Annotated in this window: 99 protein-coding genes, 4 tRNA genes and 1 other RNA gene (1 of these 104 only partly in view); 19 read left to right on the top strand and 85 right to left on the bottom strand. The window is 45.7% G+C overall.

From position 1 onward, the window contains the following. Positions 1-156 precede the first annotated feature (156 nt). A complete protein-coding gene (locus tag L9Q39_RS04585) occupies positions 157-927 on the bottom strand; it encodes an isocitrate lyase/PEP mutase family protein (protein ID WP_237483940.1) in 771 nt (256 codons plus the stop codon). 363 nt (positions 928-1,290) lie between these two features. Between L9Q39_RS04585 and L9Q39_RS04580 the strand changes: the two genes are divergently transcribed. The 3 genes from L9Q39_RS04580 (at position 1,291) to L9Q39_RS04570 (ending at position 2,547) form a co-directional block, all read left to right on the top strand. Beyond that, a complete protein-coding gene (locus L9Q39_RS04580) occupies positions 1,291-1,587 on the top strand; it encodes a BrnT family toxin (RefSeq protein WP_237483939.1) in 297 nt (98 codons plus the stop codon). Then, a complete protein-coding gene (locus L9Q39_RS04575; protein WP_237483938.1) occupies positions 1,580-1,789 on the top strand; it encodes a BrnA antitoxin family protein in 210 nt (69 codons plus the stop codon). The genes L9Q39_RS04580 and L9Q39_RS04575 overlap by 8 nt, the downstream gene beginning before the upstream one ends. Positions 1,790-2,133: 344 nt before the next feature. After that, complete coding sequence (locus L9Q39_RS04570; protein WP_237483937.1) at positions 2,134-2,547, top strand: VF530 family protein; 414 nt, start codon at positions 2,134-2,136, stop codon at positions 2,545-2,547. 325 nt (positions 2,548-2,872) lie between these two features. Here the strand turns inward: L9Q39_RS04570 and L9Q39_RS04565 are convergent, their stop codons facing one another. From L9Q39_RS04565 to L9Q39_RS04515, 11 genes are all read right to left on the bottom strand, one after another. Then, a complete protein-coding gene (locus L9Q39_RS04565) occupies positions 2,873-5,035 on the bottom strand; it encodes a glycoside hydrolase family 3 N-terminal domain-containing protein (protein WP_237483936.1) in 2,163 nt (720 codons plus the stop codon). Between the two features lie 5 nt (positions 5,036-5,040). After that, a complete protein-coding gene (locus L9Q39_RS04560) occupies positions 5,041-5,526 on the bottom strand; it encodes a hypothetical protein (RefSeq protein WP_237483935.1) in 486 nt (161 codons plus the stop codon). Then, positions 5,526-6,347: a carbohydrate ABC transporter permease gene (locus L9Q39_RS04555; RefSeq protein ID WP_237483934.1), complete on the bottom strand. Its 822-nt coding sequence runs from the start codon at positions 6,345-6,347 to the stop codon at positions 5,526-5,528. Before L9Q39_RS04555 ends, L9Q39_RS04560 begins: the two co-directional genes overlap by 1 nt. A 2-nt stretch (positions 6,348-6,349) precedes the next feature. Beyond that, complete coding sequence (locus L9Q39_RS04550) at positions 6,350-7,225, bottom strand: carbohydrate ABC transporter permease (RefSeq protein WP_237483933.1); 876 nt, start codon at positions 7,223-7,225, stop codon at positions 6,350-6,352. Positions 7,226-7,249: 24 nt separating this feature from the next. Continuing rightward, the gene (locus L9Q39_RS04545; RefSeq protein WP_237483932.1) at positions 7,250-8,497 is read right to left on the bottom strand and encodes an extracellular solute-binding protein; all 1,248 of its coding nucleotides are present in this window, start codon (positions 8,495-8,497) and stop codon (positions 7,250-7,252) included. An 8-nt stretch (positions 8,498-8,505) separates the two neighbouring features. After that, on the bottom strand, positions 8,506-9,492 hold the full coding sequence (locus L9Q39_RS04540) for a LacI family DNA-binding transcriptional regulator (RefSeq protein ID WP_237483931.1): 987 nt from the start codon (positions 9,490-9,492) through the stop codon (positions 8,506-8,508). A 144-nt stretch (positions 9,493-9,636) separates the two neighbouring features. Beyond that, positions 9,637-13,011, bottom strand: a complete 3,375-nt coding sequence (locus L9Q39_RS04535) for a GH36-type glycosyl hydrolase domain-containing protein (protein WP_237483930.1) — start codon at positions 13,009-13,011, stop codon at positions 9,637-9,639. 26 nt (positions 13,012-13,037) lie between these two features. Continuing rightward, positions 13,038-14,153: an ABC transporter ATP-binding protein gene (locus L9Q39_RS04530; RefSeq protein WP_237483929.1), complete on the bottom strand. Its 1,116-nt coding sequence runs from the start codon at positions 14,151-14,153 to the stop codon at positions 13,038-13,040. A gap of 131 nt (positions 14,154-14,284) precedes the next feature. Next, positions 14,285-15,661: a hypothetical protein gene (locus L9Q39_RS04525; protein ID WP_237483928.1), complete on the bottom strand. Its 1,377-nt coding sequence runs from the start codon at positions 15,659-15,661 to the stop codon at positions 14,285-14,287. A gap of 55 nt (positions 15,662-15,716) precedes the next feature. Further along, on the bottom strand, positions 15,717-16,760 hold the full coding sequence (locus L9Q39_RS04520) for a hypothetical protein (protein ID WP_237483927.1): 1,044 nt from the start codon (positions 16,758-16,760) through the stop codon (positions 15,717-15,719). A 17-nt stretch (positions 16,761-16,777) separates the two neighbouring features. Beyond that, entirely contained in the window at positions 16,778-18,118 is a 1,341-nt protein-coding gene (locus L9Q39_RS04515) for a glucoamylase family protein (RefSeq protein WP_237483926.1), read from the bottom strand. Positions 18,119-18,504: 386 nt separating this feature from the next. Between L9Q39_RS04515 and L9Q39_RS04510 the strand changes: the two genes are divergently transcribed. Beyond that, entirely contained in the window at positions 18,505-20,859 is a 2,355-nt protein-coding gene (locus tag L9Q39_RS04510) for a putative glycoside hydrolase (RefSeq protein WP_237483925.1), read from the top strand. A gap of 577 nt (positions 20,860-21,436) precedes the next feature. On the opposite strand, the gene ffs is transcribed toward L9Q39_RS04510, so the two are convergent. Both ffs and L9Q39_RS04500 read right to left on the bottom strand, forming a co-directional pair. Then, positions 21,437-21,533: signal recognition particle sRNA small type (gene ffs / locus L9Q39_RS04505), an RNA gene on the bottom strand. A gap of 162 nt (positions 21,534-21,695) precedes the next feature. Further along, on the bottom strand, positions 21,696-22,451 hold the full coding sequence (locus L9Q39_RS04500; protein ID WP_237483924.1) for a VP0952 family biofilm-associated protein: 756 nt from the start codon (positions 22,449-22,451) through the stop codon (positions 21,696-21,698). A gap of 50 nt (positions 22,452-22,501) precedes the next feature. Between L9Q39_RS04500 and L9Q39_RS04495 the strand changes: the two genes are divergently transcribed. Next, positions 22,502-22,804: an MGMT family protein gene (locus tag L9Q39_RS04495; protein WP_237483923.1), complete on the top strand. Its 303-nt coding sequence runs from the start codon at positions 22,502-22,504 to the stop codon at positions 22,802-22,804. A gap of 27 nt (positions 22,805-22,831) precedes the next feature. On the opposite strand, the gene L9Q39_RS04490 is transcribed toward L9Q39_RS04495, so the two are convergent. Continuing rightward, positions 22,832-23,266, bottom strand: coding sequence for a YbaY family lipoprotein (locus L9Q39_RS04490; protein ID WP_237483922.1), 435 nt, complete (start codon positions 23,264-23,266; stop codon positions 22,832-22,834). A gap of 230 nt (positions 23,267-23,496) precedes the next feature. Between L9Q39_RS04490 and tesB the strand changes: the two genes are divergently transcribed. After that, positions 23,497-24,357, top strand: coding sequence for an acyl-CoA thioesterase II (gene tesB / locus L9Q39_RS04485; RefSeq protein ID WP_237483921.1), 861 nt, complete (start codon positions 23,497-23,499; stop codon positions 24,355-24,357). A gap of 108 nt (positions 24,358-24,465) precedes the next feature. Here tesB and L9Q39_RS04480 read toward each other — a convergent pair whose 3' ends face one another. Then, the gene (locus tag L9Q39_RS04480; RefSeq protein ID WP_237483920.1) at positions 24,466-24,924 is read right to left on the bottom strand and encodes an Lrp/AsnC family transcriptional regulator; all 459 of its coding nucleotides are present in this window, start codon (positions 24,922-24,924) and stop codon (positions 24,466-24,468) included. A gap of 123 nt (positions 24,925-25,047) precedes the next feature. Here L9Q39_RS04480 and L9Q39_RS04475 point away from each other — a divergent pair, with 123 nt between their 5' ends. The 3 genes from L9Q39_RS04475 to L9Q39_RS04465 all read left to right on the top strand — a co-directional run bounded on the left by L9Q39_RS04475 (position 25,048) and on the right by L9Q39_RS04465 (position 28,350). After that, complete coding sequence (locus L9Q39_RS04475) at positions 25,048-26,118, top strand: PLP-dependent cysteine synthase family protein (protein ID WP_237483919.1); 1,071 nt, start codon at positions 25,048-25,050, stop codon at positions 26,116-26,118. Between the two features lie 410 nt (positions 26,119-26,528). Continuing rightward, complete coding sequence (locus L9Q39_RS20755; protein ID WP_237483918.1) at positions 26,529-27,824, top strand: methyl-accepting chemotaxis protein; 1,296 nt, start codon at positions 26,529-26,531, stop codon at positions 27,822-27,824. Between the two features lie 202 nt (positions 27,825-28,026). After that, a complete protein-coding gene (locus L9Q39_RS04465; RefSeq protein ID WP_237483917.1) occupies positions 28,027-28,350 on the top strand; it encodes a DUF1244 domain-containing protein in 324 nt (107 codons plus the stop codon). Between the two features lie 113 nt (positions 28,351-28,463). On the opposite strand, the gene vexH is transcribed toward L9Q39_RS04465, so the two are convergent. After that, positions 28,464-31,595, bottom strand: coding sequence for a vibriobactin export RND transporter permease subunit VexH (vexH, locus tag L9Q39_RS04460; RefSeq protein WP_237483916.1), 3,132 nt, complete (start codon positions 31,593-31,595; stop codon positions 28,464-28,466). After that, positions 31,595-32,689, bottom strand: a complete 1,095-nt coding sequence (locus tag L9Q39_RS04455) for an efflux RND transporter periplasmic adaptor subunit (protein ID WP_237483915.1) — start codon at positions 32,687-32,689, stop codon at positions 31,595-31,597. The genes vexH and L9Q39_RS04455 overlap by 1 nt, the downstream gene beginning before the upstream one ends. A 423-nt stretch (positions 32,690-33,112) precedes the next feature. On the opposite strand from L9Q39_RS04455, the gene L9Q39_RS04450 reads away from it, so the two are divergent. The 4 genes from L9Q39_RS04450 (at position 33,113) to L9Q39_RS04435 (ending at position 33,683) form a co-directional block, all read left to right on the top strand. Further along, a tRNA-Tyr gene (locus L9Q39_RS04450) sits at positions 33,113-33,197 on the top strand. 77 nt (positions 33,198-33,274) lie between these two features. Further along, positions 33,275-33,359 (top strand) — tRNA-Tyr (locus tag L9Q39_RS04445). A 77-nt stretch (positions 33,360-33,436) separates the two neighbouring features. Continuing rightward, positions 33,437-33,521 (top strand) — tRNA-Tyr (locus L9Q39_RS04440). Positions 33,522-33,598: 77 nt separating this feature from the next. After that, positions 33,599-33,683 (top strand) — tRNA-Tyr (locus L9Q39_RS04435). A 152-nt stretch (positions 33,684-33,835) separates the two neighbouring features. On the opposite strand, the gene L9Q39_RS04430 is transcribed toward L9Q39_RS04435, so the two are convergent. The 11 genes from L9Q39_RS04430 to prmB form a co-directional block, all read right to left on the bottom strand. Further along, positions 33,836-34,516 carry a murein L,D-transpeptidase catalytic domain family protein gene (locus L9Q39_RS04430; RefSeq protein WP_435532806.1) on the bottom strand — a complete coding sequence of 227 codons (681 nt, stop codon included), beginning with the start codon at positions 34,514-34,516 and terminating at the stop codon, positions 33,836-33,838. 285 nt (positions 34,517-34,801) lie between these two features. Continuing rightward, positions 34,802-35,794 carry a murein tripeptide/oligopeptide ABC transporter ATP binding protein OppF gene (gene oppF / locus L9Q39_RS04425; RefSeq protein WP_290369119.1) on the bottom strand — a complete coding sequence of 331 codons (993 nt, stop codon included), beginning with the start codon at positions 35,792-35,794 and terminating at the stop codon, positions 34,802-34,804. Positions 35,795-35,799: 5 nt separating this feature from the next. Beyond that, positions 35,800-36,771, bottom strand: a complete 972-nt coding sequence (locus L9Q39_RS04420) for an ABC transporter ATP-binding protein (protein ID WP_237483913.1) — start codon at positions 36,769-36,771, stop codon at positions 35,800-35,802. A gap of 19 nt (positions 36,772-36,790) precedes the next feature. After that, entirely contained in the window at positions 36,791-37,693 is a 903-nt protein-coding gene (oppC, locus tag L9Q39_RS04415) for an oligopeptide ABC transporter permease OppC (protein WP_237483912.1), read from the bottom strand. Between the two features lie 14 nt (positions 37,694-37,707). Further along, positions 37,708-38,628 (bottom strand): oligopeptide ABC transporter permease OppB, encoded by a 921-nt coding sequence (oppB, locus tag L9Q39_RS04410; RefSeq protein ID WP_237483911.1) that lies wholly within the window; start codon positions 38,626-38,628, stop codon positions 37,708-37,710. Positions 38,629-38,727: 99 nt separating this feature from the next. Next, the gene (locus L9Q39_RS04405) at positions 38,728-40,398 is read right to left on the bottom strand and encodes an ABC transporter substrate-binding protein (protein ID WP_237483910.1); all 1,671 of its coding nucleotides are present in this window, start codon (positions 40,396-40,398) and stop codon (positions 38,728-38,730) included. A gap of 563 nt (positions 40,399-40,961) precedes the next feature. Continuing rightward, entirely contained in the window at positions 40,962-41,489 is a 528-nt protein-coding gene (locus L9Q39_RS04400; protein WP_237483909.1) for an NADPH-dependent FMN reductase, read from the bottom strand. Positions 41,490-41,650: 161 nt separating this feature from the next. Beyond that, complete coding sequence (locus L9Q39_RS04395) at positions 41,651-41,914, bottom strand: YfcL family protein (RefSeq protein ID WP_237483908.1); 264 nt, start codon at positions 41,912-41,914, stop codon at positions 41,651-41,653. 64 nt (positions 41,915-41,978) lie between these two features. Beyond that, positions 41,979-42,509 carry an elongation factor P hydroxylase gene (locus L9Q39_RS04390; protein ID WP_237483907.1) on the bottom strand — a complete coding sequence of 177 codons (531 nt, stop codon included), beginning with the start codon at positions 42,507-42,509 and terminating at the stop codon, positions 41,979-41,981. Between the two features lie 164 nt (positions 42,510-42,673). Further along, positions 42,674-43,759, bottom strand: a complete 1,086-nt coding sequence (aroC, locus tag L9Q39_RS04385; RefSeq protein WP_237483906.1) for a chorismate synthase — start codon at positions 43,757-43,759, stop codon at positions 42,674-42,676. Positions 43,760-44,038: 279 nt separating this feature from the next. Further along, positions 44,039-44,971 carry a 50S ribosomal protein L3 N(5)-glutamine methyltransferase gene (gene prmB / locus L9Q39_RS04380; RefSeq protein ID WP_237483905.1) on the bottom strand — a complete coding sequence of 311 codons (933 nt, stop codon included), beginning with the start codon at positions 44,969-44,971 and terminating at the stop codon, positions 44,039-44,041. Positions 44,972-45,034: 63 nt separating this feature from the next. Here prmB and smrB point away from each other — a divergent pair, with 63 nt between their 5' ends. After that, on the top strand, positions 45,035-45,562 hold the full coding sequence (smrB, locus tag L9Q39_RS04375; protein WP_237483904.1) for an endonuclease SmrB: 528 nt from the start codon (positions 45,035-45,037) through the stop codon (positions 45,560-45,562). 33 nt (positions 45,563-45,595) lie between these two features. Here the strand turns inward: smrB and sixA are convergent, their stop codons facing one another. After that, a complete protein-coding gene (gene sixA / locus L9Q39_RS04370; RefSeq protein WP_237483903.1) occupies positions 45,596-46,060 on the bottom strand; it encodes a phosphohistidine phosphatase SixA in 465 nt (154 codons plus the stop codon). Positions 46,061-46,376: 316 nt separating this feature from the next. On the opposite strand from sixA, the gene L9Q39_RS04365 reads away from it, so the two are divergent. Continuing rightward, positions 46,377-49,223, top strand: a complete 2,847-nt coding sequence (locus L9Q39_RS04365; protein ID WP_237483902.1) for an insulinase family protein — start codon at positions 46,377-46,379, stop codon at positions 49,221-49,223. Between the two features lie 95 nt (positions 49,224-49,318). Here L9Q39_RS04365 and fadJ read toward each other — a convergent pair whose 3' ends face one another. Together fadJ and fadI are read right to left on the bottom strand one after the other, a co-directional pair. After that, positions 49,319-51,475: a fatty acid oxidation complex subunit alpha FadJ gene (fadJ, locus tag L9Q39_RS04360; protein WP_237483901.1), complete on the bottom strand. Its 2,157-nt coding sequence runs from the start codon at positions 51,473-51,475 to the stop codon at positions 49,319-49,321. Continuing rightward, on the bottom strand, positions 51,475-52,797 hold the full coding sequence (gene fadI, locus L9Q39_RS04355) for an acetyl-CoA C-acyltransferase FadI (RefSeq protein WP_435532805.1): 1,323 nt from the start codon (positions 52,795-52,797) through the stop codon (positions 51,475-51,477). The genes fadJ and fadI overlap by 1 nt, the downstream gene beginning before the upstream one ends. Positions 52,798-53,328: 531 nt before the next feature. Here fadI and L9Q39_RS04350 point away from each other — a divergent pair. The 4 genes from L9Q39_RS04350 to L9Q39_RS04335 all read left to right on the top strand — a co-directional run bounded on the left by L9Q39_RS04350 (position 53,329) and on the right by L9Q39_RS04335 (position 57,649). Further along, positions 53,329-53,904 carry a sigma-70 family RNA polymerase sigma factor gene (locus L9Q39_RS04350; protein WP_237483900.1) on the top strand — a complete coding sequence of 192 codons (576 nt, stop codon included), beginning with the start codon at positions 53,329-53,331 and terminating at the stop codon, positions 53,902-53,904. Then, positions 53,897-54,613: a DUF3379 domain-containing protein gene (locus L9Q39_RS04345; protein ID WP_237483899.1), complete on the top strand. Its 717-nt coding sequence runs from the start codon at positions 53,897-53,899 to the stop codon at positions 54,611-54,613. The genes L9Q39_RS04350 and L9Q39_RS04345 overlap by 8 nt, the downstream gene beginning before the upstream one ends. 261 nt (positions 54,614-54,874) lie before the next feature. Continuing rightward, positions 54,875-56,119 (top strand): outer membrane protein transport protein, encoded by a 1,245-nt coding sequence (locus tag L9Q39_RS04340; protein WP_237483898.1) that lies wholly within the window; start codon positions 54,875-54,877, stop codon positions 56,117-56,119. Positions 56,120-56,395: 276 nt separating this feature from the next. Further along, entirely contained in the window at positions 56,396-57,649 is a 1,254-nt protein-coding gene (locus L9Q39_RS04335; protein WP_435532804.1) for an outer membrane protein transport protein, read from the top strand. A 121-nt stretch (positions 57,650-57,770) separates the two neighbouring features. Here the strand turns inward: L9Q39_RS04335 and L9Q39_RS04330 are convergent, their stop codons facing one another. From L9Q39_RS04330 to L9Q39_RS04075, 53 genes are all read right to left on the bottom strand, one after another. Beyond that, a complete protein-coding gene (locus L9Q39_RS04330) occupies positions 57,771-58,589 on the bottom strand; it encodes an MlaA family lipoprotein (protein WP_237483897.1) in 819 nt (272 codons plus the stop codon). A 351-nt stretch (positions 58,590-58,940) separates the two neighbouring features. Continuing rightward, complete coding sequence (gene ccmI, locus L9Q39_RS04325) at positions 58,941-60,155, bottom strand: c-type cytochrome biogenesis protein CcmI (protein WP_237483896.1); 1,215 nt, start codon at positions 60,153-60,155, stop codon at positions 58,941-58,943. Beyond that, positions 60,152-60,634 carry a cytochrome c-type biogenesis protein gene (locus L9Q39_RS04320; protein WP_237483895.1) on the bottom strand — a complete coding sequence of 161 codons (483 nt, stop codon included), beginning with the start codon at positions 60,632-60,634 and terminating at the stop codon, positions 60,152-60,154. The genes ccmI and L9Q39_RS04320 overlap by 4 nt, the downstream gene beginning before the upstream one ends. Continuing rightward, entirely contained in the window at positions 60,631-61,200 is a 570-nt protein-coding gene (locus tag L9Q39_RS04315) for a DsbE family thiol:disulfide interchange protein (RefSeq protein WP_237483894.1), read from the bottom strand. Before L9Q39_RS04315 ends, L9Q39_RS04320 begins: the two co-directional genes overlap by 4 nt. Then, complete coding sequence (locus tag L9Q39_RS04310) at positions 61,197-63,161, bottom strand: heme lyase CcmF/NrfE family subunit (protein ID WP_237483893.1); 1,965 nt, start codon at positions 63,159-63,161, stop codon at positions 61,197-61,199. Before L9Q39_RS04310 ends, L9Q39_RS04315 begins: the two co-directional genes overlap by 4 nt. After that, positions 63,158-63,643 (bottom strand): cytochrome c maturation protein CcmE, encoded by a 486-nt coding sequence (gene ccmE / locus L9Q39_RS04305; RefSeq protein WP_237483892.1) that lies wholly within the window; start codon positions 63,641-63,643, stop codon positions 63,158-63,160. Before ccmE ends, L9Q39_RS04310 begins: the two co-directional genes overlap by 4 nt. Next, positions 63,640-63,846, bottom strand: a complete 207-nt coding sequence (gene ccmD / locus L9Q39_RS04300; RefSeq protein ID WP_237483891.1) for a heme exporter protein CcmD — start codon at positions 63,844-63,846, stop codon at positions 63,640-63,642. The genes ccmE and ccmD overlap by 4 nt, the downstream gene beginning before the upstream one ends. A gap of 5 nt (positions 63,847-63,851) precedes the next feature. Next, entirely contained in the window at positions 63,852-64,616 is a 765-nt protein-coding gene (locus L9Q39_RS04295) for a heme ABC transporter permease (protein ID WP_237483890.1), read from the bottom strand. A gap of 118 nt (positions 64,617-64,734) precedes the next feature. Further along, positions 64,735-65,403: a heme exporter protein CcmB gene (gene ccmB, locus L9Q39_RS04290; protein ID WP_237483889.1), complete on the bottom strand. Its 669-nt coding sequence runs from the start codon at positions 65,401-65,403 to the stop codon at positions 64,735-64,737. A 2-nt stretch (positions 65,404-65,405) separates the two neighbouring features. Then, the gene (gene ccmA, locus L9Q39_RS04285; RefSeq protein WP_237483888.1) at positions 65,406-66,023 is read right to left on the bottom strand and encodes a cytochrome c biogenesis heme-transporting ATPase CcmA; all 618 of its coding nucleotides are present in this window, start codon (positions 66,021-66,023) and stop codon (positions 65,406-65,408) included. A 389-nt stretch (positions 66,024-66,412) separates the two neighbouring features. Beyond that, entirely contained in the window at positions 66,413-66,916 is a 504-nt protein-coding gene (locus tag L9Q39_RS04280) for a DUF2802 domain-containing protein (RefSeq protein ID WP_237483887.1), read from the bottom strand. After that, the gene (locus L9Q39_RS04275) at positions 66,916-67,410 is read right to left on the bottom strand and encodes a chemotaxis protein CheW (protein ID WP_237483886.1); all 495 of its coding nucleotides are present in this window, start codon (positions 67,408-67,410) and stop codon (positions 66,916-66,918) included. The genes L9Q39_RS04280 and L9Q39_RS04275 overlap by 1 nt, the downstream gene beginning before the upstream one ends. Positions 67,411-67,470: 60 nt before the next feature. Continuing rightward, on the bottom strand, positions 67,471-68,772 hold the full coding sequence (locus L9Q39_RS04270; RefSeq protein ID WP_237483885.1) for a chemotaxis protein CheW: 1,302 nt from the start codon (positions 68,770-68,772) through the stop codon (positions 67,471-67,473). Beyond that, positions 68,762-69,541, bottom strand: coding sequence for a ParA family protein (locus L9Q39_RS04265; RefSeq protein WP_237483884.1), 780 nt, complete (start codon positions 69,539-69,541; stop codon positions 68,762-68,764). The genes L9Q39_RS04270 and L9Q39_RS04265 overlap by 11 nt, the downstream gene beginning before the upstream one ends. Positions 69,542-69,543: 2 nt before the next feature. Continuing rightward, a complete protein-coding gene (locus tag L9Q39_RS04260; protein WP_237483883.1) occupies positions 69,544-70,644 on the bottom strand; it encodes a protein-glutamate methylesterase/protein-glutamine glutaminase in 1,101 nt (366 codons plus the stop codon). Between the two features lie 11 nt (positions 70,645-70,655). Continuing rightward, positions 70,656-72,923 carry a chemotaxis protein CheA gene (locus L9Q39_RS04255; RefSeq protein WP_237483882.1) on the bottom strand — a complete coding sequence of 756 codons (2,268 nt, stop codon included), beginning with the start codon at positions 72,921-72,923 and terminating at the stop codon, positions 70,656-70,658. Between the two features lie 9 nt (positions 72,924-72,932). Further along, positions 72,933-73,649, bottom strand: coding sequence for a protein phosphatase CheZ (locus L9Q39_RS04250; RefSeq protein WP_237483881.1), 717 nt, complete (start codon positions 73,647-73,649; stop codon positions 72,933-72,935). Between the two features lie 31 nt (positions 73,650-73,680). Next, positions 73,681-74,049 (bottom strand): chemotaxis response regulator CheY, encoded by a 369-nt coding sequence (cheY, locus tag L9Q39_RS04245; protein ID WP_237485499.1) that lies wholly within the window; start codon positions 74,047-74,049, stop codon positions 73,681-73,683. Between the two features lie 45 nt (positions 74,050-74,094). Further along, positions 74,095-74,826 carry an RNA polymerase sigma factor FliA gene (locus L9Q39_RS04240; protein WP_237483880.1) on the bottom strand — a complete coding sequence of 244 codons (732 nt, stop codon included), beginning with the start codon at positions 74,824-74,826 and terminating at the stop codon, positions 74,095-74,097. Then, entirely contained in the window at positions 74,819-75,706 is an 888-nt protein-coding gene (locus tag L9Q39_RS04235) for a MinD/ParA family protein (protein WP_237483879.1), read from the bottom strand. Before L9Q39_RS04235 ends, L9Q39_RS04240 begins: the two co-directional genes overlap by 8 nt. A gap of 12 nt (positions 75,707-75,718) precedes the next feature. Then, positions 75,719-77,212, bottom strand: coding sequence for a flagellar biosynthesis GTPase FlhF (gene flhF, locus L9Q39_RS04230; protein WP_237483878.1), 1,494 nt, complete (start codon positions 77,210-77,212; stop codon positions 75,719-75,721). Between the two features lie 39 nt (positions 77,213-77,251). Next, positions 77,252-79,354 (bottom strand): flagellar biosynthesis protein FlhA, encoded by a 2,103-nt coding sequence (flhA, locus tag L9Q39_RS04225; RefSeq protein ID WP_237483877.1) that lies wholly within the window; start codon positions 79,352-79,354, stop codon positions 77,252-77,254. Between the two features lie 197 nt (positions 79,355-79,551). Continuing rightward, positions 79,552-80,682 (bottom strand): flagellar biosynthesis protein FlhB, encoded by a 1,131-nt coding sequence (flhB, locus tag L9Q39_RS04220; protein WP_237483876.1) that lies wholly within the window; start codon positions 80,680-80,682, stop codon positions 79,552-79,554. A gap of 64 nt (positions 80,683-80,746) precedes the next feature. Continuing rightward, entirely contained in the window at positions 80,747-81,529 is a 783-nt protein-coding gene (gene fliR / locus L9Q39_RS04215; RefSeq protein ID WP_237483875.1) for a flagellar biosynthetic protein FliR, read from the bottom strand. A 21-nt stretch (positions 81,530-81,550) separates the two neighbouring features. Beyond that, positions 81,551-81,820, bottom strand: coding sequence for a flagellar biosynthesis protein FliQ (fliQ, locus tag L9Q39_RS04210; protein ID WP_237483874.1), 270 nt, complete (start codon positions 81,818-81,820; stop codon positions 81,551-81,553). A gap of 32 nt (positions 81,821-81,852) precedes the next feature. Next, the gene (gene fliP, locus L9Q39_RS04205) at positions 81,853-82,749 is read right to left on the bottom strand and encodes a flagellar type III secretion system pore protein FliP (protein WP_237483873.1); all 897 of its coding nucleotides are present in this window, start codon (positions 82,747-82,749) and stop codon (positions 81,853-81,855) included. Then, entirely contained in the window at positions 82,746-83,216 is a 471-nt protein-coding gene (gene fliO, locus L9Q39_RS04200; RefSeq protein WP_237483872.1) for a flagellar biosynthetic protein FliO, read from the bottom strand. The genes fliP and fliO overlap by 4 nt, the downstream gene beginning before the upstream one ends. Before the next feature lie 13 nt (positions 83,217-83,229). Further along, positions 83,230-83,640 (bottom strand): flagellar motor switch protein FliN, encoded by a 411-nt coding sequence (gene fliN, locus L9Q39_RS04195; protein WP_237483871.1) that lies wholly within the window; start codon positions 83,638-83,640, stop codon positions 83,230-83,232. Positions 83,641-83,655: 15 nt separating this feature from the next. Continuing rightward, positions 83,656-84,708 carry a flagellar motor switch protein FliM gene (gene fliM / locus L9Q39_RS04190; RefSeq protein ID WP_237483870.1) on the bottom strand — a complete coding sequence of 351 codons (1,053 nt, stop codon included), beginning with the start codon at positions 84,706-84,708 and terminating at the stop codon, positions 83,656-83,658. Between the two features lie 7 nt (positions 84,709-84,715). Beyond that, positions 84,716-85,210 carry a flagellar basal body-associated protein FliL gene (gene fliL, locus L9Q39_RS04185; RefSeq protein ID WP_237483869.1) on the bottom strand — a complete coding sequence of 165 codons (495 nt, stop codon included), beginning with the start codon at positions 85,208-85,210 and terminating at the stop codon, positions 84,716-84,718. A 129-nt stretch (positions 85,211-85,339) separates the two neighbouring features. Further along, positions 85,340-88,735, bottom strand: a complete 3,396-nt coding sequence (locus tag L9Q39_RS04180; protein ID WP_237483868.1) for a flagellar hook-length control protein FliK — start codon at positions 88,733-88,735, stop codon at positions 85,340-85,342. A gap of 111 nt (positions 88,736-88,846) precedes the next feature. Then, positions 88,847-89,287: a flagellar export protein FliJ gene (fliJ, locus tag L9Q39_RS04175; protein ID WP_237483867.1), complete on the bottom strand. Its 441-nt coding sequence runs from the start codon at positions 89,285-89,287 to the stop codon at positions 88,847-88,849. 1 nt (position 89,288) lies between these two features. After that, complete coding sequence (gene fliI, locus L9Q39_RS04170; protein WP_237483866.1) at positions 89,289-90,611, bottom strand: flagellar protein export ATPase FliI; 1,323 nt, start codon at positions 90,609-90,611, stop codon at positions 89,289-89,291. Continuing rightward, positions 90,611-91,411: a flagellar assembly protein FliH gene (gene fliH, locus L9Q39_RS04165; protein WP_237483865.1), complete on the bottom strand. Its 801-nt coding sequence runs from the start codon at positions 91,409-91,411 to the stop codon at positions 90,611-90,613. Before fliH ends, fliI begins: the two co-directional genes overlap by 1 nt. Before the next feature lie 24 nt (positions 91,412-91,435). Further along, positions 91,436-92,494, bottom strand: a complete 1,059-nt coding sequence (gene fliG, locus L9Q39_RS04160) for a flagellar motor switch protein FliG (RefSeq protein ID WP_237483864.1) — start codon at positions 92,492-92,494, stop codon at positions 91,436-91,438. Continuing rightward, positions 92,494-94,215, bottom strand: coding sequence for a flagellar basal-body MS-ring/collar protein FliF (fliF, locus tag L9Q39_RS04155; protein WP_435532825.1), 1,722 nt, complete (start codon positions 94,213-94,215; stop codon positions 92,494-92,496). The genes fliG and fliF overlap by 1 nt, the downstream gene beginning before the upstream one ends. A 45-nt stretch (positions 94,216-94,260) precedes the next feature. After that, on the bottom strand, positions 94,261-94,572 hold the full coding sequence (gene fliE / locus L9Q39_RS04150; protein WP_237483862.1) for a flagellar hook-basal body complex protein FliE: 312 nt from the start codon (positions 94,570-94,572) through the stop codon (positions 94,261-94,263). A gap of 120 nt (positions 94,573-94,692) precedes the next feature. Next, a complete protein-coding gene (locus tag L9Q39_RS04145; protein WP_237483861.1) occupies positions 94,693-96,123 on the bottom strand; it encodes a sigma-54-dependent transcriptional regulator in 1,431 nt (476 codons plus the stop codon). Positions 96,124-96,184: 61 nt separating this feature from the next. After that, entirely contained in the window at positions 96,185-97,231 is a 1,047-nt protein-coding gene (locus L9Q39_RS04140) for a sensor histidine kinase (RefSeq protein WP_237483860.1), read from the bottom strand. Positions 97,232-97,514: 283 nt separating this feature from the next. Further along, positions 97,515-98,981 carry a sigma-54 dependent transcriptional regulator gene (locus tag L9Q39_RS04135; RefSeq protein WP_237483859.1) on the bottom strand — a complete coding sequence of 489 codons (1,467 nt, stop codon included), beginning with the start codon at positions 98,979-98,981 and terminating at the stop codon, positions 97,515-97,517. A gap of 229 nt (positions 98,982-99,210) precedes the next feature. After that, on the bottom strand, positions 99,211-99,621 hold the full coding sequence (fliS, locus tag L9Q39_RS04130; RefSeq protein ID WP_237483858.1) for a flagellar export chaperone FliS: 411 nt from the start codon (positions 99,619-99,621) through the stop codon (positions 99,211-99,213). A gap of 10 nt (positions 99,622-99,631) precedes the next feature. Beyond that, on the bottom strand, positions 99,632-99,949 hold the full coding sequence (gene fliT / locus L9Q39_RS04125; protein ID WP_237483857.1) for a flagellar protein FliT: 318 nt from the start codon (positions 99,947-99,949) through the stop codon (positions 99,632-99,634). Between the two features lie 46 nt (positions 99,950-99,995). Beyond that, positions 99,996-102,020 carry a flagellar filament capping protein FliD gene (gene fliD, locus L9Q39_RS04120; protein WP_237483856.1) on the bottom strand — a complete coding sequence of 675 codons (2,025 nt, stop codon included), beginning with the start codon at positions 102,018-102,020 and terminating at the stop codon, positions 99,996-99,998. Positions 102,021-102,068: 48 nt separating this feature from the next. Then, the gene (locus L9Q39_RS04115; protein ID WP_237483855.1) at positions 102,069-102,515 is read right to left on the bottom strand and encodes a flagellar protein FlaG; all 447 of its coding nucleotides are present in this window, start codon (positions 102,513-102,515) and stop codon (positions 102,069-102,071) included. A gap of 178 nt (positions 102,516-102,693) precedes the next feature. Continuing rightward, complete coding sequence (locus tag L9Q39_RS04110; protein WP_237483854.1) at positions 102,694-103,824, bottom strand: flagellin; 1,131 nt, start codon at positions 103,822-103,824, stop codon at positions 102,694-102,696. Between the two features lie 316 nt (positions 103,825-104,140). After that, the gene (locus L9Q39_RS04105) at positions 104,141-105,274 is read right to left on the bottom strand and encodes a flagellin (RefSeq protein ID WP_237483853.1); all 1,134 of its coding nucleotides are present in this window, start codon (positions 105,272-105,274) and stop codon (positions 104,141-104,143) included. 353 nt (positions 105,275-105,627) lie between these two features. Continuing rightward, a complete protein-coding gene (locus tag L9Q39_RS04100) occupies positions 105,628-107,256 on the bottom strand; it encodes an alkaline phosphatase (RefSeq protein WP_237483852.1) in 1,629 nt (542 codons plus the stop codon). Between the two features lie 481 nt (positions 107,257-107,737). After that, positions 107,738-108,874: a flagellin gene (locus L9Q39_RS04095; protein WP_237483851.1), complete on the bottom strand. Its 1,137-nt coding sequence runs from the start codon at positions 108,872-108,874 to the stop codon at positions 107,738-107,740. 509 nt (positions 108,875-109,383) lie between these two features. Further along, a complete protein-coding gene (gene flgL, locus L9Q39_RS04090; protein ID WP_237485498.1) occupies positions 109,384-110,577 on the bottom strand; it encodes a flagellar hook-associated protein FlgL in 1,194 nt (397 codons plus the stop codon). Positions 110,578-110,587: 10 nt separating this feature from the next. After that, on the bottom strand, positions 110,588-112,468 hold the full coding sequence (flgK, locus tag L9Q39_RS04085; protein WP_237483850.1) for a flagellar hook-associated protein FlgK: 1,881 nt from the start codon (positions 112,466-112,468) through the stop codon (positions 110,588-110,590). A gap of 211 nt (positions 112,469-112,679) precedes the next feature. Further along, positions 112,680-113,150: a CPBP family intramembrane glutamic endopeptidase gene (locus tag L9Q39_RS20685; RefSeq protein WP_354004651.1), complete on the bottom strand. Its 471-nt coding sequence runs from the start codon at positions 113,148-113,150 to the stop codon at positions 112,680-112,682. Between the two features lie 564 nt (positions 113,151-113,714). Then, on the bottom strand, positions 113,715-114,710 hold the full coding sequence (gene flgJ, locus L9Q39_RS04080; RefSeq protein ID WP_237483849.1) for a flagellar assembly peptidoglycan hydrolase FlgJ: 996 nt from the start codon (positions 114,708-114,710) through the stop codon (positions 113,715-113,717). An 11-nt stretch (positions 114,711-114,721) separates the two neighbouring features. After that, positions 114,722-115,343 carry the 3' portion of a flagellar basal body P-ring protein FlgI gene (locus L9Q39_RS04075; RefSeq protein ID WP_237483848.1) on the bottom strand. Its footprint extends 470 nt past the window's final position, so the window shows 622 of its 1,092 coding nt (coding positions 471-1,092); its start codon lies beyond the right edge, outside the window; the stop codon is at positions 114,722-114,724.

Raw genomic sequence — 115,343 nt, 5'->3', positions numbered from 1 at the left:
TGAACGCAGTGCCTGAGATGGAAGAAAATGGACAAAATCGTTCATCTCAGATGTGTGGGGGTGGATTTACTTTATGCAGGATTTTGCATTGACCATGCAGTAAAACATCTGTCTAACAGAGCTGTTCACCATCGGGATATTTTACCTCCCTCTAACTCAATTTGTATTACTGAAAAATGGTGCAAATGATTGAATAGCCGCGACTTCCAGCAAGTCTTTTTCTAGTTCTTTATAGAGCCTACTATAAGCATAATTCCCCATGCTTATACGTTTTACCCCTAACTTAGAAAGAGTCCTGAAATCAGGTAAACGTTGGGTACACATTACGTTCAGAGGTAGATCAGTGAATTCTACAAGAACCTTAATGTCCTCTTTTTCCTCTAAAAACGGTACAAAAATGCCATCAGCGCCTGCTTTCTGATACAGGGATATACGAAGCTTTGTTTCCTCAAGTGGAGTATCGCCTTTAACTAAATAAGCATCTGTTCTTGAGTTCAAGAATATGGATATGTCTGATGCACGTAAAAGTGCTACCAAACCAGAGATGGTATTTTCCATTACATATGGATCTTTGAGAACTCTCTTTCCACCAATGACTACACTATCTTCGATGTTAATGCCAGCGACTCCAATTTCAGCTAGCGCCTTAATATTCTCGTAGATTTCAGATATTGTATCCCCATAACCAGCCTCAATATCAACAGTTAATGGAATGGTTGTTCGGCTCTTAATCTTAACAACAAGATCGTGCAACTCAGAAAAGGACATTTCTTCACCATCTGAATACCCAAGCATACGAGAAATGGCTGCGCTGGAAGTACCGATACATTGATAACCAGCCTGCTCCGCTATAACTGCGCTCGACACATCCCATACGTTACATATCAAAACTGGCTCTGGTTGAAAGTGTAAGCTTCTGAAATACATATCAATAATCCTTATGACCATCTTCAGATAAAAGCTAACACGACTATGGTAGTAATGGATAGTCATGCGGATGAAATTTTTTGTCTACACATGTTTATTTTGATAGAAAATGGGAGTTTTCTGTCAGGGTCTTGCTGCTACGAACCATGAGCAAAAGTACGGTGATTTCAGTGGCACGATCCACCACTGAGTAATTATGTAAACGCGCTTTGGGGCACCTCTGAGTTACAAAGTGCCAACGGTGAAAGTTCTGGACATTTCTGAGTTACGAACTACTCAACGCCACCTGCGATAATTGAGATCAGTTTGACCTTCTAGAGAAGTTGGCATACACTGTAATTGCAATATAATTATGGTGTGGTGATGTCTTATTTAAGCTTTGAATGGGATCCGAACAAAGCAGCGAGTAACAAGCGAAAGCATGGAGTGACTTTCGATGAAGCAGAATCGGTTTTCTATGATGAGTTTGCCCGAGTCATTCCTGATCCGGATGGTTCAGTTGGAGAAGAACGCTTCATCATCATGGGCCGCAGTGAACAATACAACACGCTCGTGGTTTGTCATTGCTATCGAGGTAGCGATGAACGGATCCGTATAATTTCAGCAAGGAAGGCTGAAAAGCGAGAGCGTAAGCAATATGAGGACTATCGTTATGCGTGATCAATATGACTTCTCTAATTCAATCGCTAACCCTTATGTCAAAAAGACAAAAAAGCAAATCACTATCCGTCTAGATGAAGATGTTGTGACTTACTTTAAAGAGTTATCTGACAAAAACGGGGTTCCTTACCAAAATCTAATCAACTTATATTTAAAAGACTGTGCTAGTAAGCACAAAGAATTAAAGATGGATTGGCAATAAAACCAGATACTGCCGATACAAAAAGCCGCTAATGCGGCTTTTTGACCTTTAGGAACTTGGTTTTTTAACTTTGACATAATGAACAATAGTGACCCTTCGTCATTATTTTGTTGATAACATCCACTAAAGCGGGATGGGGCAAATTCGCGTCACCAGGAGCCGGTCTATTGATGCAAACCTATCTATATCGCTGGCATAAGCTACTACCCAAGGATCTACCGTGTGGTCTCAATAACAAGACTTAACCCCATACATTTCTTTTCAAATCATCGCATCGTGACTTTAGATATCTCTGCACTGTATACTCCACCAAATTGCGCAATTTAATTAGTGAAACCGATAAAATGATGACTGACGAAGAAAGAATCGAACTGCAACGAAACAACCCACTGCATGGGCTAAAGCTAGAGACTATGTTGCAAGAATTGGTGGATTTTTATGGCTGGGATATTCTAGATACAGCAATGCGCTTTAACTGCTTTAACACTAACCCTTCGATTGCGAGTAGCGTGAAGTATTTAAAGAAAACAGATTGGGCGAGAGAAAAGTTAGAAAACTTTTACCTTTACCGATTCAAGCGCATGCCACGAGCGAGTGCAGAAGAATATGATTTATCACCGAGAGCACGTACTTTCCCTAATGGTCTTGAACCTAAAGAGCCTATGCAGCTAACTGTTGATTCTATTCTTAAGTCACAAGCTAAAGCAGCCTCTGCATTTAAAACACGCTCACCTCGTGGACGCCCGACACGTCGATAGCATGACACCGCTTGATTGATTGTTAGAAGATAATGAGCCTAGCTTGATGTATCAAGTGAGGCTCATTGGGGCTTTAGAGGATATGATTGACGTGATGACACACACCAGACCCTCTCTCCTTACTGCTTTTTATTATGTCTGTCCCAACTTCACTTCGGCACTTCAAAGGCGATTATCTCTACTTCTCGCTCTAGTAATTAGAGTGCTAGAGCGAGTTACCGAACACCGCAGCAACCACGATGATTAACTCTGATACTGCTCTAACACTCATCAGATCAGCTCTATAAAGTTGGCCTAGGTTCGCTGTCATCAAACTTTATAATAACTATCCGCTAAGTACATCAATGGATACTTGCAAGCTAGCGTTCGAATCACCACCGACAAAGATAGTGACCTTTGCAGGCTCTTGCTCAATCGTTACTTTCTTGCCATAGAAAGCGAATTCGTTTTTGGTTAAAACAAATTCAATCGTTTTGCTTTCAAAAGCCTTTAAATCTACTTTTTTAAACGCCTTTAGCTCTCTACGAGGGCAAGTGGTTGAAGTCCCTTTCTGTGAGATATAGCATTGAATCACTTCACTCCCATCAATCTCAGAATCATTTGTCACTTCAACGGAAACATGGACTTCCTCTCCGATAGAGACTTTAGGTTTACGTGATTGCAGATCACGATATGAAAAACGGCTATAGCTCAATCCAAAACCGAACGGATACAGTGGTGTATCTTGGCAATCCTTATAAGGCTGATAATCTTGATACGCGCGCATTTTTCCGAGTTCTTTACGTGCGTAGTAGATCGGGACCTGCCCTGTAGTACGAGGGACCGTCATCGAAAGTTTGCCAGATGGATTAGACAGACCATAGAGAATTCGCGCAACCGCGTTCCCCGTTTGAGTACCGCTTTGCCATGCATAGACAAGTGCATCTGCGTATTGCTCTATCGCAGGAGACGGAATCGGACGCCCTGTACATTGAACCACAATTAGCGGTTTCCCCGTTTGCCCTATCGCTGATATAAGTTGCTCTTGACCAGCTGGCAATGCCAATTCAGCCACATTGCGCGCCTCACCCGTTCTTCTATGGCTTTCTCCAATACACAACACGACCACATCAGCACGATGCGCGCATTCAACCATATCGTCACTGAACGCAGAACTGTCAGTCAGTGTGATATTTTGCTGCGAATAAGCCTTGAGTCCGTCAGCAATAGAAACCACATCTTCACTGCTGCCATCCAAACACCATGAGCCAAGATGCTGTCTCTGTGATTCCGCATGCGGACCAATAACCGCAATGGTTAAGCCTGAATCAATCAAGGGCAAAGTTTGGTTTTCATTTTTTAACAACACCAAGCTTTGTTCAGCAAGGGCTAGTGCTTTGCTCGCATGCTCGGGTTTGCCAAGCACACTCAAGTGACGCATTGGATCAATACACGGGTTCTCAAACAAACCAATTCGGAATTTAGCTCGAAGCACTCTGCTCACCGCTTCATTCAGATATGTCATAAGCGAAGGATTCATTTCGATCGCTCTCGATAAATTCGCTTCATAGGCTTCGTCTGGCATGGCCATATCGACGCCCGCTTCAAGTGCCAGCATGGAAGCATGCACACTATCACGCGCAACACCGAAATACTCAAGATCAGATATTGAGCCCCAATCACTTACCACCAAGCCATCAAAGCCTTGCTGCCCTTTAAGCCAGTCACGGACCAATGGTTTAGAGCTTGTGACGGGTGTGCCACCAAGATCATTGAATCCAGTCATCAATGAACCAACATCAGCATCAATCGCTGCCTTAAAGGGGGGGAGATACACATTATGTAAACTGTTCTCTGAGATTTCAGTTGTATCGTAGTCTCGACCTCCTTCAGAAGCGCCATAGCCAACAAAATGCTTAGCACAGGCCAAAATATTTTCTGGTTGAGTTAAGTCGTCGCCTTGGAAACCGCGCACGACCGCTTTAGCCATTTGACTGGTTAAATGAGGGTCTTCACCATTGCTTTCTATTACGCGTCCCCAGCGAGGGTCGCGCACAATATCGAGCATCGGGGCAAAGGTCCAATTGATGCCTAGTGAGGCCGCTTCTGCCGCAATACCACGATATGCTTCCTCAACTAATGACGGGTTCCAAGAACAGGCTTGGGCTAGCGGAATCGGTAGCACCGTTTTTTGTCCATAAATAACATCTCGAGCAAAAATAATCGGAATGCCTAATCGGCTTTCTTCTACCGCTACTTTTTGAATTTCATTGAGCTGATTTGGGTCAACCGACTCCCCAGGTGCATTACCTGCCCATGCGGTGTCTGCCAAAATTCGTGAACCCCACTTTCCATCGCGAACTTTACTCAAGTAATCCGCTTTATGGGAATCATAATCGAGCATTGGTGATTGACATAACTGACCCATTTTTTCGACTAACGTCATGCGTGACAGCAAGTCTTCCGTACGGGTATCAATAGAAAGTGACGAATCTTTATATTTGTCCATGATTGTCACTCCGAAACTGACTTAAGTTTATAGTTAGGAAACGCTTCGATTAAAAACTCACTCATTTCATCAGCCATTTCAGTATCGCCATTTTGTAATGCAAGTACTCGCAATCGTTCTGCCGCTTCAGGTACATAACGCGCGTCCAATTCAACATAAGTTTCAATGAACATTTCAAGCTGTTGCTGATTTAACTTAGCCAAGATTTTTTCAGGCATAACTTTAGCGTCGTCGTAAAAAGACGGCTTAGGTCCAAGCACTGAGTTTTCCCAAGTTTCAAGCACTTGCTGAAAGCCGCCAAAATATAGGTCACCTTGACGCAACTCGAGTTTGTTCATCCCTTTCAAAGCAATGACCAAGTCTCGCTCTTCAAGCTGTTGGTGAGCGTAAGTATTATATTGTTCAGAAAGTTGATATGTTTTTAGCCATGCAGAACCGTACGCGATCGCCACCAAAAGGGCAAAGAGCCCGAGTTTTATTCCACTGCTCATCACTTCACCCCAACACCGGTAAACGCTTTAATAAAGTTTTTCTGTAAACAGAAGAACACGATAACCACAGGTACAGCAATCATGGTCGTCATCGCCCACAACTGCTCTAAATTAGTACCTGGCACTTCAGTTTGGAAATTATAGAGAGCCAACTGTAGTGTCATTAGCGACTCATCTCTGACATATAAAAGTGGTCCCATAAAATCATTCCAAGCTCCCATGAACGTTAGGATACCAACCGTTGCTAAAGCTGGTCTTAACATAGGTAGAACTATCTTTCTAAAAATACGAATTTCATTAGCACCGTCAATTCGAGCCGCTTCTAAATAGGCGTTATCGATTTGTTTCATGAACTGAACAAGAAGAAATATATTATAAGCGCTGATAGATCCTGGAATAATAAGCACTCGGTACGTATTTATCCAATCCCACTCATACATCATCATATATGTGGGGATGGTAAATAATACAGCAGGGATCATCATGGACCCTAGAATCACTTTTAACCAGAATTCTCTTCCTGGTAGGTTCGTTTTAACAATGGCATATGCGACCATTGAAGAAAATAACACATTCAAAAACGTGACTGATATAGAAATAAATATCGTATTAAAGAAAACTCGACCTAAGTTTATCGATCCAAAAACTTCTACATACCCTCTAAATGACCACTCTGTCGGTAGACTATTAGGTGAGTGCATGATCTCAGGCCCAGTTTTAAATGAGTTAATTAACATAAAAAAGAAAGGGTATAGCACCACGATTGAAGCGACAATTAATGTTACGTAAACGAGTAACATCGTATTTTTATTCTTATTCATACTTAGTTATCCTTACTTGTGATTTTTAATTGCATCATCGTGAGTAGATAAATAACAGCAGCAAGCATTAATCCTATGGTTGAAGCCTCGCCCATTTGCATTTTTTCGAAACCAACTTGATACAGATATAAAACTGGGGTCAACGCAGATTGATAAGGTCCACCACTTAGATCAAAGTTCATAAAGACTTCAATAAACATCTGTAATCCGTTGATAATATTCATCGTCATAACAAATACAATCTGAGGCATAATCATAGGTAGAGTGATTTTCCGTGTCTTTCTCCACCAAGAAGCACCATCGATATCAGCGGCTTCAAACAGAGAACGATTAATACTCGCGATACCACCTAAAAATATGATCATCTGAACGCCAAACCATTTCCATGCACTGAATACAGCAATTACAGGCATTGGGAGCCACTCTTCAAACTTCCAGAAAACAGGTTCAGATATAACATTGGCGTTGATCATCGAGCTTTGTATTGGTCCTGATGGACCTGAAATAAAATCGAAGATAACCATAGCAACAGTTATAGATGTTATGACAGGAATAAACATTATCGTTCTAAAGAAACTTGCCATAAACTTAATTTCATTTAACAGCAAAGCAAGACCAAGTCCAATTAAGAAGCTTAGAAAAACGAATATCACTTGATTAAAAAGAACATTAAACAACGACTTCCAAAACATGACGTCAGTTACAACAGATAGCCAGTTTGCCAATCCAACAAACCGCGTATTCTCAGGAAGTAGAATATTTGTCTCTAGAAAGCTACTTTCAAATGACAAGAAAAATGGGTACATTAAAAAAACAGTGAAATATATTATCCAAGGCGCAAGGAAAATATACCCCATAATGAGATTGTTCTTTTTCATATTATTACCACTAAAAGTTATATATTAATGAGAGAATATTTTCTTTGCTTGATTACTCGCTGATTCAACGGCAACTTCGGCAGTTATTTCATTTTTTAGAACAACCCTAGAATACTGTTGCAGTAATATGGTTGCGACATCAGCCGACTGTGAAAAAGGCTCACTCATAATAGTGTGGGGAAGTTGGTCGACAAATGGTTTTGCTTCCTTACTTTGGTAGTAAGGTCTGCCTTGTAATTCGGTTAATACTGGCAACTGTCCAAGTTCAACGTTAGCAAGATGATTGAGTTCATCATCCATGAGCAATTGCACAAACGCCCAACTCAATTTCTCTACTTCAATCGTATTCTTGAATATCATCAGTGCACGACCATCAAGGGTTGAATAAGAAGTATCGCCTTTATTTAAGGTTGGTATCGGTGCTAGGCCAACGTCTTCTCCCACAACCATTGGTCGTAGTGCAGCCTCTTGTAAATTTGCTTTCCAACCAAAGCCAAACTGTGGCCACATGCCAATATTACGAGAGAAGAAGCTCTTTTCCATCGTCAATGGAGCAAACTTTTGTGCTTGCTGCATCGTCTCTAAGAACTCTGTCATATTGGCCTCATCTTTATCGAAAATAGGATGAGTTCCAAAGCGATTAAGTAGTGTAAATTCCCCCTCGTTAAAGTTGTAATATAGCTGCGCTAACATACCCCAATACCAGCTTCCTGATGACAAGACATCATTCCAAAAAACGGTCCCGTATACTGGGCTTCCATCAGCACGAGGTGGCAGTTGATTAATTTTCTCTGCTGCGGATAAAAACTCTTCCCAAGTTTGTGGGGGCTGATCTGGATCCAGCCCAGCCTCAATAAATAATTCTTTGTTATATATCATTAATTGAGTCGTCGCACTCCATGGGATGTAGTAACTACGACCAAAATTTTTACGGAGAAAAACAGGATCGATTCTGTCTATAAGCTCCTGATATCCATCAAATTGTTCAAGATATGCAAGCTTACCCATTTTTGCATACTTGGCAGGTTGATAGCCAAACACGCCCGCATATAAATTCGGTAAATCCCCTGCCGCCATTCGAGTTTCTAAATTCTCATCGTTTGAAACGACAACTTCAACATCGGGATATTGCTTATTAAACTCAGGTACAACGACACTACGAACAAAATTCATATAGTTGCCAGCAGGAGTCATGACTTCTAGCTTAGTTGCGGCAAACGTAACTGTCTGACAACTTAGAGCAAGCACACACCCAATTAACCATTTTTTCATGATCCACCCTACAAAGTTTCCCTTAAAATTAATTTTGTTGGTAGAATTCTCAAGTCTTCCATATCATCTTTACTGTTCATTGCATCGACCAGTGTCTTTGCTGCTATCTCACCCATGCCCATTTTTTGATGGGAGATAGTGGAGAGTCTTGGAATCATGAGTTCTGCCATCTGTATATCGTCAAACCCAACCAGTTTCATATCTTCTGGGATTGCGATATCTTTTTCCTTCGCCGCTCGAATAATACCAATTGCCATTTCATCGTTCGAAGCGAACACCGCTTTCGGTTGTTTACCTAATTCAATAAGCTCCTGCATTTTGGTATACGCAGATCGCTCGGTGAAATCACATTCGATCAACAGTGAGTGATCCACGTTGATTTTGTAATAGCCCAGCGCTGAGATATAACCATCAAGGCGCTTCTGAGCATCATAAGAATCTTCAGGACCTCCAAAGTAATAGATCTCTTCACATCCTGAGTTAATCAGTGCTTTTGTTGCTGAGAACGCACCACCAAAGTTATCTATAAGAATGTTGTAGATATTTGGACCAGAAACCTCCCTATCTAGCACAACAACAGGGAAGTCTTTCTTCGCTATCGACTTGAGAAATTCATCATCAAATGAGTTAGTCAAGATAATCGCTCCGTCAACCATTCGATCTCGGATATACTTGTGTGCCGTAGAACCTTCATTGCCATACACGCTGCAAGCAACAAGATCGTACCCGTTTTGGTGACAAACTTGTTCTATACCTTTTACTAACTCACTGTAGATCGGTCCAAACCACGAGTTAAAAAATAGGCCAATCGCATTGCTCTTTTTCTGTTTAAGCTGCTTTGCATTATTGTTTGCAACATAATTAAGCTCAGATGCAATTTTCAATACATGCTCTCGGGTCGCATCACTAATTCGTGGGCTTCCGTTTATTGAATAAGATACCGTTGCGATCGACACATTTGCTTTCTTTGCTACATCTTTAATTGTCACTGCCATGTTCTACAGAGCCCTTGTTTCAATTGATTTCACCATCATGTTTGTTGAAACGATTCTACCAAGAATGTGCAATAAGCAACAATTAATACCCAACCAAAGTTGAAATACATGATGTTAACCCGGTTACCGGGTTAACATCTTCGGCTATAGTGTTACTTTCAGAATATTACCTGAATCATTAAGCTTGTTTTTCAGGTAGTTAGATTCAATCACCGCGCCACCCGTACGATAGCGATTCGATTGGAGCTCAAAAGGAACATCTACCCCATTCAGTTGAATGGTTTTAGGTGTGTATTGACCCTCTATTGATTCAATGACCACTTTTACGGCTTTACCTTCAACTTCATAGTCCATTGAAACGGTACCGAGTCGCGACGAAACAATCGGATCGAGCACTAAGTTTCCACGTTCGAATCGCAAGCCAAACACATTGCTGATCAGTTGATTTAAGTAAATGCCAGGACCGCTAGAGTAAATACGCCAGCCTCCTTTCACCGAGACTTCGCCTGCTTTAACTTTGTCGAAGTTATCGTAAGCAGAATAACGGTCATTGAATTTCGCATCAGAGCTTGAGAAATACGCGTTCGACTGTCTAATCTCTGCATTAGGCACAATATCTTGAATCCCCACAGGGATAATTTTGTACAAGTTGTCGAATACGGCTTCCGCATCACCTAATTTACACAGCGCTTCAATAAAGCGAATGTGAGCGTGACAATATTGCAACCCAACCTCACGGCCTAAGTTTGCTGCAAGCTCGGCGCGTTTAAAGTAGGTTTGTTTGCCTGCTTTGTATTCCGCCATTCGATCCATCAGTCGTACCCCATCTGGGTGCACTAAATGCTCTTTAATCATCGTCATATGTTCATGTGCCATTTCTGGTGTGAACGTTTCGGAAATGATAGAGCGACTGGCTGGTAATAAGCGATATTTAATACCCGTATTTTTGTCTGATGGGTGAAGAAGGTACTCCACTTCTTCAACTTCACCTTGCCCATCTCGAGCAAAATGGATGAAACCAGCAATCACCTCATCTTTGATGAGGTAGTGGTGATAGTCCTGCTCCATATCAGTTGCAAGTTTTGTTAACTCATCACTGAAATGATTAAACTTAGTCACATCTTTTAAGACTCGCGCCATTCCTTTCAACGCTTGCAGCGTAAGAGGGATCGTCCAGCCACTGACCATGTTTTCACGCAGAGATTGATTGGCAGGTTGCAATGTGTCATCCCAGTCACCGTCTCCATAGCAAGACAATGACGTCCCCGGAACGAGATTATCAATGATGTGCTGAATTTGACGTTCAACATGACTGAAGAGTGAATAATGATCATCGCTCTTAGCAAACTCTTCTTTCGCCAACGTATATGGAAGCATCTCATCAAGTAAGCTGAAATCACTTGTGACTGCTAGGTATTCACCTAGAGCTTTTAAAGGCCAAACAATGATATCGCCATGGGCATCTTCTTGTTGAATCTGGGCATATTGATCGAACATGAACCACTGAGGCCAGGTTCCTGTTTCTTGATACTGATGACTATAAATCTCTTTGAGCAGGTCTCTTGCTTTGCCATATTCTTGCATTGACATAAACAGTTCGAATGGACCCTGAGATACATCTCGAGTTCCCCATGCTGCGCCAGAATACTGCTCTAAGCCATGCGGCGTACTATAGTGAACCAGCGCATTGTGGGTAAACCAATGAACTGTCTCATTTAAACGCTGGCTGTTAATTTCATCGTGTTCAAAATGCAGTTTAAAGCCCTTGGTTAGCTTGAGGCGTTGAGACTCACATTTTTCGGTCTCTTCATTAAATTCTATACATTGGCCTTTAGAGTTGATCCCGGCCAATTCGCCACCAAAGGTGATCCGTGCTTTATCGTGTACAAGCCCTTTGAGCACTAGATAATCTACCGAACCTGTCTCTGGGTTAGAGATAATGTCCCACTCAGATAATTCTAAACTTGGTAACAGGCTAAAACTCAGCTCGGGTGAAAACTTTTCAATCAGCTCATTACGACCTTTAATGGTGAGACCATCTTCACCTTGAGCCACACTAATAACGCTATCTGACTCGTTATTGCCAAAGACAAGCTGATGCGACACAGCAATATCGAGCGCGGTATCTAAACCACGAATTTCAATCTCTAGCTGAATATTTGGTGTAGCTGAAGCAGCAAATGAGCGGACATCAATGAAACCATTAAGGTATTTGTAAATCCAGCGAGAGTAATTCGTCCCTACCTCGTAAGCCGAAGGCATTCCTAAAGCTTGGTAAGTATTCCCCTCCTTAATCCAAATACGTTGGCCTCCATTGGAAAAATGATTGAGAGGATTTCGACATACACCAAGTAGCTTGTTGAATGACGTATTACCCAGTGTTAACTGAGAATTAAACACACCAAAGATATGGTGGGTCGCACTCATAATTGAGTCTTGATAATCGGTATTGTTGCCTGTTGCAATTACATGACCTGTTGTACGCTCCATGTGTTGCTCTTTTGCGGCCAACGTTACGTATTGGCTATCACCATAGAAAAATGAAAGCAGTTCACCATCTTTAGACTCAGAGAAACGACGTTCTGTACCGAAAAGCTCACTTAATTCATGTTCAGTTAAATTCTCACCTTTAATGTAAGGCGCTTTTCCTTGTGGTTTGTAAGGCAGAGCATTATCACAATCGACAGCATGTTCACCGCGAGCATAGATGGACTGAATAGACGAAATATCAATGTGTTGCTTGAGGTTAGATTCTTCACAGTGGCTTTCCACAACGCCATAAAACGTTTGAACGCTATCATTGTTTGGCGCGAGTGTGACCGACTCAGTTTGAAGGGCAATATAACCCATTTCATACTGATATTTTTCATTCGCGAGTTCGTGCTTCTTCAGCGCCATGGCTTCGCCAGTGACTTTGTATTCTTGACCAAAGAACTGGTAACCATCCGTACTAAAGCCAATAACCGGAGAAAACGAACCTATCTGAATTCTTGGGTTGCCTGCACTTTGCGGCAGGTTTTGCCGACTACATACAGTAAACCCATAATCGTCCAGCTGATGAATCTGGTGATCTAAGTACTGCGAACAGTACGCTTCATTGGTTTTAACTGCACCCTCGTCAGCCAATCCGAGATCTTGCCCATAGACCAGATCAAAACTCAGGTCGTGGCTGCCGATATTGCTAACTGTTACGTCATAGAAAAAAGCACTATCCACAATTCTTAGCGATACCAGCGCTTCATATTTATCAGTAGTGGTCTTCCAGGCTAATGAGCCACCCTTCTGCTTAAACGTTTCAATTTCTTCATTAAAAAAAAGCAAAGGGGTTGCTGAAATAATATCCTGGTCGAATGTACGTAGATAGATATTGCTGATCGACAGTTCATTAAGCGGTGTATCAAAAAGAGATACCATCAATTTTTCACTGCGAATCGCAGACAGCACGCCCGTTGGGCTAAAGGTCATATTGAGTTTTTTATCACCGACGATCAAAGTCGGTTCATTAATAAATTGGTGCATCGCGACAAATCTCCAAGCGCTGAATTTTAAGAATAGAAAATGTTTTTTTCAGTTGAATCATCGAACAGATGGCAATTACCCATGAATAATTCGATATGGCAGCGAGAGCCGACAGCAGGAACCTGCTCACGATCTGACTGCTTGCAAATAACCTGACACCCTAGAACGTTTAGGTGGACGTAAACTTCAGAACCAAGCTCCTCGATAGCCTCTACTTCCGCAGACAAGGTTGCAGGGCTTTTCTCTAATCGAACAGCGATATGTTCTGGACGAATACCTACGTGAACCTTCTTATCAGCCCATAACTCCGCACGGGCATGACGCTCTTGAGGTAATTCAATAACTTTCCCTCCGAAATCAACGCCAACGGTGCCTTCAGACTTACTCACTTTTCCAGCGAACATGTTCATTGCTGGCGAGCCGATAAACTCAGCGACAAAGCGATTTTTAGGATTGTGGTACACATTCATTGGTGTATCCACTTGCATGATATGCCCTTTATTCAAGATGCACACCCTGTCTCCCATTGTCATGGCTTCCACTTGATCATGGGTAACATAAACCATAGTCGCAGGGCTGCCAGACTCTTGAAGCTGTTTATGTAGGCGAGTAATTCGCATACGCATAGAAACACGTAATTTGGCATCAAGATTTGAAAGCGGTTCATCAAATAGAAAAACCTCTGGCTTCCTTACCATTGCCCGACCTAAAGCCACACGCTGACATTGCCCACCCGACATTTGGTTGGGTTTGCTGTTAAGCAACTCAGTGATCTCTAATAGCTCGGCGGCTTCTGATACTCGTCGTTCGATTTCTTGCTTCGATTTCTTTGCCGTTTCTAAGCCAAAGGCCATATTCTCATAGGTGGTCATATGCGGGTAAAGCGCATAATTTTGGAAAACCATTGCGATTCCACGGTCTTTCGGAGGCAAATCATTGCACACCTTATCACCAATAAATAGTTGACCGCTTGTAATACTTTCAAGACCTGCAACCATTCTTAGCATTGTTGATTTGGCACAACCAGATGGACCAACGAGTACCATAAACTCACCATCTTTAATGTCTAAGCTGACATCATGAATCGCATGATAGCCATTGTCGTAAACCTTGTTAATGCCTTCTAGAGTGACCTTTGCCATGGGCTATAACTTCCTATCTCAAGCGAGGGTTAAACGTTTCAACAAAAATAATAACGATACCGATAATTCAAAGCAATGAATTCATTTCGATAGTTTTTCGTTTCGTGATCTCTGTCTTCTACGATGAAATATTACAATATTTCATCGGCGACAAAAGTGGAGTAAAGGGTCTGTAATGTTGATGTTTGCCCTTTAAAATCAATGTATGCAGCAACATGCTCACGCACTGAATCTGCGAAGAATGCTCCCACAAACATCCCTTGATCTAAGCCAATCACTTTACTTGATACTTGACCTGAACTGTCTATAGCATCAGCCCAACCAGCCGACGTTTCAATTTGAGGATAAGTCAGTATCAATTGGTTTAAACGTTGTATTGCATCGGTAGGTGAAAGCATATAATACAGAGCCAAAGCATGGGGAGTGCCAGTGGTACCTGTTTCAATTGAGTTGCTGTATTTTCTATGGCTCTCAGAAACCGATTCGAGTCCAAATGCTGCATACCCATCATCTATAGTTGAAGAGGCTGAGACAAAGGGGATGTTGTGTTCATCGGCATATTGAAGATGTACTTGAGTAAACTCTTCTACCATTTCATAACTGGGCATCAATGACGACTCATCAAGCCATAGTGCTGGTAAAGTCGCTTGGAAATACGAGCCATCCCAAGTGAGCATCGGCGTGACACTGAGTCCCGCATTTGAGACCTCTCCTCTCACCAATGTCATATCGGTAAAAGCGGTGCTCGGAACTTGGCCATTCGTCACCATGACTGCCCAGAGTGTGGCTAACCGGCTTTCATTAGCTTTGCGATCCAAATAATAAGGAAGGTACGCAAAGGCATTTTTGTCCCACCCAGCCCTTAGATAACCTTGGATAGGGTCATATAGCACTGACCAACCTGTAACTTGTTCATTCAATAAAGCTTCAGCTCTAAGAGACAGTTGGTTCAAGCGTTCATCAGTATGGTTGTTGAGCGCACCGTATAGACCCGCTAAGGTAAAAGACATGATGCCATTGTCTACCGCCGATGCGATGGCACTATCATCAATGGTTAGAGCGTCCCCCTCTATCTGATATAGCCAGTAAAAAAGACCATTCCATTTTGGGGCGTTTTCTAATGTACTTAGTACGGTACTTAAACGAGTAATAGCAGCCTCATCACCAAACTCAACCATTTGAATCAGTACATTTATATACAAGGCAATCGTCGATATATTGGTGTAAGTCGAAGGGGTTATCTCACCATCATTGACCAAAACATGATCAAAAGGAATATGGGCAGAAGTTGAAACCCCAACACCATCGATAAAGTAATCCATATTGTCTTGCAACGACTGTTCAAACCCCGTGGGATAGTATTTCGATTCGATTCTAATTTGAGTGATCACATCTTCTTCAGGGACAGTTGGGGGTGTCGAGTCATCATTATTGCTACCTCCACCACTATTGCACCCTGTCAAGATAGCAGCCGATAAGGTGATAAGAGATAAGAGTTTAAAATTCATAGGAGCCTCACTAAGTAAAAGCCCCGAAGGGCTTTGTCATATCTCGGATAATTATTTAGAAGTTCCAAATGATGCCAACTTTGGCAAACACACCTTCTTTATCACCCCAAGTGTATTCATTACCGTTTCTCTGCTTGTGGTCTCGATAAGCGAGATCCGCTAATAGACTCATACTTGAGTTGATGGGGATTTCTGAGTACAAAGCATAATTGTTGTAATCGTAGCCCGTCCCATCATAGATTTCCGTTTCGCCTTTTTCATAACGAAGCTCAAGGTACACATTGTTATCAAAGCGGAACTGAACTAACGGTTTTATAGCGATTTCTGTCCAAGCAAAATCCGTTTTATCCTCATGATACAAAAACTTACCGCCTACATTGATCCAGTCATTAAAGCGATATACATACAAAGGCTCTGTTTCATAAAACATCGACTTTTCTTCATCCCAGTAACCAGATTCTAGGTTGAGGTGCAAAAAGTGCTTTCCATATGAAAAATTTAGTTCTGGTGTGATCTGGTACCGACTACTCTCTAGGAAGCCAGACACTTTTTCATAGCCTAGCTCGATGGCGTAATTGAAATGCTCATTCACCCACTTTTCATAACGAGGCATAAACTCAGTGGTGAGTAACGCGTTACCCTCTGATACTTTATCTTTTCCTCGGTATCGATGCGTCTCCTTGATTACGTAGGCAAGTCGAAAGTGCTCACTGATTTTGGTTGAACCATCAGCAAAAATAAACGTCTGAAAAAGCTGGCTTGGCGCATTCTTATAGACGTATTCTTCGTACTCATACCCGGTCAGCATACGTGTTCGTTTGGGAGTCGCTCCACCCGAATCTGAAGCCATAAGTACCTCACCAAAGCCACCAATATCTCGCAAAGATTCATCGAGTTTCGGAAGTTCTAGTTGCTCACCAGCCACTAATCCGTGACCCGGTAGTTCAATACCATCCCACATTCCCGGCTTAGCTTTAACGCTGCCGTATCCCGGTAAAGAGATGTCATCCCATACCTTTGCCTTCGTTTCATCACTACTGAGCGCATTTGTAGAGAATAAAGCTAGGCTGACCCATAATGCCGTAGAGAATTTATTCATGTTCTAACCCCCCACGGTTACTGGTTATTCGGAACAAAGCTGCGATACATGTCTCTTACATCATCCATGTAGCCACGTGCTTCCAAGTAAGTTTGCACATCGGCATTGATCTCGCCAGCAACAAACGCCCCAACAAACATGCCCTGATCGAGAGAAAGTATTTTGGTCGACATGCGACCTTCAGTATTAACAGCGTCATACCAACCAAATTCGCTTTCAATATTTGGGTAGTAAGCTTTCAGCGCTTTTAGAGCTTGTATCGATGTTTCAGGACTAACAATATAAGATAGTGCCGTCGCATGAGGCGTTCCTGTATCTCCAGGAGGCATCTCATTGTTAAACATAACGGTACTCTCTGAAAGATAAGGAACACCAAATTCAGAGTACCCATCATCAACGGTTGCCGATGATGAAAGTAAAGGTATATTGTGCTTCGCCGCATAGACCATCTGAGCAAACGTCATGTCTTCAACCAAGCTGTAGTCAGGCATGAGTTCTCTTTCATTCATCCAAATAGAAGGCAACATGCCTTGGAAGTAAGTACCATTCCAAGTCAGCATTGGATTGTATTCTTTACCATTGAAAGTATATGAGTGCGTATATAGCTCCATATCATCGAAGGCACTAGTCGGTATTGCGTTTGCACCTTGATCACGAGTAATTAGTGCAGCCCATAGCGGAGCCAAACGGCTTTCATTTGCTTTTCTGTCAATAAAGTAGGGTAATGCCGCATCGTCTTTAGTGCTCCAACCCGCATTCAACAGACCTCGGTTTTTGTCATAAATAGAAATCCAACCATCAATTTGCCCTTCTAGGATGGTTTCTATTCTTGCGACAATAGCTTGTTTCTCTGGCGAGGTTGAATCAAGATATGCACCCGCTACCCCAACAAGCGAAAATGCTAAATTGGCATTATCAACAGCCGGTACAATACCTTCTATGGTTGGCTGCAGTTTTCCATCAACAATGTCGTATGGCCAAAAGTACAGCCCTTTCCAGGTTGGTGTTTCTTCTAGAACATCAAGCACTTCGGCAATTCTTGTCAGTGCATCGGCATTACCCGCTTTTTCCACCTCAACCAAAATGTTGAGATACAAACCGATCTCGGTGGTGTTTACATAGTAAAAAGGGACAACTTCACCATCAACAATAGAGACGGTGTCAAAAGGGACTTTAGAAACTGGGTCCACACCTACACCATCGCGGAAAAAGTTCAGATTGTTGTTGAGTTCAGACTTAAAGTTATCAGGGTACAAATGATCTCTAATCGTCAGTTCATTTAAAACAATGTCATTGGCAAAGGCGCTCGCACTGAAACCTATCAATGCGGTAGCAAAAGCATATTTCTTATTATTCATCATCAATTCCAAATCATAAAATTAAAAGGGGCTTGATTAAACGTTTATATTAACATCAAGCAAAAAAGGAGAATCGTCAATAATATGTACTATACAAACGTGATCCAAGTTTCATTATTTTTCTTTCCATAAAACACAAATTCAAACAAAACCAATAAAATCAAAAAGTTATGCAAAAACAAAAGCACATTTAACTGAGTTAATTCAAAATCACACCAATAAAATTTAACATTCCAAGCCCATTTATGCCGAGATTCACAAAAATCACATTGACTTTATATTTTTCCTTGCCTGTTTATCATTTAAACATCATGCTCAGTTTTGATTAAACGTTTAAGCGAACTTTGAAATAAGTTATTAAGTAGCCATAGGATTGAGAAAAAGCCATGGAACAGTTTAAATTTAGTAAGAAAACACTTATTGCATCTCTCTGCACTTTAACGCTAGCAGGATGCCTAGATGATCCCTACGAAGAGCCGAAACAACCTGTTGATTCGATTATGCTCTATGGTTCAGGTGATGATGGTTCATTTTCAATGGCCGTCATCGACAGCTCAGGAACAAAAGCGTTCGTAGACAGTAGTGGCTCAGTGAGCCAAGGTAATATTCACACTCAAAGTATGTCGGAAAGTACTAGTGGCGATCTCGATGTCACAATCACCAACGACGAAAATGGACGTATTCTACTAGAGAGTAACGACGAAGAGGCTGTCTTTTTAGATATAGATACATCAGAAGCTACCTTGCAGTTTGACAGCCAAATGAAGAGCAAACCTATTGATGGTCAAGAAGTCTACTTGACTACCCAAAAAGAGATAGGACAAGATCTTGGGAATGTTCCCTTAACCAGCACTTTTTTGGCTAGCTACAACGGAGCAACGCAAACAGTCAAGGTCCCACTGTCTTGCTTTATAAGCGCAGGAATGGATTTCACTCAAGCTGTAGCCCCATTTGCACTTGAATCTTCTAGCAGCCTCGACTTTACCCTTGGCAATATTCAAATCGTTGCCAATTCAATCGAAGAAGATGATGTACTCGAATGCCAATCAACCAGTGATATGGTCGAAGCTGATGACCTCAACGATAGCTACCAAGTATCGACCTTATTTAAGGTAAGCGACACTGGTACAGAGGGTTGGGCAACAGGCATTACAAACTGGATGACAACTGGCACATCGACTCTTCATTGGGCAAGCGATTACATTCGTGTTGAATTTACTGATGCGCCTGCAGGCGAAAATGGTGGACTGGTTTTCGCAACAGCAGACGGAAGCACTCTAGACATTTCAAACTACATCGACACAGGCATACTTCAATTTTCACTGAATGTATCAAGCTACGCGTCACACCCAACAAAGCGTCTCCAAGTACAAATGGAATCGAGTGAGTTCGGTAATTCTCTGTCCTATCTCTTAGATGAAAGTGCAGCGTCGAACCGCTGGACGGAGATAAAGATTCCCTTAAGCGAGCTTTTCACTCGCGATGATGGCAGTGTGAACATTAACGTACTTAAAAACATCGATAAGGGTCTGTCTATTCTCCCTGAATGGGTGGAATCTACAGACACACTACAAGGGATAGATTTTTCTATTCGCGATATTCAAATTGCAATGAGCGATCCGACGAAAGAGATAGACCTATATAGTCCTAGTGATGATCAAAGCTTTGATGTCATCATCATGGATAGTGATGGTGTGGAAGCGACCGTTGATGAAAGTGGAAATATGATACAGGGCAATATCCAAACTCAGAATCCACTAGGTGCGCTAAGAGGCACTCTTAACGTCAACATTTCAGACGATAAACAAGGTCGAATATTGCTGCGAAGTAGCGATTCAAGTCATATTAACTTGGATGTTGACCCATCAAGTGCAACGCTCCAGTTTGATACCAACGCAATTAGTAAACCGGCATTAGACCAAGAAATCTACATCACGACTCAAAATGAAATCGGTGTCGATATAGGGAAAGTTTCTATAACCAGTTCATTGCTTGCGAACTACAATCAGGGAACACAAACCATCAAGGTTCCTCTTTCGTGTTTCTCTGACGAAGGTATGGATTTTGCGAATACAATTACTCCCTTAGCATTGGAATCTTCAACCAATCTCAATTTTGAATTTAGCAACGCTCGCGTCATAGGGAGTTCGCTCGATCAAAACAACGTACTTGAGTGTGATGACACGAGCACGCCACTTCCTGGAGATGATCCAAATGATTCATACTCTGCATCTAAAGTATTCTTTGTTTCTAGTGGCGTACAAGGTTGGGCTACGGGTATTACCAACTGGATGACAGGAGGAGGTTCAACACTTCATTGGGGAGGAGATCACATTCGTATTGAATATGACAATGCACCAGCAGGTGAAAACGGGGGGTTAGTTTTAAAAACAACCGATGACAGTACCCGTGACCTGTCCAACTACATAGACTCCGGAGTATTGCAGTTTATGTTCAACGTCGACAGTTACGGCTCTCACCCAACTCAACGTTTTCAAATTCAAATGGAATCCAAAGAGTTTGGTAACTCGCAACCTTACTTTCTAGACGTTGGTTTGGGCTGGCAACAGATTCAAGTTCCTCTACGTGAGCTCTTCACGAATGAAGATGGAAGCATTGACATCAATGCCTTAAAGAACATTGAAACCGCGGTTTCAATTCTTCCTGAATGGGTTGGGGCTGACGATACATTGCAAGGCATGCAATTCTCAATAGGCAGTGTTCAACTAGTCATATTGTAACTACCGATTCAACTAGGTTGGAGGCAAATCCCCCTTGTACTCCAACCTTTTTTTCTCTAAATTCTGCTCTATAAAGCTCGCAGGTTGTACGAATAAGTTCCATCGACATCGACTTCAATTGATAACATTTCCCTTCATTGATATAGCTCGTGTTCAAGCAAGTCTACAGAGTGTCGTGTTTCCTAGTGGAAGCCTATTTAGGGGCACAAATGCATGAACCTCCCTCTCCCAAAGCAAGACCTAGATGGTTATCATGTCCAATTGCAACCAGAGGTTTGAGTGGCTATTCAATAATCGCCAGAGTAATAAAATTAACACTTAGCTATTAAACATTTAATCAGGGTTAGCATTGTGAGGATTTACTTAACTCAACACCCTGTATTGACGGCGTAATAAAATAGACAAGAAGGTTAATTAAAACAGCCGATTAACTGAAACGTTTAGTCATCAAGGTCGACTTAAAATATGACTGGTCAATCCTTTTGGTCGAACTTCTAAGACATCAATAGACCAACCACTGGCGATATTATTCAGATAGCAAAAAGCCGCTAATTAAAGCGGCTTTTTTAATGGGTGGAAGCCCCAGCCACATCCCGGCACACAAGTCATCCGCTGCGGCTGCTTCCTTCCGGACCTGACCGAGTTCACGAACTATTGTTGCGGGAGGACCAGAGCCTCCATAGATTTGGTGCGTTCAGCAAGTTTTCTGCCTTGCTTTAGCGTGTGAGGATTATCAAGCATCGCTGCACTGATTGCAACCTTATATACGGCTTTTTGTCCGCGCTCACGTTTAATTGCTTATAGAGTGAACAAGTTCGGCGAGACGTCGATTAAAATCAATCTTGCGTTTGAGCTTCAACCTGTAAGATATAATCCGTCATCCATGCCGTTCCTAGCAAGCAGAGCCAGACGACAAACACAGGTTGTGGAACGTCAATGGCAGGATTTACCACCAATGCGGCAAAACCCACCGTCGGCAGTGTCCAGCATAACAACTTGTTCCAACGCAGATTTTTTAGACGAGTTAAGTTCTCGACCATGGCAAGAATACCGATTAAGCACAGCGAAATTGCAGACGCCGTTGCCCACCCGGCAATCCACATTGGGATCACCAGTAGCAACGCCCACCAACTATGATATCTCACCCCTTTGCGGTTTTCGCGAGTGCGCCAATGACTGACCGCGTACCATGCGGTGCAGACCGCCGCGCCCTGAACAAGACTCATGATGGCAGAACCGCCCATACCTCCACTTGCCTGTGTAAATAAAATACCCAAGCTGAGTGTCGACACAATCACGCCCACAATGGTGACAATCCAAATATTACTGCGGCGAGAAAACACCACCATCAAAACCGGAAGTAAAGTCCAAACGGCGATCGATAAAGCGACGGGTTGACTGGGCAGCGTTAAACCGTAAACCAACATAGAACCCAGCAGCATAAGTCCAGCTATGCCGCCTTGTGGCAGCAGCCAAAGCGCAGGAATGAGCAGCGCCAATACGGGCACATCACTGGTAGAAACGCTTAAAGAGTTGACACAAAACACCGCCAACAGACTTGTTATTAGAAACTGAAACACAGAAAATACCATAAGCCACTCCCTATACCCGATGGTAAAAAACGACTGAGGACAGTGACAGTATGGATCAGTTTTTAATGCAAATCTTTGCTGTAATTCACCAAATTCCACCTGGAAAGGTCGCCACCTATGGTCAAATCGCTCGATTAGCGGGGTATCCCGGTTATGCGCGCCATGTTGGTAAAGCATTGGGGAACTTACCTGAGGGCTCCAAATTACCTTGGTTTCGGGTGATCAATAGTAAAGGGGAAATATCACTGAAAGGCGACGACTGGCATCGACAGAAAGAGAAGTTAACGGCAGAGGGAATCACGTTGACGCCCTCTGGAAAGATAAAATTGCGCCACTATCAATGGCAACCATGATCAACGGTTGCAACCATAATAGTTAGGTTAACGAACCCCTTTTAACATCAGTGCCGCATGCTGGGTATTGTTGCTGTCGGTAATCACCGCATATCGTGTATCACTGATGAATCTTAGTTTGCCATCCACTTCGATACGAGCACTGACGCTGTATGTGTGCTTAGGTTGAATGTCTGTCGTGTCATAGCTTAATTCAAAATCAAACGGAACTTGCGCGCCATCGGTCGTGAATGTCTGTTCAGCAACCACATCGGCTGCCACGTCTTGTTTAGAAACATCAAGCAACTTAATCGTCACGACAGCATTTGGTGGGAGCGCTATGCGTTCTCGATACGCAACCGTACCTGTGACTGATTTCATTTGTGCCTGTTCTGTTGTTACTTGTGATTCTTTTGAAGCCTCACAGCCGCTTAAAACAGCCGCCAAAGCAAGTAAAGTAGCCGGAATAAAACGTTTTTTCACATCGCCTCCTGATTGATATCGCTTAGCATAACTAGGTCTAGTACAAAGTAAGCACCTTAACAAAAATCGACTTTCAAAAAGTGAAAACTTGTCTATCGAAAAGATAAATTGTGCTTAACATCGCTATCTAACCCATTGAAGTATATATTAGCCTCACCTATTACGCTTGACGTTGTCGCTGGAAATCACCAAACTTTGACGAGCAAGAGCAATAAGAGAACCCAATCATTATGAGTAAAGCGTTAAGCGATCTATTGAATCTGCTGCAACTTGAGCAGCTTGAACAAGGACTGTTTCGAGGACAAAGCGAAGATCTCGGTCTGCCTCAAGTCTATGGCGGTCAAGTTATTGGACAAGCTCTGTCCGCGGCCCGATACACGGTGCAAGAAGACCGCACGGTTCACTCCTTCCATAGCTACTTTCTCTATCCGGGCAATCCGCAAAAGCCGATTATTTATGATGTTGAAAACTTAAGAGATGGAAGAAGCTTTAGTACCCGCCGTGTCAAAGCGATTCAAAACGGGCGTCCTATTTTCTATCTAACGGCTAGCTACCATGGGGAAGCGCCGGGGTTTGAGCATCATAGTGTGATGCCCGATATCCCTGGACCAGAAAACTATCTGCCAGAATCAGAGTTGGCTGCACGTATCGCCGATCAATTGCCGCCAAAACTAAGAGAGATCTTCTGTAAAGAAGAAGCCATCGAAGTGCGTCCGGTGACACTTGTTAATCCACTCAAGCCTCACAAAGAGGAACCCAAGCAACACTTGTGGATACGAGCTAATGGTGAAGTTCCTGATAATGCCCTCATTCACCAATACTTATTGGGTTATGCCTCTGACTGGCGTTTTTTACCGACGGCACTGCAACCACATTCGGTCTCGTTGATGACGCCTAAGTTCCAAGTCGCCACCATCGACCACTCGATGTGGTTCCACCGTCCGGTGAAAATCGATGAATGGTTGCTGTATGCTATCGAAAGCACCAATGCCGGTAACTCTCGCGGCTTGGTTCGTGGTGAGATATTTAACCGCCAAGGACAACTGGTCGCCTCGACCATTCAAGAAGGTGTGATGCGCTCGACGGAATAACTCAATGGCTAAGACGTCAGCTTACTAAAAGGTCAGCTTACTAAGAGGTCACGAGCTTGACCTCTTAGTCTCACCTTATCCGATTGCCTACCCTGTCGCATTCCAACCTTATATCGGCAGAGCAGTCGTGTACTTCAAAGGCTCCATCGCAAAGGTTGAGGTCACATTGGAGAGTTCATCGACACTATTCACCAGTTTCTTATAGAAATTGTCATAGCTCGTCATATCCTTCACCAGCACTTTCATCATATAGTCGTACTCTCCCGCCATACGATAAAATTCCATCACCTCGGGAAACACCGACACAGTTTGGGCAAAGTTCTGATACCACTCATGAGAGTGATTGCTGGTTTTGACCAAGACAAAAGCGGTAAAGCAAAGCCCCAGTTTTTCTGGTGATAACAGCGCCACACGCTGACTGATAATGCCCTCATCTTCGAGCTTTTTTAGACGCTTCCAGCAAGGTGTGGTGGTGAGATTCACCGCCTCTGCCAACTCGTTGAGTGATAAGGTGCTGTCTTTTTGCAGCATCGCGAGCAAGGTCAAATCTGTTTTATCGAGTTCCATCGCATCCTCGGAGAAATTTTTTCTCCATTTTGCCAATATTAAAGTAAAAATAGCAAAGTTTTTCCCCAAGTAGAGCGATAAATTATCTATTCCAATCGCTAAACAAAATAAGGGAATCAATATATGTGTCGTGATCGCCAGTGGACCAACAACGCTATACGCAAAATCGAGGCAGATTTTCAACGTTCTGCCGATACCCATCTGATCAAGCTTGAATTGGCGGCACTGCCTAACATCGACCTTTATTTAAAAGACGAAAGTACTCATCCCACAGGCTCACTCAAACATCGATTAGCGCGTTCGCTTTTTCTGTATGCCTTGAGTAATGGTTGGATTGGACCTGAGACAACGGTGATTGAATCTTCATCGGGCAGTACCGCGGTTTCTGAGGCTTATTTTGCCCGCTTGCTTGGATTGCCTTTTATCGCAGTTATGCCGAAATGTACCGCTCGGAAAAAGATCGAACAGATTGAATTTTATGGCGGTCAGGCTCACCTTGTTGAGCGCTCAGACCAGATCTATGACGAGTCAAAACGCCTTGCTCAAGAACTCAATGGTCACTATATGGACCAGTTCACCTACGCAGAACGTGCCACCGATTGGCGTGGCAATAACAACATCGCTAACTCTATCTACAATCAGATGAAGCTTGAAGCGCATCCTATCCCAACTTGGTTGGTTATGAGCCCCGGAACGGGGGGAACATCGGCGACCTTAGGACGCTTTGTTCGTTATCAGCAGCACGATACGCAGCTCTGTGTCGTCGACCCAGAAAACTCGGTGTTCCACCAATATTACCTCACTGGCAATGTTGCGGTGAAAGGGGATTGCGGCAGTAAAATTGAAGGGATTGGACGACCTAGAGCAGAGCCTAGCTTTATTCCGAGCGTTATCGATAAAATGATGACCATTCCCGATGCGGCGAGTATCGCAACGATTCATTGGCTGGAAAAAATCTTAGGTCGTAAAGTCGGCGCTTCTACCGGCACTAATCTCTATGGTGCCCTGCTGCTTGCCTGCGAAATGCAACAAAAAGGCGAGCGAGGCTCTGTGGTGACTCTGTTATGTGACGGTGGTGAACGCTATCTCGATACCTATTACAACGACGATTGGATTAAAGACAACATCGGTGATATTCAATCATGGCTGCATCGACTTGAAGCCTTTGAGAGTCATGGGTTACTGGAACTGTAACGCAGCTAAATATCAATATAATTAATGAATGTATAGTGACTGAGTATATAGTCACTGAATGTGCCACATCTTCGCTATTCAGTGCGTGTATTGAGCCCAGCAATTCAATTGATAGTGCTTCGTTATCGATTTATGACGAAGCATTATGATTTTTTTTAACTAGACGCTTTTAAAGCTGATCTCGCCAGTTCAAAGCTGAACATTTCCTTGTACCACAAAAATCTCCCTATTATCAATTGCATGCACAACAGTGACAGTGTATAGCTAGTCGCATAGCTCGATAATTCAAAATTTAAGCCGCTCACATTTTATAAAACACCTTATTTTTAGGTTAAAAAACTAACGTTGATCGTGTAAGGTAGCGAAAAACACATTAATACATTTTGTTACAATTTACGTTGGGTCACGCTATGTTTTTTACCAAAAAGCAAAAACCAGAGACAAAGTCTAGCCATTCAGATAATGTCTATCACTCCTTAAAAAAACATGTTGCATGGATCGAATTTAACCCAGAAGGAATCATCCAAGATGCCAGCGAGCTCTTTTTGGATGTTGTAGGGTACTCACTCACTGAAGTGATAGGCAAACACCACAAAATTTTCTGCGATGATAGCTATGTTCGCTCTGCGATTTATCACCGTTTTTGGCAAGATCTTGCCAGTGGGGCTTCTAAAGAAGGCACTTTCGATAGAAAAAATAAGCAGGGTGAAACACTCATCCTCGAAGCTACCTATTTCCCTATTAAAGACTCACACGGTAATGTTACAAGCGTTGCAAAGATTGCTTCCGATATCACAGAGCTTTCCTACCAAAAACAAACCAACGACGATCTATTTTCTGCCCTAGATAAGTCTCAAGCCATTATTGAGTTTGAACCTGATGGGACGATACTTTCCGCCAACTCAAACTTTTTAAATGCATTAGGCTATAGCGCAAGCCAAGTCGTGGGCTATCAACATCGCATGTTCTGCTTTGACAACTTCTACAATGAAAACCCTCACTTTTGGCAAGATCTACAAAAAGGTCAAGTAAAGTCAGGACTCTTTCAACGTTGTAGCTCAAGCGGGTCAAGTGTCTGGATTGAGGCGACCTATAACCCAATCATGGATAAAGCCGGTAAGGTTATCAAAGTGGTTAAATTGGCCACTGATATCACTGAGCGCGTTGAACGCAACCGCGCCATGGCTGAAGCGTCCGAAGTTGCCTACTCTACATCAGTAGAAACGGCACAGATCGCTCAGGAAGGCTCAAGGCTACTCGGGGAATCGGTTGAAGTTTCTTTAAACGTATCCCAAAAAGCAGAAAGTACCTCTCAAAAAGTCCACTTGCTCAACGACAGTTCGAAAAATATTCACAATATTGTGTCGACAATCCAGGGAATTGCTGATCAAACGAATTTGTTAGCGCTGAACGCTGCGATAGAAGCGGCAAGAGCGGGTGAATATGGGAGAGGCTTCGCGGTTGTCGCTGACGAAGTTCGCCAACTCGCGTCACGCACTTCAAATTCTACCGACGAAATCGTCAAAGTTGTGGAAGAGAATCAGCAGCTTATTAATGATGTTACCAATATGATGACCGAAATGTCGTCAATCTCGGAACAAGGCAATGCCAAAATTACCGAAGTATCGACGGTTATGGATGAAATTCATAAAGGGGCTGAGAATGTGTCGAATACGGTGATGAACTTGTCGAATAGTCATTCTTAGTCGGTTCTGAAAATACCTAGCATTTTAGCTAAATAAGCGCTTCCAATCTGTAAGCACTTAAAATAGTCACCAAGCCAATGCGCAGACTGCGATTGGCTTTTTTTATACCCATCTGAATTCGATTTGCATCAAGAGCACAGGCGTGTAGACTCAAAACAAATAAGTAATAACAAATAAACAACAAATCAAAAAGGAAGAGATTGTGGCGCAATTCAAATACCAGCAACTCACTCAAGAACAACAAGACAAACTCGATGCGGCAGCTTTTCGCAGACTACTTGCACATTTAGATTCGAATAAAGAGGTGCAGAATATCGACCTCATGATTTTGGCGGGCTTCTGCCGTAATTGCTTTAGCAAATGGTATGCCGCTGAAGCAGACTCAATGGGTGTCGACCTTGATTTGGACGATGCGCGAGAACGCGTATATGGGATGACTTACGATGAATGGAAAGCCAACCATCAACCAAAAGCGACACCAGAACAACTTGCCGCCTTTGAAGCTCGTCAGGAGAAAAAAAGTTAAGGCTTGCTTGGATAACAAAAAGCTCGCTGAATTAGCGAGCTTCTACAAAATACCCAACCTTTCGCTGGGCATTTCCAATAACCATTCAAAGAACTTAACTCATCGCCATCGTTCTACGAGTTCGGCTCTATCTCACCATGACTACTGCGCACTTTGACATCTTTGCTCAATTCAAGCTCTAGCTTGGCTTCAACATGACCTGGAGCTTTCGTCTTCACGGAGATGAGGCGATACATCGCTGGAATCACAAACAGCGTCACCACCGTCGCAAACGCCATACCAAAGAAGATAACCGTACCAACGGCAACTCGGCTTTCATAGCCAGCCCCTGTTGACATGATAAGCGGTATCGCGCCCGCTAACGTGGTAAACGCAGTCATTAGAATGGGGCGTAAACGTCTTGCCGCAGCATCAATAATCGCCTGTTCAAACTCTAAGCCTTTATCACGCAGTTGGTTGGCAAACTCAACAATCAGGATACCGTTTTTGGTCACCATACCAATCAACATGATCATACCTATTTGGCTATAGATGTTCAGTCCCTGTTGCATCACAATCAAACCGACAAAGCCGCCTAACACGCCCATCGGAACCGTAAACATCACCACTAGCGGGTTGATAAAGCTCTCAAATTGCGCGGCTAACACAAGGTACGCCACCAACAGCGCCAGACCGAATACAATCAAGATACTTGACTGGTTCTCTTTGAAATCTTTTGACTCACCTGCATAGCTGACCGAAATATCGCCCGGCAATATCTCAATCGCTTGCTGATCGAGGAAATCAAGGGCTTCACCAAGGGTGTAGCCTTCGAGCAAGTTAGCCTTAATGGTGATCGATTTCTGCTTTTGATAGTGAGACAAACGATGAGCCGACGCGACTTCTTCTATCTTGGTCACCGCATCCAATGTCACGAGTTCGCCCGACTGGGTACGCATATAGATCTGGCTCAGGTCTGCGGCGTTGTTAAAGCTGTTTTCATCGCCACGAATATACACGTCGTACTCTTCACCACGCTCAACATAGGTGGTTTCGCTTTTACCTCCGAGCATAATCTCTAAGGTGTCGGAGATATCTTCGACGCTGATCCCCAACTCTGCGGCACGCTCACGGTCAATAGTGACTAACAGCTCAGGTGTTTTTTCCGAGTAGTCTGTGCTTGCGCCATCCATATACGGCGAGTTCTCCGCCGCCAGTTCGAGCTTTTCTGCCCACTTTTGCAGCTCACCGTAATCAGAACCACCGATAACAAACTGCACCGGTTCACTCGACCCGCCTCTAAAGCCCGGCATAAATGGACGCACTCGGACATCAGCAATACCCGACAAGGCTTTTCTTACCTCATTAAGCGCTTGCTGAGCCGTGACATCTCGTTCATTCCAGTCTTCAAGAATCATGATAACGAAACCGGTTTGGTCACCCGCATTACCGCCGAAAGCGGGCGATTGGATGCTAAACGATTTCAAGAAACCTTGTCCAAGAAGCGGCATCAGACGCTGCTCAACAATTTCCATGTTCGCTGCCATACGGTTATAACTGGTCGCATCCGCTGCACGAACAAAGGTAAAGATCACCCCACGGTCTTCTTGTGGCGTTAATTGCGCCGGCACCATCTTCATTAATTGGAAACTGCCGCCAATACAAGCCAGAATCACCAAAGGCGCAATCCAACGCAGTTTTAGCGCCCCGGCTAATGCACGCTTGTACCCGCGTTCTAGCTTGCGAAACCCTTTATCAATCGCCGCGGTAAAACGGTTAGGTTTTACGTTGGCTTTTAAGATCGTGCTGCCCAGCACGGGCGTTAGGGTCAAAGCGATTAAAGAAGAGAATATCACCGACATCGCCAGCAGCACCGAAAACTCGGTAAACAGCAGCCCAATCATGCCATCCATAAAGGAGATCGGTAGGAATACCATGACCAAGACCAGCGTGGTGGCAACCACGGCAAAGCCCACTTCTCGTGTGCCTTTATAAGCAGCAAGCAAGGGTGACTCGCCTCTTTCGATATGGTGGAAGATGTTCTCTACCACCACAATCGCGTCATCCACCACCAGACCGATGGAAAGAATCAGTGCCATTAAGGTGATCAGGTTGATTGAGAAGCCAAAAAAGTACGCGGCGATAAAAGAAGAAATCAACGATACTGGCACCGTGACCGCCGGGATCAGTGTCGCTCTCGCCTGTCCGATAAAGATGTACAGCACCAAGATCACCAGTCCGCCAGTGATAAACAGTGTGTTATAAACTTCAGAGATCGAACGATCAATAAACACCGTCGAATCATAGTCAATCGCCAGTCGACTGCCGTCAGGCAAAAACTGCTGCATACGCTCGACTTCACGATGCACTAAGTCGGCGACTTCAAGCGGGTTGGCGTCGGATTGCGGAACAATGCCCATGCTGACGTTAACCACGCCATCACTCTTAAAGGTCGAGTTTTCGTTCTCTGCCCCGACAAACACATCGGCGACATCTTTGAGATAAATTGGCGTATTGTCGCTCGCGCGCTTAACCACGAGATATTCAAAATCAATCGGTTGCTTATACGCTCTGGCAGTTCGTACTGACATCACCGTTGAGTCATTACGAACCTCACCACCCGGGCTTTCAATATTCTCCGAACGAAGCGCACTGGTAATATCTGAGGTTGTGACACCCCGCCCTGCCATGTACGCGGGTTTAAGCTTGACGTACATCACCTGATAAAGACCACCAGAGACATCAACCGAGCTAACACCATTCAGCAAGCTAAAGCGGTCTATCAAGACACGATTCACATAGTCAGTAAGCTGAGTACGGTCCATCACGGAAGAGCTGAGGTTGATATACAGTGACGCTTCACCGCTACCGTTATTCTTGTAAACAAGGGGATCGTCGGCTTCGTCAGGGAGCGAGCGCTGGGCTCTGGCTACCGCGTCACGAATATCGCTGACACCGGTGTTTAGGTCGTACCCCAGATCAAAGGTCACCGTAATACGGGACATACTGTTTCGTGTGGTCGATTCAATCTCATCAATGCCGCTAATACCCGACAGCTGATCTTCAATCACCGAGGTGATCTGGCTTTCTATAATGGTCGCCGAGGCACCTTCGTAACGGGTTGAAATCGACACGACTGGGTTTTCGATATCTGGCATCTCTCGAACGGCAAGTTTACTGAACGAAACAAGACCAAAGACACACAACAACAAAGCCAATACGACGGCAGCGACAGGGCGTTTAACCGAAATATCTGATAGCAACATTAGCTTCTTTCCTCAGCACCTGAGTCCGAAGATAAAATAAGTGGTTTATTGATGGTCGCGGTAGGCTCCCCTTCGACCTCTTTAACACTGATACCATCACGCATATTCACCGTACCCTGAATCACAATACGGTCACCGATGTTGATACCTTTTTCTATCACCACTTCGTTGCCAACACGCGCACCCAAGAAGACTTCGGTTTTGTTGGCTTTATTGTTGCTGTCAACCACATAAACAAAGCGCTTGGTGCCTGAATACTCTAAAGCTTGAACCGGAATAATCGCCGCCTCAATCGGAGGGAATACCATTCGAGCTTGAGCCAGCATACCCGGTTTGAGTTTGTTATCGGTATTCGGGAAATGGATTCGAACACGCAGGTTAAGCGTTTCTTGGTTCACACGAGTGTCAATCGCCATCACTTTGCCAGTAAACAGTCTTTCACCCCATGCCGAGGTGCGAGCCGTCACTTCCATACCTTTTTCAAGCATAGGTAAGTAGTGCTCCGGCACCTGCAAGTCGAGCTGCATCACTTCAAGGTCATCAAGCGTGAGCAGTTCCGTGCCAACATTGACCAATTTACCGCGGCTGAAATCAATCAAGCCGACAGTGCCGTCAAATGGCGCGGTTATATAGAGATCTGACAAAGAGGCATTCGCAGAGTCGAGGCGCGCTTGGGCGATCTCAACACTGGAGCGCTGTGCGTCGATTTCTGTTTTTGTGATCGCATTGCGGTCAACCAGACGCTCAAATTCGGCTAAGATACGTTTCTGATCTTTCAGGTAAGATTGCGCTTCGGCAACCGAGGCTAACGCTTTGTCGTCATTCAATAGCACCAACAACTGACCTCTTGTCACTTGTTGATTCTCGGTCACTTTAATGTCGTTAACGATGCCGGAAACTTCTGAGGCAAGAATAACCGACTGATCAGACTCCAGTTTGCCGATGAGAGACAGTGATTGAGACACTTGATGAATACCGACTTTATCAGTAACGACTGACACCGATTGTGGACCTGCTTTCCCTGCAGAAAAGCTTACTGGAGAAACACTTACGAGTGCTAGGCTCAGTAAAGCCGTCAATGTTGTTTTTTTCATACTGGATTTCTTAACCAAATAAAGATTTTTGTCATTCTAGCGAGTTTGTACGAGTTATAACGTCAAGAAGTGTAAATTAGCAAAAAGGAAATTTGACCTATATCGTAATTCGCCACGTAACTAGCCAAAAATTAGGCTTACCGTCCTACTAAACGGCTCTAAACACCTCATAGTATATAAGATAAATGAACTTTATATGGCTCCTACCCGTATGCATTCATAGGTTGTCGCCATTGCTTTTGCCCTCGATACTGGAAGCAAATTGGTGACTAAAAGCGCTATTTTTAAGCCTCTTTGCCTAAAAAGGCACCATTCAATCTTAAATGGACAAAAAAGGGTTTACAGCATGACGCAGTTTGTTATGATGCGCTCCGCACTTGGGCAATGAGTTGGGAAAACATCGCCTAAGTATAAAAATCCTCTGGAGGGGTTCCCGAGTGGCCAAAGGGATCAGACTGTAAATCTGACGGCACTGCCTTCGATGGTTCGAATCCGTCCCCCTCCACCATATTTTGCTCGTTGAATTATCAGCCAGCTAACTTGACGTTATGTGTTGGGAAAACATTTCACAAGTATAAAAACCCTGGAGGGGTTCCCGAGTGGCCAAAGGGATCAGACTGTAAATCTGACGGCACTGCCTTCGATGGTTCGAATCCGTCCCCCTCCACCATATTTTGCTCGCTGAACTATCAGCCAGCTAACTTGACGTTATGTGTTGGGAAAACATGGCACAAGTATAAAAACCCTGGAGGGGTTCCCGAGTGGCCAAAGGGATCAGACTGTAAATCTGACGGCACTGCCTTCGATGGTTCGAATCCGTCCCCCTCCACCATATTTTGCTCGTTGAACTATCAACCTGCTAACTTGACGTTATGTGTTGGGAAAACATTTCACAAGTATAAAAACCCTGGAGGGGTTCCCGAGTGGCCAAAGGGATCAGACTGTAAATCTGACGGCACTGCCTTCGATGGTTCGAATCCGTCCCCCTCCACCATATTCAAAAAAACCGACTTTTTAGTCGGTTTTTTTTGCTTTAACTTTTACTTATTTATTGACCCAAAACTTCCGCTCATTCGCACAACAAAGCTCGCCGATCAAAAAAGGGGCTTATCTAAATAAATCCCCCTCTTACGGTTTTATTCCATTCTATGAACTGGCGTAAATGACGCTGCCACCTTTAATGGTATCAATAATCTCTCTAGTCTGAGCTTGTGGCAGTGCCGGACAGCCCCAACTTCTCCCAAGGTAACCGTTTTTTTGAAGAAATTCTTCGTCTGCATAGTCTGCACCATGGACTACAATATAGCGTTTACGAGCGTTGTCATTCTTACCAGAACTTAAACCGTCCAATCTTAAAGAGTAACCTTTTGAGCCATAATAAGTACTGTCGGTAAGAAACGTGCCCAAAGAAGTCTTTTTTGAATCCACAACGTTAGAGAACTTTGTTGCCGTCTTTTGACCGCTATTCACACCGTGAGCCACATACGTGTTGTAAATCAAAGCACCCTTTTTCATGTCGATAACGTAAAAGCGCTTTTCTGTCGATGGTTTTGAATAATCAATGATGGTCAAAATAGGCTTGGCTTTTCCGGACGTTGTCTTATACGCATTAAACGCATCTTCAAACAATTGGAAATCAAGTTTACCCTTGAGTTGAGAGTTGTTGTAGAAAACACCAGCAGAAGATTTATCCGCTTTGCTGACATTGGTTGCGCTGCTGCCACTGGTTGCACTGAATGAAACCAAGCCTGCTGATAGGCTGACTAATGCAAAAAATAGATTTCGGTAACGATTAAACATATCTGATAAGACTAACTTCTGTAACACATAAACAGCACCTCATTGTGCAGAAAAGCATCATACCTGATTTGTACTAATGAGCTATATATCATTTGCACAATTTTACATTTTCCAACGATAAATCGGATATTTCTGTGAAAACTATGAAATATGTCCCATTAAATTGAGATGTGTATTAAAAAGAACTGCTTCACGATCGCCAAAAACAAAAAAAGCGCGACAAAAAAAGCTGTCGCGCTTAGGCCCGTCACAGGCTGAAATCAGCTCCCCCTTACTCGAAGGGGAATATCCTTGCTACTCTCTTGGGAATTCCTAAATTTCTACGTTTAGGCACGACACAGCGTGTACATCCGTTCCCTTGATTGTTGGTTTTTGTTTAGAACAGTTTTCCGTCGCCTTTGGACAACGGGTTCTGAAAACACAACCTGATGGTGGGTTTATCGGAGACGGCAAATCGCCTTCCAACATTTCAATTTTTTTGTTGCGCTCAAGCCTTGGATCTGGGATTGGCACCGCTGACATCAATGCTTTCGTGTATGGGTGTTTTGGTTCAGCAAACAGAGCGCTCGCTTCACCTAACTCCACCGCATTACCCAGATACATAACCAAAACGCGATCAGAGATATGCTTAACCACTGACAAATCGTGAGCAATGAACACAAGGCTTAAGCCAAGCTCTTTCTGAAGCTCTTTTAGCAGGTTAACAACCTGAGCTTGAATCGACACATCGAGTGCAGAAACGGGTTCATCACAAATGATCATCTTTGGTTTCAGAATCAAAGCACGGGCAATACCGATACGTTGACACTGACCGCCAGAGAATTCATGCGGGTAGCGGTTAATAACGTTCGGTAGTAGACCTACCTTAGTCATCATCTCTTTAACGCGATCTTTCACTTCTTGCTTAGAAAGCTCTGGGTAGAACGTTTCTAGAGGCTCGGCAATGATGTCACCGACTGTCATACGTGGATTAAGCGAAGCGAGAGGATCTTGGAAGATCATCTGAATCTCTTTACGCGTGTTACGACGTTGAACCGCTTGCATCTTAGTCAGGTCTTGACCCAACCACATAACTTCGCCTTCCGTCGCTTCAACAAGACCGATAATGGCACGTGCAAATGTCGACTTACCACAACCTGACTCGCCCACGACGCCTAAGGTTTCACCCTCATAAAGACGAACGTTAACACCATCAACGGCTTTTAGGTTAGACGGCTTTGACCATGGCCAAGCAGACTTTGAAGCAATGCTAAAGTGAACTTTGAGTTCTTTAACATCAAGAAGTAGTGATTTTTTTTCTGTCATTGCATTCATTTTGCCCAAGTCTCCCAATCAGAAAAACACGCTCGTTGACGACCTTGACCGAAGTTGACTAACTGAGGTGCCTCTTTGCGACACTGATCAGTAACACGATGGCATCGCTCTTGGTAAGGGCAACCTGGTGGTAAACGTAGCAAGTTTGGTGGGTTGCCTGGAATCGTAGGCAAGATCTCACCTTCTGTATCTAAACGAGGAATGGCTTTAAGTAGACCTTCCGCGTATGGGTGGCTTGGGTTGTAGAAGATTTCATCAACCGTACCGTATTCCATTGTACGACCCGCGTACATAACCAGCACTTTGTCACAAGAACCAGCAACCACACCCAAGTCATGGGTAATCATAATGATTGCCGTGTTGAACTCAGACTTCAATTCGTTCAGTAGATCCATGATCTGAGCTTGAACCGTTACATCCAATGCGGTGGTTGGTTCATCAGCAATCAGAAGTTTTGGACGACAAAGCAGTGCCATTGCAATCATCACACGCTGACGCATACCGCCAGAGAATTCATGTGGGTACATGGTAATACGTTTGCGGGCTTCTGGGATTTTAACCGCTTCAAGCATGCGAACAGACTCTTCGAATGCTTCTGCTTTACCCATGCCTTTGTGCTTCATCAGCACTTCCATCAACTGATCACTCACCTTCATGTATGGGTTAAGTGACGTCATTGGGTCTTGGAAGATCATCGCGATCTGTTCTGCGCGAACCTTGTTCAGTTCTTTTTCAGGCAGGTTAAGAATTTCGCGACCTTCGAATTTAGCACTACCTGAGATAATGCCGTTCTTAGCCAGTAGTCCCATAATCGAGAATACGGTTTGCGATTTACCTGAACCTGACTCGCCTACAATACCTAGGGTTTCACCTTGATTGAGGGAGAAGTTCAAGTCGTTAACTGCGGTAACAATACCATCCTGCGTTGTGAACTCGACACGCAGATCTTTTACATCTAATAAGCTCATTGTGCTTCCTTAATCTTTATTATCTGTCTTTTGGATCCAACGCGTCACGTAGACCGTCACCCACATAGTTAAAACAGAACAGTGTAACCACCATAAATGCGGCTGGGAATAGTAGCTGCCATACTGCAACTTCCATTGTATTTGCACCCTCTTGAAGAAGTGCGCCCCAACTTGTCATCGGCTCCTGAACACCAAGACCAAGGAATGATAAAAATGATTCCGTTAGAATCATGCTTGGAATCAATAGCGTTGAGTAAACGGCTACGATACCTAGCACGTTAGGTACGATATGACGAGTGATGATCTTCCAGTTGCTCACACCACACACATGCGCCGCTTCGATAAACTCTTTGCTGCGTAAACTCAGGGTTTGACCACGAACGATACGCGCCATATCCAACCAAGCGATGGCACCGATTGCCACGAAGATCAGAATGATGTTACGACCAAAAAATGTCACCAGTACGATCACAAGGAACATAAATGGAACGGCGTATAAGATTTCAAGGATACGCATCATAACGCGGTCAACACGACCACCGATGAATCCTGAAGTTGCGCCGTAAAGTGTACCGATCAATACCGCGACCAGTGCGCCAAGCACACCAACCATCAACGAAATTCGACCACCTACCAAGGTACGAACGAACAAGTCACGACCGAGACTATCGGTACCAAACAAGTGCTCCATACTTGGCGCGGCATGCATCGCATACCAGTCAGTATCATCAAAAGCATAAGATGAAAACATTGGCAAAAAAATCACGGCCAAAGTCATCACCGTTAGAATAAATAGACTCACCATCGCCGCTTTATTGCGCATAAAACGGATGCGAGCATCTTGCCACAAACTGCGGCCTTCAATTTCTAGATTCTCAGAAAACTTTTCAATCGCTTCTAAGTTCTCTTTTTTCGTTAGCATGACTGCTGTTCTCCTTAGTAACGAATTTTCGGGTCGATCATTGCTAGCAAGATATCAACGACCGCGTTGAAAAGAATAAATAGGAAACCAATCAAGATGGTTACACCCATTACTAATGAGTAGTCACGGTTAAATGCCGCGTTGACGAACAGCTTACCGATGCCTGGTAGACCAAAGATGGTCTCAATAACAACAGAACCGGTAATAATACCAACGAACGCTGGACCCATATAAGACACGACGGGTAGCATTGCTGGCTTAAGTGCATGTTTTAGGATGATGTAACGGTAGCTTAGACCTTTGGCACGCGCAGTACGGATAAAGTTGCTGTTTAGCGTCTCAATCATGCTACCACGGGTAATACGAGCAAACGTCGCAACGTACAACATAGACATACCGAGAATAGGCAACGCCATATATTGGAATGAACCATCATTCCAGCCGCCCGCAGGTAGCCAACCTAAGTTAATCGAGAAGATATAAATCAGTACCGGTGCGAGTACAAACGAGGGCATAACAACCCCGAGCATGGCGGTGGCCATGATTCCGTAATCGAGAAAGGAGTTTTGCCGCAATGCCGCAATGGTTCCGACCGTGACCCCCATGATTACAGTGAAAATAAAGGCAAGTAGACCCACCTTGGCACTCACTGGCAATGCATTAGCAACCAGTTCATTTACGGTGAAATCTTTGTATTTGAATGACGGACCGAAGTCACCTTGCAAAATATTGGTCAGGTAAGTGGTGTATTGTTCAAATACCGGTTTATCTAGACCATATTTGGCATTGATGTTTTCCATCACTTCCGGTGGAAGTGGGCGCTCACTTGAAAATGGGTTACCTGGAGCAAAGCGCATCAAGAAAAATGATACGGTAATCAACACTAATAGTGTTGGGATTGCTTCAAATACCCTTCTAATAATGAATTTAAACATAAACTCATCCATCCAGTCTGTGACAATTTAAAGAATAAAAAGACGCTGCACGTGTTATTCCACGTGCAGTGTCATCATAATTATAGTTTTATAAGTAGATTACTTTTTGATGTACATATCTTTAGAGAATAGTTTGTCTTCTGCGTTATTTGCAGCAAAACCACCTACTTTAGGAGATACTAAGCGAGATTTAACGTATTGATAGATAGGAGCAATTGGCATATCGCGTGCAAGTAGTTTCTCAGCTTCGATGTACAAAGCTTCACGCTCAGCGTCGCTTGTTGCAGCCATTGCTTTCGCCATAACTTCATCGTACTCAGCACTATGGTACTTAGGATCGTTAGAGCTGTTGTTAGATTGCATTAGAGACAGGAAGCTTGACGCTTCGTTGTAGTCGCCACACCAACCCGCACGAGTCACATCGAAGTCACCTTGACGACGAGTGTCTAGGTAAGTTTTCCACTCTTGGTTCTCAAGCGTTACGTTTGCACCAAGATCTTTCTTCCACATAGATTGGATTGCCGTTGCAATCTTCTTGTGGTTTTCAGATGTGTTGTAAAGTAGCGTGAAGTTAAGAGGCTTGCTCTCATCAAAGCCCGCTTCCGCAAGAAGTTTCTTCGCTTCAGCAATACGCTCTGCTTGAGTCATCTTACCGTAACCAGGTAGCTCTGGACTAAAGCCGGCAGTGATTTCTGGCGTTAGGAAGTAAGCTGGTTTTTGACCTTGACCTAGAATAGCATTTGCCACTACGTCACGATCGATTGCGTAAGACAGTGCCTGACGAACGCGAACGTCGTCGAAAGGTGCTTTCTTGTTGTTAAAGCCGTAGTAGTAAGAACATAGGTCACCTTTAACAGAAACTGACTCTGGGTGTTCTTTCTTCAGACGAGAAAAGTGCTCGATTGGCAATTCGTTAGTGATTTGAATTTCGCCAGATAGGAAACGGTTCATTTCCGATACTTGGTTTTCGATCGGCAAGTACGTGACTTTGTTTAGTGTCGTGTTAGCGTTGTCCCAGTACTGTTCGTTACGAGCAAGCTCAATGCGCTCATTCACAACCCAGTTACTAAGTACATAAGCACCGTTACCAACGAAGTTACCTGGTTTAGTCCACTGATCACCGAACTTCTCAACCGTTGCTTGGTGAACTGGCTTAACTGTCGTATGACCCATCATCATAACAAAGTATGGTAGAGCAGACTCAAGTTGAATTTCTAGTGTGTGGTCGTCAAGTGCTTTAACACCCAGTGTCTCTTTATCTTTGTTACCCGCAATAATGTCTGCTGAGTTAACCATAGTGGTCATCTCTAGGTACCAAGAGTATGGAGAAGCGGTGTTTGGATCAACTGCACGCTTAAAGCTATATACGAAGTCACCAGCGGTTACTGGGTCGCCGTTAGACCATTTTGCGTCTTTACGTAGGTTAAATACGAAAGTCTTGTTGTCTGCTGTAGTCCAAGACTCTGCAACACCTGGGATAGTGTTACCGTCTGCATCTTGGTTTACTAGACCTTCAAGAAGGTCACGAATAACGTGAGACTCTGGAACACCTTCCGTTTTGTGTGGGTCGATAGAAGCAACTTCAGTACCGTTACCACGAACAAGTTCTTGAACGTCAGCAAGCTCGAAAGCACCGTCGTTCTGTTTAGCTTCTGGTTGCGCTGCAGGTTGTGTCGCTTGTTTTTCAGCTGGTTTTTCACCACAACCCACTAGTGCTAGTGACAGGCCCGCGCCAACAAATAAAGCGCGCGTAATTTTATTTTTGTACATGCATTTAACTCCAAGTTTTTATTCTGCATCCATGACTGCTTTGTATCCACTGCTAGAACGGCCAGCATTTAGGTTTATTTAGTTCAGTTTGTGAACAACAAACCTAGGTATCTACAAAGACTGCGGCAAACATTACCAATCTTTGAAGTAATTTGCCATAATTTTGTAAGAAAAATGGTATAGTCACTGCCACTTAATGAGAATTCAGTAAATTGTGCTGCCCACAACGCTTTATCTCACCACATCCCCTATCTCACGCACTGGCAATAGACATAAATCCTGAAAGTTTCATTGGTTTATCTAATTTTAGACTTTTATGCCACCCAAAAGCCGTAATGCTCACTTATAGTGCTGCTTTTTGCACCAATGAGAGGCATAAAAAGTTGCATCATTTTAGCCAATGTTAACATTTCGTTTATGATGACAAACACTGTAATCTTCTGAGGTGATGACATGCTTTTCTTACACACTCTGGTCAGCTTTATCATTTGAACACGACGCAAAAAAAGCGCCCAATTCGGGCGCTTCGCAGCTTAGAGAGTCTATTAGTTTCATCAATTAACTTAAGATGAGAGCGTGTCCATCACTTGTTGCAGTTTTTCTTGCCACTGGGGATCCGTTAATTGACCTTTTTCCAAATCAAACTGGTCATAAAAACTCGGAATAGATAGGCTGCCTTTTACATTACCGGCAAAAAATGGCGCTGAATTGATAGCGGCAGCCAGTACGCTAGAGGCACCGCCTGCGCCGGGTGACGTTGCCAGATAGACCGCAGGAATATCTTTGAACACTTTCATGTCCACGCGTGTCGCCCAATCGAATAGATTTTTATACGCAGCGGGGTAATGCCCATTATGTTCAGCGTAAGAGATCACTAACGCATCCGCTTGGGCAATCTGATCAAGAAACGCTTGGGCTGCTTCTGGCTGTCCCTGTTCTTTCTCAACATCTTCGCTATATAAAGGCAGTGAGTATTGAGATAAATCTAATACTGTCACTTCTGCGTCTTTAACAAGAGAGGCGGCATAGGTGGCAAGCGCTTTATTAATAGAAGTACGGCTTGTACTGGCTCCAAAAGCAACAATCTTCATGGTCAATTCCTTAACGGTAACATGTCTATCAAGTTACCTTTAAGATTAAGCGATCCACTGCATTCAACAAGTCAAATGAAGAAATAGAGAGAGTTAGCATCGCTGAACTTGCTCTAAGATCGCCTATCTAATTGATGCCATCGACGCTATGAGTGAGCCATTTATGCTAGCGATTGCAACTCCTGCCACAGATCACTGACAATCATTCGGTCAGCCGGACTTAACTCAGATTTTGCTTGTTCTAAGCTTGATTCAATTTGCTGCTTCATCATCGCAATATCATTGATGCCTTCTTCTTCACAATGTGCAGCAGATAGCGAGATATGACCACGTAGGTAACCGCCAGCAAACAGTTCATCATCAGATGCGCCATCAATTCGTGCATCAATGGTATTCAATAGTTTTTCTTCAAATTCAATAATCATAGCTGAAAGCAATCCTAATACTTAGGTTATGTGACTGGCTTATTTTCAATATAAGCTCAATAAATTAACGAACAATGAACTGTTCTTTGGTTAAAGGCGTTACCTGATAAAAGACACGTAGCGCTTGAGATAGCTTGGCAACCCTTGGAGGTAATCCTTGCTGCAATATTGCCAACACTTCCTGCTGCACCTTTTGCATAAAGTCGAGACGATCAGGTTCAAAGTTTCCATTTAGGTTGTCACAACTGACCGTAAAACCAAATCCGGCACTCATCGACAGTATCCACTCATAAGCCTGTGGGCGAATTTCAACTTGTTCAAATTCGGCTTGCACTTGTTCACTGCGACCATCGGGGTGATACCAGTAACCAAAATCCTCTAACAGACGACGCTCTGGTCCCGCCACACACCAATGGGCAATTTCATGGAGAGCAGACGCATAAAAACCCCTTGCGAAAATAATACGATGGTAATCGTAGTCACTATCGGCTGGCAGGTAAATCGGCTCGTCATCGCCGCGTACTAATTTGGTATTGTACTGGCTAAAAAACGTCTGATTGAAAATCGAGATAAGGTCTTGAATCTGGTGTGTCATGGTTCAAATTATCGTTGTGTCTGCAAACGGACATCTCATCATAGATAGAAATCAGCAACGGGGATCGTTATCGATCGCCACTCGGCTGACCTCGCAATAACAGGATAATACAACAAAGCCTCACTAAATAGTGAGGCTTAAACGTCGGGCTAACGGTTTATCGATTAAATTTGCGGCGTTTCGGTTGTGACACCATGGTTTTGCCCACGATGACGTAACAAGTGATCCATCAAAACAATCGCTAACATCGCTTCGGCAATCGGCACGGCACGAATGCCCACACAAGGGTCGTGACGACCTTTGGTGATTAACTGCGTTGACTCACCGCTTTTGGTGATGGTTTCACCGGGAACGGTAATACTTGAGGTTGGTTTTAATGCGATGTTGGCAACAATTTCTTGACCGGTAGAAATGCCCCCCAAAATGCCGCCAGCGTGGTTGCTGGTAAAGCCTTCAGGCGTCAATGGATCTCTGTGTTGGCTGCCTTTTTGTGCCACAACATCAAAGCCATCACCAATTTCCACGCCTTTCACCGCATTAATGCTCATCAAAGCGTGGGCAATATCGGCATCAAGACGATCAAAGATCGGTTCGCCTAATCCAACGGGCACCTGAGTCGCGACTACCTGAATTTTAGCGCCAATCGAGTCGCCTTCTTTTTTCAGATCACGGATCAGTTGCTCAAACTCGTCCACTTTATCCACATCAGGGCAGAAGAAAGCGTTATTTTCGATTTCATTCCAATCCACTTTATCTATGGACACATCACCCATCTGAGAAAGGTAAGCGCGAACTTCGATACCAAATTCTTGCTGCAGATATTTTTTAGCAATCGCACCTGCCGCTACACGCATCGCGGTTTCACGAGCCGACGAGCGACCGCCACCACGATAATCACGTACGCCATACTTCTGATGATAGGTATAGTCAGCATGTCCCGGACGGAACTTGTCTTTAATTTCTGAATAATCTTTTGAGCGTTGGTCTGTATTTTCAATCAACAAACCAATTGAGGTGCCAGTCGTTTGACCCTCGAATACACCAGAGAGGATCTTAACTTCATCGGGTTCACGACGAGCCGTAGTGAAACGTGAGGTTCCTGGACGACGGCGATCAAGGTCGCGCTGTAGATCCGATTCTGTGATTGCTAATCCTGGAGGGCATCCATCGACTATGCAACCCAGAGCGATCCCGTGACTCTCTCCAAATGTGGTCACACGAAAATGTTGTCCGATGCTATTTCCTGCCATTACTTCCTCTGTTTTGTCGAGCCAGATGCGCTTTGTCTGGCGCTTACACTTGCAATTTTTCGTGAAATCATAGTGACGATAAAGCTTGCCGTTGTAAACCCCAAAAACAAAAAACGCCCTATTGATTTAAATAGGGCGTTTAACGCAGAACAAGTCACACTGTACTCAAATAACCTCGAAAGGAAATGCCATTTATTCAGAGATTTTCGTTGATATCACGCTATCTCAGCAGGCTTAGTTCAACATAATGAGGTCACTTAATCTGTCTACTGAGGTATCTTAGTCTGTGTATAAAGCAAACTCTTGCGCGCACTCAACCAGTTGTTCACGAGTCAACATAAACACACCGTGACCACCGTTAGCAAACTCAATCCAAGTGAACGGGATCGTTGGGTATTGCTCCATCACATGCACCATGGAATTACCCACTTCACAGACAAGAATACCGTCATCCGTCAAATAATCTGGAGCATTAGACAAAATGCGTCTAAACAGCTTCAAGCCATCACTTCCCGCTGCCAAGCCAAGCTCTGGCTCATGGGTAAACTCTTCCGGCAGAGAGTTCATATCCTCTTCGTCAACGTAGGGTGGGTTGGTCACGATAAGGTTGTAACGCTCTTTAGGTAGATCACGGAATAGATCGGAACGAATTGGGAATACCTGCTGCTCAAGACCATGGTCTTGAATGTTTTGCTCTGCAACCGCAAGAGCATCGGTCGAGATATCCACGGCGTCAACTTCCGCCTCAGGGAAAGCATGGGCACAAGCAATCGCAATACAGCCACTTCCGGTACACAGATCCATGATTCGCGTCGGCTCTTCGGTTAACCACGGTTGGAATTGAGATTCAATCAACTCACCGATTGGCGAACGTGGCACCAGTACACGCTCATCCACATAGAACTCAAGACCGCAGAACCAAGCTTTGTTGGTAAGGTAAGCCGTTGGCGTTCTATCGTTGATGCGCTTAATCACACGCTCCACAATTCTCAAGCGTTCACTGCTGGTTAAACGAGAGTTCAAAACATGGGGCGGAACATCAACAGGTAAGTAGAGGGTCGGAAGAATTAATTGTACCGCTTCATCCCAAGCGTTGTCGGTGCCGTGACCATAAAAAAGATTAGCGGCATTAAAGCGGCTAACCGTCCAACGAATGAAGTCTTGTAGTGTATAAAGCTCAGAAACGGCTTCTTCCACAAAAATCTTATCCAAAATTATCTCCAAAAAGCGCTACAATACCGCTCATTACTAGATTTAACCGAGTTTTCCTAAAAGATGAACCCAACCGATAATGACGACGATGATTTCGCTCTGTTTAGGGACGCCGTAGAAGGCGTAAAAAAGTTGCAACAGGATACCATAGTCCAACGACCAAACAGAAATAAGAAACAAAAAGAGCAAAAAAGAACCCAGCGCGAAGCAACCGATGCGGAGTTTTACTTCTCAGATGAATTTGTTCCTCATCTGAGTGACGAGGGACCCACCCGCTATTCCCGAGATGATGTATCGACGTACGAAGTGAAAAGGTTGCGTCGTGGTGTCTATGTACCAGACGTTTTCTTAGATATGCACGGGATGACGCAACAAGAAGCCAAGCGCGAATTAGGCGCAATGATTGCTCATTGCGTCAAAGAAAGTATTCATTGTGCCTGTGTCATGCACGGTATCGGTAAGCACATTCTTAAACAAAAAGCGCCGCTGTGGCTCGCTCAACACCCTGACGTGATGGCGTTCCACCAAGCTCCGTTAGAATTTGGTGGTGATGGTGCTCTTTTGGTTCTGCTTTCTATTCCTGAAAAATAGCGATTGAAAAAATAGCGATTTCAGAACTCAGAATTAAGGGCGCAGATTCCAAAGCATCTCGCCCTTTCTCGATGACAAATCAAAATCGATACAGACTAGACCAGAGGTTGGAAACATAGGAGCGTGACTGTCACCGATAAAATCGGCAGTCAAATAACCGACCAGCGGCAGGTGAGAGATAAGCAGGATAGACTGTAAATTTTCCACATCCGCCAGAGCGCAAACGAACTCAACCACATCTTCAGATTGACCGTAAGGCGTAATGTCATCGCACACTTCCACACTGTCCGATGCAAACTGACTCTTCACTGCTTGCCACGTTTGCTGAGCTCGTACATAAGGGCTCACCAGAACCTTATCAAACTCAGCAAAGCCTTTGTTGTTGCAGGCTGTAGCAACCGACAGCGACGCTTCAACGCCATGCGGCGTTAACTCACGCTCTTCATCCGTTGCTGCATAGTGCACGGCTTCACCGTGTCGCATAATAAATACTTTCATACGTTACCTGCTAAATCGTCATTAACTCACAATACCCCAGCCTCTGACTGCTTATTGCTTTAAGTTATTGATTGTTCTTCTTTAAAACTAGCCAATCTATCAACAAGGGCATATTATAACAATTCGAGCCTCGAAAGCTCTGGTTTTCTCATATTATGGCTAAGTCTCTTTAGTTTATTGTAACTTTATTTTGCGTGTTTCGGTTTTATCACCATACTTATTCTACAGTCTTGGGTGACGTTTTTTGTGCCGCGCAAATCGTAAGACTATATCAAACTCAGCCAACCTTCTGACCGCTCTAGTTGGAGACAAATACGTGCATTTAAGCCCCAATGATAACCGACTATACCGATACCTGACTCTGAATAACGCGCTTAGAGTGTTGCTGATTGAAGACAAAAGTGCACAAAAATCGGCTGCCGCGCTGGCCGTGAATGTCGGTCACTTTGATGATCCTAATGACCGTGAGGGCATGGCGCACTATCTGGAACACATGCTTTTCTTAGGTACAGAGAAATACCCAAAAGTAGGCGAATTTCAATCCTATATCAGCCAACATGGTGGTTCAAATAACGCTTGGACCGGAACCGAACATTCGTGTTTCTTCTTTGATGTTTATCCCAATGTCTTTGAGAAAGCCCTCGATCGCTTCAGCCAATTTTTTGCCGCTCCACTGTTCAATGAGGAAGCATTAGACAAAGAACGCCAAGCTGTCGACTCGGAATATAAGCTTAAATTGCATGAAGATGCGCGCCGTTTGTATCAGGTTCAAAAAGAATCCATTAATCCGCAGCATCCATTTGCCAAGTTTTCCGTGGGCAATATAGAGACACTGTCAGACCGAGATGGTCAATCCATTCGCGATGAGATTTTGGCTTTTCACCAAGAGCAATATTCCGCCGACATCATGACATTGTCAGTGATTGGTCCCCACTCTCTGGATGAGCTTCAATCTTGGGTTGAGCAGAAGTTCTCCCAGATCACCAACAGCGAAAAGCAGGGTAAGTCGGTCACCATTCCTTTTGTGACTGAGCAACAAAAACAGGTCATTATTCGAGTCGAACCACGAAAAGAGATCCGACGCCTGACCTTGTCGTTCCCAATGCCGTCGACCGCTAAACACTACCACTGGAAGCCGCTCTCCTACTTCGCAAACCTGCTCGGTTATGAAGGCAAAGGCAGCCTTATGCTGTACTTGAAAGAGCAAGGCTGGATCACCTCATTGTCTGCTGGTGGCGGTGCCTCCGGCAGTAACTATCGTGAGTTTGCTATCAGCATGAGCCTCACTCCCGAGGGCATCGAACATTATGAAGACATCACTCAAGCAGTATTCCGGTTTATCGAATTAATCAAACGACAAGGCTTGCAAGCTTGGCGTTATGATGAGAAAAAAGCGGTACTCGAGTCTGCCTTCCAGTTTCAGGAATCTGCACGACCGCTTGACCTCGTCAGCCACCTTGTGATGAACATGCAAAACTATGAGCCGGAAGATATCGCTTACGGTGATTATAAAATGCAGGGCTATGATGAAGAGCTGTTAGTCCAATACCTCAACTACATGACCTGTGACAACTTGCGCCTGACCTTAGTTGCTAAAGAACAAGAGTACGACAAGCAAGCCGCTTGGTACTTTACTCCCTACTCAATGACGCCACTCAGCGCGGCAAGTATTGCGCACTTTACTGACCATGCTTTTGATGACCATGCTTTTGATGACCATAGTTTTGGTAACAATAGCGCTACTGACAATAGCAACGACCTAAATTCATTACCTTTCGAATTGCCTGAGAAAAACCCGTTTATCACCTATGATCTCACGCCATTGGAGATAGAGTCTGAGCCAGAGCAGCCGCAACTCATCGAAGATCTTGATGGTTTCCGTCTATGGCATTTGCAAGATAGCGAATTTCGAGTGCCAAAAGGCGTGGTGTTTATCGCCATCGATAGCCCTCATTCGGTCAATAGCCCGCGCAATATCGTCAAAACTCGTCTCTGCGTTGAAATGTTCCTAGACGCCCTTGCCGAGGAAACCTATCCTGCGGAAGTCGCCGGTCTCACCTATGATATGTACGCGCATCAAGGTGGCGTCACCTTATCCATTGCTGGTTTTAGCAAAAAACAGCCGCAGCTACTGGAAATGATCCTCAAGCGTTTTGCGTCACGAGACTTTGACGTTGCCCGCTTTGAGAGTATCAAAACGCAGCTATTGCGTAGCTGGCGCAATACCGCTAAAGATCGCCCGATCTCTCAGCTTTTCAATGCCATGTCAGGTATTTTGCAGCCTAATAATCCCCCTTATCCGGTGCTGATTGAGGAGCTTGAAAGTATTGAGGTTGATGAACTCCCTGATTTTGTGCTGTCCATTTTGTCAGAGCTGCATATAGAAATGTTTGTCTACGGCGACTGGAATCAACAAGGGGCGCACGATATCGCCACCACATTGAAAGATGCCATGCGGATCTACAATCAAAAATATGAAGAGAGTTTAAGACCGCTGGTCATGCTGGGGGAAAGTGGCACTTTCCAACGTGAGGTGCACTGCGATCAAGACGATTCTGCCGTTGTGGTTTACTACCAATGTGAAGATATATCACCACGCAATATCGCGCTTTATTCGCTCGCCAATCATCTGATGTCGGCGACGTTCTTCCATGAGATACGCACCAAGCAGCAGTTGGGCTATATGGTTGGCACTGGAAATATGCCGCTTAATCGACATCCCGGCATCGTCCTCTATGTGCAATCGCCTAATGCCGCGCCCAATGATTTGATTCGCTCCATTGATGAGTTCTTAAATGCGTTTTACATGGTTTTATTGGAGTTAGACGACTACCAATGGCACAGCAGCAAAAAAGGCTTGTGGCACCAGATCGCATCTCCAGACACGACACTAAGAGGGCGCGCGCAGCGACTTTGGGTCGCCATCGGCAATAAAGACACCGAATTCAGCCAGCGTGAAAAAGTGTTAGCGGAACTCAAACAGTTGTCACGAGCCGATATGATTCGCTTCGTGGTCAACGAACTCAAACCGCGAACCGCCAACCGTTTGATCATGCACAGCCAAGGTAAAGCGCATATTGACGCGCCACGTCTTGATATTGGCAATGAAATTGGTTCCATTGCGGAGTTCCAATTGCGACCTCAAGATACCGACTTAGGCTAGTCATTGAGATGAGTAATAACAAAACGGCAACCTATCTCAGGTTGCCATTTTTTATGGGTTTGGCTGGTTAATCAGCTGGTTAATGCGAGAAACCGCTATTCGCTTTCTCGCTCAGGTGCCGAGGTATAAAAACCTTCACCTAACCCTGCGCGAGTGAGCAAGCCATCGCAAGGAGCGAATCGATCACCATATTTTTCAGCATGCTCATTCATCAGCTCAACCACTCGCTTAATACCCAGTTGATCCATATAACGGAATGGACCGCCGAGGAAAGGAGGGAAACCAATACCAAATATCGCGCCAATATCGCCATCCCTCGGACTGCGAATAATGCCTTCATCAAGACAACGAACTGCTTCATTGAGCATAGGTAGCACCGCTCGTAGGGCAATTTCATTCTCGGTCAACTTGGCTTCAGGGCTTAAATTAAGCACCTTGTAGACTGAGCTATCCACCTTCTTGGTTTTGCCTTTATCCTCTTTGCCTTTGTAGCTATAAAATCCTTTGCCAGCCTTGCGTCCTTTTCGTCCGTCAGCAAGCAACTTATCGAACACATCGGGACCTTGGAATCTTGGACCTAGCTCCGCCACCAAGATAGGCATGATTTTCGCGCCAATATCGACGCCGACTTCATCCAGTAGCGTAATCGGTCCTACCGGGAAACCAAACTTGAGCAACGCTTTATCTAAGGCTTCAATAGGCTCATTAGACAACAGGATTTGCGCCGCTTCGTTCATATAGGGCGCAAGGATGCGATTGACATAGAATCCCGCCTGATCTTTCACCACTATTGGCGTTTTGCCCTGCTTGCGAGCAAACTTAACCATGGTTGCCACGGTTTCATCAGAGGTCGATTCATGTGGAATGACTTCCACTAACGGCATTTTATCGGCGGGACTGAAGTAGTGCAGACCAACCACATTCTCGGGTCGTTTGGCATTCGCAGCAATTTGTCCAATAGGAATAGACGAGGTATTAGTGGCGAAAATCACCTCTGGCTTACCATGCTCCTCAACATCCGCAACCATCTGCTGTTTTAATGCCAGATCTTCAAATACCGCTTCAACCACTACATCTGCTTTTGCGAAGCCGATAAAATCCGTGCCCCCGGCAATGTTTAGCATTTGCGATTGCAGATCGGCTTTCGACAAGATACGACGTTTTCGTTTTTTCTCTAATAGCTTGAAGTTATAGTTGAGGGCGTTCATCACCCCTTCATTAGCAACGTCTTTGATTCGCACTGGTACTTTGGCTTTAGTCACCGTCACATGGGTAATGCCCGCGCCCATTAAACCCCCACCAAGCACCACCGCATTCTCCACGGCTTTTGGGGTCGCCTCGCTGCCAAACTCTTTTTTCATTTCAGTCGTCGCGAAGAAGATCGAGCGCAGCGCTTTCGATTCCGGAGTCATCACCAGCTTACCGAACTCCTCTGCTTCCATCGCTAAGCCTTTCTCCATGCCATTTTCCAATCCATTACGGATCACTGCTAAAATGGCATCGGCGGCAGGGTAATTGCCTTGTGTTTTTTGTTGTGTCTTTTTCGCCGCCTGTTCAAAGATCACTTTACGTCCAAGTCCAGTGCCTGACATCAAACGCTCTTTACCTTTCGCTTTCTCTACTTTGCGTTTTTTGCCTTGCTCTACAAATTGCTTAGCCACCTGTAACAGAATGGTTTGTGGCACCGCAGCATCAACCACACCGAGTTTTTTCGCTTTTTTAGCACGCAATTGTTTACCGGTCAGGATCATATCCAATGCTGGCAATAAACCCGTCAGCCGCGGCAAGCGTTGCGTGCCTCCAGAGCCCGGCAATAGCCCCAGTTGAACTTCCGGCAACCCCAAACGGGTAATGTCAGCATCACTACAAACGCGATAATCACAAGCAAGCGCCAACTCTAAGCCGCCACCAAGACAAGGGCCGTGGATCGCGGCGACCACAGGAAATGGCAATGCCGATAATTGAGCGAACATCTGCTGCCCTTGAGCTGCCAGTGCTTGCGCTTCCTGTGCGGTTTGGCAAGCATCAAGCATGCGCACATCGGCACCCGCGATAAAGTTATCTGGTTTAGCAGAGTGAACAATGAGTCCTTTAATTGCGCTGCTTTTCGCTTCCAATTGGTTAAAAATGTCCGCCATCTCATCGGCAAACGCCGCTTGCAGGGTATTCATTTTTTCACCGACAACATCAATAGCCAGCCACGCGAGGTCGTTGTCATCTATGGTCAAGTTAAATGCCTTTAAATCACTCATTACTCTACCTCCAGAATCATCGCTGCACCCAGACCACCCGCTGCACAGGCGGTATTCAGTGCCAGTCCTCCACCACGGCGTTTTAGTTCATTCAGTGTTTGGGTAATCATTCTCGCCCCAGTTGCGGCGAATGGGTGGCCATAAGCAATCGAACCACCCAGCACGTTAAATTTATCCATATCAATTTCGCCAATGGCTTTCGCACGTCCTAACTTTTGTTGGGCAAACTGATCGCTGGCAAACATTTTGACATTGGACAGCGCCTGAGCGGCAAACGCTTCGTGCATATCAATCAGGGTTAAATCTGATAGTTCAATCCCCGCTCGAGCCAAGGCGATGGGCGTAGCATAAGAGGGCCCCATCAGCATATCTTTATCAACACCGATGGCAGAAAAAGCGTAAGAGCGAATATAGCCTTTAATCTCCAGCCCCAACTCTTTAGCTTTACCCTCGCGCATCAGCATAATCGCCGCAGCTCCGTCGGTAAGTGGCGTACTGTTCGCCGCGGTCACGGTGCCGTATTGACGGTCAAAGGCGGGACGAAGTTTGCTGTAGCTGCTCAGTTCACTATCGTGGCGAACATTGTTGTCTTCACTCAGCACATTAAGGTAAGGCTCTGGGAATGCGGTCATCACTTCATCACGAACCTTGCCGGACTTCCAAGCTTCAGACGCAAGTTGGTGAGAGCGATTGGCAAGTTCATCTTGCTGCTCACGGGTAATACCATGACTTTTTGCCATCTGTTCAGCGGTTTGACCCATAGATAAACCGGTCGAATATTCCGCCACCGCTGGCGGCACTGGCATCAAATCTTTCATCGACAGTTTTTTGATAATATTGAATTTTTGCCCGACCGTTTTCGCTTTGCTCAACGCCAATAAATGCGCTGCGAGTTTTTTGGAAACCCCAATCGGCAACACCGACGAAGAATCCGCACCGCCAGCAATGCCGACATCGATCTGTCCCGCCATAATGCTCTCACACACATTGGCGGCAGCTTGAAAACTGGTGGCACACGCTCGGGTGACACTATAAGCATCGGTATGGATATTCATGCCCGTGCCCAACACGATTTCTCTCGCAATATTAGGGGCTTCTGGCATCTGAACCACTTGACCAAATACCACTTGATCAACAAGTGCCGGGTCGATATTGGTTCGCGCCATCATTTCTGCGACCACCATCTTACCCAAGTCCACGGCTGGCACCTGACTAAACTCGGTACTCTGCCTAGCAAATGGCGTCCGTAACCCCGCCACCACAGCGATTCTTTCCCCTTTTTTGGTGGAGAGTTCGACTTTTTCCACTACCCTATTGCTCATAGATACTCCCTTGATTTACAGGTCTGACCACAAACAGTGTAACTAAGATGTTAAATAATTAAAACGAACGTTTGATAAAAGTTACGACTATAAATGTGATGCGTGATATGATTTTGGAGAAATATAGGTTCTAGGTTCTAGGTTCTAGGTTCTAGGTTCTAGGTTCTAGGTTCTAGGTTCTAGGTTCTAGGTTCTAGGTTCTAGGTTCTAGGTTCTAGGTTCTAGGTTAGATTGTTTCTTGGGTGGGGTTGAGTCAAGGATAACAAGCAAAAAAAAACCACACAGTGAACTGCGTGGTTGGAATGTATAAAGCAATTAACTTACGCCAATTGAAAATAACCAGTTTCCTGATTAGGAGAAAGTAAAGTCAGCCTTCAAAAGGAAGTGTCATCTTGCTCAACACGCTAGTCAAACGACTAACTAGATGACAAGTTGTAATATAACGGCTATTGGCGCGGTAATTTTGAACTAGATCAATTTTGAGTGAGTTTAACGTCATTACTGGATAAAAAATTGATTCACAGAGCATAAATGGGGTTTGCTGTGTCGATAATTAAAAATTTTGGAAAGAAATTTTCAACACGTCCGGTCAACTCTGATATGGACAAACAAAGAAGATATGAAGCACTGGTGAGAGCCTACCATAAGGATCTCTACCGATACGCTTACTGGTTGTGTAAAGACAAGCCCGTCGCCGAAGATCTGGTACAAGAGACCTGTTTGAGGGCGTGGAAGTCGATAGACAGTCTGCAAGACGAGAAAGCCGCCAAATCTTGGCTGATTACTATTTTACGTCGTGAAAATGCCAGACGATTTGAGCGTAAACAATTCGATTTAGTCGATATTGATGATTATGGTAATGAGGCGAAAGTCTCAGACGATCCGCACCACCAGCAACAGTGGCTTCAAGCACAGATTATGAAACTGGATATAGACTATCGCGAACCTCTATTTCTACAAGTCATTGGCGGCTTTAGCGGAGAGGAAATCGCTGATATTCTCGATCTCAATAAAAATACCGTGATGACACGCCTTTTCAGAGCAAGAAATCAACTCAAAGAAAGCATGGATTCATCAGACAGCAGCAGAGGGCAACACAATGGATGATTTAGAATTCCGTCGTCGTATTATGTCCGACCCAAGGGCAAAAGATAGCGAGGTGCTACAAGCGATAAGAGGCAGTGACGCTAACGCTAAATTTGCGGATGATATCCAGTCACTTGATGCCCAAATTAAGCAGGCACTGCAAGTTGATGTGCCTGATGATCTCGCGGATCGTATCTTGTTCAATCAAACAGAATCGACCGTCATCAAGAGCACATTTGGTAAACGCGCCCTATCGCTTGCTGCATCTGTCGCCTTTGTATTTGGTCTGTTAGCGGGTCAAGTCAATTGGGGTAATCTGGTGGTTTCTCCGGCGCAGGCAACGTTGTCACAGATCGCGATTGAACATGTACATGACGAAATGCCTTTTATTGCACCACTTGATGAGGGGGCAAGTGAGCAGCAAATTAACGCTAAACTGTCTCCATTTGCCGTGAAATTAACAGAGGCGTTCCCTTATCACGTCTATTACCTCAATCATTGTGGGTTTGGGGATAGCAACGCGGTTCACTTGGTGTTCCAAGGAGATAAAGGCAAAGTCACCCTGTTTCTGACTAAAGTCCCGACAGAGAAAAGTCTAAACTTTAGTGAAGGAGACATGGCGGGCATGGTCGACCCTGTCGGTGACATGAGTTTGATTTTGGTTGGAGACCCCAACGAAAACTACAAAAAGATCGGCGAAAACATCAAGAAAATCCTTAATCCTAGCTAAATTCCCGTTATCTTTACGCCTCGAACAAAATCGAGGCGTAATACTTTATAGTTACAGCCAAAACTAGAGCATTAACTCTAAAATAACCATTATTTGCAGCATTTCGCCTCATTTACGTGGCATTTATCATCTTTTTTAGTGCATTTACCTACTGGTCTGATTTCTATTATCTATACTAGCGATTAGGATCAGCCCCGAATTGAGTACAAGCTCAGTTTTCAAATAACGCCCATTAGAGGCGAATACTTAAGGATGTAAATAATGACTACTTCGCGTCTGTTTAAAAAAACAGTGATCGCTGTGACCGTTTCGTCACTCGGTTTCGCCTCTCAACAAGCACTTGCTGCTGGTTTCCAACTTAACTCACAATCTGCTACTGGCCTTGGTCGTGCATTTGCTGGTGATGCAGTTATCGCTGATAACGCTTCAGTAATGGCACGTAACGCTGCGGCAATGACGTTATTTGATAGTCATCAGTTTTCTGGTGGTTTCAATGTGATTGCTTCGGAGATTGATGTTAAAGATATTGGTGGTTCTGGCTCATTCCCGGGACAACAATCAGATGTTACTAACGAAGCAACATCACTGGTACCTAACATTTACTATGTTCATCGCCTTAACAATGAGTGGGCATTTGGCGTAGGTCTATACTCGAACTTTGGTACAACCAATGAATTTGATGGTTCTTTTGGTGACAACAACTTAGCTAAGGTTTACGGCGGTAACACTGAAATTTCTAGCATTAACTTAACAATGAATGCTGCCTATCGTATTAACGAACAATGGAGCGTAGGTGGCGGTTTAGATATTGTACAAGGTTCAGGTAAGCTCGAGCGTTCAACATCTCCATCCACACCAGGCCTTGGTGAATCAAAAGTTGTTGATATTGATGCTGATGGTCTAGGTATTGGTTTCAACCTAGGTGCCGTATATGAACTAAACGAAAACAACCGATTCGGACTTGCTTATCACTACAGCCCAACGGTTACAGCAGACGGCAAAGTTAACTATATAGCCGATCCAGATGCTACAAGCATCGACTTGAAACTGCCAAGCATGGCTGAATTTAGTGGTTATCATCGAATTACTGACACTAAATTTGCTGTTCACTATAGTCTACAGTGGATTGGTTGGAGCGTGTTCGATAACGTCGAAACTGACAACGGTGCTGAGATTAAAGACTACGAATGGAAAGACGGCTACCATATTGCTGTAGGTAGTACATACTATCTAAATGATGCATGGACATTACGTGCGGGTTATATGTATGACACAGCAGCGCAAGACGACGTTCGTTCAATCTCTGTTCCTGACTCAGATCGCCAGTGGTTCTCTGCGGGCTTCGGCTACCACTTCAATAAACGTCACACTGTAGATTTTGGTTTCACTTACCTTGTTGGTAAAGACACTAAAGTAACTGAAAACAGCTCAGTGTCGAGTGAGCTTACCGCGACAACCAAAGCGAATGCAATCCTAGCAGGCTTACAATACAGCTACAGCTTCTAATTCTAACCACGCTGTAAGTTAACTTATTTAACCGCTACATCTTCACTGATGTAGCGGTTTTTTATTATCACTGGTCGTACCTTTCCCTTGTTTTTTGTAACGTGTGTTCGCTGAAATTTTTTCACACTTAGTTACAAACCAACTCATTACTCTGCATAAACAATAATAACCAGCATATTATCCCAAATATGACACTATTATGATAAATCCGTTTTAAAGCAATAACTCTAAAAATACAATTTGCCGCCTTAACGGAAATATTTTGAGCGAACAATAATGACAAGTTTAAGACGGACACCGATTTCTTTAGTGGTACTTGCAACTTTAATGTCTTCAGGCAGCGCGATGGCTGCGGGTTACCAACTGGCGGAATACTCTGCCACTGGCCTAGGTAGAGCTTACGCAGGTGAAGCGGCAATGGCGGATAATGCCAGCGCACAATGGCGTAACCCTGCGATGCTAACCTATCTTGAAGGCACTCAGGTGTCTGGTGGTATTTTGTATGTTGACCCTAATATCGATGTAACGGGCACAGCAAGCAAAGGGGGCAATGGCGCATATACCGAGTCTAACGATATCGCTCACAGTGCACCGATTCCAAACTTTTACTTGTCACACCGTATTAATGAAAGCTGGGCTGCTGGCTTAGCGTTTGGCTCTAACTACGGTATGGAAACAGAATTGAGCGAAGATTTTTCTTCCCTACATTATGGTAATGAAGCCAATGTCATGACGGTTGAAGCTGTTGCTAACCTTGGTTACAAGCTTAATGACCAATGGAGCTTTGGTGCTGGTGTTCGCCTTGTCGCAGGTGAAGGTCACTTTGGTGCCAGTTCTGATGCAATCACCGGCAGTATGGATCGCTTAAAGTATATGGAAGGCGATGACATCTCTTGGGGCTATGTGCTTGGCACCACTTGGCAAATCAATGATAACCATCGCATCGGCTTTGCTTATAAGTCTGAAGTGATGATGGATTTTGATGGTCATGCTGAAGGTCTAGTTTATACCGGTAATACCACGGACAAAATTGACGGTGAGCTTAGCATCCCACTACCGGCGACGATTGAACTTGCGTCATACCATCAACTTAATCAACAGTGGGCCGTTCATGCAAGCATCAACTGGACGCAGTGGAGTAAATTTGAAAGCCTAGTTGCTGAGTTCGATGACGGTACGACTGACCTGATCAAAGAAGAAAATTGGGAAGATAACTTCCGCTTTGCGGTAGGTACGACTTACGCAATGACACCAAAGCTAACGCTACGCTCTGGTATCGCCTATGATATGTCAGCAGTTAGTGATGAAAACCGTACAACGACAATCCCTGAAACCGATCGTACTTGGTTAAGTGCTGGTGCAAGTTACCAATTCACTGAGCAGTTCACTTTAGATGGTGGTCTGACTTACATCTTTGCTAAAACGGCATCGATTAGCGAAACCGACTATGAAACCTCTTTTGGTAGCTTTGACGGTGAGATCTCTGGTGATGTATGGATAGCTGGCGTACAAGCGAACTATCGCTTCTAACACTCGCCTAGCTTGCAAACAATACCTAACCTGTAAAAAAGAGCCCTAATGCTAAGACACTAGGGCTCTATTTTTATTCATTAAACGCTTTTTACTGACAATTTTAAAAACCTTTTACTGACTATTCATCAAAATAGTCGTCTTGCAAGAAACTGTCTATTAACGCTTCCTCTTCACTGTTTTCAACAGGTTCAACTTCGATTTCTGCGTTGAATTTCTGGCGCTGAAAATAAATATCACGCATTAACGAGTATGAGTCCGGCGAATTTTCTAACGTCGCCTCTTGAGACACCAACAGAGCCCGCGTCTCCATCCCTTCTAGCGCCCACTTGCCTAAGCTTGCCCAGAAGTTAATCAGTGACAGAGGCGGATATAAACCATCAACCACATCAGCGCCTTCACGTAACGTGATCGGTCCATAGCCAGGTACCATAAAATAAGGACCACTCCCGACGCCATAATGACCAATGGCATCACTGAACTCTTTTTTATCGCGTTTTTCTATGCCAGCGGCAGAGGCAATGTCAATCAAACCCAATAGACCAAAGGTACTGTTAATCCAGAAACGATTGAAGTGGTTCATCGCTTTACCGCCGTTCCCCATCACCACGTTATTGACCACGCTAAAAGGTTCATCGAGGTTCGAAAGAAAGTTGCGAACACCGGAGCGAACCGGCACAGGCGTGTAATTAACGTACGCGAGTGAAACTGGACGTACAAAATACGGGTCAAGATAGTCATAGTTAAAATCCCACATGACTCGGTTTATTGACTCGAATGGGTCTGAAATATCACTATTGCTATTGTGTACTTGGGTCGTCGTCGTTTGATCTATTTCAGTCTGTTGCTGTTCTGGAGCCGATGAGCAACCCAGTAACACAACACTGATCGTTAGACTCAAGAGCCAATTTGAAACTTGAGGGAAGTAATTAGAGCGCATAAATAAATCCATAAAACCCTGCGCTTGCATCGCCATCTGGAACGAACTCTCCAAATCGATGTAATGCGTCTTTTATCTATAAAGCGTGTTGAGTGTAGTTAGCCTAGTTGACAATAATTGGCATCGCCAGAGTACCTTGTCCGTTATATTCAAGGTGTCTCCCGTTTGCTACGCTACTTTATATATGAAACTCATATATCCAAACTTTATATCCGATTGTCCAATATAAATCGAATATCTTGTATTCAGCCCATTACGTTAAGGTAAATTAGCCATAAATCAAAGTGATAAATAGCAAGGGCGTATAAAAAAACCCGCACAGCATCACTGTACGGGTCATATACAACTCAATTAATATTGTTTATCGACAAGCACATCGACAGTATCGCCTAATTTAGCAGGCTGGCTCTCGCCGTACCAATCGCCTTGTTTAGTCGTCACATTGCCATCGCTATCTAAGCGCACACGTACCATAATGTCCGTCAGGCTCGATAATTTACGCGCTTCAATCATGCTATTGTTATCGTCCAAGACCACGGTTCTTGGAAAGCTTCCAAGCGGATAACGTGCTGCTGCAATGGGCATCGGTGACCCATCGGCGGTATGGACAGAGACTATTAAGCTCGCATTATTATCCGCAACCACATCAGCAGACAATGAAATAGTCACTGCCACAGCCTGACCCGGCACAACAGACCCTTTCATACGCTCTTGAGCATTGGCAATACTCTTTCCTAGCATCTCAAATCGAGCATCCTCTGGACCAACCATGCGTTGCATGACCGACCAATACTTGATCGCGGAAGGATAATCTTCACTCTCAAACGCATCAAAAGCGAGTAGCGAAAACACGCGAATATCAACATACTCTTCTTGCATTAAACTGGTTAACAGTGAACGAGCCTGATTCTGATCCATCTCTTCTTGAGACATCATTAAAGCTTGAGCATAACCCAATTTAATGTCGCCATCGTCTGACTTGAGACGATACGCCTTCTCCATTGCATCAATCGCGGTGGTCACATTTCTATTCGCGATTGCGATACGACCAAGTAACATCCATCCGGTTGAATCATTGGGCTTATAATGTAACTGAGTACGCAGTGCCAACGTTAGATCCTGCATTTCGTCGTCAGTCAGCGGTTCGTTTGAGCCCGGCATCAGCTTTTTAGAGAGTTCCGGTAGATTGGAACTCACTTCTTGCCAGTGTTGAACCTTGTTCAAACCCCCAAAGTACCAATACATACCGTAACTCAGCACGACGATCAGTACCGTCGATAGCATCAGCACAGCTTTAGAAGAGATCCGAGTTTGCTGACGCTGCGTCTGTTCAGGAATATCATCTAGCAGAGACTGTTTCAGATCTTGCTCAAGGTCTTGCTGGTTATCTACCAAGCCCTCATTGGCTTCCTCTGATAACTCTTCTAAGCGATCCTGATACAGAGCCTTGTTCAATTCATCACGCAAGGCGTCATCATGGTTGGTTTTCGAGTCACTAATGATGTACCAAAGTAAGAATACCGCGAGTACAACAAGCCCAATTGTGGACAACCAAAAAACTGTCATTGTGGCTTATCTCCCGTATTTTGGTCTTTTAACAGTGCATTCAGTTTGGCTTCTTTTTCTTCGCTCCAACCGTCCGCTTCTGCCGCTGGCTTCACTTTATTATTGCGGCTTCTGATGACTATCAGCGTAAAGCCAATCACCACGACCGTTAACGGTCCTAACCAAAGAATCGCCGTCGCTACGGTAAATGGCGGGTTGTAGGTCACAAAGTTGCCATAGCGAGCAATCATATAGTCAATGATATCTTGCTTCGACTTGCCATCTTTGGTCATCTCATACACTTTTTGGCGTAAGTCCTGAGCCAAAGGGGCATTGGAGTCGCCAATGGTATTGTTTTGACACTTAGGGCAGCGCAAGGTGTTACTTAACTCTTTAAACTGCTGTTCCTGTTCTAGGCTTTCGAACTCATGGAATTCAATCGCGGCATGCACCGACACGGCAAGCAGAATAGTGGCAATAAAGGCGATTAAGCTTCTCATTGTTGGCTCTCCTGCTGCTCGGTCTGTTGCAACATAGACTGATACATTGGCTCTAAGGTCTGTTTCCAGTTACGGTCGTTGACGTCGCCGACATGACGGTAGCGAATAACGCCACTGCTATCGATCAGAAATGTTTCTGGCGCACCATAAACCCCTAAGTCCAAACCCAACATTCCATTGCCGTCAAACAGGCTAATCAAATAAGGATTACCCAAGTCGTTAAGCCAGCGCACGGCTTTATTGCGATCATCTTTGTAATTCAAGCCGATGATTTTCACCCCTTGCGCCGCTAACTCATTGAGGTATTGATGCTCTGCGTAACAAGTCGGGCACCAGGTTGCCCAGACATTGAGCAGTAAAGGTTGACCCACGAACACGTCTTGGCTATACAATTTTCCCGGTTCCGCGAGATCTTCTAGGCGAAACTCTGGCACCGTTTTTCCAATCAACACCGATTCCAGTTTGGTCGGATCATCACCGGATTGGTTTTTACCAAGCTGCACAGCAAACACCACCACCAAAAGCAAAAACAGCACCAGTGGGATGAATAGGAGCTTCTTACTCATGCTGACTCCTGATTATTATCTTTTTGTTTTCGGAAACGGTAGCGTTTATCACTCATCGCCAGTAGACCACCGATGGACATCAACAACGCACCCAACCAGATCCAGCGTACAAACGGTTTGTGGTAGATGCGCACGGCCCATGATTTACCGTCATCTAAACGCTCACCCATGGCGATATACAAATCACGCGTTACGCCGCGGTCAATCGCCGCTTCCGTCATCATTGACTTAGCGGTTCGATAGAAACGTTTTTCCGCATGTAGCGTGTTGACGTACTTGCCATCTTTGGTGATCTCAAAGTCTGCGATATAGCCGTCATAGTTCGGACCATCTTTATCTCTCAGACCTTTGAAGTAGAAGTCATAATCGTGGATCTGATAATGCTCACCCGGTGCCAGTCGAACATCACGTTCAATGCTGTAGTTCTGCACCATCGCAATACCAATCACCGACACGGCAAGACCGATATGACCCAGCATCATCGCCCAGTGACTGCGCGGCAATTTCTTAATACCTTCAGCAAACGAATGTCGGTGCGTAGCGCGTTGGTAAAGCTCAAAGCCATGCATGGTGATAATCCACATTGCCATTAGCCAGCCAAGGAAAGCCATACCAGTAAAGTGTTCTGATAGCAGAACCACAAACAGCGCCGACAACACTAAGGAAACGATACCGGATACCAACATCGGTTTGGCTAACTTAGAGAGATTGTCGCGTTTCCATCTGATCAGTGGACCAATACCCAAAATAAAGGCAAACGGCACCATTAACCAAGTAAACAGCATATTGAAGAATGGCGCACCAATCGACACCGAACCCAAACCAATCTGTTTATGAACGAGAGGCAGCAGTGTACCAATCAGCACCACCATTAAAGCGGCAATCAGAATCACGTTATTGGCTAACAGCGCATTTTCGCGCGAGATAAGGTCAAAGTTACCACGGGCACGCACCGACGCACCCTTAACAGCGAACAGCAGTAACGAACCACCAATCACCGCCACCAAGAACGCCAGAATAAACATGCCGCGTGCAGGATCGGAAGCAAAGGCGTGAACGGAAACCAAAATACCGGAACGCACTAAGAAGGTACCGAGCAAACTGAGCGAGAACGCCGAGATCGCCAGCAGTACAGTCCAAGCTTTAAAGGTGCCGCGCTTTTCGGTGACCGCCAATGAGTGCATTAATGCCATACCAGCCAACCAAGGCATAAAGGAGGCGTTTTCTACTGGATCCCAGAACCACCAGCCGCCCCAGCCCAATTCGTAGTAAGCCCACCAAGAGCCCAACGCAATACCCAGCGTTAGAAATACCCACGCCGCAGTCGTCCAAGGTCTTGACCAGCGCGCCCAAGCGGTATCCAAACGACCCGACATTAATGAAGCGATGGCAAACGAGAACGCGACCGAAAAACCAACATAGCCCATGTACAGCATCGGTGGGTGAATAATCAGCCCCGGATCTTGCAGCAACGGATTGAGATCGCGACCATCAACTGGGAAATAAGGCAGCGTGCGTAAGAATGGGTTTGAGGTCAAAATGATAAACAGTAGGAAGCCCACCGTGATCCACCCCATGACCGCCAACACACGGGCGACGGATTCTTGTGGCATACCGCGACTAAACGTCGCCACGGCGACTGTCCATCCGGCTTGAATCAACACCCAAAGCAATAGCGAGCCTTCATGAGCTCCCCAAACGGCGGTCAAACGATAGTACCATGGCAGTTGGCTGTTGGAGTTGCTCGCCACGTAAGTCAGGGTAAAGTCATTGACATAAAACGACCACTCTAAAATCAGGAACGACAGCAATAGCATCAAAAACATACCCCACGCTAAAGGCCTTGCGGAGTTCATTAGCATGGTGTTGTTTTTCGATGCGCCGACGATAGGCAGCAAACTTAGCAGCACCGATAGACTCAGCGAGAGTATCAGTGCAAAGTGACCAATTTCAGCAATCATTGACCGCTTCCTTGTTTCTGTTCTGTAGAATATTGCAACGGCTCGTGCGTCTTCTTCATCGCTTCCGCGACTTCCGGTGGCATGTATTCTTCGTCATGCTTCGCCAGAACCTCAAACGCTTCAATCTGATCGGCGGCGATCAGCTTGCCTTGTGCCACAATGCCCTGCCCCTCGCGGAACAAGTCCGGCAGGATACCGTCATAAACGATGGTAACTTTCGGTCCCACATCGGCAAGATCAAAGCTCACGCGCAGTGATTCAGAGTCACGTTTCACCGAGCCCGCGACCACCATACCGCCGATGCGCAGACGCTGGCCGATCTCAGGTTTGCCGCTACCCGGTTTGCCATTGACCAACTCGGTTGGGGTATAGAAAAGGTCCATATTCTGATTGAGGGCATACAACACCAACCCAACCGTCGCACTCACACCAATAAAAATAGCCAGAATCACCCCTAACCTTTTTTTACGTCTTGGGTTCATAGCGTGTTCTCCATTTTTTTCGCCGCGTCGATACGAGCTTGTCGGTCGATTCGATTACGGATCTCTTGTAGCAGTTTACTTTTACGACGTAGGCTACTAATAAGTAGCAATATCATCGCCAACAATGTGATGCCAAACGCGCTCCAAACATAAGTGGCATAGCCGCCCATGGCAACAAAATCTGAGAAAGAATCAAAGTGCATGTTTACTACCTCTCATTGCCTTGCTTGGATAGGGTTTGTCCTGTTGCCATTTCAATCACCCAAGGGCGATGGCTCTCTTTGCTGATAATTTCATTGCGCAGACGCAGCATCGTTACCGCGCCGAAAAATAGCGCAAAGCCGATAATATTGAGCAACAACGGCCACAACATATCATTGGAAATCGACGGCTTAGCAAATTTAGTGATCGTTGCCCCTTGGTGCAATGTGTTCCACCACTCGACTGAGAAGTGAATGATCGGTAAATTAATCACACCGACAATGGCAAGGATACCGGCGGCTTTCGCTGCGGTTTTTTGATCATCAAAAGCGTGATATAAGGCAATCACCCCTAAGTACAAAAACAGCAAAATCAGCTCAGAGGTCAGACGCGCGTCCCACACCCACCAAGCGCCCCACATCGGTTTGCCCCACACCGCACCGGTAATCAATGCAATAAAGGTAAACACCGCACCAATCGGCGCCATCGCCAGCGCAGCCATACTGGATAAGCGGATCTGCCAAACCAGACCAATCAGCGCTGCAATCGCCATCGACATATAAGCGCCCATCGACCAAATCGCAGACGGCACATGGATATAGATAATTCTAAAGCTATCCCCTTGCTGATAGTCAGCCGGGGCGTACGCCAGTCCCCAAATCGTGCCCGTGACAAGGGTGATAAATGATAAGACCGCAAACCAAGGTAAAAGCTTTCCACATAGTTGGTAACTGGTTTCAGGTTTTGCGTAAGGGTGGAGCCATTTCCACATAGTGATTCTCACTCTATTACAACATTCGGTTACTTTGAGGGCGCTTCCCTCAAATAATCAAAAACATTCCCTGTTATAGTGTAGACCTAACTCATTGTTAGTTAATACCAAATTACTGTTAGTTAACACTAACTCTTAGCGAAGCCGCTATCGCAAAAGGTGTCAGTGTTGCCGCACCCGCCAACATTGCGCCCAAAATAGCCAGTTGACCGTTATACGCAACACCTAAACTCGCCGCATCAATTGCCGACGTGGCAAAGATGAGTATCGGAATATACAAGGGCAGCACTAATAGGCTTAACAATACACCGCCTTTGGAAAGTCCGACCGTCAATGCGACACCGATCGCACCAAGAAAACTCAGGGTTGGGGTGCCGACCAACAGCGTCAGGACAACGGCACTCCAAGTAGCAAAATCGAGTGACAGCAAAATCGCCAATAATGGGCTAATAATAATCAGAGGCAAGCCAGTCAATAACCAGTGAGCAATCACTTTGGCGATCACAACCAGTTGCAACGGAATCGGCATCAGCATCATCTGCTCAAGCGCGCCATCTTGATAGTCATCTCTAAACAGGCGCTCTAGTGATAATAGCGCTGAAAGCAAAGCCGCCACCCAAACGATGCCCGCAGAAATGCGCGCCAACAGATTTGGCTCAGGACCGATGCTTAGAGGAAAAAGTGTAATGACAATGATGAAAAACCATAACGGGTTAAAAACATCCGCCTGTCTGCGGTAGGCGATAAGCAATTCTCGCTGGATGATCTGCATCATGATTGACAACATGCTTAGTCCCCCAACTTAATCTTTTTCAGTTTAGGATGCTCAGACAGCATATCTTGGTGTGTCGTCAGCAATATAATGCCACCTTTAGCGGTGTGAGATAGAAACAGCTGCTCCAACACTTTCACGCCCTGTTTATCAATAGCAGTTAGCGGTTCATCCAAAATCCATAAGGTCTGTTCACTCAACCAAAGGCGCGCCAACGCAACTCGACGTTGCTGACCAGCAGACAGTTGCGCAACCGGAATATCTTCTTTGCCCGCTAAGCCTACTTTGGTAAGCGCATCGTAGATGGCTTCTTTATCCGTCTGTTTTTTATTAATGGATTGAGAGAAGCGCAGATTTTCATACGCGGTCAGTTCACGCTTAACGCCAGTAAGGTGACCGATGAAAAGTAATGACTGATGGAAATTGTCACGATTGGCGCTGACGGGTTCACCGCACCAACTTACTTCTCCGGATTCTTTATCACCAAGACCAGCAATGATACGCATTAGAGTGGTTTTACCCGTACCGTTTCGACCCTCAATTTGCACCAGATCGCCAGCATGCAACGAAAACGAAAGTTCGCTGAATAGCACACGGTCATCACGTATCGCAGTTAACTGATTTACTTCTAACATTCACTTACATACTGTCTCGATTGGAGGCACAGTTTAACATAGCTAATTGTCGGCGAAACAAGAATGTTTGCGCAATTGTCACGAAACTTGGTAACAAGCTTTAACGTCCTGTTCTCAACTTTAGGCAAATAACACTAAAGTAGTAGTTTTATTCATATTTTTTCATTTTTTCCACCATCAATCCCGCCGCACTTCTTATGGCTTAGTAACTAAACGATAACTCGACGATAACATGATGGAATCCCCCCAAAACGACCTCAAGATGCGAGGTTCTGAGAGATTTGCTTGGTTTGTAGATAGAGGTTTGCTTGGTTTATAGATAAAGCAATGAAAGGCGTTTTGGTGGGTAAAAAATGGCGCCAACGTTGAACGTTTGGCGCCATTTTTAATCAGCGGCTGCGTTTATTTGGCGGATAGCCGCCCCGAACAGGCCTACTTGGCGCTTGCTGTGATTTATACAGCGGGGGAACTTTCTCTTTGCCGGCGATCTTGGCTTGCAGAGACATCATGAGTTCCGCTTCTGCTTTTGGCAGTTCGCATTCTTCAATCAATTCCTCTAGGTCTGCGCCCAGTTTCACCATCTTATTTGCACGGGTATACAAGCGTCCGTCATTATCGACATTTTCCAACTCGCGAATACGCTCATTGAGGTGGCGGATAATATCCTCTTGCTCAGTCACTTTTTGACCCAAGCCCACCAATACCGAGCGAACTTCAAGTAGCTGCTTATTGCAGTTTTCGAGTTCTTTCTCTTGCTGTCGTTTTTGTTGACGCACCGTATTTTTGTGGAGATTCAAAGCGCGATGCACTTTGATTAACCACACAAACAAGATAACAGCAAACACCACCAGTCCAATAACCAGTGGCGATTGCCAAATAGCAACATCAGTCATTATAGATAAGCCATCTCATCCCACTCATCTTCAGAGAGCAGTTTGTTCAAGTCTACAAGAATCAATAGTTTGCCTTCACGATTGCTCACGCCTTGGATAAACTTCGAGCTTTCGTCTGTGCCTACGCTTGGCGTGGTATCAATCTCAGAAGAGCGTAGATACACCACTTCAGCAACACTATCGACCAGAATACCAATCACTTGGCGCTCAGATTCAATAACGATGATACGGGTATTATCGGTGATTTCACCGCCCATCAAACCGAAGCGAGCGCGAGTATCAATCACGGTCACAACGTTGCCACGAAGGTTAATAATACCTAGCACATAATCTGGCGCACCCGGTACTGGCGCAATTTCAGTATAGCGCAGCACTTCGCGAACCTGCATAACGTTGATGCCATAGGTCTCTTCCTCTAACTGGAAAGTCACCCATTGCAGAACTTCGTCATTGCTCTGATCTTTTCTTAATTCGACATCCATCGTTTGAGACATAGTTTTCCTCTCAATTTCAGTAGCGCGGTTACGATTGCAACTGCCTGTATATTAATTTTGTTATTGTACCGACTTAACATCTAAGCCAGCGTTAAGCATACCGATAAGTTCTGACACATGAACCAAGGCACACATTTGTTCTTTTACCATGCCGGCAAGCCACGGACGCTTACCTGCGGTTTCTCGCCAACGGATCTTGTCCGAGGTGAGCATTTCTGTTCCTTTTAGTGCGGTACAAGCAAGACCCCATTGGCTCTCACCTAGCATCACCACATATTCGTAAGCGTCTTTATACTCTTCGCCTGTTAAGACATCTGACATCGCCCACATCGCGGTATCCACCACATCAAGTTTATCGTCTCGACTGGTTTGTAACCCTAAGTACCAAGCGGGACGCCCGATAAGATGGCTGAGCGACGTTAACTGATGAATACCGCCTAACTCATCCAACGGTACAGCAAAAGTGACACCATTGACGTCAAAGTAAAGCACTTGAAACGCTTGGTCACGCTCACCGTTTTGCCACACTTTAGCACCACCGTTGCCTTCACTTAACTCAGAAACAGAAACGGCTTCTGGCTCTATATCGGCGGATTCTAATGGGTCTTTAGTGTCAGGTTCCGGATTTAACGCGACGGTTGAGCTAGCTTCAAAAACGGTTGATTGCTGCTCGACTTGGTTCTCAAATTCGATGTCCCAAGCTTGTATTTCTTGCTCCGCTTCGTCGACATCAGGTTCCACAATGGTTGCCACTGCGGTGTCAATTTGGACCTCTGCGATATCGACTTCACTGTCTATCTGAGCTTGCAGACCACTAAACAATTTCTCTAGATTGTCGAGATCCGGTAACTGATCGATTTCCGCCAACTCTGTCTGAGCAAGCGGTTGAGTATTCATCAATTGTCGTTGCGCTAAATAGGGATCTGACTCGATATCATTGGCTAACTCAGCACCGGATTCAAACGAACTCTCCTTTTGTGGCTCCGCTGTCTCCTGAATATCATTTAACTGATCAGCCTCAGTTGACCACTCTTCATCAGGTAATGACTCTTGAGATGACGCTTCTTGAGGCAATGCTTTATAAGACGAAACAGCTTCATAAGACAAAACAGCGTCACAAGACGCTAGCGATTCATCGTCTGGGTCATCACAATGGTTTTCGTCCAGTGGCGCTGACTCTCCCGCTGAGGAGTCAAGTTCACGGGTTTCAATCGTGCAAGATTCACTTTCCAGTTCAGATAACTCAAGGCTTAAATCCTCATTATCGTCCTGCTGCTCTTGAGGCTCCTCAAGTGATAGCAGAGCTGAAAAATAGTCATCAAGCGCTTGTTCACTAGAAAGAGGAGAAGTATCACCCTTCATCAAGTGTTAGCCTCTCTAAATAAATCAACAGTTGCTTATACGCAAAGACCCCTCGACTGCCTGCGGCAAAGTGAGAGGCTGGCATATGTTTAAGACTGGCATCACGAAACTTGGTGTCGATAGGAACCGCCGAGCTCCACACTTGCGTTGGATAATCTTGTTTCAATTGCGTCAAAGTCTGTAGTGATGCCCGTGTACGTTTGTCGTACATCGTTGGAACAATCGTCACTTTAAAGGGACGCTGACGAGACTTCTGCATAATAGAAAGGGTGCGAACCATACGCTCTAGCCCTTTCATGGCTAAGAATTCGGTTTGTACCGGTATCAAGATACGATCACTGGCCGCCAATGCGTTGACCATCATCACACCGAGTATCGGTGGACAATCAATTAACACGTAGTCGTAATCCTCTCTCAGGGTCAGTAACGCTCGTTTGAGGATCAACCCCATACCGCTGCGGTTGCCCATGACGCGGTCAAGGGTTGCCAGCGACATATGGGCGGGGAGGATGTCGATATTGTCCAAGTGAGTGGAATGAATCAGTGATTTCACTCGACTATCGGTAAATTCCGTCAGTTGAAATAGATCGAATAGGCTTTTCTCTAGCTGATCCGAGTCCATCCCTAAATAGGTGGTCAACGAAGCATGAGGATCGGTATCGATCAGCAAAACGCGATGCCCTTTCTGACTTAACAAGCCCGCCAGTGTTACGGTGGTTGTGGTCTTACCGACACCACCCTTTTGGTTTGCAACACTCCAAACAATCATGGTTACTGCCTCTTCAACTCAACCAAGATACGCTCAGCGATGCGATCCAAAGGCAGGCTTTCGGTTGATAGTCCCGCTTTAGTGACAGCTTGCGGCATACCGTACACCACACAACTTTCTTCATCTTGCGCCCAAATGGTGGCGCCAGCATTTTTCAGCATACGCGCGCCTTCGCGACCATCGGCACCCATCCCGGTCAACACCATCGACAATACTTTATCTTGATACACTTTTGCCGCTGAGCCAAAAGTCACATCAACACAGGGCTTATAATTCATGCGCTCACCGCCATCAATGATACGAATTTTGGCCGAACCCGGTCGCCCTTCGATCATCATCTGCATACCACCCGGCGCCAAATAGGCAACACCCGGTTTTAACACATCACCATCTGCCGCCTCTTTAACACCAATTTGGCATAGTGTGTTTAAACGTGCAGCAAACGCGGCAGTAAAGGTTGCGGGCATATGTTGAATCAACACGATAGGATGAGGATAGTTTGCCGGTAACTTGGTCAGGATCTGCTGCAGCGCAACCGGTCCACCGGTTGACGTACCAATCGCCGTTAACTGATAGCTTTTGCCACTCGCTCTAAAGCGAGCGGGGGTATCTGTCGCGATTCTTGGTTTCACACCGAGTGTTATCGAACTGTCTGCGACCTTTGCTACTGGACGCGGAGGCGTCAGCGGACGACGCATAAAAGCGCGACGACTTGCGATTTGCTGAACTCGCTGTTGCAACAAAGAGACCGCTTCGTCTTTATTACGGGCGATATCTTCAAACTTCTTAGGAAGAAAGTCTAATGCACCCGCTTCCAACGCATCGAGTGTCGCTTTAGCACCCTCATGGGTGAGCGAGGAAAACATTAGAATAGGCGTTGGACGCTTGCCCATAATTTCACGAACGGCAGTAATGCCATCCATAACGGGCATTTCAATATCCATCGTGATGACATCAGGCTTGAGCGATAGCGCTTTCTCTACCGCTTCTTTGCCATTGACCGCCACGTCGATCACTTCCAAACGTGGCGCAGCATTGATAATGTCACTGACACGACGACGAAAGAAACTTGAGTCGTCTACCACCAAAACTTTTATCGACATAGAGTCCCCTATTACACTCGCGATGCTGCTGCATACTGCTTCAGCAGATCGGGCACATCAAGGATTAGGGCGATATGACCATCACTGGTGATCGTCGCGCCTGCCATACCCGGTGTACCTTGCAATAGGTTATCCAGTGGTTTAATCACAACTTCTTCTTGACCAATCAGGGTATCAACAACAAAACCGACGCGCTGACTACCAATTTGTACAATGACCACATGACCGTGACCTTGGCGTACTTCAACTTGCCCAAGTTGCGGAGCAAGCCAGTTCTGTAAATAGAACAGAGGTAATGATTTATCGCGAACGATAATCGTCAGCTGACCATCGACCACGTTGGTGCGTGATAGATCAAGATGGAATATTTCGTTAACACTTGCCAATGGTAGCGCAAATGGATTGCCACCTACGCCCACCATTAGGGTCGGTAGAATGGCGAGAGTCAGTGGTACCTTGATGATGATCTTGGTGCCTTTACCCAGCTCTGAGTCGATATCAATAGAACCATTCAGCGCGTTAATCGCAGTGTTGACCACGTCCATACCCACGCCACGCCCCGAAATGTCAGAGATCTGCTCTTTACTTGAGAAGCCCGGCATAAAGATAAGGTTGAAACACTCTTTATCGGTTAAACGAGAGGCCGCGTCTTCGTCCATCATGCCGCGTTTAACGGCAATCGCACGCAGTTTTTCTGGGTCCATACCGCCGCCATCGTCGATGATAGCCAGTTCGATATGATCCCCTTCTTGCGATGCAGAGAGAATCACTTTACCCGTTCTGGATTTACCGGCTTGCTCACGAACGTCCGGCATTTCAATACCATGGTCAACCGAGTTACGGACCAAGTGAATCAATGGATCGGCAAGTGCTTCAACGAGGTTCTTATCCAGATCCGTCTCTTCACCTTGCATCTCTAACACAATGTCTTTCTTGAGGTTTCGTGCCAAATCGCGAATAACACGCGGGAATCGACCAAAGACCTTTTTAATCGGTTGCATGCGGGTTTTCATCACCGCACCTTGTAGGTCAGCGGTGACCACATCGAGGTTTGATACCGCTTTCGACATCTCTTCATCGTTGCTATTTAACCCAAGGCTCACCAAACGGTTACGAACCAATACCAACTCACCGACCATATTCATAATGGTATCTAGGGTGGAAGTATCCACACGCACGGTGGTATCGGGTTGTGGTTTTTTAATCGCAGGGGCTTTTGCTTCTGCTTTGACCGCAGGCACGGCTTGTTCTTGAGTCGCTGAAACTGGCGCGGGTGCCGCCTGAGGCGCTGCGACTACAGGTTGAGCTGTCACTGCTTTGGCTGGCGTCGTTTCTGCTAGGCTAGCTTTTGGCTGCGTGGCGGCTTCCAGTTCTTCAGGACTTGGACCATTGCCCACACCATGAAGTTCATCAAGAAGCTTTTCGAACTCCTCATCAGTCATCAGATCGCCGGTTGGCTTGATCTCTGGTGCGCTAGCGGCTGGCTGTGCCGGTTTTTCTTCCACGACCGATTCATTTGCAGCAGACGTAAAGTCGCCATCGGATGGACCTTTACCAACACCATGTAATTGATCGAGTAACTTTTCAAACTCATCATCGGTGATATCACTTGAGCTTAGGTCTGACGGCTCGACGACGGCTGGTTTTGCAGGTTCAACCGCGGCGGTTGGCTGTGGTTTACTTGAACTAGGGCTGGAGCCTTTGCCATGCAATTCATCAAGCAAGCGTTCAAACTCATCTTGAGTAATATCGTCAATCGAATTGCCTTGGCTGACTTGCGTAGACTCCGCTTTAGGCTCTACTGAAACAATGGTATCGACTGCAACGATGGGTTCCGCTTCAACAGCGGGTTGAACAGGTGCTGACGCTTGAGCTTTCTCTTCCGCCGTTTCCGGCTGACTTAGACGGTGCAGTTCATCCAAAAGGTCTTGAGCCGCTGGCTCAATAGGCTGCGTATTTTGTACCGCTTGGAACTGAACATTGATGGTGTCCAATGCACGAAGCATGGTATCCATTAAGCTGGAGTCAAGAGTACGTTGACCGTTTCGTAATATATCGAATACGTTCTCAGCACCGTGACAGGTATCCACAAGCTCGGTAAGCGAAAGGAACCCAGCTCCACCTTTGACAGTATGGAAGCCTCGGAAGATGGCATTTAGAAGGTCTTTATCGCCAGGACTGTTTTCCAGTTCAACCAGCTGTTCGGACAGTAATTCGAGAATCTCTCCTGCTTCTACAAGAAAGTCCTGTAGGATCTCTTCATCTAAATCGTAGCTCATAGTACACCCTTAAAACCCAAGACTTGAAAGCAAATCATCGACTTCGTCTTGCGAAGACACCGCATCAACGCGCTCATGGGGGTTAATAATTGGCCCCTCTGCGCCGGTTGGTGCTTGTTTTGGTTTCGTTGTTATTGTTTGTTGTTCTTCACTGAACAGTCTCAAGATCTCGACTAAACGGTCTTCCACTTCGCTCACAAGTGAAATCACACGACGAATAATCTGACCCGTCAAATCTTGAAAATCCTGCGCCATTAAAATATTGGTTAGCTGAGATCGAACTTCGGTGCTGTCGCCTTCCACTTGGCATAACAGACTGTCTATACTGTGACACAGTGATTTAAATTGTTGCAATTCAAGTCGTCCATGCATCAGTTCATTCCAATGTGGGCGAACTTGTAGCAGGCCGTTATGAAGGTTGTCTGCCATTGGCATACACCTTTCAACTGCGTCCATCGTCGTATTTGCCGAGACTTCGGTCTTATTGATCACATACTCAAGGCGATCGCGAGCTTCTGGCATCTCGTCTTTAGCAATTTCGTTAATGCGAGTATCAACACTGAACTCTGTTAACGCATTGTGTAAGTCTCGAGTTAGCTCACCCACCTCATTCAGCAGGCGGACATCACCGTCGCTTTGGAGTGACATGACCAATTCATTTGCTTCTTGTTGCTGCTCATTTTCGAGCAATTCAACAAGTTGCTTAGCTTGTTCCAATGAAATCATTCTGATATAGCCGCTTTGCTATAAAGAACGCTTATAAGCGTTCAAAAATTTTATCTAATTTTTCTTTTAGTGTGGCTGCGGTAAATGGCTTAACGATATAGCCGTTTACACCCGCTTGTGCCGCTTCGATAATCTGCTCGCGCTTTGCTTCCGCTGTGATCATCAATACGGGTAGATGTCTCAGTTCTTCGTCAGCACGAATATGACGCAACAGATCGATACCTTGCATACCAGGCATGTTCCAGTCAGTCACTACAAAGTCGAATTCGCCTTTCTTGAGCATAGGTAAGGCAGTTAAACCATCATCGGCTTCTTGTGTATTACTAAAGCCCAAGTCGCGCAAAAGGTTTTTGACAATACGTCGCATTGTTGAAAAGTCGTCAACAATAAGGATTTTCATGTTTTTATTCAAAATTGCCTCCACTGAAAGCGAAATCAGTGTTTATTAATTATTCTCAGTCCAAGCACTAAGCTTGGTTCGAAGACGCTGCATTGATTGACTTAATATTTGGCTGACACGAGACTCGCTGACACCTAATATTTCACCAATCTCCTTCAAATTTAATTCTTCATCATAATACAGGGATAGCGTGAGCGCTTCGCGCTCAGGAAGCGATTTTATTGATTCTATTAACGCTTCACGGAAAGCTTCATCTGCGACACCCTGAAATGGTGAATTTTCTTCTTCAGTCGATGAGCCAACAGAGTCTTCGGACACGCCCAAATCCTCGATACCCACCAACCTAGAGCAGTTAATGTCGGTTAACGCTCGGTGATACTGTTCCAAGCTCATTTGCAGGTAATTGGCGACTTCGACATCCGTGGGATCTCGATTAAGCTCAACTTCCAATGCGCCTATCGCTTGGGTAATTTCGCGGCTGTGTTTGTGCACCGACCGCGGCACCCAATCACCACGACGAATATCGTCTAGCATGGCGCCACGAATCCTGATACCTGCGTAGGTTTCAAAACTCGCCCCCTTGCTACCATCGTAGTTTTTTTGTGCTTCTATCAGGCCAATCATGCCAGCTTGAATGAGGTCTTCTACCAACACGTTCGGTGGCAGCCGACCTATCAGGTGGTGAGCAATACGCTTCACCAGCACTGAGTATTTCTCAAGAAAAGCTTGCTGACCGTTCACTTTAGCATTTTGGTCGTAGGTCAAAGCTTTATTCACTAAACGGTTCCTCTGTGACTGAAGGTCGATTTAGTAGCCTTTCAACAAAAAATTCTAAGTGTCCACTGGGTACTTTCGGTATTGGCCAAGTCAAGGCTTTATTTGCCAATGAATTGAGCGCCATTGCCGCCGGTGAACGTGGAAATGCATCCACAACAATTTTTTGTCTCTTCACTGCTTGTCGCACTTTATCATCTAAAGGGATACATGCAACAAGCTCCAGACTCACATTGAGAAAGCGTTCTGTGACTAATGTCAATTTTGTAAATAATTCACGCCCCTCACGGTAGCTGCGAACCATATTAGCCACGACTTTGAAGCGCTGAACTTGATGTTCACGGCTCAGCAATTTAATCAAAGCATAAGCATCGGTAATTGATGTAGGTTCATCACACACCACAACAACCACATCTTGTGCTGCACGAGAAAAGCTCACGACCATGTCCGAAATACCCGCTGCGGTATCAATTAACAGCAGATCCATTTCTTCTTCAAGGCTACCAAATGCACGAATTAAACCCATATGTTGAGCATGGCTCAATTCGGTCATACTTTGTGTGCCTGAAGTGGCTGGGATAATTCTGATCCCATGAGGTCCTTCCACTATCGCGTCTCTAAGCTCACACTCACCCGCCAACACATGGCCTAAGTTTTTCTTAGGACGGATACCTAACATAACGTCGACATTTGCTAGACCAAGGTCAGCATCAAGCACCATCACTTTCTTACCTTGGCGCGCCATACAAATTGCCAAGCCAAGAGTGACGTTTGATTTACCAACGCCGCCTTTGCCTCCGGTTACAGAGATTACCTTCGTAGACGTAGGCTGAGTTAATCGTCTTAGGCCACTCGCTTGGTCTTGTATCATGTTATTTGTCATTTTAACTTGCACCTAAACCCCCTCCATATCGCTGTTCCAGAAGTGGGGTTCATTTTCTGTCGACTTTTCTAGTAAATCGTTCGCTTTGGCGACCATATATTTGGGCTGAGCGATCACAATATCTTCTGGTACGCGTTGACCATTTGCGATGTAAGTTACCGGCAGTGAATTTTGCACCACTACACTGATAAACTCACCCAAGCTTAATGACTCATCAAGCTTGGTCATAATGCATCCGGACAAAGGAATACGTCTAAAATGATCTAACGTTTCCTGCAATACCTGCCTTTGAGCAGTGGCTGGTAAAACCAAGTAGCTGTTAATGACATCTCCCGTGTCTTGCATCAAGGTATCCAACTGCTCGGATAGGCGCACATCTCTTTGCCCCATACCCGCTGTATCTATTAAAACTAGGCGTCGATTTCTTAACTGATAAAGAATATCGGCCAACTCTTCAGAATCTTTAGCAACTCTTACAGGACAACCCATAATTCTGCCGTAAATCGAAAGTTGTTCATGAGCACCGATACGATAAGTATCCGTGGTAACCAGTGCGACATTGTCCGATCCATACTCCATCGCTGCACGAGCGGCAAGCTTGGCGACTGTCGTGGTTTTACCGACTCCGGTTGGACCTAATAAAGCGACAATGCCTCCCTTTTTAAGCAGGTCTTGCTTGCTGATAACAATTTGATCAGAGACTAGAGATAGCAAGGCTTTCCATGCTTTTTGAGGGGGGGTTTCTTCTGGGATATAACAGGCCATTTGGTCGGCAAGTTCTGGCGAGATGCCCATGCGTTCTAATCGTTTGATCAACATCGCTCTTAGCGGTTCTCGACGCTCAACTTCTTGCCACATTAACCCAGAGACTTGGTGCTCTAAAAGACGACGAATCGAAGACATATCTTCTTTCATCGCCTCCAATTCTTCATTGATTTTGCCATCTTGTTTGCCGCCATTGCCGCCAACACTGCGTCTTGATGCCTCGCGTTGATCATCAGACGCATATCGAGATGGGCTACTCAAACGGGATGAGGTATCACGATTTTCGCTGGCATACTGGTATCGGTCACTGTTTTGATACCCCTTTTGCACCGAACTGGCACGCTCTGACTGACGCTCTAATAGTGCAGACAGTGAATCCGGAGCAATAGGCTTATCTCGCGTCTCTTGACTCGGTGCAGAGCGATAGTTTTTCAACAGATTCGCAAAACGGTCGGTCATTGTTGCCGTTTCCTGACCCCTTGAAGACTGCAGATTGACTCGGTCATCTTTTAGTTGACGCGGATCGTGCTGATTCGAGCTTACCGCAAGGTTGGTGCGACTTGGAGATGCACTCATCTGGGTAGGTGCTGACTGGGCATTGTCGCCATCCACCGCTGCCACGATTTCTACACCACCGGCCACTTTTTTATTTGACATGATCACCGCATCCGCCCCAAGTTCTTCTTTAACTTGAAGCAGAGCTTGTCTCATGTCTCTGGCAAAAAATCGTTTAATTTTCAACTGTTATACCCGTTAGTTATACCGCTATTCTTGGCCAAGTTAATTGCCGACAGCTTGTACAATTCGTATCTGTTTCTCATCAGGTATCTCTTGATAGGAGAGAACCCTCAGGTTTGGTATGGTATTTTTCACAAACCTTGCTAAGGTCGAACGCAACACGCCCGATGTGAGTAATACTGCCGCTTCACCTTTCAGTTCTTGCTCTTGTGTCGCTTGAGTCAGTGATGCTTGTAGTCTTTCCGCTAAGCCCGGCTCAATACCTGTGGATTCACCACCTGATGCTTGCATAGTTTGATGCAATATTTGTTCCAGCTCCGGTATCAAGGTAATCACCGGCAGTTCTGGCTCTATACCATTGATTTCCTGAACAATTAGTCGTTTTAATGCAATACGAACAGCTGCCGTTAAAACGTCAGGTTCTTGACTCTTAGAGGAATATTCAGCCAGCGTCTGTACGATAGTCCGTATATCTCGAATTGGAATCGCTTCGTTAAGCAGGTTCTGGAGTACTTTTACTACCACACCCAGAGACAGTTGTTCAGGCACAAAGTCTTCCACCAATTTTGGTGCAGAGCGACCCAATAGCTCCAATAGGTTTTGTACCTCTTCATGACCAAGAAGCTGTGAAGCATTGTTGGTGAGAAGTTGGCTCAGGTGCGTCGCCAGCACGGTCGAGGAATCAACCACGGTATAGCCTAGCGCCTGTGCATGTTCACGCTGTGACTCTTGAATCCAAACCGCCTCTAGCCCAAACGCTGGGTCAATGGTTTGTTCCCCATCAATCAGACCATAGACTTGACCTGGGTTAATCGCTAACTCTTGGTCTGGTCGAATTTCAGCCTCACCCACCGCGACACCCATCAAAGTGATGCGGTATGAATTGGGTGTCAGCTCTAAGTTATCGCGAATATGCACTGCCGGAATAAGAAAGCCAAAGTCTTGGGACAACTTCTTACGCACGCCTTTCACACGCTCAAGCAACTCCCCACCCTGATCTTTATCGACCAATGGAATTAACCGATAACCTACCTCAAGACCAATCACATCGACAGGTTGCACATCGTCCCAAGAAAGCTCTTTCGGTTTGTTACTGGCTTCGTTGCCACCACTAATTTCAGCGGGTAAAGAAGCTTGTTGCTCTTTTTTGGCTTGCTTCTTATGCAGCCAATACGCACCGCCTCCTGCCATCGCGGCAAGCAACAGGAAAGCAAAGTGTGGCATTCCGGGAACCAAACCCATCACCAGAAGAATGCCTGCGGTAATGGTCAGCGCTTTTGGATTGTCAAAAAGTTGAAAGACTAACTGCTGCCCCATATCTTCGTCAGTATTTTGACGCGTCACCATAATGGCTGCGGCAATCGACAGTAGCAATGATGGGATCTGAGCCACCAGACCATCACCGATCGTCAGCAAGGTGTAGATTTCAATCGCCTCACCAAAACCCAGTGAGAACTGCATCATACCAATGCTCAAACCACCGATGATGTTTAGGAACAGGATCAAGATACCGGCGATGGCATCGCCTTTAACAAACTTAGACGCACCGTCCATCGAACCGTAGAAGTCCGCCTCTTTGGTGACTTCAAAGCGTCGAGTCCGTGCTTGCTCTTGGTCGATCAAGCCAGCATTTAAGTCGGCATCAATTGCCATCTGTTTACCCGGTAAAGCATCAAGGGTAAATCGTGCACTTACCTCAGAAATACGTCCCGCACCCTTGGTCACAACCACGAAGTTGATGATCATCAAGATCAGAAACACAATCAAACCAACGGCGTAGTTACCGCCAATCACCACGTTACCAAACGCTTCGATAACGTTACCCGCTGCAGAGCCGCCCTCGTGACCATAAAGTAACACCACACGAGTCGAGGCAACGTTTAGCGCCAAACGGAGCAGTGTCGCAACAAGCAAAACGGTAGGAAAGGCGGCGAAATCCAATGGGCGACGGGTATAGATCGACACCAACAGCACCACCATCGCCAAAGCGATGTTAAAGGTAAAAAACAGGTCGAGCAGAATTGCCGGGATCGGTAACACGATCATCGCTAAGGCGGCAAGCACCATCACTGGCGCGCCTATAGCAGGCAGAGAGCGTCCAGACAGAAACGGGAGTTTATTAGTAAACGGTAAGCTTAGTTTCATTACAACATCACTGTAAAGCAATACGCCAATTTAAATAGCGCTTCGCAGAGCATTTAATAGCATTGGATTTAATTAACATTTAATAATTGCAATTATTAAGCCAAATCATAATGTCAATTATTTGACAACCCAGCCCAATCGCAAGAAGGTCAAAATCCCCCCCTAGCCCCTAGTTCCTAGCCCCTAAAACCTAAACCTCAATGCCTCATATCTTTCGGAATCACGATTTGCTCGGTTTGAAGCTTCGGTCTCTCGCCGCCTTTTTTTCGGTACTGCTTAAGTTGGTAAACATACGCCAGTATTTGTGCCACCGCCGCAAACAGACCATCGGGGATCTCCTGCTCCAGTTCACTGGTATGATAAAGCGAACGAGCCAGCGGTGGAGATGGCACAATATAAATATCATGCTCTCTTGCCACTTCTCGAATTTTCAGCGCCATATGATCCACGCCTTTTGCCACTACTACCGGTGCTTTGTCTTGGCCCTGTTTATATCTTAGCGCCACAGAAAAGTGTTCTGGGTTGGTGATAATGACATCCGCCTCTGGGACTTCCGCCATCATTCGGCGCTGTGCCGCCTCGCGCTGCAACATACGAATACGACCTTTCACTTCCGGTTTACCTTCCGTGTCTTTGTACTCGTCCTTGATCTCTTGCTTGGTCATTTTCAATTGATTGGCGTGTTGCCAGATCTGAAACGGAATATCAATCGCCACCACAATCAACAAGGTGCAGCTGATTAACAAAATAAAATTAAGCAGGATATCCAACGCGTGAAAAATGTTTTGCGGATAGACCTCTAAGCTCAACTGAAACAGGTCCGCTTTAGAGGCATTAACCAGATAAAATGCCATCCCAGCGACGAGGGACACTTTAAGAATCGACTTGATCAGCTCTACCCAGCTTTGCATGCCCACCATGCGCTTTAAGCCGCTAAGTGGATTCATTTTTGACAATTTCGGTCTTGCTGCCTCGGCGGAAAATTGAATCCCCCCTAAGCCAGCAGCCCCGATAAATGCCGCAATAAATAGCACAATAAGAATCAGCAGCAGCGGAAATAACAAGGTCGATAGCGTCCCCAATATCACGTCAAATAATCTACTGACATCGAAGATCTCTTCCCGAGTGAGCGAAAACATGCGCCCCATAGCACTGAATAGCGCTTTTGCTAAACCGTCACCCAACATCATCAGTGAAAGCGCCCCCACAATCAGTACCGACACGGAGGCTAACTCTTTGGATCGCGCCACCTGACCCTTTTCGCGGGCTTGTTTTAACCGCTGGGGGGTGGCGTCTTCGGTTCTTTCTTGACCGTCAGACTCAGCCATGACTGCCTCCGAGAATCCGTAGATAAGCGATTAGCATAAATAATCCATCAGCATAAATACCCCATCAACATGCCAAATCAATCAGGCGACACACCTGATCCTCAACGTCTAACCAGTAGATTTGATAGTGACTGTATAAGCCCGCCATGATGTACCAGCAAATCATCAAGCCAATCAACAATGCAAACGAAAAACCCAGAGAAAAGATATTTAACTGAGGGGCAGCTCGAGTCATCACCCCAAAAGAGAGGTTAACGGTCAGCAGGGCGATAACCCCAGATAACGCCATATTCAGTGCCATTTGGAACATTTGGGTCAACCAACCGGCCATCTCTCGAAAGTCGATAGCACTTAAGTTGCCACTTCCAACGGGCAGAGTAGAAAAGCTCATCACAACCAATTGAATCATTTTAAGATGACCATCAGTGGCTAAAAAGAACATGGTGGTTAAGAACAGAAATAACTGACCGAGCACCGGCGTATTTTGACCGTTGGCGGGATCGACCATAGAGGCAAAGCCAAGGCTTGATTGCATACCCAAAATCTGACCCAACATGACGAAAGTCTGAACCATAAACACCGTCACCATTCCCATCGCGACACCGATAATAATCTGTTCAGCGGTGATCAAAAAACCGTGCAGTGAGAACAGTTCAATCTCTTGAGGAATAGCAGGCAATACGGGGGCAACCGCCAATGTAAGCGCCAAACCGAGATAAAGTCGGATACGGCTTGGAACAAAGTTCGCGCCGGTTACCGACATCACCATCAGCATGGCGGAGATGCGCGTATACGGCCAAAAATAATTGGCTATCCACTGCAATATAATATCGGTAGGATATTCCATGGCGTCAATCCAATCTCTGAGTTACCAAAGGATCAGAGGGAGACGTTCAATGATTTCATAGAAGAACCCCATCATCATCTGTGTTCCCCAATGGGCAAACGCCATCAGCGCCAATAAGGTCACCACTAGCCTTGGTAGGAAACTCAGTGTTTGTTCGTTGATTGAGGTGGCAGCCTGAAACACCGCGACCACTAAACCAATCAGCAAACTGGGTATCACGATAGCGCATACCAAGATCAACACCATCCACAGGGCATCTCGAAATAGTTCTACAAACAACTCAGGGGTCATAGGATTCCTTTGGGTTTGAATCGAGGAGTTTGCTAGAGCGCAAAACTGCCCGCGAGGGTGGAAAGTATCAAATTCCACCCATCGACGAGAACAAACAACATGAGTTTAAACGGCAGTGAGACGATCATCGGTGACAACATCATCATACCCATCGCCATCAATACCGACGCCACCACCAAGTCAATAATCAAGAATGGCAGAAACAGCATAAAACCAATCTGGAATGCGGTTTTCAGCTCTGAGGTAATAAACGCCGGAATCAACACCGCCATCGACACATCTTCTGGATTCTGCACCGTAGAACCCGAGATCTGTACGAACGTTTCTAAATCTTTCACTCGTGTCTGCTTTAACATAAACGCGCGAATCGGCTGCTGCGCCGTATCAAACGCCTGCTTGGCGGTGATCTGTTCATTTAAGTAAGGTTGAACTGCTTGCTCATTCACTTGGTCAATCACTGGAGACATAATAAACAGCGTCAAAAACAGCGCGATACCGATAATCACTTGGTTAGATGGCGTCTGTTGCAGACCCATGGCTTGCCTCAAGATCGACATCACCACCACGATACGGGTAAACGACGTCATCAAAATCACCAGCGCAGGCAAGAAGCCCAGCATGGTCATCAAGGCGACAATCTGTAGATTGACGGAGTAATCCTCGCTGCCGTCTGGATTGGACTTCATATTAAAGGCCGGAATACCCGGACCCGAGCCAAAGCTGTCAGCAATGGATAAGCCTGACTCACTGCTCGTGGTGACACTGCTTGTGGTAACATTGCTTGTGGTGACATTACTAGCCGTCAATCCGGCTTCCGTGGTTGTAACCGCGCTGCTCGCTTCTATTTCGGCCACAGCAAGGGGCGCAAAAACAAGCGAGACAAAGCAAAATGACAGCGTGATGATCCAGTTTTTTAGCGCTTTTATCATGCTTGGTTATCTTTTTTGTTTTGTGATTGACTCATTAGCTTTGATAGCTGTTTAGCAAAGGGCTGTTTAGCAAAGGACTGGCTGGCAAAAGGCGCATTGGCTGAGTTGGGCGTGTTGGCTTCAATCGGTTCATCTAATTCAGAGATAAGTTGAATATTATGAGCCGTAATGCCGACTAAAAACTGCTGCTCTCCCGCTTGCACAATCGCGATACGCTCTTTGGTGCCCACGGGTATTTGACGAACAATCTTGAGACCTTGTTGGTTCATCATGCCAGGGACTTTCATTCGCTTTAACAGCCAAGCCAGTCCCAAAATAATACCGACCACCAACAGCAAAGCGCCGAGGGTGGCCGCAAGATCCAGTGACGCGCCCGTTGAGGAGACCGAGGTGTTCTCGACCGCAAACGCCGCTGGCGACGAGGATAGCAGGACAGCAAAAATGCCAAATAACCGATGGTTTACCATTAACGTTTCACCATTAACGCAGTTTCTTAATTCGTTCAGTTTGGCTAATCACATCCGTGAGTCGGATACCAAACTTGTCGTTCACCACAACCACTTCACCGTGCGCAATTAGGGTGCCATTAACCATAACGTCGAGTGACTCACCGGCAATACGGTCAAGCTCAACCACCGAACCTTGGTTTAATTGCAACAGGTTACGAATACTGATTTGCGAACGCCCAACTTCCATCGAAATGGTCACTGGGATATCCATAATGGTATCGAGCTTACGTCGCTCATCCTCGGAAATAGGCGATGATGAATCTTTGAGTTCATCCAGTGGCGCAGCCAAGACATCATCGACATCAATTTCAGGTGCTAACGGGTCTTCACCCAGTGCCGCCGCCCATTCATCGGCCAGTTTTTGGTCATCACTAATGCTCATATTCTATTTACTCTCTTACTCTTCATCATCCGACGACTCGACATGTTCAAGTTCTGCAACAATATCCTTACCTAAGAAAGCAAGGTCGCTCTTAACTACATCGGGACGCCTAATTTTTTCTGAAATTTGAACCGCCATTTTTTCACTGGTGCGACCCATTTTCACTCTAAAGGTTGGCAATTCTTCAACAAACATTGTCGCGTTTTCTGGCATCTCGATAGGAATAATGTCACCCGCTTGCAATTCCATAAGGTCACGCAGGGACACATCTTTCTCTAACAGATTCACTCTAAAGTTAACCGGAACATCCATGATCTCGTCCCGCAATGCGGTACTCCAACGTACGTCGGTTTCCATCTTGTCGGATTGAACACCCGCATCAAGCAGTTCTCGGATCGGTTCCACCATGGAATACGGCATAACGACGTGGAAATCACCGCCGCCACCGTCCACTTCGATATGGAATGAGCTGACAACAATCACCTCAGTTGGACTGACGATGTTCGCCATACTCGGGTTAACCTCGGAGTCAAGATACTCAAACTCCACGCCCATCACCGGCGACCACGCTTCTTTATAATCCTCAAAGACGGTCTTCATCAGTAATTGAATAATGCGACGCTCAGTCGGAGTAAATTCACGACCTTCAATCTTGGCATGGAATCGACCATCACCACCAAAGAAGTTCTCTACTAAGATAAACACCAAACGCGCTTCCATGGTGATCAATGCCGTCCCTTTGAGCGGACGGAAACGCACCATGTTCAAACTGGTTGGAACATAAAGGGTATTTTGATATTCGCCAAACTTCATCATCTGCACACCGTTGATAGAAACCTCAGCGGTTTTTCTCAACATGTTGAACAGGCTGATACGCATATGACGAGCAAAACGCTCGTTAATCAGTTCCAGTGTTGGCATACGACCGCGTACAATGCGGTCTTGCGAAGAAAAGTCAAAATGCACCACATCTTTGGGTTCATCAGCCAGTTCTTCATCTACCTCATCAACGTCGTCTACGCCATGCAACAGCGCATCAATTTCGTCTTGGCTTAATAAATCTGTCACAAGCTACCTACTGAATTACGAAATCAGTGAATAAAACACGCTCAATAACCGGTTGACCGACCACCTGTGTCAAAGCCGCTTGAATATCACTCGTGGCTTTGTTTCTCAGTTCTACCCTGCCATTTGAGCTACGCAATTGCTCAACGGTCGCAGAAGCAAATGTGGACAGCAGCGTACTCTCGATCAAAGGAGAGTGGTAGAGCGCATTTTCTTCATTGGCTGCACCCCGTACCATCAATTGAGCCTTAATCTGTACCATTCGATCACGCTGTTTACCCGCGACATTGAACACGAATGGCTGGGCAATATTGACATACGCAATCGGATCGACCGGTGCCGCTAACTCTGTTGTTGCCCCACGGAGATCTTCCTCGGCAGGTTTATCAGAGGCAAAGAACCAATACGCTCCCGCTCCCACACCCAATAGCACCGCAACGGCCGCAACAATGATAATTATAAGTTTCTTTTTACTTTTTGGTTGTTCTATCGCTTCTTCTGGCATAGCGCTGTTGTTACCCTAAAAATCTTTATGATGATGATGTTTATTATGCCAGTGACTTTCATTCGGTCAGTCACTCTTTATTATTGGACATATTACTAGCTAGGCATATTACTAGTTGAGCATAATCGCTTAGGCATAATAGCTAATGCCGTCGCTGGCATTACGCACCGCCATATTCACACTGGTTGCCTCATCCATGCCCATGTCCGCATCACCTTGACCCGCGGATTGACCACCAGAACCTTGTCCTTGCCCCTGAGCAGTCTGTTGAGCGTGTCGCTGCTGCTGCCCTGAGTTCTGTTGCTGTACCGAAGTATCCGCTAACTGAATACCCTGTTGGGACAACATTTCTCTCAATCGTGGCATCGCTTGGTCGACCATATCACGAGTTTGTTGGTTCTGAACGGTAAAGTGTACTGATGCCGAGTCACTATTTAAAGTCATACGTATCTGCATACGACCCAATTCTGGCGGATCGAGTCGAATATCGACGTGCTTCAAGTTTTTCGACATCATCATTTGCAAACGCTCGTTCATCTGTTCCGCAGCGTTTTCTTTATTTAACAGCAATGGCGATTGAGGGGTCGTTGCTTGCGCCTGTTCCGCTCTTGCCATATTTGGCTGATTTATGCCCTGTGCTGATGTCGTGCCGCTAGCCGCATTGATGTCAGAGACTTCATTGGCACCTTGCTTGCGAGAATCAAACCCCATGCCCGCTGCGGCTGCGCTGGCAGCGAATGCCGCAGATTGTGCAGCACTGGCACTCGCGCTGGTCGGTGCGGAAGCCTGCAATTCGGCTAACTGGCTAGCGCTGTTCATCAATCTTGCATCCGCCGCTGAATTTGCTTGAGGTTGTGTTTCTGTCGTTTGGGCTTGTGCCGCGTTATTTACTGCCGTTTGTGCTGTGGCCAACGCATTGGCAGCTCCTGCGGTCGAGAGCGTTGTTCGTGCCGCAGGTTCTGCCGGACTCCACTGCAACTCATTGCTTGTCTTGGTGGTTGGCGCTGACGTCGAAGCCATCAATAATGATGATTCATCCGCGGATTCAAGTTCGCTGGTCGTTGACTCAGTACCGAACTTTTCGGAGTCAATCGCGGTATTCCCTGATAATGGCTGCGTCTGTAATGATTGAGTTTGGTCTTCACTCAATGATGCAACCGACTGTCGGCCGACCGACTTGCTCTCTTGTCCAGATTCAGTGTTGTCGGCGTTCACCACTGTTGCTGCCAATGATGCCTGCTTGGTTTGTTCAACAGGCAATACGGTCTCGGCATCGGTTGATGACGTCGTTGTTGCCGAGCCCCACTCAATCTGAGCCGCTTTTTGTTCAGTCACCATTGTGCCAGATTGCTCCGTTGCCTCTGGAGTTTTCTCTGTTTGTGCACTTAACACGGTGTCACCCTGTTGAGCGATTAAGCGAGCCTGAGCTTCGTCGTCTAACGCTGGGCTTGTTGTCTTTGCCGTTGCGCTATCCGCCAACGTATCCATAGAACGGCTGGTCAACGCTGTCTCTTTCGCGCTGATTGAGTCAAGATCTGAGGTCACTTTGCTTTGTGCAGTATTAACGTGTTCACCATCGCCTGACTGCGATTTTGATACCTTTTCAACCGTGATATCTTGCGCGCTGATTTGCTGACCCGCTATTTTCTGACCATCGACTTGTTGACCTGATATTTGTTGACCTACTATTTGTTGACCTACTATTTGTTCACCAGAAATATACTGCCCCGCGACTTGCTGCCCAACCGCTTGTGATTGTCCAGTCTGCGTAACGTCAGCCGTTGCCGAATGTTCTGCCTTACTCGCTTGCACATGCTCCGGCGACATTAAGTCAACGGATTTTGATTGAATCGCTGACGCAGGATCGTCAAGCTGATTCTGCGCAACGGCGGCGGTCATGGCAGCGCCAGTTTTACCCTCAAGTGGCTTGGTTTGGCTAACATCCGTTTCACCCTCCGCGAGTTGTTGAGCACCTTTTGCTGTCACCGCTGAGACTTTAAATTCATCGGCAAATTCATCGTCAACGACTTGGCTTTGCTGAGACGCGGCTTTATTGGACGGTTCTAAACGCGCTGATAGTTCCGCACTAACAGAGGCGCTGCCCACAGCAAGCACGCCGGGGGCGACTTGAGCCACGGATTCATCACCAGTGACCGATGTTGACGGCTGAGCTGATGAGGTGTCGATTAGCGAGCCGTTGCTGACTTGCTGTGAATCCGAGGTTGATTGCAGTTCAACATCACCATTTGCTAACGCTACTGCGTCGGCTGCTGCTACCGCTTTGATCTCTTTGCCATCAACTTGCGTCGTCTGGTTCGATGCCACGGTCATATCGGCACTTTTCTCAACAACCTTGCCGCTTTCATTCAGCACATTATCGGAGGAAAAACCGCTATGCGTCACTTCTTTAGCGGCTGTCGACCCTGATATCATCGAAGTCGAGTTTGTTACTTGCGTAGCAACGTCAGAGGTCACTGCTGCTTTTTCAACGCCGACTTTTTCTACACCAACTTTTTCTAAACCGGCTTGTTCAATGTTCGTTTGTTTATAACTTTCGGGGTTTGCATCACCAGACGGTAGGGTTGACGCCTGCTCGACCGTTGCCGCACGTCCTGCTTCGGTAAGTTGTCCATGTTCAGACGATGTTAAACCCGCTTGCTGTGGTTTACCGGAAGAGAGCGTCACCACTTCACCCTGACTTTTCGCGACTTGCTCGGTTGTCGCGCTATTCATTTTAGAATCGCCCGTTTTAACATCACTCTCGTGACTATCATCGGTTTGACTAGACAGTGGTTTGCTTGGGTGAATACCCGTCTCGTCGCCAGTTAACGCCTGAGTACTGTGGGCTGTAACGGCGGAAATTTTGAAATCATTCGACAATGACTGATTTGGATTGGGCTTTAACGCTTTATTTGACTGATCGAGACGCGCCAACAGTTCTGCGCTATCAGAAAGGGTTTTGTTCGCTGAAAGTTTACTGGTATCCGCTTGAGTTGTTGCTGGAGTGGCAGACTCATCACCAGATACGGCGCTAGAAGATTGGGAATGCGCCGCGTGACTGGCACTGTGTTTGTCGATGTTTGCTGACGAATCGGTTTTGACATCCAGTGACTCATCACTGAATGGCAACTCACCATCATCACCTTGAGCTGAGACGACCGCTTTCGCTGTTGGTTGCGGGTTCATCTCTGCGTCGCCTTGTTTGGCGGCTTTCTCAGTGACGCTTTTCTCTGCGGCAGAGTTATCTGTAGATAGGGATTTATCGGCAGAAACCGTCTTATCCGCAGAAGCTGCTTGATCAATAGAAGCCGCCTTGTCCATAGAAGCTTTGTCCGTAGAAACAGCCTTATCGGAGGCTTTGCCCTTGCTCTCTGTCAACGTGGCATCAAGGGTATCAGAAAAGGTGCTCGCTTCGCCGCTATCGCCACCGGATTCAGACACCTCAACAGGTTGTCCCGAAGTGGCAATTTCAGGCTTAGTTACTGAAGATTTTACTAGATTACTGGTTGCGATAGACAGACTCATTCTGCTCAGGCTCGTATAGTCAAAGTTGAATTGTATTGCTGCGGCAAAAGCGTGCCGTTTAACAACATCCAATCACATAAATGCAATAATTACGCCATTTATGCGGAACAACTACCTCCGGGTTCGACGAGAAAACAGCAGGTTTGAAAATTCATCCATCTGCTTTTGCTCCAATTTTTCCGCTTTCATTGCCGCTTCCTTGGCTTTTTTCTCTATCATCCACTCATAAGAACGGCGCTGTTTTCGAGCATTGTGCCACGCCTCTTCGCAATCACTCACTTGCTGGGTGAAGTGGGGTTCGGCGGTTTTCTGCTTTGACAACGTTTCATCAAGTTGGGTTAAGAATCGATTAAGGTGGCCATATTCGCTGGCACTCAAACCAGACTTGCCTCGTTCGACTAACTGATTGCAGTAATCAAGGCGATATTGTTCAATCTGTTTCACTTGTTGGTAAAATTCATCCAACTCACCTTGCGCTTTGGTCAAAGCCGAGATCGCTTGCTGCTCGTTGTCTTTCGCTTGTTCCAGTAAGAACTCAAACGCATTATCCATATCAGCTTACTTGCAAAATACTTTTCAGCATATTGATACACATATCGTAAGGCACCGACTCTTTCATGGTCTGCTGCAAATATTGGTCGAGATGAGGTTTAAGGGTAAAGGCGCTATCAATCGCGGGGTCAGTGCCCGGCTTATAAGCGCCAATAGACACCAGATCTTGGTTTTTACGACAGACTGACAGCACTTGTCGAACCGCTTTGGACATCAATACATGCTGTTCATCGGTGATTTGTGGCATTACACGACTGACCGATTTCTCAACATCAATCGCCGGATAGTGTCCGGCATCCGCCATCTCACGAGACAGAACAATGTGACCATCCAAAATCGCTCGCGACGCATCGGCGATGGGATCTTGTAAATCATCCCCTTCGGTTAACACCGTAAAGAACGCGGTAATCGAACCTTGGTTATCATCGCCGTTACCCGCACGCTCAACCAAAGCGGGAAGCTTGGCAAACACCGAGGGCGGATAACCTTTGGTCGCAGGCGGTTCACCAACTGACAGCGCAATTTCACGTTGTGCTTGGGCAAAACGGGTTAATGAATCCATCAACAATAGGACGTCTAAGCCTTGGTCACGGAAATATTCCGCAATCGTCAACGCGGTCTGGCAACCTTTCAGTCGCATCAGAGGCGACGCATCCGCAGGCGCGGCAACCACTACAGAGCGAGCGCGCCCTTCATCGCCGAGGATCTCTTCGATAAACTCTTTAACTTCTCGTCCACGCTCACCGATTAAGCCAACGACAACGACTTGCGCGGTGGTACCACGAGTCATCATGCCAAGCGTGACCGATTTACCGACCCCTGAGCCCGCAAACAAGCCAATACGCTGGCCTTTACCTACGGTTAATAAGCCGTTGATCGCCTTTAAGCCAACATCAAGCGGTTCTGAAATAGGTTTGCGTGCCAAAGGATTGATTGGCGTGCCATTAAATGAAGCGCGTTTATCGGTGTAAAGCGCCCCTAAACCGTCGAGGGGGTTGCCCACGCCATCAATGACGCGACCTAACAGTTCCATGCCGACTGGCAAGCCCGTTTCCGCGGTCATTGGGGTGACTTTTGCGCCGGGCAAGACTCCGGTGATCTGTTCGCTTGGCATCAAGTAAAGGTGTTCACCGGAAAAACCAACCACTTCCGCTTCCATCTCGCCAGACATGGTTTCGACTTTACACAGGCTGCCAATCGGCGCTTTGCAACCAATCGCTTCCAACGTCAACCCGACGACTCTGACCAGTTTCCCGGATGCCGTCGCTCGTGAGCGGTGTCCTGTCGTGCTGTAGTTTGCTAAACGTTCAGCCAACGGCAGCATTACTCGCCTCCCATATGGCGATTCGTTCCGCAGAAGCTTTGCAACACGCTTTTGATGCGGTCTTCCATTTTATAACTGACGCTCGATTCTCCAGCTTCAATAAACAGATCACCGCGATTTAATGAGGGTTCCACCACTAAGGTCCAGTTGCGGGTTTCGATTTCCTGATCGCCATAAGCGGCACGGATAATATCCACGTCAACCGGGTTCATTTTCAAGGTGATGGCGTGCCCAGTAACAGGAAGAACATCAAGTGATTGCTTGACGGTATCGAGAATAATTTGCGGGTTGGTTTGCACCTCAACGTGAACCACTTCTTTGGTTAACGCCAAGACCATATCCACCAACTGTTTTTCGACTTGGTTATTCACCAACTCAAGGGGCTGAGCAAATTGATTCGCGAGTTCCATAAGCGTATCCACTTGCTGTTTAATGTACTCTTCTCCCGCTGCCACACCGTCAGCTTGACCTTGTTGTAAACCTTCGGCATGACCCGCTGCTAAGCCTTCTTCCTTGCCTTTGTCGTAGCCTTGCTTAAAGCCCGCCTCTTGACCTTGGAATAAGCCCTCTTGATACGCACCTTGCTTGATGATTTCTATCTGTTCTTCGGTAAGCTCCAGCGGGGCTTCGTCTACCTCAGGTTCATCAGTCGGCGACCAACTGGGATCGTAGTTGAACGCGGTTTCTTTTGCATGTTGCGTCGTTTGTGAGGTGTAATCCGGTAATCCCCAAGAGTGGGTCGATTCTGCCGTGTTATCTTCTGACGGGCGCAAAAAGCCGCGTTTTCTCTCTCCAGACATACTCGTTTCTACCTCACATCAAGATTACAAGAATTCATCAGCGCCGCCAGACAGCATCAGCTCTCCGTTATCGGCCATTCTTCTTGCAATGGTTAGGATCTCTTTCTGAGCCGCTTCGACATCTGCAACTCTCACTGGAGGCATCGCTTCAATATCCTCACGCATCATATCGGCAGCACGTTTAGACATGTTGCCAAAGACTTTCTCTTTAAGCCCTTCGTCCGCGCCTTTCAATGCGCGCTGTAGCACGTCTTGTGGTACATCACGAAGCAGTTTCTGAATACCCTGATCATCCACTTCGATAAGGTTCTCAAACACAAACATAAGATCTTGAATCTGCGTCGCCATGTCTTCGTCTTGGTCACGAATTTGGTCCATCAGCAGACCTTCAACGTTATTATCTAGATAGTTCATTATCTCAGCCGCGGCTTTCAGACCACCAATCTTGGCAGCTTGAGCACCCGCTTGACCCGCAAACTGTTTCTCCATAATTTCGTTCAGTTCTGCCAGTGCCGAAGGCTGAACTTCTTCGAGGTTGGCAATACGCATCATCAAATCAAGGCGAACACGCTCAGGGAACTGAGACAAGATTTCCGCAGACTGATCCGATTCCAAGTAAGACAGCACAATGGTTTGAATCTGCGGGTGTTCATTGACAATGATGCTGGCCACTTGACGTGGATCCATCCATTTCAATGAATCCAAGCCTTTTGAACCCGTACCCAATAGGATTTGCTCTACTAGGTTGTTCGCTTTGTCTTCACCCAGCGCCGCAACCAAGGTATTACGCATAAAGTCTTCACTGCCCATACCAATATTGGTGTATTTCTGAATGTCTTCCAGAAATGCGCGGTGAACAGCGCCCACTTTATCTTGGCTTAGATCGCTGGCACGAGCCATCGCACTACCCACACGCTGAACCTGCTTTGGCTCAAGGTGACGGATAATATTTGCCGCGTCTTGCTCATTTAAACTCAGTAGCAAAATTGCGGCTTTTTCATCACCAGTCACGCTAGAAATATCTACGTTGGTCGCGTCTGGTAGTTGCGCTTGTCCTTGCTGAGGGATAATTTCATTTGCCATTAGCTTTCAGCCATCCAATTTTTCACTACTTGTGCAGCAAGTTCTGGTTCATTCGCAACCAGAGCGCGCACCGCTTTCAATATGTCTTCATCTTTGTGTAGGTTCGGCAGATCAATGCCGGTACTAAACTCAAACAGCTCACTGCTATCAATATCTGAACCGATCAAGCTGGTTTCGCCATCAGCCGACAATGGAAGACCGTCTGGACCATACATCGGGTCATCACCTTCCTGCGCCGCTGGATTAAGCAGTTTCTTCATCGCAGGACGGATCAGAACTAACACCACCACCACGATAACCATGGCGCTGGCAAACCAACGGATCCAGTCGTTAAAGTTTGGATGCTCCCAGATTGGCACATCGGCTAACAGCTCAGCCACGGGTTCCTCAAAGGTCATGCTCAATACGTTCAACAGATCACCGCGAGTCTCATCGAAGCCCACAGAGCCGATGAGCACTTGTTTAATCGCGGCAAGCTCACTATCGGTACGCGGTTCATAGCTGACTTCTCCGGTATTCGGATTCACTTTGGCGCGATTCTTAATCGCCACTGCCACGGTTTGTCGGCTGACGGTGCCGACCTGTTTACGCTCGTGACTGATGGTGGTATCCAATTCGTAGTTACGAGTCGCTTCTTTATGAACAGAACCTTGCCCCGTTAACGATCCATCTTTCATCTGTGCGACATCATCAGGAATAGACGCATCCGCAGGAGGCTGATTACTCAGCGCGCCCGGTACACCCGCTACCGTGCCGCCATTGCTGTAATCTTCAAGGGTGTATTCACTGCGTTTTGCTGGCGTATTTGGATCAAAACGTTTACGCGTTTGCTCGACTGCATTGAAGTCGAGCTGAATATCGACTTGAGCGGTATAGTTGCCTAACCCCAGAATAGGGATTAACACAGAATCAATTTTTTCTCTTAGCGCTTGTTCTTGGTTGCGCTCCAACTCTTGCTCTTTGCGTCGAGCGGTCGAGATAGGATCTTGAGAGCCTGAGTTCAGCAGTCGACCATGTTGGTCCGTGACCGTAATACGACTGGTTGTCATCCCGGGGACGGCGCTCGCGACCATATCGACCACGGAGTCAACTTCTTGCTGCTTGAGTACGGCACCCGTTGCCAAGGTAAGAAAAACCGAGGCTGAGGCTTCTTGATTGTGGCGGACAAATACGCTCTGTTTTGGTAATGCCAAAAGGATACGGGCCGTGCGTACCTGCTTCATCTGTTCAATGGCTTTCGCTAATTGACGCTCACGGCTTAACTTTAAGCGCTCTTGCTCAAGACGCTGAGAAACACCAAAGCCCATATCCTGCATCAGAATATCATCGCCCGGATTGGTCGCTTGGTTTAAGCCAGAGCGCACCATATCCAACTTAATGGTGTTGTATTCGCTTACAGGTACACTTAAAGAATTGCCTTCCAGCTTATAGGTAACTTGCTTCTGATCGAGGTAGTCGAGCACCGGAATAAGCTCTTCCGTCTCATAAACACCTAATGGACGCATTTCTGGCTCTTTGACCCAGAAGAACAGCATAACGATTAATGCGACACAGATAGAAATAGACAGCACTAAAACGACCTGTCTCAACAGATCGAGATCGCCGACGGCGAAGTCAAACTTACCGCTACTTTTTTCGTTAATGTCGGGATTTTGACCGTCTGCCGCCAAGTCTGAATTGGTTGACACTAGCGCATCGGGACTTCCGTCCACTACGGCCATATCGGTTGAATGTGTATTCTGAGCCACTACTTGTTACTACCCAAATTAAACTGGCATATTCATGAGTTCTTTATAGGCTTCAAAAAGCTTATTTCTCACTTGTATGGTTGCTTCAAAGGCAACACTGGATTTGTTACGTGCGATCATAACATCCGATAGAGAAACATCGGCATCACCGCGGTCAAAACGCATTTGTAAATCGCTGGAAGATTTTTGCAGTCCATTCACATTGTTGATTGCTTGCGTCAACATATTGCCAAAGTCCGCCCCGACCTGCTGAGCGGTCGCATTAGGCCGAGCGCTGGCCGCTTCTAGCATCATGGCTTGCATTTCATTATGTAGTCCATCGACTTTCATACGACACCTTACCGCTGCCAAATTATTGACAGATCGCTTAAATAAACTAAATTAACATTAAATATTAGCAAAAATCATACCACCAAAAGCCCCTATTGAGCTAGAGGTCAGCGAGTAGGATTAGTTCGGAATATCGATACCTGCATCACGCATTTTAGCGAGCTTATAACGCAGTGTTCTTGGGCTGATACCCAACTTCTCTGACATCTCTTTGCGACGCCCTTGGCACTCTTTGAGTGTTTCCAAGATGATGGCAAATTCTTGATCTCTCAACTCGCCACCTAGTCCCTCGCTCGCTGGCGTCGATACCGCGACTGGGTCACTGCGTTCAGCCACGGTCAGCTTTTCTGCTACCGGGGCAACATAAGGCGCTATCACTTCTTGATTCGCCACCACATTTTGCAGTCCTGACGCGTCTTGCCAATCGACCCCTTCGAGCAAAATATTCTCCGCAGAGACCAAATTATGATCGCAAAGTATCAGGGCACGTTGAACCACATTATCCAGCTCACGTACGTTGCCCGGCCAAGGGTAACTCAGCAATTTTTGTAGTGCTTGTTCACTAAAGGAAGGGACGGGCATGCCCAACTTTTTACAGTGTCGTTCGGTGAGATGCTGTGCAAGGGGCGTAATGTCACCCTTACGCTCACTCAGCGGTGGCCAAGCAATTGGGAAAACATTGAGGCGGTAGTATAAGTCTTCGCGGAAATTGCCTTCTTGCACATATTGACGCAAGTCGCGGTTACTGGTGGCCAAGACTCGAACATCAAGCGCAATACTCTTGCGGCTGCCTAAACGCTCAACTTCGCGTTCTTGCAACACGCGCAGCAGTTTTGCTTGCAGGTTGAGATCCATTTCGCTGATTTCGTCCAGCAAGATGGTGCCACCTTGTGCTTGTTCAAATTTACCCGGACAAGCCTGAACCGCGCCGGTAAATGCACCTTTCTCATAGCCGAACAGTGTCGCTTCCAACATATTATCTGGGATTGCGGCACAGTTAATTGCGACAAACGGACCATCGGCGCGATTGGAATGATTATGGATGTAGCGTGACATCACCTCTTTGCCCGAACCACTCGGACCAAGCACCATAACACTGGCATCGGTTTTAGCGACTTTTTGCGCCAAAGCCAGCAACTGAAGGCTTTTTTCATCCGCGACAATCGCATCGCCATTGTCATCTGATTTGACTGGCGCATAGCGGCTGACCATATTCAGTAGCACTTCCGGCGCAAATGGCTTCGCCATATAGTCGATAGCGCCTTCTTTCATTGCGCCAACGGCATCTTCAATATTGGCGTATGCGGTCATCAACAGCACCGGAAGTTTCGGCCAATGTTGCTTGATACTGCGAAGTAGCGCTAAACCGCCCATGCCTGCCATTTGTACATCCGAGACGACAATATCAACTGGCTCGGCTTTCAGCTTCACCAACGCATCTTCAGCGCAATCAGCCTCAATCCACTCATATCCTGCAAGGGCTAAGGTGTCGACCAATGCTTCACGCAGGCCTTCATCATCTTCAACGATGAGTACTTTACTTTGTGCCATGATGTTTGCTCCTCAATCGATGGACTTCGCTCATCAATTTTCTAACGAAAATGAAGCTCAATTATTCATTCTCTGACAGTGGCAGGCAGATGGTAAAACATGCTCCATCGTCCGGCTCAGAAATTAACTCTAAGCGCCCGTTATGGGCACGACAAACCATTTGTACCACCGCTAATCCAAGACCTGTGCCTTGGGAGCGGGTGGTGAAAAATGGCTCTAAAATCTTTTGTTGTAACTCTGCGGGTACGCCCGGACCATTATCTTGTACCGAGATTTTCAATTCGTTATTCACTGGACGAAAGAACACATCCACTTGTGCCCCTTTACCAACGATTTGTACCGCATTCAGTACCAAGTTGCTGAGTGCGGAAGCAATGGCATTCACATTGCCCATCAACTGCACTTGCTCTTGCTCAACTTCAATAAAGTAGTCGACGTTATTGCTTTTAAGCGTGGTTTCCACCATCGGCTGATATTCGTCAACCAACTCTTTGAGGGTAAAAGGCTTCACCACTTTGTTATCGCCACCTTTTGCAAACAGCAGCATATCGTTCACCTGCTTTTCAAGATCATGCAGTCTATCGACCAACTTCACTTGGAAACGTGAACGCGTCGCCTCATTGAGATTTGGCGAGGCTAAGTTTGAGGCATACAACATCGCGCTTGAAAGTGGCGTCCTGACTTGGTGTGCCAATGACGCCACCATGCGACCCAAGGAAGACAAACGTTGCAAGTCACTGACTCGTGATTGCAGCAATCGGGTCTCGGTTAAATCCGTAATCAATATCAGCTGTCCCGTGGTCGACGCGGAGATCGCAAGCCTCACCTTACGACCATTGCGCAGTGACACTTCATGTCCATCATCCTCTTTCGGGTCAAAAGCCACCTGAATAAGGTGAAACCACTTTTGCCCTACCAAAGGTAACTCAAGAATACGATGCGCTTCAGGGTTGGCTTCTCTCACCACGCCTTGACTGTCCAACAGGATCACCCCTGCTGGCATCGCTTCGATAACCTGCTGGTAGCGTTCAACTTGTGACTCCAACGAATCTAAATGTGAACTGGACGGTGATTCTGATGACGACGGGTCATTCATCGTTTCTTTCATTGTGGTAATCTTCCTAGCTACGCAATGTAATGGTCCGATATAAAACAGTAACCCATAAACAATAAAAGCCCAGATGCAAAACGCATGCCGGGCTTTTATATATATTTTTCAACAACTTAATCGCGTCAATTTTTTGTCGTGCAAATTTTGACATGATCGTGATCACAATATGTTTCGCGATAACGCTTTTTCATCAATCGCTTTTTCTTTGAACGCTATTTTTCTGTGACCGTTATTTTTCTGCGAGCACTGTTTCTCGGAGAGCACTATTTCTCGACAAGCACTACCGATTGAGATCGTATTTACGCATCTTCTCAACCAATGTGGTTCGGCGCATACCGAGCATATCAGCGGCACGAGCGACGATGCCATTTTGTGCATCCAGCGCCTGATTAATCATGCTCACTTCTAAATCGGCGAGCATCTCTTTCAAGTTGACGCCCTCGGGCGGTAACTCTTCAGGACCGGTGGCTTGATAAGCTTCAAATTCGGGTTCATCAAACGCAAAGTTGTCAGCAAAAATGCTGTCGAGCGCTTCTCGTTCTTGCTCTTCAATGGTCTTATAGCTGTTCTTTTCGGGCTGGAACTCGGGGATATCGCTATAACGATATTTTACCGGTAGGTGATTCACATCCACCAAACTGTTTGGGTAGAGGATCACCATTCGCTCCACAAGGTTCGCCAGTTCACGAACATTGCCCGGCCAGTCATGTTCCATTAACGAGTTGACGGCGCGAGGAGCAAAACAGATCGGTTGTCCTCCTTCTGCTTCTGTGCGAGCAAGCAGCTCTTGAAGCAATAGCGGAATATCTTCTTTGCGCTCTCTTAACGACGGCATCTCGATTGGGAATACATTCAAACGATAGTAAAGATCTTCTCTAAAATCGCCATTCTCAATCATCTGTTCCAGATTACGGTGAGTCGCTGCAACGATACGGACATTGGCTTTGATGACCGACGTGCCGCCAACTCGCTCAAACACTCGCTCTTGCAGAACGCGTAATAATTTAACCTGCATCGACATTGGCATATCGCCAATCTCATCCAGAAATAGCGTACCGCCCTCGGCGAGCTCAAAGCGCCCTTTACGTGAGGTAATCGCTCCCGTGAACGCGCCTTTCTCATGACCAAACAGCTCGCTTTCCAGCAGGTCAGCAGGAATCGCACCACAGTTAACGGGAACAAACGGACCTTTGCGACGGCTAGAGTGATAATGGACATTACGTGCCACGACTTCTTTACCTGTCCCGGACTCGCCCAAAATCAAAACATTCGCTTCAGAGCCACAGACCTGTTCGATCAGGTGACGAACATCTTGAATACCAGAACTCTGCCCGACTAGACTGCGAAATAGGGTGTTTTTTCTTGAATTGGCAGGAACTTGCAGCCCTTTACGCCCCAAAAATTCTTGGCAGTGACGCAAGGCATCGCTTAGCTGAGGATAATTTAAAGGGAATTCCAATTCGCCTACAAAGTTGGTGAGAGGTTCAACCGCACCAGTAAACTTACTCGTCACGAGCAGAGGGATATGATTGGCTTGATGCAATCGCCCTAACAGGTCTTTCGATAACTTCGGACTGGCAAGAGCGCCCACGATACAAGCAGCCCACGACTGAGACCAATCGATCTGTTCTATCTGTTCGGACGAGACGACTAGACAGTGCTGGCCTACGAACTCCAATACAATATTGAGATTCGCACGGGCCTGAGCATCGTCAGCAATCACCAGAAGTTTTGCTAAGTCTTGCATGAATCAGAAATCGCGCCTTGATAGTGGAGCCACCTAGCGTCAAATTTTTGTCATTTTAATTATAATCAAAATTAATATTATTGACGTTGGCGTTTTATAAATAAAATGAATGAGTTATAAAACGGGTAGCGGGATAAAACAATGCCATTCGGCTAAGAATGGCATCTATTCTATTGGCATTGTTTTAATATAGCAACTGAGTGACTATCACTTTTCAAGGCAAAACGGTTTAGATGCCAACTTCTTGAGCAGTTAAGTTGTGGAAGTCTTGAGGGATTTGATCCCAAGCCGATTTGATCTCACGAATAATCTCGATCACATCGTCAATAGGCGCAGGATTGTTTTCATGGTTCGCGGCGGTGATCTGGCTAATCATAAATTCATACAATTGGTCTAGGTTACTGGCAATATCACCACCATCACTCATCGACAGGCAACTGCGAAGCGCAATGATGATATCCAGCGCTTTACCAATACGCTCGCCTTTCACAGGAATGTTCCCCTGCTCCATTGCTGCTTTGGCTTGAATCAAGCGCTCGATTGCGCCACCCATCAACATCTGGATCACTTTGTGAGGCGATGCCGCACTGAGCTGACTATCGACAGATACTTTCTTATATGCTTGTAATGAACCGCGCATCACTAACCTCTCAAATAAATTTCTGGTACTGCTTTATGGACTTGTTGCCGTGGCGAACCTTTTGCAACGTCAGTCCTAATTGCTGTGTTTTTGATTGCATTAACTCACTGATTTGCTGGGTCGATTTGACGATTTGCAACCACTGCGAAGTCTGTTTCAGGTCGGCATGCTGCTCCCCGAAGGCAATCAAGTAATGTATATGCTGTTGTCTTTTATCGACCAGATGGGTGATTTCTTCAGTCTCTAATTCATTTTTCTGCAACAGATCAAACAATTGGCGATCTAGATCACACAATGCTGCGATACGTTGCTTGAGCTCATCATTCATCACCGGTTACCTTGTGGCTAAGCGATTCATCTAGCGAGACCATTTATTAAGCCAGACCATTCATCAAACCCGACAGTTGTGCCTGCATCTTGCTGGTCGCGTCTTGCATCGCACTGAACTTATCGTGCGTACGCTGCTGTAACGAATCCATGCGTCGGTCTAGCTTGTCTTGGTCGTCATTTAACCGATAATTTTGTTCACCTAAACTCTTTTCTCGCGTCCGAATCGACCCCGTCACACCCGTCAGACTGTGGATGGCATCTTCCACTTTTTTGGCAAAGCCTTGGTTGCCGCCAAAAAAGTCTTCTAACTTGTTAAAGTTATTATTCAGCTGCTTGTCGAGCATCTGGTAGTTGATTTCAAGATTACCTTGCCTAGTGGTGGTAATACCGAACTCTGTGAGCGATTGAATGTCTGGCGGAGCTTGCTCGATAGTGCTAGAGAACACCGATTTAAGTCGGCTATCCGCACTTCGTACAATGCTGTCGCCAGCAAGGGGACCGGCTTGTCCGGTTACTGGGTCCACCTTGGAAAGCTGTTGTGAGACCTGGAAAAATTGATTGTAAGCCGCAACAAACTGTTCAATATCGGCACGAACACTATTTCGGTCATATTCCACCCCAATTTCCGACGCTCGCTCTCCGGGTTTGGTGGTGCCTTTTAGGGTCAAGTCTACCCCTTCAATGGCATCTTCAATGACATTGTTGTGACTCGCTAATTTTGCCACGCCATCGAGGACCACGACGGAATCTTGCGCCGCTTGAACTTGGCTCATCCCCTGATAAGTCCTCACCGCTTGCTGAGCTTGTTGCAACTCTTGTTGAGCGACTTCGACTTTTTCTAGGCGTTCTATCTCTTCTGGCTCGAGCTTACTGCGCTCAATCTGCTTGGCCTGTTCTTCGGTTATTTCACCTTTGACCACTGCCTGCTCAATTTCCTGCTTCTCTTGCGCCAACTCTTCATCTAGCTTCGCCTGCGCTTCATTAACCGTGACATAAGAGTCGGTCAATGTCCCTGAGGCGGTATTGCTCCAGCCCGGAACCTGTGTTGATTTTTCTAAAGCGATATCGTCAAGTTCTGGTTCAGGATGACGGTAGGAATCCATCAATGTCCCCGAGGCGGTATTAGTCCAACCGGGGATCATATCTTCAGGGCGGCCAGAAATTGCCGCTTGTTGTGCGAGTTGCTGTTGTGCTTGCTGTTGTTGAATTAAATCTTGTTGCGTGAATTCTTGCTGTGATGCGGACGACTCTTCGGTTAGCGTTTGAGGATCGTTCGCTGACTGAGCCGCTTGTTGTGTCGATAATGAATCTGGATTCTGTGACGCATCCGCTGAATCAACACGCTCAGGAGATTCACTTGCTATTTGCGCCGCCGCCTCTTCTGGCGTGATGTTATTGGCTAAAGCCACGACGTTAGCTTGTGCGGATTCTAAGTCCGCGACGCGTTGCTCTAGGGTTTTATATTCGAAACGTTGCAGCTCGCTTTCCGGCTCCGCTTGCACGTTAATAGAAATTGATTTTTCCGCGCCAGACTGGTTGGCGGCAATAATAAGGCGTGGACCATCCATATCCTTAATCACCGACGCACGCACCCCGGGGTTGCTGCGCGAGCCATTAATGGATCGAACGATGTCGGTTAGCTTGGAATATTTGCCAACCGAGAGGTCAAAACTATCGTCACCTAGAGAAATTTGCAGCTTGCCGGGACCAAATTTGATGTCCTCTGGAATGGGATCCGAGGCTATCTTATGGCTTTGGGCAAGCTGCAATACATCGACGGCGTAGTTACCGGCAATCGCATCGGTTGTTGCGGTTGCCGACACCACACTATCCTCAGAAGTATTCACGCTGCGTGTTGCAAACGCTTTTTCCTGACGAAAGTTTGCCATCAGATTTTTCATCGTATCTAGTGACTCTCTGAGTCGACCATAAGCACTGATACTGGCATCAACTTGATCACGCGCGTAATTGATACGTTGCTGTTTAGGCACACGCTCTGCATCAACTATTTTGCTTACCATGGAGTTGATATCCATCCCAGACGACATGCCTATTGGACCCATATTCACCAAACCGCTTCAATTAAAAATACTGAGTTCGATTCTAATGAATCGAGACTAAACCATCATATCTATGGTCATTGAACCATGACGCTCAAGACGATTGAGGACATCCAAAAGTTCTTCATTAGGAATTTGACGAATAATATCGCCGCTATCCTTGGCATAAACGGTCACAATATCTCGACCGGAGTCTTCATCGGTACGAAAGGACAAACCTGTATTCATCTCCGTTAAAAACTCACCGATCTTCTCAACCATCTTTTCCCGTTCCGATTCATTAAGATCTTCTCGGAACGCTGCCATACGTTGAATAACTTCTGCTGCCTGCCTTTCGGCTAGCTTGTCGCTTTCAGTACTGCTTGACGCCTCTGCTTGTCGGACAACGGTCTGACTGTCGGCTTCAAGCGGCACTTCACTCGCCTTGGTATTTTTTGAAGCAATTTCTGTGCCACTAGATGAGGAAAAAGGCTGAATGTTCGATGCGTAGGATGCAATATCCATAGTCTAATCTCCCGTTCTTAACCTCTGCTATCTACCTTTTGGGTTAATAGTTTCCCTCAGTGACGTCAACAGAGCCAGCAGCTTAGCAGTTACCTGCTTCACCGCTCACCCCATTGTCTAAGCCTCTAGACCAAACGACTTATCGGTGGTCTAGAAAGCTCTTGGTCTAAGGTAGTACTTAGCCTAGTAGGCTTAGAGCAGCAGATGGAGACTGCTTAGCTTGAGCAAGAATAGACGTACTTGCTTGTTGCAAGATTTGGCTCTTCGTCATCGCGGTGGTTTCTTTCGCGTAATCAGTGTCTTTGATTCGGCTGTTAGAAGCATTCACGTTTTCGTTGATGTTACTTAGGTTATTGATCGCGTGGTCAAAACGGTTTTGGAATGCACCTAAAGACGCACGTTGAGAGTCAACATTCTTAAGCGCACCGTCGATGATAGCCACTGCTTCTTGAGCGCCCGCAACCGTTGTTACGTCGATATCTTTAACGGTAACATCTTTGCCTTCACCTAAATCGAGTTCAGTCGCTAGAGAACCACCAAACTCAACAGCACCTTCCACTTTTTGCGTAGAAGCAAACAATTGCATTTTGCCATCTTCGCCCACAGAGGCTTTTACATCATCACTTTGACCGTTGATGTAAGTCGCAAGCTGCTCAATGTCATCGCCTTCTTTCGCAGAGATAGACAGCTCAACCGCTTCACCTTGCTTGTTGGTGTAGCTCATGGTTAGGTCAGCGCCTTTGCTCACTGCCCAATCTGCGCCTTTACCTTCTTGTGCTGCGTAGCTCTTGCCGCCCATGTCCTTGTTGTCAGAACGTAGGTTGCCCATGCTTAGCTGTACCGCTTCGCCTGAGTCAGCACCGATTTGGAAAGACTGAGTACCATAAGTACCGTTAAGTAGGCGGTTGCCACCGAAAGAAGTGGTTTCAGCAATACGGTTTAGTTCGTCGTTAAGTGCAGTGACTTCTTCTTGAATCGCGACACGCTCAGACTTTGAGTTTGAACCGTTAGAAGATTGAAGTGATAGGTCACGCATACGTTGCAGGATGTTAGTACTTTCATCCATTGCACCTTCTGCGGTTTGCGCGATAGAAATACCGTCATTCGCATTCTTCACCGCCATGTCTAAACCACGGCTCTGTGACGTCAAACGGTTAGAAATTTGTAGACCTGCAGCATCGTCTTTTGCGCTATTGATTTTATAGCCAGAAGACAAACGCTCCATTGATTTTTGAGTACCTTCCGCAGCATTATTTAGATAACGCTGAGCGGTCATTGCAGATACATTGGTATTTACATTAATTGCCATTCTGATCTCCTTAGGCATATAGGTTAGTGGCCGCCGTGTCTCTCACCTCACATTGGCACACCTAATTTCATTTCTCTCAATCCCTTTAACGGCGATTACTAGAGAAGCTTTAGGAAAAAAAATGGATTTTTTGGCAATTAATTCAATTGATTGATGACTTGTGACTTCGATCCAAAAACAAAACCAGAGCCGAAGCTCTGGTTTTTATTGGTAATCTGTTTATTTTGTAATCTCGTTTTATTGGTACTACGAGCGTTATACGTAATACGAGCTTTATCGGTACTACGAGCTTTACGAATAATAAACGCTAAAACGATTAGCCAAGTAGGCTTAGTGCCGAGTTTGGTGCCTGTTTCGCTTGCGCCAAGATGGAGCTTGATGCTTGAGATAGGATCTGGCTCTTCGTCATTGACGTTGTTTCTTTCGCAAAGTCGGTATCTTTGATACGGCTCTTCGATGCGTTCACGTTTTCGTTGATGTTATCTAGGTTGTTGATCGCATGGTCGAAACGGTTTTGGAATGCACCCAGCTCCGCACGGTGGCTATCCACATACTTTAGTGCTGCATCAATAATCGCTACCGACTCTTGTGCACCACCCACAGACGTCACGTCGATGGTATCAACGGTCACCGCTTTGCCTTCACCCATGTCTAGCTCACCAGCAAGACCGCCTGAAAAGCTCACTGCGCCGTCAACTTTGTTGTTGCCTGCGAACACTTGTAGCTGACCATCTTCGTTCACTGACGCTTTGACTAGGTCTGTTTGACCGTTGATGTACGTCGCCAATTCTTCGATATCGTCGCCCGCTTTCGCGTTGATTGTAATTTCTTGCTCTGCACCGAAAGAATCTGTCAATGAGATAGTCAGGTCGTTAGCACCGCTAGCCACTTCCCAATCTTTACCTTTGCCATTGACCGCTTGATAGCTTGCGCCACCCATCATTTCGTTGTCTGAACGCATATCACGCAGGCTTAGCATCACCGCTTCACCATTGTCAGAGCCGATTTGGAAAGATTTGGTGCCGTGAGTACCGTTCAGTAGACGGTTACCACCAAAAGACGTGGTTTCTGCAATACGGTTGAGTTCGTCGTTCAGTGCAGTCACTTCTTCTTGAATCGCAACACGCTCTGATTTTGAGTTTGAACCATTTGATGATTGCAAAGACAGATCACGCATACGTTGTAGAATGTTGGTGGTCTCGTTCATTGCACCTTCTGCGGTTTGTGCAATCGAGATACCGTCATTGGCGTTACGCACCGCGACGTCAAGACCACGGCTTTGAACGTTCAAACGGTTTGAGATTTGTAGGCCCGCTGCGTCATCTTTTGCGCTGTTGATTTTGAAGCCAGAAGATAGACGTTCCATCGACGCGTTTTGCGCTTGGTTTGCGTTGTTTAGGTAACGTTGAGCGGTCATTGCCGATACGTTAGTGTTTACATTTACAGCCATTGTGTTTCTCCAATTGATTTTCCGGTGTAGCGGTTTCCGACGTCTCGGAAAACCAAGTAGTTCTCTCAAAGTTACTTCGTTTAACGACTCAGCCGAAAAAACCTTTAGAAAAAAACGGAAAAAAATCAGAAAAAAACGTCACTTGGCCAAGTTTTAATCAAACAGTTCAGTAAAGGCAATTTGTTGCTAAAGTTAATCAAAATCACGCCGAAAACATCCGGTTTCACGGGATTTTTAACTCGATATTTTAGCCCCGAAATCATCCAATAAAGCCAATCACTCCCATTAGGATTCCGCCATAAAAAAGGCCGCTTGATAATCAAGCGGCCAACAAAAGCGTATTTTGCTCAACACTATTGGTCGAGAATATCTTTCACTACATTAAAAACATGCTTGTTTTGGAAGTAGCTGCCATCTGCGCCAGTATGGCGGTAGTGGTTTGGATAGTTGTCATCTTTGCCGATCACGTAGTCAGCAAAACGTTCGCTGTCCATTCCCTTGGCATAAAAACGTACCAACTCATTAGTATGAGAGCCACTGTAATATTTCACTTCTGGCATCTGTTCTTTGGCTGTCATCGCGACAGGATCATACACCGCTTGGTCAGACGACGCGCCCAGCACAAACGAGTTACCATGATCGGTGGTGACAATCAGCAAGGTTTCATCCCAGTTGCTATTTTCTTCCACCCAATCGTACGCCGCTTTTACTGCGTCATTGAAGTCGACTTGTTCTTCGATAATTCGCGCTGTATCGTTGGCATGCGCCGCCCAATCCACCGCGCCACCTTCAATCATCACAAATAAACCCTTGTCATTTTGGGACAAATAGTTGAGCGCTCCAGTTGTCATTGTGGCAAGGCTAGGAACGTTTTCAACATAAGAACATGCAAACGCAACAGCAGCGTCCTCATCGGAACAGAGCGTACGTGACTGCTGTAATGTCGCGTTGTTTTGTACTAGACCAATCAAAGGACCCGATAGCATTTCTTCATCGGCTGATTGATTGGCTAATGCCTCAAAACTGTCTTTAGAATCAATGAAAGTCCATGCTTTTTGATGAGTTTTCGATACCAGTTCACCCTGTTGCAACGACTGCCATGACTGCGCTTCAATGTAACTATAATCGGCCTCTTGCGACTCACCATTTTCATCAAACAACGGATGACCCGATCCCATAATCAGATCCAAATGACCGTTATTCAGAAGATCGGAGCCAATAACATCGGTATTGCTACGTGAAGTATTGTTGGCACCAAACACCGCCGGTGTAGCGTGGGAGAACTGAACGCTGGAGACAATACCCGTGGCAAGTCCATGATCTTTGGCATACGCCGTGATAGGCAGCAAGGTATTGCCACAGTTATCAACGCTAATCGCCCCATTATAAGTGGACTCACCGGTCGCGAATGCCGTCCCAGACGCCGCTGAATCGGTATAATTGGTGTTGATATATTCGTAGGCTTCGAAGGTTAAATTAACCTCGTTAGCGTAAATGGTGATAGGCAACTCCCCATACATAACCACCGAACAGCCCATTCCTTGCTCTGGATTAAGACACAGTTCATGAGTCCCGGTGACGTCTGAATAAGCGAGAACCTGCATCTGGGTAAATGTCGTCGCATCGGTCGCTTTATCGCTTGCCGCTTGTTCAGGATCGTAACCAAACCCTTCAGCATACGTGGATGCGTCACAGTTTTCGCTGGTATCAGGTGCAGAGTTGCCATTGAGGGCATAGGTACTCATTGCGTAACGCGTATCCAGCGCATTGTAGGGATAAGTGTCATTAAGCAGTTCGCCATGTTGCCAAAAGCTCGCAATATCCCAAGCGCCATCACTGGCACCATCGGTAATCATAAGAATGATATTTTTCTTGGTCGACGTTTCTAGTTGCTGTTCCGTCGCACTATCGTCACTGTTACAGCCAGCTAATAGTAAAGATGAAGCCACGGTTAATGGTATAAGACGTTGATACAAGTTCACGTTAGTGTCCTTACTTGATTGAAATTGCCTCCAACCTAAGTAAGCGATATGACTTTTTTATTAAAATAAATCGAAAACTGGAATTACTGTATAAATCACCCTAAAACCGACAGGACACCAGACCCGTTAGTGTAGGTAAATTCTTGATTGCTAGCAGGAAAAATATGAAGAAATGAAACGAAAATGCATTGCGTGGGTTTATGTCGATTGGCAAAACACGCTAGATAACAAACAAAAACCGCAAATTACAGACGAAAAAAAGCCCCTTTTCCTTTGAGAGAACTGGGGCTGGTTGGAAGCCTGCCTGTGGAGATCAGAGAAATGAACACATTCCGGCTATCCGACATACTTAGCTTTAGTTATCAGGCAGGGTGAGAGAGAGAGCCCTCAAACGCCGACTAAGTATGCTTGCCAAGTAAAGGTTACTATTGCCACGTCTGGCGGAGTAACATTCACTTAAACCTGTCATGGCTGACTACGATTATTGTAGTAAGGACATTGCAGAGTTAGGCAACTGTTTAGCTTGTGCAAGAATCGAGGTACCAGCTTGCTGCAAGATTTGGGCTTTCGTCATCGCCGTGGTCTCTTTAGCAAAATCGGTATCTTTAATGCGGCTGTTTGACGCATCCACGTTTTCTTGTACGTTGGCTAAGTTGTTAATGCTGTGACTTAGGCGGTTTTGTTTTGCACCTAAATCAGAGCGCTGTGAATCCACATAGCGTAACGCTGAGTCAATCACAGAAATTGCGTTTTGCGAGCCAGCAACTGACGTCATATCAATATCTTGAACCGTCGTTTGCTTGCCTTCGCTTTTTATACCGAGATCAGAGGCAAGACCGCCTGAAATCGACATAGCACCTTCAAGGTTAGGCTCTGCTACAAAGATTTGTAGTTCACCGTTATCACCTACAGAAGCATTAATCATATCAGATTGACCGTTGATATAACTGGCCAACTCTTCAATATCGTCACCTGCTTTAGCAAAGATATCAATACTGATTTCTTCGCCAGCTTTGGTCAGGAATTCAAACTTAAGGTCGCTGTTCTCTTGATTGACTTCCCAGCCTGCACCTTTACCATTTTCAGCGGTGAAAGTAGTGCCGCCCATGCGGTAATCATCGGCACGGATACTGGTTAGTCCCATAATCAAGGCTTCACCTGAGTTAGCACCAATCTGGAATGACGCATCACCAAATGTACCATTAAGTAGACGACGACCACCAAAAGAGGTTGTTTCTGCAATACGGTTAAGTTCTGCTTGCAGTGCATTCGACTCTTCGTTGATGGCAGTGCGCTCAGCAGCGGTATTGGTGCCGTTTGAAGATTGAATCGCCAAATCACGCATACGTTGCATGATTGACGTTGACTCATTCATTGCCCCTTCTGCAGTTTGAGCAATCGAAATACCATCATTGGCATTGCGCATTGCCACATCCAAACCACGAGATTGAGCGGTCAAACGGTTAGAAATTTGTAGACCGGCAGCGTCATCTTTTGCGCTGTTGATCTTGTGACCAGATGAAAGACGTTCCATTGACGTATTCAATTCATCTGACGCTTTATTCAGGTAACGCTGAGCGGTCATCGCCGAGACGTTAGTGCTTACTGTTACTGCCATTTTGCTCTCCTAAATGAGTTCGCAAGCGTTCAAGTTGGATTGCGAAACGGTCAGGCATACTTCTTAGCAGAAGCACTGACCGTCAATATCCACCTGATACCCCGTATCAGGGGGAGTATCTTTCGTAATAACTTTGTTCTGTTCACCTCTCGCCTCTCTGCGCTAGGCGGCAAACAAAATTGCTATGCTTAAGTTAATACAATATGCGTGCCAAAATACAAATAATTATTAAATGTTGTTTTAAAATGATATTTTTCAATATCTTATCAGCAATTCTTGTTTTTAACCCTTTGCCTTTTATTGTATAAGCGGCAAGCAACTGTTGCCGCTGTTTTACTCAGTGACGTTTACTCAGTGCCGTTCTTCTCAATGAGATTGACTCCATGAGTATCCGTTCAATGTTGCCTCTGCTCGGATGGCATCGCACATTCGGCAACCGAGGCTTTAAACATCTGCTCTGTTGCCATCAAAAATCAATGGCAAAGAAAAATCGACTATAAAAAAATCGACTATAAATAGTTAAACAGGGTTAAATCTTTTGTCTTACCAAACGCAAGCTGTGACGCCTGCAGCGCTCGTGAGTTTTCTTCAAACTCAATCACGGCTTTTGCATAATCCAAATCTTCAAAGGTACTTTTTGAACGAGCCAGCGAGATTTTAAAATCTTCATGCTGGACCTCTTGTACATCTAAGGTATTCAATTGTGTACCGACTTCTGTTCTTGCTTGGGTAAGGTGCAAGAACGCTTGCTGAAATCGTTCCGTAACCTGGTGTAAATTGGCCGTTGCAGACGCATCTGAGACTTCTTTGTCCAGATTGATCTCCGCATCGCGAAATGCCTCAAAGATGCTATACGTCGCTTGCGGTTTGAGTTCAACGACATCGCCCGCTGTCACCTGCCCGGTAAGCTCGACAGTTAACCCGTTATAAGTGACACCTTGGGTCGGCTCATAATCACCGGCATCCACGACCGAACCATTACGCTCTAACTGGTAGCCAAACTTTTCGTTACCCATGTCGACAAACGTCACGCGGTAACTGCCGTTATCATTGCCGCTGCTATTGGTCGCTTTTTGCAGCAGTAACTCAGAGCCGCTCTGCAATTTATAGTCCGCTTTATAATCGCCCAGTGGGTTGGTGATATCCATAAACAGGCGATCACCTGGCATGCTGGTCGGCACTTCTAAACTGTTCGATATTTTCATGCGACGGTGATAACCATCTCCCTGATAAGTGATGTCTCCATCGGCATTATGAAGGAAAGGTTGGGTGCTGCTCTTGGTGCCGGCAAACGTGTAGTTGCCTGACTCGTCTTGTGCATTGGCAATCGCGATAAAATTACGCGCTATCTCTTTCATTTCTTTGATATGCGCGTGGCGATCCGTCATAGACAATGCACCGTTGATCGATTGCATCGTGATGCGTTTCGCCTGATCGGTAAACTGCTCCGTTTCTCGTAACATTACTTCCGATTGCTCTAAACGGTTACGTGATAGAACAATGGCGTCGCCATACTGATCAAGCATTTCCGTCTGCTGGTTCACTTTCTGAATATAGTGAGTCGCCAACGGATCATCCGACGGTTTTTGCAACTGTTTGCCGGAAGCTAACTGCGCCTGATTATGGTGGATCTTGTTTTCTTGGTTACGCAAATCGTTTTGTACGCTTTGGTAGTTATGAAAACTGGAAATTCGATTTAACATCATCCCTCACCTACCTTAGTGCCAAAATGGCATCAAACGTTTCATTCGCCGCCTGCATCACCCGCGATGACGCCATATACGCTTGCTGAAACTTCATCATATTGGCCGCTTCTTCATCAAGGTTAACCCCAGATATCGAGGCAACACGACTTTGCGCCGCTTCATGTTCAAGCTTGGCGACTTCCTGCAAACGAGTCGCCGTCGAGGTTTTCAATGCCACGTCGGTATTTAGGTTGTGATAGAGCTCGATGAGGGTGGATTCGCCTTGGTTTGCCACTTTGCCGTTTTGCAGCTCTAATAGCTTACGCAAGTTGCCGTTATCGCCTTCTGATGGGTTTAAGTTGGCGGTGAATTTGTCATTCGCCAACGCCCCTTGCGACAATTCGAATGTCGTGCCTAATACCGTAACGGGTTCTAGCGGTGGGTAAGGCTGTGGAGTCAACAATACATTGCCCGACTTATCCGTCACGGCAAATTCCTGCCCGGTTGGCGAGATAATAATTTCAAACTCTCGCAGTTGTCCTGCGGAATGAATGGTAAATCTAGCACTACCCTGAGCTTCTGTGGTCGAAGCCTCAAAACTGTGAGTGGCCAACGTGCGAGGGTCCGAGGTCGCCATCTGCAATTGCGCCGCACCATTACGCGTTGGACGAATCAGTAACTTCTCGCCCACTTGTGGCGGGTTGCGCATATCAATGACCATGCCATCTAAGTAGAAAGCTCGACCGTCAATGTTGAGGTCCATCTTGTCCACTTGACCGTCCGGTTTAGTGACCAAATATTGGCTGCCATCAAACTTAAGGCTGTACTCTCCACCAATAATTTTGTCGGGATTGGCGATAAACACCGCAACATCCGCTTGTGATGCGCCCTCTTTTACGACTCGAGAAGTCGCAAGATGATCACTGTTCACATCAACAAAAATATTCGCACCGACTTGACCATCAAGGTCAAGACCTTGGTTTTGGAGTTTGTTGACTTCAAACGCGAAAGTCGTAGCGAGACGGCCCAGTTCATCATGGATATAAGGTAATTCTTCATCCCGGAACTTGAACATGCTCTCTAACTTTCCGCCAATTTCAGTGGAATGTATCGGCTTAATCGCCCTACCTTCAACCATAGCTAAGCGGCGTTGGTGAACGTCGGGCGAGCCTTCGATCATCTTCAACTGGCTCGCTTCAGAGCCGGCAACAAGGGTATGACCATTACCAATATGGACGTTAAATCCGTCCTCATGCTGAGTAGGCGTGATGGTGACTTTGGTGTACTGAGACAACTCACGAATGAGCTTCTCATGGTTATCCATAAGATCGTTGTGTGGACCCGGCGTTCGCATCATTAGACGATGAACATCACGGATCTCCATAGCTAACTGGTTGACGCGTTCAATACCCATATTCAACTTGTCATTGGCGGTATCCGACTGCTGTCTGATCGTTTCGTGAAAGTTGTTCATGGTTTGGCGGACAAGATTTGCCTTCTCCAACACAACCTTACGAGCACCGACATCATTGGGGGTATCGGCCAAGGTTTTCACCGAGGAAAACCAATCATTCAGAGTTTCAGGGATTTTTTTCGATGCTTGAGAAGACAACATTCCCGACATCACATCTAGATTGGTCAGATTCTCCTCGCGACTATGCATCTGCGTCGTCGCCATGTTGAGTTCTTTGACGGCAAATTGATCCCATGAGCGGCGAACATTTTCCACATGCACGCCCATACCGTAGGTTTGTCCACCATACATACGAGGATCAGAGGTGCCTTGAATCACAGATTGCCGGCTGTAACCCTCTGTATTTGCATTAGAAATGTTATGACCCGTTGTGCCGAGTTGTCTCTGAGCTGTTAGCACACTTTGTGTACCCAAGTTCAGAAGATCTGACGCCATATCGCCCCCAAAAAACACTATAATTGCGTAATAAATTGATTAATTACACGTTCTTAGTAAGAGTAAAGCAATATGTGTGCCAAATAAAAATAGTTCAGATGCAATGTATTAAAAAGAGAGAATTTCAATGGTAAGAAAGAGGGGCTTCGTTTCTAAAAGTAAGCCGAGGTTCGAAAAGTAAACTCTTACCAACAACAGCAATACTCCAAATTCAATGTCGAAGTAATCCAGAAGTTCTGAGTTTATATAGCAATATTAATACCATATTCAAAATCAACAGCAGTGGAAAATAGATCATATTATTGGAAATCACATTCCACACCAACATGTGGTGATCGTTAAAGTAAAAATAGACCAAATATATAAATAGAATAAACAGATTGTGAATTCCGTGGCAGATAATGACCGCGAAAAATCCAAATTTTAAATAAATATAGCAGAGAAAAAAAGAAGCAACTAAAGCAGATATCATATTATTATGGATTAAAGCAAAGCATACGCTGCTAATAACAAACGATAATTTTATCGAAGTCGTTTCACTCAAGCGTTGAAACAGAGTCTTTCTAAAAAACAATTCTTCTAAGATAGGATAAAGCAGTCCGTGTAAGATCATCGAGATAACCACAGATGACCACTGTACACCATGTTCATCTACTGCAAAAAGTGGCTTATCACTATTCATCATGATCAAATTATAGTCATCAATCACCATGCTACTTATCGTGCTAACTATAAAAGCGACTAAGACTGAGCTTGTTATAAAAATGACAACCATCAATCCGAAGTCACAATATCGTTGCGAAATTTTATTAGTGGTCGTTTGAGGGGCGATAATTTTATATGCTAGTAATGCACAAAACAAATGCACTATATAATAATAAGCGTGATAAATGTGGTTAATTATTTTGGAGTACTGAAAGTATATAATATCAAAGAGAAAATATGAAAAGCTCTTCTCCGAAAGATAAGCGCAAAAGTAATAGATTAAGAAGACCACCGTCAACTTAACTATCACTAACGAACGGCTATCTATCGTATTTAATCCTTGATTACCCGAAGAATTCATATAATTTTACCCGTTTGAACATGAAAATCAGTTGTTTAAACTTCAGGCTACAATATATATCTGCAAACGCCAATCAAATGAATATTTTTATCTCTTACTACAAACCATATCAATACGATTTGGTAGGGTAAATATCATTATTCAAAAATTAAGCGACCAGAATGGTCGCCTAATCAGTTCCTATTGACTCATCTGGTCAATTTTGTTTTTGACCCTGAGCACCTTATCGGCGTAGCTTGGGTCGGTGGCGTAGCCGGCACTATGAATATCACGGATAAACGCTTCCGAACCCTGATTGCGATTTAACGCGGTTTGGTATCTTGGGTTGCGGTTCAAAAACTCCACATAGTCATTAAAGCTCTGTTCATAAGAGTCATAAGAACGGAACGCGGCGCGCTCTTGGACTGGAATGTTTTGATGATATTCCAAAGTCTGGGTGGCGACTTTATCCCCTTTCCAACTGCGGTCTGCTTTGATGTTGAATAGGTTATTGCTGCTACCCTGACTATTGACGATGACCTTCTTGCCCCATCCGGTTTCAAGCGCGGCTTGAGCGATCAATAACGATGGTTCTACGCCTAACGATTTCGCCGCTTTATCAGCATAAGGCTTCAATGAGGTAACAAAAGACTCTGGGGAGTCAAAGCTGATTGTTTTTGTTCGCGCTTTAGGGGCAGTTTGAACAGCAACCGGAGCCTCTGCCATGTGCGCGACTTTTGGTTCGGATTGATTTAAACCCAGCTCTGCGGCACGGCGACGTGCCTTTTTATAGTCGTATTGATCGGAACGATCAATATCAAACGCTTGGTTACGGATCTGTAACTCTCGGTTAGGCTCAAAATTTTCAGGCGCTGCTTTTGCTGCTCCAAGCTGAGCAACAATCATATCTGCTAAGCCGAGAGAACCTGAGGCGCTCAGCTCACTGGTCATCTGCTCATCGAGCATCTGGCGATAGAATTGACCATTTTGGTCATTCATCAAATCCGACTCGAAGTGCGTATTGGCATCACGCATTGACTTGAGCATCATGGAGGTAAAGATCGACTCAAACTGACGGGCTGCTGCTTGCAGTGCCGCTTTGTCGTCTTCTTTATCACCGCTTACCGCTTGCTGACGAAGCTTATCTAAGCTACTGATATCGTGAATAAAGCCGATGTCTTGAGAGTTATTAACCATAGTGCTACTACCTAGATAACGATCAGTTGGCCTTCAATAGCCCCTGCTTGTTTTAATGCTTGCAGTATTGCCATGAGGTCAGAGGGTGCCGCACCGACTTCGTTTACCGCCCGTACTAAATCGTCCAATGTTAGTCCAGGTTCAAACTTGAACATCTTACCTGAGCCTTCATTGACTTGGATCTCTGAATCTGGAGTCACCACGGTTTGACCGTCAGAGAACGGTGCTGGTTGGCTCACGTTGAGATTTTCTTTGATTGCCACCGTCATACCGCCATGAGTCACGGCCGCCGGTTTTAGTTTCACATGCTTGCCGACCACAATAGTGCCGGTGCGTGAGTTAACAATGATCTTAGCGCCACTGTCTGCGGTGCTAAATTCGACATTCTCGATAGCAGAAAGAAAAGCGACACGTTGGCTTAAATCACGAGGGGCGCGCACTTTTACTGAGGTATTGTCGAGGGCTGTCGCCATTTGTGGACCTAAGAAGTCGTTAATCGCGTTCGCCATATTTTGTGCCGTGGTAAAGTCGGACTCAAGCAAGTTAAAGGTAATGTGGTCACCACGAGAAAATGGGCTTGGCACTTCACGTTCAACACTGGCACCACTAGAAATCATGCCGACTACTGGGTTG

Source organism: Vibrio hippocampi (assembly GCF_921292975.1).
Taxonomy (GTDB): domain Bacteria; phylum Pseudomonadota; class Gammaproteobacteria; order Enterobacterales; family Vibrionaceae; genus Vibrio; species Vibrio hippocampi.
Note: the sequence above shows the minus strand (reverse complement) of the source record. Positions and strands in the feature narration are given on the sequence as shown.

Excerpts from the sequence above, each read along its gene's own strand:
- L9Q39_RS04180 (WP_237483868.1), bottom strand. The coding sequence starts at position 88,735 with ATGAGTCTGTCTATCGCAACCAGTAATCTAGTAAAATCTTCAGTAACT.
- L9Q39_RS04255 (WP_237483882.1), bottom strand. The coding sequence starts at position 72,923 with ATGAGCTACGATTTAGATGAAGAGATCCTACAGGACTTTCTTGTAGAA.
- L9Q39_RS04250 (WP_237483881.1), bottom strand. The coding sequence starts at position 73,649 with ATGATTTCATTGGAACAAGCTAAGCAACTTGTTGAATTGCTCGAAAAT.
- flgJ (WP_237483849.1), bottom strand. The coding sequence starts at position 114,710 with ATGGTTAATAACTCTCAAGACATCGGCTTTATTCACGATATCAGTAGC.
- L9Q39_RS04280 (WP_237483887.1), bottom strand. The coding sequence starts at position 66,916 with ATGACTGATGTTGCTATTTGGCAATCGCCACTGGTTATTGGACTGGTG.
- L9Q39_RS04560 (WP_237483935.1), bottom strand. The coding sequence starts at position 5,526 with ATGAGCAGTGGAATAAAACTCGGGCTCTTTGCCCTTTTGGTGGCGATC.
- L9Q39_RS20755 (WP_237483918.1), top strand. The coding sequence starts at position 26,529 with ATGTTTTTTACCAAAAAGCAAAAACCAGAGACAAAGTCTAGCCATTCA.
- flhA (WP_237483877.1), bottom strand. The coding sequence starts at position 79,354 with ATGAAACTAAGCTTACCGTTTACTAATAAACTCCCGTTTCTGTCTGGA.
- L9Q39_RS04575 (WP_237483938.1), top strand. The coding sequence starts at position 1,580 with ATGCGTGATCAATATGACTTCTCTAATTCAATCGCTAACCCTTATGTC.
- L9Q39_RS04585 (WP_237483940.1), bottom strand. The coding sequence starts at position 927 with ATGTATTTCAGAAGCTTACACTTTCAACCAGAGCCAGTTTTGATATGT.
- L9Q39_RS04500 (WP_237483924.1), bottom strand. The coding sequence starts at position 22,451 with ATGGTATTTTCTGTGTTTCAGTTTCTAATAACAAGTCTGTTGGCGGTG.
- fadJ (WP_237483901.1), bottom strand. The coding sequence starts at position 51,475 with ATGAGTGATTTAAAGGCATTTAACTTGACCATAGATGACAACGACCTC.
- L9Q39_RS04140 (WP_237483860.1), bottom strand. The coding sequence starts at position 97,231 with ATGAAAGAAACGATGAATGACCCGTCGTCATCAGAATCACCGTCCAGT.
- L9Q39_RS04350 (WP_237483900.1), top strand. The coding sequence starts at position 53,329 with ATGGGGTTTGCTGTGTCGATAATTAAAAATTTTGGAAAGAAATTTTCA.
- L9Q39_RS04340 (WP_237483898.1), top strand. The coding sequence starts at position 54,875 with ATGACTACTTCGCGTCTGTTTAAAAAAACAGTGATCGCTGTGACCGTT.
- flgK (WP_237483850.1), bottom strand. The coding sequence starts at position 112,468 with ATGGCGTCAGATCTTCTGAACTTGGGTACACAAAGTGTGCTAACAGCT.
- tesB (WP_237483921.1), top strand. The coding sequence starts at position 23,497 with ATGAGTAAAGCGTTAAGCGATCTATTGAATCTGCTGCAACTTGAGCAG.
- fliL (WP_237483869.1), bottom strand. The coding sequence starts at position 85,210 with ATGCCAGAAGAAGCGATAGAACAACCAAAAAGTAAAAAGAAACTTATA.
- sixA (WP_237483903.1), bottom strand. The coding sequence starts at position 46,060 with ATGAAAGTATTTATTATGCGACACGGTGAAGCCGTGCACTATGCAGCA.
- L9Q39_RS04400 (WP_237483909.1), bottom strand. The coding sequence starts at position 41,489 with ATGAAGATTGTTGCTTTTGGAGCCAGTACAAGCCGTACTTCTATTAAT.
- L9Q39_RS04530 (WP_237483929.1), bottom strand. The coding sequence starts at position 14,153 with ATGGCAAAGGTCACTCTAGAAGGCATTAACAAGGTTTACGACAATGGC.
- aroC (WP_237483906.1), bottom strand. The coding sequence starts at position 43,759 with ATGGCAGGAAATAGCATCGGACAACATTTTCGTGTGACCACATTTGGA.
- ccmE (WP_237483892.1), bottom strand. The coding sequence starts at position 63,643 with ATGAACCCAAGACGTAAAAAAAGGTTAGGGGTGATTCTGGCTATTTTT.
- L9Q39_RS04295 (WP_237483890.1), bottom strand. The coding sequence starts at position 64,616 with ATGTGGAAATGGCTCCACCCTTACGCAAAACCTGAAACCAGTTACCAA.
- L9Q39_RS04545 (WP_237483932.1), bottom strand. The coding sequence starts at position 8,497 with ATGAAAAAATGGTTAATTGGGTGTGTGCTTGCTCTAAGTTGTCAGACA.
- ccmI (WP_237483896.1), bottom strand. The coding sequence starts at position 60,155 with ATGACAGTTTTTTGGTTGTCCACAATTGGGCTTGTTGTACTCGCGGTA.
- L9Q39_RS04275 (WP_237483886.1), bottom strand. The coding sequence starts at position 67,410 with ATGTCTCAAACGATGGATGTCGAATTAAGAAAAGATCAGAGCAATGAC.
- ccmB (WP_237483889.1), bottom strand. The coding sequence starts at position 65,403 with ATGTTGTCAATCATGATGCAGATCATCCAGCGAGAATTGCTTATCGCC.
- fliI (WP_237483866.1), bottom strand. The coding sequence starts at position 90,611 with ATGCTGCCGTTGGCTGAACGTTTAGCAAACTACAGCACGACAGGACAC.
- fliO (WP_237483872.1), bottom strand. The coding sequence starts at position 83,216 with ATGGTAAACCATCGGTTATTTGGCATTTTTGCTGTCCTGCTATCCTCG.
- L9Q39_RS04570 (WP_237483937.1), top strand. The coding sequence starts at position 2,134 with ATGATGACTGACGAAGAAAGAATCGAACTGCAACGAAACAACCCACTG.
- smrB (WP_237483904.1), top strand. The coding sequence starts at position 45,035 with ATGAACCCAACCGATAATGACGACGATGATTTCGCTCTGTTTAGGGAC.
- L9Q39_RS04455 (WP_237483915.1), bottom strand. The coding sequence starts at position 32,689 with ATGAAAAAAACAACATTGACGGCTTTACTGAGCCTAGCACTCGTAAGT.
- flgL (WP_237485498.1), bottom strand. The coding sequence starts at position 110,577 with ATGTTAAATCGAATTTCCAGTTTTCATAACTACCAAAGCGTACAAAAC.
- L9Q39_RS04540 (WP_237483931.1), bottom strand. The coding sequence starts at position 9,492 with ATGGCAGTGACAATTAAAGATGTAGCAAAGAAAGCAAATGTGTCGATC.
- L9Q39_RS04475 (WP_237483919.1), top strand. The coding sequence starts at position 25,048 with ATGTGTCGTGATCGCCAGTGGACCAACAACGCTATACGCAAAATCGAG.
- L9Q39_RS04135 (WP_237483859.1), bottom strand. The coding sequence starts at position 98,981 with ATGCAAGACTTAGCAAAACTTCTGGTGATTGCTGACGATGCTCAGGCC.
- L9Q39_RS04550 (WP_237483933.1), bottom strand. The coding sequence starts at position 7,225 with ATGAAAAAGAACAATCTCATTATGGGGTATATTTTCCTTGCGCCTTGG.
- L9Q39_RS04105 (WP_237483853.1), bottom strand. The coding sequence starts at position 105,274 with ATGGCTGTAAATGTAAACACTAACGTATCGGCAATGACCGCTCAACGT.
- fliP (WP_237483873.1), bottom strand. The coding sequence starts at position 82,749 with ATGATAAAAGCGCTAAAAAACTGGATCATCACGCTGTCATTTTGCTTT.
- L9Q39_RS04095 (WP_237483851.1), bottom strand. The coding sequence starts at position 108,874 with ATGGCAGTAACAGTAAGCACTAACGTCTCGGCGATGACCGCTCAGCGT.
- L9Q39_RS04270 (WP_237483885.1), bottom strand. The coding sequence starts at position 68,772 with ATGAAGGGTGATACTTCTCCTCTTTCTAGTGAACAAGCGCTTGATGAC.
- L9Q39_RS04555 (WP_237483934.1), bottom strand. The coding sequence starts at position 6,347 with ATGAATAAGAATAAAAATACGATGTTACTCGTTTACGTAACATTAATT.
- ccmD (WP_237483891.1), bottom strand. The coding sequence starts at position 63,846 with ATGCACTTTGATTCTTTCTCAGATTTTGTTGCCATGGGCGGCTATGCC.
- oppB (WP_237483911.1), bottom strand. The coding sequence starts at position 38,628 with ATGTTTAAATTCATTATTAGAAGGGTATTTGAAGCAATCCCAACACTA.
- L9Q39_RS04405 (WP_237483910.1), bottom strand. The coding sequence starts at position 40,398 with ATGTACAAAAATAAAATTACGCGCGCTTTATTTGTTGGCGCGGGCCTG.
- L9Q39_RS04315 (WP_237483894.1), bottom strand. The coding sequence starts at position 61,200 with ATGAGTAAGAAGCTCCTATTCATCCCACTGGTGCTGTTTTTGCTTTTG.
- L9Q39_RS04335 (WP_435532804.1), top strand. The coding sequence starts at position 56,396 with ATGACAAGTTTAAGACGGACACCGATTTCTTTAGTGGTACTTGCAACT.
- L9Q39_RS04145 (WP_237483861.1), bottom strand. The coding sequence starts at position 96,123 with ATGGCACAAAGTAAAGTACTCATCGTTGAAGATGATGAAGGCCTGCGT.
- L9Q39_RS04580 (WP_237483939.1), top strand. The coding sequence starts at position 1,291 with ATGTCTTATTTAAGCTTTGAATGGGATCCGAACAAAGCAGCGAGTAAC.
- L9Q39_RS04115 (WP_237483855.1), bottom strand. The coding sequence starts at position 102,515 with ATGGATATTGCATCCTACGCATCGAACATTCAGCCTTTTTCCTCATCT.
- cheY (WP_237485499.1), bottom strand. The coding sequence starts at position 74,049 with ATGAAAATCCTTATTGTTGACGACTTTTCAACAATGCGACGTATTGTC.
- fliN (WP_237483871.1), bottom strand. The coding sequence starts at position 83,640 with ATGAGCATTAGTGATGACCAAAAACTGGCCGATGAATGGGCGGCGGCA.
- L9Q39_RS04480 (WP_237483920.1), bottom strand. The coding sequence starts at position 24,924 with ATGGAACTCGATAAAACAGATTTGACCTTGCTCGCGATGCTGCAAAAA.
- fliH (WP_237483865.1), bottom strand. The coding sequence starts at position 91,411 with ATGTCTGGAGAGAGAAAACGCGGCTTTTTGCGCCCGTCAGAAGATAAC.
- vexH (WP_237483916.1), bottom strand. The coding sequence starts at position 31,595 with ATGTTGCTATCAGATATTTCGGTTAAACGCCCTGTCGCTGCCGTCGTA.
- oppC (WP_237483912.1), bottom strand. The coding sequence starts at position 37,693 with ATGCTAACGAAAAAAGAGAACTTAGAAGCGATTGAAAAGTTTTCTGAG.
- L9Q39_RS04390 (WP_237483907.1), bottom strand. The coding sequence starts at position 42,509 with ATGACACACCAGATTCAAGACCTTATCTCGATTTTCAATCAGACGTTT.
- L9Q39_RS04345 (WP_237483899.1), top strand. The coding sequence starts at position 53,897 with ATGGATGATTTAGAATTCCGTCGTCGTATTATGTCCGACCCAAGGGCA.
- L9Q39_RS04265 (WP_237483884.1), bottom strand. The coding sequence starts at position 69,541 with ATGATTGTTTGGAGTGTTGCAAACCAAAAGGGTGGTGTCGGTAAGACC.
- ccmA (WP_237483888.1), bottom strand. The coding sequence starts at position 66,023 with ATGTTAGAAGTAAATCAGTTAACTGCGATACGTGATGACCGTGTGCTA.
- L9Q39_RS04310 (WP_237483893.1), bottom strand. The coding sequence starts at position 63,161 with ATGATTGCTGAAATTGGTCACTTTGCACTGATACTCTCGCTGAGTCTA.
- fliJ (WP_237483867.1), bottom strand. The coding sequence starts at position 89,287 with ATGGATAATGCGTTTGAGTTCTTACTGGAACAAGCGAAAGACAACGAG.
- L9Q39_RS04515 (WP_237483926.1), bottom strand. The coding sequence starts at position 18,118 with ATGAATAATAAGAAATATGCTTTTGCTACCGCATTGATAGGTTTCAGT.
- oppF (WP_290369119.1), bottom strand. The coding sequence starts at position 35,794 with ATGACAGAAAAAAAATCACTACTTCTTGATGTTAAAGAACTCAAAGTT.
- L9Q39_RS04495 (WP_237483923.1), top strand. The coding sequence starts at position 22,502 with ATGGATCAGTTTTTAATGCAAATCTTTGCTGTAATTCACCAAATTCCA.
- L9Q39_RS04525 (WP_237483928.1), bottom strand. The coding sequence starts at position 15,661 with ATGAATTTTAAACTCTTATCTCTTATCACCTTATCGGCTGCTATCTTG.
- L9Q39_RS04330 (WP_237483897.1), bottom strand. The coding sequence starts at position 58,589 with ATGCGCTCTAATTACTTCCCTCAAGTTTCAAATTGGCTCTTGAGTCTA.
- L9Q39_RS04510 (WP_237483925.1), top strand. The coding sequence starts at position 18,505 with ATGGAACAGTTTAAATTTAGTAAGAAAACACTTATTGCATCTCTCTGC.
- flhB (WP_237483876.1), bottom strand. The coding sequence starts at position 80,682 with ATGGCTGAGTCTGACGGTCAAGAAAGAACCGAAGACGCCACCCCCCAG.
- L9Q39_RS04535 (WP_237483930.1), bottom strand. The coding sequence starts at position 13,011 with ATGCACCAATTTATTAATGAACCGACTTTGATCGTCGGTGATAAAAAA.
- fliT (WP_237483857.1), bottom strand. The coding sequence starts at position 99,949 with ATGAATGATGAGCTCAAGCAACGTATCGCAGCATTGTGTGATCTAGAT.
- L9Q39_RS04565 (WP_237483936.1), bottom strand. The coding sequence starts at position 5,035 with ATGGACAAATATAAAGATTCGTCACTTTCTATTGATACCCGTACGGAA.
- fliG (WP_237483864.1), bottom strand. The coding sequence starts at position 92,494 with ATGGCAAATGAAATTATCCCTCAGCAAGGACAAGCGCAACTACCAGAC.
- L9Q39_RS20685 (WP_354004651.1), bottom strand. The coding sequence starts at position 113,150 with ATGAATAGTGATAAGCCACTTTTTGCAGTAGATGAACATGGTGTACAG.
- fadI (WP_435532805.1), bottom strand. The coding sequence starts at position 52,797 with ATGAGCAATAGGGTAGTGGAAAAAGTCGAACTCTCCACCAAAAAAGGG.
- L9Q39_RS04420 (WP_237483913.1), bottom strand. The coding sequence starts at position 36,771 with ATGAGCTTATTAGATGTAAAAGATCTGCGTGTCGAGTTCACAACGCAG.
- fliS (WP_237483858.1), bottom strand. The coding sequence starts at position 99,621 with ATGCGCGGTTCATTACAAGCATATAAGAAAGTATCTGTCGATAGTCAG.
- L9Q39_RS04235 (WP_237483879.1), bottom strand. The coding sequence starts at position 75,706 with ATGACAAATAACATGATACAAGACCAAGCGAGTGGCCTAAGACGATTA.
- L9Q39_RS04395 (WP_237483908.1), bottom strand. The coding sequence starts at position 41,914 with ATGATTATTGAATTTGAAGAAAAACTATTGAATACCATTGATGCACGA.
- L9Q39_RS04110 (WP_237483854.1), bottom strand. The coding sequence starts at position 103,824 with ATGGCAATTAATGTAAATACCAATGTATCTGCAATGACCGCTCAGCGT.
- fliQ (WP_237483874.1), bottom strand. The coding sequence starts at position 81,820 with ATGACCCCTGAGTTGTTTGTAGAACTATTTCGAGATGCCCTGTGGATG.
- L9Q39_RS04320 (WP_237483895.1), bottom strand. The coding sequence starts at position 60,634 with ATGAGAAGCTTAATCGCCTTTATTGCCACTATTCTGCTTGCCGTGTCG.
- L9Q39_RS04260 (WP_237483883.1), bottom strand. The coding sequence starts at position 70,644 with ATGTCGATAAAAGTTTTGGTGGTAGACGACTCAAGTTTCTTTCGTCGT.
- fliR (WP_237483875.1), bottom strand. The coding sequence starts at position 81,529 with ATGGAATATCCTACCGATATTATATTGCAGTGGATAGCCAATTATTTT.
- fliE (WP_237483862.1), bottom strand. The coding sequence starts at position 94,572 with ATGAAAGTCGATGGACTACATAATGAAATGCAAGCCATGATGCTAGAA.
- fliF (WP_435532825.1), bottom strand. The coding sequence starts at position 94,215 with ATGGCCGTAGTGGACGGAAGTCCCGATGCGCTAGTGTCAACCAATTCA.
- L9Q39_RS04520 (WP_237483927.1), bottom strand. The coding sequence starts at position 16,760 with ATGAATAAATTCTCTACGGCATTATGGGTCAGCCTAGCTTTATTCTCT.